General features: G+C 49.7%; 101 protein-coding genes and 1 tRNA gene (1 of these 102 only partly in view). 32 read left to right on the top strand and 70 right to left on the bottom strand.

All coding sequences use genetic code 11. From position 1 onward, the window contains the following. Positions 1-524 precede the first annotated feature (524 nt). The 6 genes from CDA54_RS04240 to mutY form a co-directional block, all read right to left on the bottom strand. Positions 525-1,436, bottom strand: a complete 912-nt coding sequence (locus CDA54_RS04240) for a discoidin domain-containing protein (RefSeq protein WP_099033766.1) — start codon at positions 1,434-1,436, stop codon at positions 525-527. Between the two features lie 76 nt (positions 1,437-1,512). Continuing rightward, on the bottom strand, positions 1,513-3,078 hold the full coding sequence (locus tag CDA54_RS04235) for an aminotransferase class V-fold PLP-dependent enzyme (RefSeq protein ID WP_099033765.1): 1,566 nt from the start codon (positions 3,076-3,078) through the stop codon (positions 1,513-1,515). Positions 3,079-3,223: 145 nt separating this feature from the next. Further along, positions 3,224-3,688: an Lrp/AsnC family transcriptional regulator gene (locus tag CDA54_RS04230; protein ID WP_099033764.1), complete on the bottom strand. Its 465-nt coding sequence runs from the start codon at positions 3,686-3,688 to the stop codon at positions 3,224-3,226. 326 nt (positions 3,689-4,014) lie between these two features. After that, positions 4,015-4,090, bottom strand: a tRNA-Phe gene (locus CDA54_RS04225). A 176-nt stretch (positions 4,091-4,266) separates the two neighbouring features. Continuing rightward, a complete protein-coding gene (locus CDA54_RS04220) occupies positions 4,267-4,542 on the bottom strand; it encodes an oxidative damage protection protein (protein WP_099033763.1) in 276 nt (91 codons plus the stop codon). A gap of 9 nt (positions 4,543-4,551) precedes the next feature. Continuing rightward, complete coding sequence (gene mutY, locus CDA54_RS04215) at positions 4,552-5,610, bottom strand: A/G-specific adenine glycosylase (protein WP_099033762.1); 1,059 nt, start codon at positions 5,608-5,610, stop codon at positions 4,552-4,554. 73 nt (positions 5,611-5,683) lie between these two features. Here mutY and CDA54_RS04210 point away from each other — a divergent pair, with 73 nt between their 5' ends. The 6 genes from CDA54_RS04210 to glgA all read left to right on the top strand — a co-directional run bounded on the left by CDA54_RS04210 (position 5,684) and on the right by glgA (position 11,516). Further along, positions 5,684-6,388, top strand: coding sequence for an alpha/beta fold hydrolase (locus tag CDA54_RS04210; RefSeq protein WP_099033761.1), 705 nt, complete (start codon positions 5,684-5,686; stop codon positions 6,386-6,388). 51 nt (positions 6,389-6,439) lie between these two features. Beyond that, positions 6,440-7,150 (top strand): tRNA (guanosine(46)-N7)-methyltransferase TrmB, encoded by a 711-nt coding sequence (gene trmB, locus CDA54_RS04205; protein ID WP_099033760.1) that lies wholly within the window; start codon positions 6,440-6,442, stop codon positions 7,148-7,150. Next, positions 7,150-8,160 carry a methyltransferase gene (locus tag CDA54_RS04200; RefSeq protein WP_099033759.1) on the top strand — a complete coding sequence of 337 codons (1,011 nt, stop codon included), beginning with the start codon at positions 7,150-7,152 and terminating at the stop codon, positions 8,158-8,160. Before trmB ends, CDA54_RS04200 begins: the two co-directional genes overlap by 1 nt. Before the next feature lie 224 nt (positions 8,161-8,384). Next, positions 8,385-8,621 (top strand): hypothetical protein, encoded by a 237-nt coding sequence (locus CDA54_RS04195; protein ID WP_099033758.1) that lies wholly within the window; start codon positions 8,385-8,387, stop codon positions 8,619-8,621. 232 nt (positions 8,622-8,853) lie between these two features. Further along, positions 8,854-10,083 (top strand): glucose-1-phosphate adenylyltransferase, encoded by a 1,230-nt coding sequence (gene glgC / locus CDA54_RS04190; RefSeq protein WP_099033757.1) that lies wholly within the window; start codon positions 8,854-8,856, stop codon positions 10,081-10,083. Beyond that, complete coding sequence (gene glgA / locus CDA54_RS04185; protein WP_099033756.1) at positions 10,080-11,516, top strand: glycogen synthase GlgA; 1,437 nt, start codon at positions 10,080-10,082, stop codon at positions 11,514-11,516. The genes glgC and glgA overlap by 4 nt, the downstream gene beginning before the upstream one ends. On the opposite strand, the gene CDA54_RS04180 is transcribed toward glgA, so the two are convergent. After that, positions 11,502-11,927 (bottom strand): DUF3293 domain-containing protein, encoded by a 426-nt coding sequence (locus tag CDA54_RS04180; RefSeq protein WP_099033755.1) that lies wholly within the window; start codon positions 11,925-11,927, stop codon positions 11,502-11,504. The genes glgA and CDA54_RS04180 overlap by 15 nt on opposite strands. Positions 11,928-12,029: 102 nt before the next feature. Between CDA54_RS04180 and CDA54_RS04175 the strand changes: the two genes are divergently transcribed. From CDA54_RS04175 to CDA54_RS04160, 4 genes are all read left to right on the top strand, one after another. Next, complete coding sequence (locus CDA54_RS04175; protein WP_229748095.1) at positions 12,030-13,676, top strand: ATP-binding protein; 1,647 nt, start codon at positions 12,030-12,032, stop codon at positions 13,674-13,676. After that, a complete protein-coding gene (locus CDA54_RS04170) occupies positions 13,676-14,215 on the top strand; it encodes a YfiR family protein (RefSeq protein ID WP_099033754.1) in 540 nt (179 codons plus the stop codon). The genes CDA54_RS04175 and CDA54_RS04170 overlap by 1 nt, the downstream gene beginning before the upstream one ends. A gap of 107 nt (positions 14,216-14,322) precedes the next feature. After that, on the top strand, positions 14,323-15,030 hold the full coding sequence (arcA, locus tag CDA54_RS04165) for a two-component system response regulator ArcA (protein ID WP_099033753.1): 708 nt from the start codon (positions 14,323-14,325) through the stop codon (positions 15,028-15,030). Positions 15,031-15,236: 206 nt separating this feature from the next. Beyond that, positions 15,237-15,692 (top strand): hypothetical protein, encoded by a 456-nt coding sequence (locus CDA54_RS04160; protein WP_099033752.1) that lies wholly within the window; start codon positions 15,237-15,239, stop codon positions 15,690-15,692. A 562-nt stretch (positions 15,693-16,254) separates the two neighbouring features. Here the strand turns inward: CDA54_RS04160 and pmbA are convergent. Continuing rightward, the gene (gene pmbA / locus CDA54_RS04155) at positions 16,255-17,586 is read right to left on the bottom strand and encodes a metalloprotease PmbA (protein WP_099033751.1); all 1,332 of its coding nucleotides are present in this window, start codon (positions 17,584-17,586) and stop codon (positions 16,255-16,257) included. A 70-nt stretch (positions 17,587-17,656) separates the two neighbouring features. Between pmbA and yjgA the strand changes: the two genes are divergently transcribed. Next, positions 17,657-18,166 carry a ribosome biogenesis factor YjgA gene (gene yjgA, locus CDA54_RS04150; protein WP_099033750.1) on the top strand — a complete coding sequence of 170 codons (510 nt, stop codon included), beginning with the start codon at positions 17,657-17,659 and terminating at the stop codon, positions 18,164-18,166. Between the two features lie 67 nt (positions 18,167-18,233). Here the strand turns inward: yjgA and tldD are convergent, their stop codons facing one another. The 25 genes from tldD to pilM form a co-directional block, all read right to left on the bottom strand. Continuing rightward, complete coding sequence (gene tldD, locus CDA54_RS04145) at positions 18,234-19,682, bottom strand: metalloprotease TldD (RefSeq protein ID WP_099033749.1); 1,449 nt, start codon at positions 19,680-19,682, stop codon at positions 18,234-18,236. After that, positions 19,666-20,499, bottom strand: coding sequence for a carbon-nitrogen hydrolase family protein (locus tag CDA54_RS04140; RefSeq protein ID WP_099033748.1), 834 nt, complete (start codon positions 20,497-20,499; stop codon positions 19,666-19,668). Before CDA54_RS04140 ends, tldD begins: the two co-directional genes overlap by 17 nt. Next, complete coding sequence (locus CDA54_RS04135; RefSeq protein ID WP_099033747.1) at positions 20,492-24,313, bottom strand: YhdP family protein; 3,822 nt, start codon at positions 24,311-24,313, stop codon at positions 20,492-20,494. The genes CDA54_RS04140 and CDA54_RS04135 overlap by 8 nt, the downstream gene beginning before the upstream one ends. Next, positions 24,310-25,776 (bottom strand): ribonuclease G, encoded by a 1,467-nt coding sequence (gene rng / locus CDA54_RS04130; RefSeq protein WP_099033746.1) that lies wholly within the window; start codon positions 25,774-25,776, stop codon positions 24,310-24,312. The genes CDA54_RS04135 and rng overlap by 4 nt, the downstream gene beginning before the upstream one ends. Beyond that, positions 25,773-26,333 (bottom strand): Maf family protein, encoded by a 561-nt coding sequence (locus CDA54_RS04125; RefSeq protein WP_099033745.1) that lies wholly within the window; start codon positions 26,331-26,333, stop codon positions 25,773-25,775. Before CDA54_RS04125 ends, rng begins: the two co-directional genes overlap by 4 nt. A 1-nt stretch (position 26,334) precedes the next feature. Next, a complete protein-coding gene (mreD, locus tag CDA54_RS04120; protein WP_099033744.1) occupies positions 26,335-26,814 on the bottom strand; it encodes a rod shape-determining protein MreD in 480 nt (159 codons plus the stop codon). Next, positions 26,807-27,673 (bottom strand): rod shape-determining protein MreC, encoded by an 867-nt coding sequence (gene mreC, locus CDA54_RS04115; RefSeq protein WP_099033743.1) that lies wholly within the window; start codon positions 27,671-27,673, stop codon positions 26,807-26,809. The genes mreD and mreC overlap by 8 nt, the downstream gene beginning before the upstream one ends. Before the next feature lie 79 nt (positions 27,674-27,752). After that, entirely contained in the window at positions 27,753-28,796 is a 1,044-nt protein-coding gene (locus CDA54_RS04110; RefSeq protein WP_062475200.1) for a rod shape-determining protein, read from the bottom strand. A gap of 633 nt (positions 28,797-29,429) precedes the next feature. Next, positions 29,430-33,548, bottom strand: a complete 4,119-nt coding sequence (locus tag CDA54_RS04105; protein WP_099033742.1) for a DUF6701 domain-containing protein — start codon at positions 33,546-33,548, stop codon at positions 29,430-29,432. Beyond that, complete coding sequence (locus CDA54_RS04100; RefSeq protein WP_099033741.1) at positions 33,545-34,012, bottom strand: type II secretory pathway protein; 468 nt, start codon at positions 34,010-34,012, stop codon at positions 33,545-33,547. Before CDA54_RS04100 ends, CDA54_RS04105 begins: the two co-directional genes overlap by 4 nt. Further along, positions 34,002-34,799: a PulJ/GspJ family protein gene (locus CDA54_RS04095; protein ID WP_099033740.1), complete on the bottom strand. Its 798-nt coding sequence runs from the start codon at positions 34,797-34,799 to the stop codon at positions 34,002-34,004. The genes CDA54_RS04100 and CDA54_RS04095 overlap by 11 nt, the downstream gene beginning before the upstream one ends. Further along, positions 34,799-35,437: a type IV pilus modification PilV family protein gene (locus CDA54_RS04090; RefSeq protein ID WP_099033739.1), complete on the bottom strand. Its 639-nt coding sequence runs from the start codon at positions 35,435-35,437 to the stop codon at positions 34,799-34,801. The genes CDA54_RS04095 and CDA54_RS04090 overlap by 1 nt, the downstream gene beginning before the upstream one ends. Beyond that, complete coding sequence (locus CDA54_RS04085; protein WP_099033738.1) at positions 35,427-35,969, bottom strand: type II secretion system protein; 543 nt, start codon at positions 35,967-35,969, stop codon at positions 35,427-35,429. The genes CDA54_RS04090 and CDA54_RS04085 overlap by 11 nt, the downstream gene beginning before the upstream one ends. A gap of 14 nt (positions 35,970-35,983) precedes the next feature. Beyond that, the gene (locus CDA54_RS04080) at positions 35,984-36,493 is read right to left on the bottom strand and encodes a prepilin-type N-terminal cleavage/methylation domain-containing protein (RefSeq protein ID WP_099033737.1); all 510 of its coding nucleotides are present in this window, start codon (positions 36,491-36,493) and stop codon (positions 35,984-35,986) included. A 154-nt stretch (positions 36,494-36,647) separates the two neighbouring features. Beyond that, positions 36,648-37,253, bottom strand: a complete 606-nt coding sequence (locus CDA54_RS04075) for a prepilin-type N-terminal cleavage/methylation domain-containing protein (RefSeq protein ID WP_099033736.1) — start codon at positions 37,251-37,253, stop codon at positions 36,648-36,650. Positions 37,254-37,305: 52 nt separating this feature from the next. Further along, entirely contained in the window at positions 37,306-37,812 is a 507-nt protein-coding gene (locus CDA54_RS04070; RefSeq protein ID WP_099033735.1) for a hypothetical protein, read from the bottom strand. Between the two features lie 11 nt (positions 37,813-37,823). Continuing rightward, a complete protein-coding gene (locus CDA54_RS04065; RefSeq protein WP_099033734.1) occupies positions 37,824-39,044 on the bottom strand; it encodes a type II secretion system F family protein in 1,221 nt (406 codons plus the stop codon). Next, positions 39,045-40,772 carry a GspE/PulE family protein gene (locus tag CDA54_RS04060; protein WP_099033733.1) on the bottom strand — a complete coding sequence of 576 codons (1,728 nt, stop codon included), beginning with the start codon at positions 40,770-40,772 and terminating at the stop codon, positions 39,045-39,047. A 5-nt stretch (positions 40,773-40,777) separates the two neighbouring features. Next, the gene (locus CDA54_RS04055; RefSeq protein WP_099033732.1) at positions 40,778-41,857 is read right to left on the bottom strand and encodes a hypothetical protein; all 1,080 of its coding nucleotides are present in this window, start codon (positions 41,855-41,857) and stop codon (positions 40,778-40,780) included. Then, complete coding sequence (locus CDA54_RS04050; protein ID WP_099033731.1) at positions 41,854-42,762, bottom strand: ExeA family protein; 909 nt, start codon at positions 42,760-42,762, stop codon at positions 41,854-41,856. The genes CDA54_RS04055 and CDA54_RS04050 overlap by 4 nt, the downstream gene beginning before the upstream one ends. A gap of 2 nt (positions 42,763-42,764) precedes the next feature. Further along, positions 42,765-44,429: a pilus (MSHA type) biogenesis protein MshL gene (mshL, locus tag CDA54_RS04045; RefSeq protein ID WP_099033730.1), complete on the bottom strand. Its 1,665-nt coding sequence runs from the start codon at positions 44,427-44,429 to the stop codon at positions 42,765-42,767. Next, positions 44,419-44,772, bottom strand: coding sequence for a hypothetical protein (locus tag CDA54_RS04040; protein ID WP_099033729.1), 354 nt, complete (start codon positions 44,770-44,772; stop codon positions 44,419-44,421). The genes mshL and CDA54_RS04040 overlap by 11 nt, the downstream gene beginning before the upstream one ends. Next, positions 44,769-45,425 (bottom strand): type II secretion system protein GspM, encoded by a 657-nt coding sequence (gspM, locus tag CDA54_RS04035; RefSeq protein ID WP_099033728.1) that lies wholly within the window; start codon positions 45,423-45,425, stop codon positions 44,769-44,771. The genes CDA54_RS04040 and gspM overlap by 4 nt, the downstream gene beginning before the upstream one ends. Further along, entirely contained in the window at positions 45,422-46,033 is a 612-nt protein-coding gene (locus tag CDA54_RS04030; protein WP_099033727.1) for a PilN domain-containing protein, read from the bottom strand. The genes gspM and CDA54_RS04030 overlap by 4 nt, the downstream gene beginning before the upstream one ends. Beyond that, on the bottom strand, positions 46,030-46,953 hold the full coding sequence (gene pilM / locus CDA54_RS04025) for a type IV pilus biogenesis protein PilM (RefSeq protein ID WP_099033726.1): 924 nt from the start codon (positions 46,951-46,953) through the stop codon (positions 46,030-46,032). The genes CDA54_RS04030 and pilM overlap by 4 nt, the downstream gene beginning before the upstream one ends. 207 nt (positions 46,954-47,160) lie before the next feature. On the opposite strand from pilM, the gene CDA54_RS04020 reads away from it, so the two are divergent. The 3 genes from CDA54_RS04020 to CDA54_RS04010 all read left to right on the top strand — a co-directional run bounded on the left by CDA54_RS04020 (position 47,161) and on the right by CDA54_RS04010 (position 48,242). Continuing rightward, a complete protein-coding gene (locus CDA54_RS04020; RefSeq protein WP_099033725.1) occupies positions 47,161-47,550 on the top strand; it encodes a hypothetical protein in 390 nt (129 codons plus the stop codon). Between the two features lie 136 nt (positions 47,551-47,686). Continuing rightward, positions 47,687-47,905, top strand: a complete 219-nt coding sequence (locus CDA54_RS04015) for a type II toxin-antitoxin system Phd/YefM family antitoxin (protein WP_099033724.1) — start codon at positions 47,687-47,689, stop codon at positions 47,903-47,905. Then, positions 47,898-48,242, top strand: a complete 345-nt coding sequence (locus CDA54_RS04010; protein WP_099033723.1) for a hypothetical protein — start codon at positions 47,898-47,900, stop codon at positions 48,240-48,242. Before CDA54_RS04015 ends, CDA54_RS04010 begins: the two co-directional genes overlap by 8 nt. Before the next feature lie 75 nt (positions 48,243-48,317). On the opposite strand, the gene CDA54_RS04005 is transcribed toward CDA54_RS04010, so the two are convergent. After that, positions 48,318-48,938, bottom strand: a complete 621-nt coding sequence (locus CDA54_RS04005) for a glutathione S-transferase family protein (RefSeq protein WP_099033722.1) — start codon at positions 48,936-48,938, stop codon at positions 48,318-48,320. Positions 48,939-49,107: 169 nt separating this feature from the next. On the opposite strand from CDA54_RS04005, the gene CDA54_RS04000 reads away from it, so the two are divergent. Then, positions 49,108-50,061, top strand: a complete 954-nt coding sequence (locus tag CDA54_RS04000; protein ID WP_099033721.1) for a helix-turn-helix transcriptional regulator — start codon at positions 49,108-49,110, stop codon at positions 50,059-50,061. Between the two features lie 52 nt (positions 50,062-50,113). On the opposite strand, the gene CDA54_RS03995 is transcribed toward CDA54_RS04000, so the two are convergent. The 18 genes from CDA54_RS03995 to CDA54_RS03905 form a co-directional block, all read right to left on the bottom strand. Continuing rightward, positions 50,114-50,311, bottom strand: a complete 198-nt coding sequence (locus CDA54_RS03995; RefSeq protein ID WP_099033720.1) for a hypothetical protein — start codon at positions 50,309-50,311, stop codon at positions 50,114-50,116. 379 nt (positions 50,312-50,690) lie between these two features. Further along, positions 50,691-52,175 (bottom strand): class I SAM-dependent DNA methyltransferase, encoded by a 1,485-nt coding sequence (locus tag CDA54_RS03990; protein ID WP_099033719.1) that lies wholly within the window; start codon positions 52,173-52,175, stop codon positions 50,691-50,693. Between the two features lie 44 nt (positions 52,176-52,219). Beyond that, positions 52,220-54,721: a S8 family peptidase gene (locus tag CDA54_RS03985; RefSeq protein WP_180237107.1), complete on the bottom strand. Its 2,502-nt coding sequence runs from the start codon at positions 54,719-54,721 to the stop codon at positions 52,220-52,222. 15 nt (positions 54,722-54,736) lie between these two features. Then, a complete protein-coding gene (locus tag CDA54_RS03980; RefSeq protein WP_099033718.1) occupies positions 54,737-55,732 on the bottom strand; it encodes an AAA family ATPase in 996 nt (331 codons plus the stop codon). A 241-nt stretch (positions 55,733-55,973) separates the two neighbouring features. After that, entirely contained in the window at positions 55,974-58,811 is a 2,838-nt protein-coding gene (locus CDA54_RS03975; RefSeq protein ID WP_099033717.1) for a TrlF family AAA-like ATPase, read from the bottom strand. Further along, complete coding sequence (locus CDA54_RS03970; RefSeq protein WP_099033716.1) at positions 58,808-60,397, bottom strand: restriction endonuclease subunit S; 1,590 nt, start codon at positions 60,395-60,397, stop codon at positions 58,808-58,810. Before CDA54_RS03970 ends, CDA54_RS03975 begins: the two co-directional genes overlap by 4 nt. Next, positions 60,397-63,204 carry a type I restriction endonuclease subunit R gene (locus CDA54_RS03965; RefSeq protein ID WP_180237106.1) on the bottom strand — a complete coding sequence of 936 codons (2,808 nt, stop codon included), beginning with the start codon at positions 63,202-63,204 and terminating at the stop codon, positions 60,397-60,399. The genes CDA54_RS03970 and CDA54_RS03965 overlap by 1 nt, the downstream gene beginning before the upstream one ends. Before the next feature lie 19 nt (positions 63,205-63,223). Further along, entirely contained in the window at positions 63,224-63,910 is a 687-nt protein-coding gene (locus tag CDA54_RS03960; protein ID WP_425319643.1) for a recombinase family protein, read from the bottom strand. After that, positions 63,901-64,980 (bottom strand): hypothetical protein, encoded by a 1,080-nt coding sequence (locus CDA54_RS03955; protein WP_099033714.1) that lies wholly within the window; start codon positions 64,978-64,980, stop codon positions 63,901-63,903. Before CDA54_RS03955 ends, CDA54_RS03960 begins: the two co-directional genes overlap by 10 nt. A 505-nt stretch (positions 64,981-65,485) precedes the next feature. Beyond that, positions 65,486-66,031 carry a hypothetical protein gene (locus CDA54_RS03945; RefSeq protein ID WP_099033712.1) on the bottom strand — a complete coding sequence of 182 codons (546 nt, stop codon included), beginning with the start codon at positions 66,029-66,031 and terminating at the stop codon, positions 65,486-65,488. 314 nt (positions 66,032-66,345) lie between these two features. Further along, positions 66,346-68,607: an AAA family ATPase gene (locus tag CDA54_RS03940; protein WP_099033711.1), complete on the bottom strand. Its 2,262-nt coding sequence runs from the start codon at positions 68,605-68,607 to the stop codon at positions 66,346-66,348. After that, on the bottom strand, positions 68,604-69,032 hold the full coding sequence (locus CDA54_RS03935; RefSeq protein WP_099033710.1) for a hypothetical protein: 429 nt from the start codon (positions 69,030-69,032) through the stop codon (positions 68,604-68,606). The genes CDA54_RS03940 and CDA54_RS03935 overlap by 4 nt, the downstream gene beginning before the upstream one ends. Then, on the bottom strand, positions 69,029-69,448 hold the full coding sequence (locus CDA54_RS03930; RefSeq protein ID WP_099033709.1) for a coiled-coil domain-containing protein: 420 nt from the start codon (positions 69,446-69,448) through the stop codon (positions 69,029-69,031). Before CDA54_RS03930 ends, CDA54_RS03935 begins: the two co-directional genes overlap by 4 nt. Then, entirely contained in the window at positions 69,441-71,546 is a 2,106-nt protein-coding gene (locus tag CDA54_RS03925; protein WP_180237105.1) for a hypothetical protein, read from the bottom strand. The genes CDA54_RS03930 and CDA54_RS03925 overlap by 8 nt, the downstream gene beginning before the upstream one ends. Beyond that, a complete protein-coding gene (locus CDA54_RS03920) occupies positions 71,539-73,023 on the bottom strand; it encodes a site-specific integrase (protein ID WP_229748093.1) in 1,485 nt (494 codons plus the stop codon). The genes CDA54_RS03925 and CDA54_RS03920 overlap by 8 nt, the downstream gene beginning before the upstream one ends. A 55-nt stretch (positions 73,024-73,078) precedes the next feature. Then, on the bottom strand, positions 73,079-74,401 hold the full coding sequence (locus tag CDA54_RS03915) for a site-specific integrase (RefSeq protein ID WP_099033707.1): 1,323 nt from the start codon (positions 74,399-74,401) through the stop codon (positions 73,079-73,081). Between the two features lie 144 nt (positions 74,402-74,545). Continuing rightward, entirely contained in the window at positions 74,546-75,109 is a 564-nt protein-coding gene (gene ssb / locus CDA54_RS03910) for a single-stranded DNA-binding protein (protein ID WP_099033706.1), read from the bottom strand. A 58-nt stretch (positions 75,110-75,167) separates the two neighbouring features. Beyond that, the gene (locus CDA54_RS03905; RefSeq protein ID WP_099033861.1) at positions 75,168-76,517 is read right to left on the bottom strand and encodes an MFS transporter; all 1,350 of its coding nucleotides are present in this window, start codon (positions 76,515-76,517) and stop codon (positions 75,168-75,170) included. Between the two features lie 215 nt (positions 76,518-76,732). Here CDA54_RS03905 and uvrA point away from each other — a divergent pair, with 215 nt between their 5' ends. From uvrA to CDA54_RS03885, 4 genes are all read left to right on the top strand, one after another. Next, complete coding sequence (uvrA, locus tag CDA54_RS03900; protein WP_099033705.1) at positions 76,733-79,579, top strand: excinuclease ABC subunit UvrA; 2,847 nt, start codon at positions 76,733-76,735, stop codon at positions 79,577-79,579. A gap of 343 nt (positions 79,580-79,922) precedes the next feature. Beyond that, the gene (locus tag CDA54_RS03895; RefSeq protein ID WP_099033704.1) at positions 79,923-80,321 is read left to right on the top strand and encodes an acyl-CoA thioesterase; all 399 of its coding nucleotides are present in this window, start codon (positions 79,923-79,925) and stop codon (positions 80,319-80,321) included. 38 nt (positions 80,322-80,359) lie between these two features. Further along, positions 80,360-81,058, top strand: coding sequence for a 2OG-Fe(II) oxygenase (locus CDA54_RS03890; protein ID WP_099033703.1), 699 nt, complete (start codon positions 80,360-80,362; stop codon positions 81,056-81,058). Positions 81,059-81,365: 307 nt separating this feature from the next. After that, positions 81,366-82,601: an EAL and HDOD domain-containing protein gene (locus CDA54_RS03885; protein WP_099033702.1), complete on the top strand. Its 1,236-nt coding sequence runs from the start codon at positions 81,366-81,368 to the stop codon at positions 82,599-82,601. A 15-nt stretch (positions 82,602-82,616) separates the two neighbouring features. Here CDA54_RS03885 and CDA54_RS03880 read toward each other — a convergent pair whose 3' ends face one another. The 3 genes from CDA54_RS03880 to CDA54_RS03870 all read right to left on the bottom strand — a co-directional run bounded on the left by CDA54_RS03880 (position 82,617) and on the right by CDA54_RS03870 (position 85,681). Beyond that, positions 82,617-83,084 carry a DUF3299 domain-containing protein gene (locus CDA54_RS03880; RefSeq protein ID WP_099033701.1) on the bottom strand — a complete coding sequence of 156 codons (468 nt, stop codon included), beginning with the start codon at positions 83,082-83,084 and terminating at the stop codon, positions 82,617-82,619. Between the two features lie 70 nt (positions 83,085-83,154). Then, complete coding sequence (gene ppa / locus CDA54_RS03875; RefSeq protein ID WP_099033700.1) at positions 83,155-83,703, bottom strand: inorganic diphosphatase; 549 nt, start codon at positions 83,701-83,703, stop codon at positions 83,155-83,157. Positions 83,704-83,863: 160 nt separating this feature from the next. Continuing rightward, the gene (locus CDA54_RS03870; protein ID WP_099033699.1) at positions 83,864-85,681 is read right to left on the bottom strand and encodes a DUF885 domain-containing protein; all 1,818 of its coding nucleotides are present in this window, start codon (positions 85,679-85,681) and stop codon (positions 83,864-83,866) included. 367 nt (positions 85,682-86,048) lie between these two features. On the opposite strand from CDA54_RS03870, the gene CDA54_RS03865 reads away from it, so the two are divergent. Further along, positions 86,049-88,043, top strand: a complete 1,995-nt coding sequence (locus CDA54_RS03865; RefSeq protein ID WP_099033698.1) for a sodium-translocating pyrophosphatase — start codon at positions 86,049-86,051, stop codon at positions 88,041-88,043. Positions 88,044-88,499: 456 nt separating this feature from the next. Here CDA54_RS03865 and CDA54_RS03860 read toward each other — a convergent pair whose 3' ends face one another. Then, complete coding sequence (locus CDA54_RS03860) at positions 88,500-88,703, bottom strand: hypothetical protein (protein WP_062475286.1); 204 nt, start codon at positions 88,701-88,703, stop codon at positions 88,500-88,502. A 216-nt stretch (positions 88,704-88,919) separates the two neighbouring features. Here CDA54_RS03860 and CDA54_RS03855 point away from each other — a divergent pair, with 216 nt between their 5' ends. After that, complete coding sequence (locus CDA54_RS03855) at positions 88,920-89,210, top strand: YebG family protein (RefSeq protein WP_099033697.1); 291 nt, start codon at positions 88,920-88,922, stop codon at positions 89,208-89,210. A 30-nt stretch (positions 89,211-89,240) separates the two neighbouring features. Here the strand turns inward: CDA54_RS03855 and CDA54_RS03850 are convergent, their stop codons facing one another. From CDA54_RS03850 to CDA54_RS03805, 10 genes are all read right to left on the bottom strand, one after another. After that, on the bottom strand, positions 89,241-89,759 hold the full coding sequence (locus tag CDA54_RS03850; RefSeq protein ID WP_099033696.1) for a GNAT family N-acetyltransferase: 519 nt from the start codon (positions 89,757-89,759) through the stop codon (positions 89,241-89,243). Next, complete coding sequence (locus tag CDA54_RS03845) at positions 89,749-90,363, bottom strand: cation efflux transmembrane domain-containing protein (protein WP_099033695.1); 615 nt, start codon at positions 90,361-90,363, stop codon at positions 89,749-89,751. Before CDA54_RS03845 ends, CDA54_RS03850 begins: the two co-directional genes overlap by 11 nt. A 1-nt stretch (position 90,364) precedes the next feature. Next, positions 90,365-90,829, bottom strand: coding sequence for a methyltransferase family protein (locus CDA54_RS03840; RefSeq protein WP_229748092.1), 465 nt, complete (start codon positions 90,827-90,829; stop codon positions 90,365-90,367). Positions 90,830-90,839: 10 nt separating this feature from the next. Then, the gene (locus tag CDA54_RS03835; protein ID WP_099033694.1) at positions 90,840-91,058 is read right to left on the bottom strand and encodes a hypothetical protein; all 219 of its coding nucleotides are present in this window, start codon (positions 91,056-91,058) and stop codon (positions 90,840-90,842) included. A 134-nt stretch (positions 91,059-91,192) separates the two neighbouring features. After that, complete coding sequence (groL, locus tag CDA54_RS03830) at positions 91,193-92,830, bottom strand: chaperonin GroEL (RefSeq protein WP_099033693.1); 1,638 nt, start codon at positions 92,828-92,830, stop codon at positions 91,193-91,195. Positions 92,831-92,870: 40 nt separating this feature from the next. Beyond that, positions 92,871-93,164 (bottom strand): co-chaperone GroES, encoded by a 294-nt coding sequence (locus CDA54_RS03825; protein WP_099033692.1) that lies wholly within the window; start codon positions 93,162-93,164, stop codon positions 92,871-92,873. A gap of 182 nt (positions 93,165-93,346) precedes the next feature. Next, positions 93,347-94,084 carry a substrate-binding periplasmic protein gene (locus tag CDA54_RS03820; protein WP_099033691.1) on the bottom strand — a complete coding sequence of 246 codons (738 nt, stop codon included), beginning with the start codon at positions 94,082-94,084 and terminating at the stop codon, positions 93,347-93,349. 83 nt (positions 94,085-94,167) lie between these two features. Further along, positions 94,168-95,412 (bottom strand): outer membrane protein assembly factor BamB family protein, encoded by a 1,245-nt coding sequence (locus tag CDA54_RS03815; RefSeq protein WP_099033690.1) that lies wholly within the window; start codon positions 95,410-95,412, stop codon positions 94,168-94,170. Positions 95,413-95,522: 110 nt separating this feature from the next. After that, positions 95,523-96,911, bottom strand: a complete 1,389-nt coding sequence (locus CDA54_RS03810) for a winged helix-turn-helix domain-containing protein (protein WP_143452256.1) — start codon at positions 96,909-96,911, stop codon at positions 95,523-95,525. Between the two features lie 102 nt (positions 96,912-97,013). Further along, positions 97,014-97,961 (bottom strand): LysR family transcriptional regulator, encoded by a 948-nt coding sequence (locus CDA54_RS03805; RefSeq protein ID WP_099033688.1) that lies wholly within the window; start codon positions 97,959-97,961, stop codon positions 97,014-97,016. Between the two features lie 280 nt (positions 97,962-98,241). Between CDA54_RS03805 and CDA54_RS03800 the strand changes: the two genes are divergently transcribed. The 7 genes from CDA54_RS03800 to CDA54_RS03770 are packed head-to-tail and all read left to right on the top strand — an operon-like array spanning position 98,242 to position 105,046. Then, positions 98,242-99,702 carry a 2-hydroxymuconic semialdehyde dehydrogenase gene (locus CDA54_RS03800; RefSeq protein ID WP_099033687.1) on the top strand — a complete coding sequence of 487 codons (1,461 nt, stop codon included), beginning with the start codon at positions 98,242-98,244 and terminating at the stop codon, positions 99,700-99,702. A 9-nt stretch (positions 99,703-99,711) separates the two neighbouring features. After that, positions 99,712-100,530, top strand: a complete 819-nt coding sequence (locus tag CDA54_RS03795; protein WP_099033686.1) for a 2-keto-4-pentenoate hydratase — start codon at positions 99,712-99,714, stop codon at positions 100,528-100,530. Continuing rightward, the gene (locus CDA54_RS03790; RefSeq protein ID WP_099033685.1) at positions 100,527-101,330 is read left to right on the top strand and encodes a 2-keto-4-pentenoate hydratase; all 804 of its coding nucleotides are present in this window, start codon (positions 100,527-100,529) and stop codon (positions 101,328-101,330) included. Before CDA54_RS03795 ends, CDA54_RS03790 begins: the two co-directional genes overlap by 4 nt. After that, positions 101,327-101,764: a RidA family protein gene (locus CDA54_RS03785; RefSeq protein WP_099033684.1), complete on the top strand. Its 438-nt coding sequence runs from the start codon at positions 101,327-101,329 to the stop codon at positions 101,762-101,764. Before CDA54_RS03790 ends, CDA54_RS03785 begins: the two co-directional genes overlap by 4 nt. After that, the gene (locus tag CDA54_RS03780; RefSeq protein ID WP_099033683.1) at positions 101,761-102,276 is read left to right on the top strand and encodes a 3-hydroxyanthranilate 3,4-dioxygenase; all 516 of its coding nucleotides are present in this window, start codon (positions 101,761-101,763) and stop codon (positions 102,274-102,276) included. Before CDA54_RS03785 ends, CDA54_RS03780 begins: the two co-directional genes overlap by 4 nt. A gap of 8 nt (positions 102,277-102,284) precedes the next feature. Then, positions 102,285-103,280: an amidohydrolase family protein gene (locus tag CDA54_RS03775; protein ID WP_099033682.1), complete on the top strand. Its 996-nt coding sequence runs from the start codon at positions 102,285-102,287 to the stop codon at positions 103,278-103,280. Between the two features lie 41 nt (positions 103,281-103,321). Beyond that, entirely contained in the window at positions 103,322-105,046 is a 1,725-nt protein-coding gene (locus CDA54_RS03770; RefSeq protein ID WP_099033681.1) for an LVIVD repeat-containing protein, read from the top strand. 307 nt (positions 105,047-105,353) lie between these two features. On the opposite strand, the gene dmpG is transcribed toward CDA54_RS03770, so the two are convergent. Genes dmpG through kynU form a run of 4 tightly spaced genes read right to left on the bottom strand, consistent with a single transcriptional unit; the run spans position 105,354 to position 109,957 of the window. Then, the gene (gene dmpG / locus CDA54_RS03765) at positions 105,354-106,373 is read right to left on the bottom strand and encodes a 4-hydroxy-2-oxovalerate aldolase (protein WP_099033680.1); all 1,020 of its coding nucleotides are present in this window, start codon (positions 106,371-106,373) and stop codon (positions 105,354-105,356) included. 10 nt (positions 106,374-106,383) lie between these two features. Beyond that, positions 106,384-107,268 carry an acetaldehyde dehydrogenase (acetylating) gene (locus tag CDA54_RS03760; RefSeq protein ID WP_099033679.1) on the bottom strand — a complete coding sequence of 295 codons (885 nt, stop codon included), beginning with the start codon at positions 107,266-107,268 and terminating at the stop codon, positions 106,384-106,386. A gap of 38 nt (positions 107,269-107,306) precedes the next feature. Beyond that, a complete protein-coding gene (locus tag CDA54_RS03755; RefSeq protein ID WP_099033678.1) occupies positions 107,307-108,677 on the bottom strand; it encodes a sodium-dependent transporter in 1,371 nt (456 codons plus the stop codon). 41 nt (positions 108,678-108,718) lie between these two features. Then, complete coding sequence (kynU, locus tag CDA54_RS03750; protein ID WP_099033677.1) at positions 108,719-109,957, bottom strand: kynureninase; 1,239 nt, start codon at positions 109,955-109,957, stop codon at positions 108,719-108,721. A 433-nt stretch (positions 109,958-110,390) separates the two neighbouring features. On the opposite strand from kynU, the gene CDA54_RS03745 reads away from it, so the two are divergent. From CDA54_RS03745 to CDA54_RS03730, 4 genes are all read left to right on the top strand, one after another. Next, positions 110,391-112,679, top strand: coding sequence for a TonB-dependent receptor (locus CDA54_RS03745; protein ID WP_099033676.1), 2,289 nt, complete (start codon positions 110,391-110,393; stop codon positions 112,677-112,679). Between the two features lie 197 nt (positions 112,680-112,876). Then, positions 112,877-114,187: an MFS transporter gene (locus tag CDA54_RS03740; RefSeq protein ID WP_099033675.1), complete on the top strand. Its 1,311-nt coding sequence runs from the start codon at positions 112,877-112,879 to the stop codon at positions 114,185-114,187. A 77-nt stretch (positions 114,188-114,264) separates the two neighbouring features. Then, the gene (locus tag CDA54_RS03735; RefSeq protein ID WP_099033674.1) at positions 114,265-115,077 is read left to right on the top strand and encodes an aspartate dehydrogenase; all 813 of its coding nucleotides are present in this window, start codon (positions 114,265-114,267) and stop codon (positions 115,075-115,077) included. Positions 115,078-115,099: 22 nt separating this feature from the next. Beyond that, positions 115,100-115,343 carry the 5' portion of a VOC family protein gene (locus tag CDA54_RS03730; RefSeq protein ID WP_099033673.1) on the top strand. The gene runs 209 nt beyond the window's last position, so 244 of the gene's 453 nt are visible here — the first part of the coding sequence; the start codon lies at positions 115,100-115,102; the stop codon falls past the right edge of the window.

Genomic DNA, 115,343 nt, shown 5'->3' with positions numbered 1-115,343 from the left:
TCCGGACAGGGCGACGTGTAAAAGGCGGATAATTTTCACAGGATGAAAATTAAGCGGAGACTGAACTTCGGACGTGAATCTCCGCGACCGGCTTTCGCCATGGAAGGACTTTGTGTGGCGTTAGGGGCGTGCTTTCTTTTGGTTACTTTTCTTTGCACGAGCAAAGACAATTTGGTCGGGAACCAAATTGGACAGCTTTAGCTGGCCTGAAAGGCATTGGGCAGGGATGCCCAATGCAAAAGTCACTGGCACACCAGGGATGGTGTGTCATACCTGCAGGGACAGCCAAACTATCTAGTTTGCTGGAAGGTATGAAAAGGTATAAAAATGCCAGTCAGCTTAACTGACTGGCATTTCGCCAATGCCGGTGACTTTTTGCATGGTCGTTTCCTTATACAGATTGCAGACACTCACTATATGTACACAATACACAAAGTACCAATATTTGCACTTTGACCAACCACACTAACAGTGCATCAGGTCGGTTACTGGTGAAGCATACCGACCTGACCTTTACGAAGGCGTTAACCCTGTTTCTGGTATAGCTCCAGTTCGTCTATCTCAATATATTTACCATCACCGAAATTGTTGAGAATCTGCAGGCGTAGATATTTTGCTTCAACAGCGGAATTAAAATTACCGGTTTGATCGGCAATGTTCGACAGCCGGAATGACTCGTGATCGACAAAGTTCTCGCCATCATTGGAAACCTGTACCACCACATCCCGTGGCCCCCGGCCCAATTGAGAGGCTTTTTCGTTGAGTGTGATACGCATGCCGGAAATTTTTGCTTTCTGACCAAAGTTCACCTGGATCCAGGCGTCCATACCCTGTTCCACTGGCAGCAACCACAAACCGCGGTTGATCTTCTCTCCGGCATCTTCATTGACTTTGCCAGACCAGGTATGGCCATCGAACGCGGCAGCCGGAACATCGTCGCGGTAGTAACCGCTGGCGGTATAGCTGGCCTGTGTAAGTCCATTACTGCCAATCATGGCGATATTGCCGTACACACCGGTTTCAATCAGTTTGTCACCTTCTCCGCCAATAGGATCGGAGCCATCACCATAGCCATCGGCGGCGGTCGCCGCCACATACTCTACTTCACACCTGGCACTATTATCCGGTACATAGCCGACACGGATTTTCTGGTTTGTATTTCTTGCCAGCATCAGAAAGTCGAGCCAGTTCTGCCCTACCGGCGAGCCGGACTGAAATATCAGCGGCCAGCTTCCTTCCTGACACAGCAATATATTGTCGTCATCCTGGTTTACCCCTACCAAAACACTGCCGGTTTTAGTGATCATCAGGTCGGTCACTTTACCGGCATATTCCTGAACAGATTCCTCCGCCACAGACCCGGCAAAGGGGGTCAGTAAAGCCATTGTTGCCGCAATCTTCTTCATTTTTGCTCCAAATTCCAGTACAGATTCCACTACCTGCTCCTATGCGCAACAGATGTAGCAATTTATGTGCCTGAAAAAGAAGACAAAAATATGGCGCTAAGTTATTTCAGGAGGGATTCCGTTCACTCAGCCCAGCCATCAATCGCTTTAACCATTGGTTTATCTTTGCCGGGTCTGTGGGGCTGTTTTGTGTGTTGTGGCTTTCAGGCTCAGCCGGAAGCGGCGAGAAATCAGTCAGTGATGGCAAACTTGTGGGCTGTTTACCAATGAAATCCCCGAGGTGCGGATCAAACTGATAGTCCCTGGCCCAGTCTGTGGCATTCTCAATAACCCGGGCCACTGCATCGACAATAAACCGGGCTTCGTCATCTGTATTGATCGGATGTAGTGAGATCCTGACCCAACCTGGCTTTTCTGTCAGATCACCCTGATCGATTTTACCGGTAATGTCGGCAGACTGTTGCTTGTCTACATTCAGCAGAATATGGCCGTAGGTTCCGGCACAACTGCACCCACCGCGAACCTGGATGCCGAATTTGTCATTCAGAAGCCTGACAATCAGGTTGTAATGCAGGCCGGGTGCATAAAAGGACACGATACAAAGCCTGTCTCTGATTTTTTCCTCCAGCAGATAAACGCCGGGAATGGCAGATAAGCCACGCATCAGTATTCTGGTAAGCTGAGCTTCTCTTTGTATCATCTGTGATGTGCCCAGGGCTTCTTTTAACTGAATTGCCAGCGCCACTTTAATCACCTGCAGAAAACCCGGAGTGCCACCATCCTCTCTGATTTCAATATCGTTGTAAAAACCCTGTTGCCCCCAGGGGTTAGTCCAGGTAACAGTGCCGCCGCCTGGCTGGTCAGGGTAGGTACTGGCATAGAGTTGTTTATCAAATACCAGCACGCCGCTACTGCCGGGGCCCCCCAGGAATTTATGCGGAGAGAAGAAGACAGCGTCCAGCTTTTCTTCCGGATCCTCGGGGTGCATGTCGATGTCAACATAGGGCGCGGAACAGGCAAAATCTACCAGGCAAATCCCGCCATGACGGTGCATGATTTTTGCCAATGTATGGTATGAGGTTTTGATTCCGGTCACATTGCTGCAGGCGGTAAAGGAGCCGATTTTTAACGGCCGATCGCGATACTGGCGTAACAGTGCAGCAAGATGTGTTTCGCTGGGCTTACCATCGGCACCCCGGTTCACAATTTCTACGGTAACCTGACAGGTATTCCAGGTGGTTTGATTGGAGTGGTGCTCCATATGTGTAACAAATACCACAGGTTTTTGCTCTTCGCTGAGCGGTGGCTGGGCACCCTCGGATGCTCTTAGCCCCATCATTCGCTGCAGTTTATTAATCACCGTGGTCATGCCGGAGCCGGCGCAGATCAGGGCATCGTTGTCGTCTGCATTGACATGCCTTTTTATGACCTGCTGAGCCTGATGATAAAGCTGGGTCATCGTTGAGCCGGTCAGATTCGTCTGGGTATGGGTATTGGCCACATAGGGCCCGATGTGATGAGTCAGATATTCTTCAATGGGGGCATACAGCCGACCACTGGCTGTCCAGTCTGCATACAATACAGGGGTAATCTTTCCGCCAATATTATGCTGTAAGTCCTGACCAATGATGTGATTTCTGAATTTTTGAAAGTGAGCTGTTAACTGATTCATAAGAGCGCTTAGTCGCCTGAAGATGTCAGCTATTGTGCCTGTGCAGGCGTAGAAAAAGTTTACTCAATCAGCACCGGGCCAGGAAAAATTAGAAATAACTTCTTCAATGAAAGAATAATTAGAAAACCATTCCCAAGAGTGCTCTTTACTTGTGAATATAGTCCAATGGGACCTCAGTGGAATACTTCATCTGCTCCATCGCGAAACTGGAGCTGACATCAGAAAATCCGGCCTGGCTGATCAAACGCTTATAGAAGTTGTCATAGGCTTTCATGTCCGGGACTAATACTTTAAGCAGGTAGTCGGTTTCACCGCTCATTCGATAAAACTCGGTAATTTCAGGAGCGTGCTCGGCAAAATCGGTCACTGAGGTCAGCCACCCGGGGTTATGCTGGTTGGTTTTCAGGTGCACAAAAACCGTCAGGCCAAGGTTTACCGCTTCGGTGTCAAGTAACGCTACCCGCTTGCGGATCACCCCCTGCTTCTCGAGCTGTTGTATGCGTCGCCAGCATGGGGTCTGACTCAGCCCCACACGCTCAGAAAGCTGCGCCAGTGATATTGAACAATCACGTTGTAATTCAAATAATATTTTCTTGTCGAAACTGTCCATGTAGATAAATTTTCTTTAATTGGATAAGTACCTAGAAAATACCGGTAATTAGCAGGGAGTCAAGTAGGCAAAATGCTCCCGGCATTTTTGTCGAACCAGGCGGTGGTTCTCATCCAGCTCTGAGCCCCCAAAAGGAAAAGTAGTATGCTAAGAGGCGGACAAAATGGTCTGGAACCATTTGGGACATCCGCAGGATGGTCGCGAAGCGACGAACTACAGGGATGTAGTGAGCAATCTAACGCGGCTTGCCGCGTGAGAGCGTCTGGCAGTGTTTTAAATAAAAAAAGCCCCGCTGTATTTCAAGCGGGGCTTTTTTTATTTATTAATGGTGCCCAGAGGCGGAATCGAACCACCGACACGAGGATTTTCAATCCACTGCTCTACCGACTGAGCTATCTGGGCGCGCTGTGGGTGCGTATTAAACGGATTTGCACCGCTCAAGTCAACCTCTTTTTTAGAGAATTGGTGTCTTTGCGCAAGGATTAAGCAGAATAAGGTGAAAATTTCCGCTTATGGTCAGTTATGCGCTTTCTCTGAATCATCCTGCGCACTCAAGTCGGTGAAACAGAGTCGCTTAATCAGTCTTGTGTTGGTGGCACATAGCCGTCTATCTTTACGTCTTTGCCTTCAAACAGGAATGCCTGCATTTCTTTCTCCAGCAAGGCGCGGTGCTCAGCATCCATCATGTTCAGCTTTTTCTCGTTGATCAGCATGGTCTGTTTTTTTTGCCATTCGGCCCAGGCCTGCTTGGAGATATTGTCAAAGATACGCTTGCCCAGCTCACCGGGATAGAGCTGGAAATCCAGCCCTTCGGCTTCTTTATTCAGGTATTGGCAAAATACGGTGCGGCTCATGATCAGTTCCTAATTTTGTTGGTCTGAGGTTTTGGTCAGTGTACTAAAAAGTTTGCTGGTTGGCGCGGCCAGTCCGACATTGGCAGGTTGCTTAAGATCGTACCAAAGCTGTTGGTCCTCTCGCACAGCGTCAGCCACAGGTGGTGATTTAAGTTGCAGTAACAGCGGCTGGATATGCAGATGAAAATGGCTGAAGGTATGGCGAAAGGGATTGAGCTGCTGCGTTTCAAATTCACCCAGTTTCAGTTTATCAGCCATAGGCTCAACCTGTTGGGGGGTATCCACCTCATAGAAACCCCACAGGCCTCCCCATAGTCCCGAAGGCGGTCTTTTATAAAGCAGAACCTGTCCCTGCCACTGTGGTAACAGCATCACAGTGTGTTTCTCAGGCAGCGTTTTACGTGGTTTTCTGCCAGGGAACTCATGTTGCCGGTTGCTGAGTCTGGCTTTGCATTCGGTGTTTACCGGGCAGGCGTCACAATCCGGCTTACTGCGGCTGCACAGGCTGGCACCAAGATCCATCATCGCCTGATTGTAGTCGGCTACCCGGGTTGCCGGTGTCAGTGCCTGCGCCAGTTGCCACAGACGTTTTTCCACCGCTTTTTCGCCGGGCCAGCCACCTATTGTCCGATAGCGGCTCAGAACCCGTTTTACATTTCCATCCAGTATGGCGTGGTGCTGATTCAGGGCCAGAGACAAAATCGCTCCTGCGGTGGAACGACCGATACCTGGCAGAGCCACGACCTGTTCCAGTGTATCGGGGAAGTGCCCCTGATACTGCTCACAAATTATCTGTGCGGCCTTATGCATATTTCTGGCGCGGGCATAGTATCCAAGCCCTGTCCAGTGATGTAGTACGTCATCCTGTGGCGCTTCTGCTAGGTGGCGAATGTCAGGGAAGCGCTGCATAAAACGCTGATAATAAGGGATCACCGTATTCACCTGGGTTTGTTGCAGCATGATCTCTGAGACCCAAACAGAATAAGCAGTCTTGTTTAATTGCCAGGGGAGATCCTTGCGTCCGTGCTGATCGAACCATTGCAGAATGTTATCTGAAAACGCTGTCACGGGGTGGGTTTGTCCTGGTTACTGCGGATTGAACTGATATGATACTACCTGAACCAATAAAGGCACCAGTCAGATGCAGGAACCCGTCGTTTTTCTCCCCGGCACACAATGTGATGAAAGACTGTTTTTACCCTTGTGGCGGGAAATGTCCTTGTCTGACCGGCGCTATGTGCCATTGCAATGGGCCGAAACCCTGGAGCAGATGGACGGCCTGACGGACTATGCGGTTGCCGGAGACAGGGTGCATCTTGTTGGATTCTCTATGGGAGGCTACATCGCCAGTCGTTTTGCGCTGGCTAATCCGCGATTAGTCGCGTCTCTGACCTTGATTGGCTTTTGTAGCGCCGGGTTAACTGCGGCAGAGAAACAGCACCGACAACTGGTTATCCGGGCACTGGAAAAAGGGCCGCTGAAAGCCATGCCTGAGTCGCGTTTGGTACAAATGGTCAACATTGATGGTGTCAATGCGCAGCAAGCCATACAGAGTATTCGGGAAATGGAGCAGGATTTGGGCTCCAGCGTGCTTAAATACCATCTGCAATCGGCCTCAGAGCGAGGTGATCTGACCGCTGCACTGGCCAACAGTGGCCTGAAAATTAACCTTATCAGCGCAGAGTTTGATCAGGTTGCCCCGCTGCAGAAAATGCAGCAGATGCACCAACAGATCCCCGGTAGCCGCTTTATCTTACTCGCTGATAGCGGCCATATGGCGCCACTGGAGAGCCCGGGTGTCCTGGCACAGGCATTATATTCGCTTCACTCCGGTGCCAATGTATAATACGCGCCCATTTGCTATCGACCCAAACCCGATTTAAGAGTGCCAGAGACCATGACCGAACAGCAGGCAGACACCAAACAAGGCGTGTACATCCGTAAAATTCGCAGTTTTGTTAAGCGCGAAGGCCGTCTGACACAAGGCCAGGCCCGCGCCATAGATAATAACTGGGCAGCTATGGGCCTGACCATGGAACAGGGTATGCTGAATCTTACTGAGGTGTTTGGTCGCAGCGCCCCTGTGGTGCTGGAGATTGGCTTCGGTATGGGAAAGTCACTGGTACAGATGGCGGCCGCTGAACGGGATAAGGATTTTATCGGCATTGAAGTTCACCGCCCGGGTGTCGGTGCGTGCCTGATGGATGCTGAAGCCGCTGAACTGACCAACCTGCGTGTACTGGAGGCAGATGCGGTTGAAGTACTGGAGCAGTGTATTCCGGATGGCAGTCTTGCCCGTCTGCAATTGTATTTCCCCGATCCCTGGCACAAAAAACGCCATCATAAACGCCGTATCGTACAACCGGACTTCGCTAAACTGGTACGCCATAAACTACAGGTTGGCGGTGTCTGGCATATGGCCACAGACTGGGAAAATTATGCACAGCATATGCTTGAAGTGATGTCTGAAGCCCCCGGCTTTATTAACCGCTCAGAAAGCGGAGACTATGTGCCGAGGCCAGATTTCAGGCCAGAAACCAAGTTTGAACAACGGGGTCAGCGGTTAGGCCATGGCGTCTGGGACCTGATGTTTGAGCGGGAGGCCTGATGCTAAGCCCTGTAAGTCAGTTATTAGTACGTAATCGTCAGCGCTTCACTGGCCGCTGGTTACTGGTTAACCCCCAGGATGCACAGGTGTTTCAGGAGCTGGACGGGGATATCTGTGGTTTTCATCAGTACTTTGATATTTATACTCAGGCGTGTGAGCAGGGGCAGGCTGACAAACACCATTTTGGTGTGAGCTACCCGCTCAAGCAAGCGTTTGACGGCATTGTCATTATGATGCCCAAGGCCAAAGAGCAGGCGCAAATGCTGATTGCTAATCTGGTGCATTGCCTGGTGCCTGATGGGCAGATGCTGCTGGCCGGAGATAACAAAGGTGGGGTAAAAAGTGCACCTAAGCTATTTGCTCCGTATAGCGAACATTGTGTAAAGCTCGATTCTGCACGCCACTGCGCGTTATACGGGATGCAGCCAGATAAGCCATTGCCTGAGTTTGCCGTAGACAACTGGCTGAAAGAGGTAACGCTTAACGTTGGCAAACACCAGTATCCGATCGCATTTTTGCCAGGGGTGTTTAGCTCCGGCAGTCTCGATCCGGCTACCCGTATGTTGTTGGAAAACCTGCATCCGGTGCCAAAGGGCCGCGTTCTGGATTTTGGTTGTGGTGCTGGAGTGATTGGTTGCTATCTGGGCCTGGAAAACCCGCAGGCTGAGGTGGTGATGGCAGATGTCAGCGCTCTGGCCTTGTATTGTGCCGAAAAGAGCGCCACAAACAACGGGATTAAGGCAACAGTGATCCCATCTCATGGTCTGAACGCCATTGATGGCAGTTTCGCTGCGGCCTATACCAATCCCCCTTTTCATACCGGTTTAAATACCGATTATGATGTTACTCTGGGGTTTATCCGTCAGTTGTCCAAATTCCTGCAACCCGGGGCGGTGCTGCAGTTGGTGGCCAACGGTTTTATTCCTTATTTACCGATATTGCAGGAAAATTTCAAAGCGGTAAAGGTTGCCGCCGAGTCAAGTAAATTCAGGCTTTATCTGGCGAAGTAGCAGCGCACTATTTTAGTGCTCTGCTGCCTTGCAGCGACGCATTCACTAAACTTTCATCTCAGTTACATCCTTCTGTCATCCTCCTGGATTAGTTTGGAAATCCAATAAATACAGTGAGTTAAAATCCCTGATTCGATATTGGCATCAATATTGTTATCGCAGTGGTATCGATAGCATTTATTTTCAGGTAACCACTAGTTGTGGCCTTGTCAGGAGTAACACCCATGTCCAATGTGACCCCTATTAATTGCAGATATGGCCACACAGAGACGATTGCAGCAATTAAAGATCGGATCCGTACCATATTGGCCGGCATTCAGTTGTGTAATGAGTTAATCGCTGAAGAGCCGGAATTCAGATATCAGCATGAAGTTCAGCGCGACAAGCTGGTGGCAGAGCTGAATATTCAGCAACAGCAAATCGCCGGGCTACGAGTGCGCTATCTGGCGCAAACCGCCTGAGTATTGACCTGAGGCTGCAGCTAAAGCGCGGCACAATCGGTTAACAGGAGTTTTCAGGGAAGCCACGGCTCAGGGATTGAGCTCCCTTTAATCTTATTGGACTAATCTTTGATACGGATCAGCATTTCAGTGCTGTCGACCTGACGCTGTTGACTATACTCTTCGCTGATACCTGGTCTCTGCAACGGGGGCTCAAGGCGCGCAATGATTCAATACAGTATCAGGAGAACCTATGTCACGAACCCTCGCCATGATCCTCGCCGGTGGAGCCGGTACCCGTTTGTTTCCCTTAACGCAGACACGTACTAAACCGGCAGTCCCCTTTGCCGGGGGGTTAAGGCTGGTGGATTTTGTACTGAATAACTTCGTAAACTCTGATCTGCTTAAGATTTATCTGCTCACTCAGTTCAAGTCTCAATCTTTGAATATTCATCTGCGCCAGGCCTGGTATCTGTCTGGCCTGACCGGTAATTTTATTGATGCGATACCGGCGCAAATGCGAATGGGCGCGCGCTGGTATGAAGGAACTGCCGATGCCATCTATCAGAACATCAAGCTGATTGAGATTCACGACCCGGATAATGTATGTATCTTCGGTAGCGACCATATCTACAAGATGGAAGTGAGACAGGTGATCCGTTACCACGAAAAGCGCTCCGCGGCGCTGACAGTTTGTGCGACCCGGGTTCCCATCGGGCAAGCCAGCCGTTTTGGTGTGATCGAAGTGGATGATGAATATCGCATGGTTGGTTTTGAAGAGAAGCCGGAGAATCCCCGGGCCCTGCCAGATGATCCGACAATGGCGTTGGTTTCCATGGGCAACTACGTTTTTGACACCGGGGTGTTGTTCAAGGCTTTGCATAATGATGCCCAGGACAAGCTTTCCGGTCATGATTTTGGTCGCGATATTATTCCCCGGTTGTACCGTGATAAGCCGGTTTACGTTTACGACTTTACTCAGAATAAGATTCCCGGAGAGGACAACAGTGGTCACTACTGGCGTGATGTGGGTACGCTGGATTCCTATTGGCAGGCGCACATGGATTTACTGGCCTGCAAACCGCCGTTTGAACTAAACAATGAGAAATGGCCGCTGCGTAGCTACCATCCCCCGGTTCCACCCGCCAGAATTCTGGCTGATGAGCAGGGTAATCACTCTACAATCCTTAATTCCATTGTATCTTCAGGCAGCAAAGTGGTGGGCGCGAGAGTAGAACGTTCAGTTTTGGGGTTTAATACTTATCTTGGTGCTGGCTCAAGGCTCAATGAATGCGTTATCCTCAGTAAATCTCATATTGGAGCCGGTTGTTTTCTGAATCGGGTGATTACTGATAAGGGTGTAAGTATTGCTCCCGGTACCGAACTTGGTGTGAATCCTGTCCAGGACAAAGCACGCGGGCTGACGGTAACTGAGCAGGGGGTGGTGGTGATCCCGAAAGACATGAAGGTTGGCTTTGAATGAAAATACTTTTTGTGGTTTCTGAAGTGGAAGATCTCGCAAAGACCGGTGGGTTGGCCGATGTGGCTAAATCCTTGCCAATTGCGCTACGTGCTTTGGGCCACGATGTCAGAATTGTTAAGCCCTACTACCGGCAACTGGCTGAGAAATTCGCTCTGGATAACCTTACCGAGCCGCAAAAACTGCTGTCGGGGGATAAAGAGTACTGCTTTAATATCAAGCGCCTGAAACTGGAGTCTGTGCCGGTATACTGCGTTGACTACCCTGAGTATTTTCATCGCAACGGCTTGTATTCAGATGGGTATGAGGCCTTCGGAGACAATGCAGAGCGTTTTGCCTTTTTCTCTGCAGCTGCACTGCAAACGGCTAAAGCGATCAACTTCCAGCCCGATGTGATTCATTGTAACGACTGGCATACTGCCCTGTGCCCATTCTTTGTTAAGCAGGACAAGAGCGAATTTTTTGCCCGCAGCCGCACTCTCTATACGATCCACAACGGGGCTTACCAGGGTATTCACAAGTTTTCTGACATCCCTTTTATTCGTCCCTACGCGGAGCTGGCGTCGCAAATTGACAGCCACGGGAATCTTAATTATTTGCGTATGGGGCTGCGTTACGCTGACAAGATCAATGCAGTAAGCCCTAACTATGCCCGTGAACTGCTTACTCCTCTGGGTTCACACAATTTGTACCAGGATTTTCAGCTTCGGGCTAACGATGTGAGCGGTATACTCAACGGCTGTGATTATCAGCAGTGGGATCCGGCTACAGATAAGTTTCTGCCCAAAACCTATAACTCTGAATCCATTAAGGGTAAGGCTGCCTGTAAGGCGGCTCTGCAGGAAGAAGTCGGTTTGCCGGTCAATGACAATATACCGTTAGTCGGTATGCTGTGCCGGCTGACTGAGCAAAAAGGGTTTGGTTATATACTGCCGGTGCTCAGCCAGCTGTTGCAACATAATGTACAGTTGCTGGTGATCGGCACAGGGGATCCGGTGATCAGTGATGTGCTCGAATTCAACGCATCACAACATCCAGACAAGCTGGTGTTCCGCAATGACTTCAGTACCCGTATGGCGCATTTACTCGAAGCGGGCAGTGACTTTTTTCTGATGCCGTCGTTATTTGAACCCTGTGGATTGAACCAGATGTATAGCCTGGCGTATGGCACGATTCCGATAGTGCGCGCAGTGGGTGGCCTTCGCGATACGGTTCTGGATTTACAGATGCTGCCCGATCAGGCGACGGGTTTTATGTTCGAGGCCCCCGACAGCTCCGCATTGCTCAATTGCGTCCGTCGCGCGTTGCTGTTTTATCATGAGTATCCGCAGGAATTTATCGCCATGCAGCAACGGGGCATGCGTCATCGCTTTACCTGGTACGATGCCGCACTCAATTATCAGGCCTTGTACCAACATTGCCTACCTATGGATTAAGCGCTCAGAAAAGCGGGCCAGGTGTTTTTCAGGCTGATCCTTTAGCAGGCAGGGGCAAAGGTATAGCTGGTTGTTCTCAATCCAGTAAAAGGCATTCTGCGCGAACGCCTTTGCCAGACTATGTGCCTGACTTTTCGTGCAATTAATTAGCAGACTGTGCTCCTGATGACTAAGCTCAGGGTTCGTGCCGGTCAATTCAGCAAAAGGCAGATTGCACTGACAGAGGTGGCTGCGAAGCCTTTCATTTAGTGCCTTATTGTGTTCGGTGTTAAGCAGTTTCCCCTTAGGATTGCAGGCGGTGATAATACCTGCCTTTTGCCAGTCCGGAAGAGGCTGATGTGGCAGAAAAACCGTTTCACTATAATGCTGCCAAAGCTGTTTGCAGGCGCAAGAATCTGTATTTTCAGTCATTTAGTCATTATTTGCCGCTGGAAAAATTGTTAATTTCAGCAAGATTGTATCAATATGGTGATAAGCTTATCGACCACCTGGTGAAAGAGCAGAATTCTGACCATGCCAGCACATAAACGTACATTGTCTATAAAGAACCTGTTTATCTGGGTTGTAATGTCTATTACGGCCATTGTGCTGATCCTGGCTTCCAGTATTTCTTTGTATATGCAGATCTCTATTGCCAAAGAAGAAATGCAGGGTGATGTTGAGACATTTGCCAAAATCATCAGCCATAATGCTGCCAGTGGTATCGTTTTTAACGACAATGTCACCGAAGAAGACAGTCTGCAAGCCCTGGCTGCCGCCACTTTCATCAACAATGTTCATCTGTATAAACTCAACCCTGCTAACGAACCTGAATTTTTTGCCAGTTACAATAAAACCGGACAGGTACCCGTGCCGACAATGTTTGATCGCATCGATGAGTTGTCTGAGCCGCGGTTCAGCAGTGATGCACTGGAGCTGATTACGCCCATAAGGCTGGAGGGAAATCTGGTTGGTTATGTTTATCTGCGGGCCTCAACGGAGCCTCTTAACCAGCTCACCCTGAATACGGTTATGATTATTCTGTCAGTATTATTGCTGGCTCTGGTACTGAGCTTTTTACTGACCCTGAGATTGCAGAAAATCATTACCCGCCCCATTGAAGAGCTGGTGTATCTGGTGCAGCAGATTTCCAGTAAAAAAGATTATTCTAACCGTGCCAGTGCATCCAGTTTACGGGAGCTGGATATTCTTGCGGAATCCTTCAACGGTATGCTGGAAAAGATACAGCAGCATATTCAGCGTCAGGAGGAGGCTGAAGAGGAACACCGGCGGCTGAATCTGAGTCTTGAAGAAAAGGTTGGCCAACGCACCACGGCCCTCAAAGAGGCGAATAAAGAACTGATTCAGACTCTGGAAACATTGCATCAGTTCCAGCGTCAGATTGTTCAGAATGAAAAAATGGCGTCGCTCGGTGATATGGTGGCGGGAGTGGCTCATGAGGTTAATACTCCCATTGGTCTGGGGGTGACGGCTTCTACCATGATGCTGGACAGACTCAACCAGTTGCAGCATGACTTCAAAAATAAAACGCTAAAGGCCAGTGCTCTGGAACGCTTCCTCAACGAGGGGGAAGAGAACCTCAATATTATCTATCGCAATCTCAACCGTGCCGCTGAACTGATCTCCAGCTTTAAACAGGTAGCAGTGGACCAGAGTAGTGAGAATACCCGGGTATTCAGTTTCACCCAGTTGATGGATGAGGTTCTGATGTCTATGCGGCCGAGGCTGAAGAAGGTCAATCATGAGATCAACATCGACTGCGATCCTGATCTGGTTATAGAGAGTAAAGCCGGACCCATCAATCAGGTTATCATTAACCTGATTATGAACTCGCTGATCCACGGTTTTGAGTTTATCGAGAAAGGCCGAATCGACATCATTGTCAGAATTCAGGGTAACAACAAATTACATATCGACTATAAAGACAATGGCAAGGGTATTCCCGAACACCTTTGCAAACGTATCTTCGACCCCTTTGTTACCACCAAACGAGGCCAGGGGGGCAGCGGACTGGGTATGCATCTGGTTTTTAATCTTGTCACCCAGGCTCTGGATGGATCTATCACCGTCAGTAGTGAGGAAGGCCACGGCGTGACCTTTGAGATTCTCTTTCCGGTCAGAAAAGTGGAAACTTCAGCGGCACGGGCAAGGAACCAGTGATGCTGATGTCTGGAGCCTGCAAACGTCTGGCATTGGCAGCCGTACTGTTTATGTCGCTGTCAGCCAGTGCCATTGGTTTCACTTCAGAACAACTGCGGGCCCCCTTTTTACTGCATATTGCCGGCTTTACCCAGTTTACGCAGCCCCTGCCTGATTCATCTGCACTGCAATTCTGTTTTCTTGAAGATGAAAATTTCCCTCATGCGCAAATCTTTCGTCAGGCACCAGAGCGCAAAGTACAGGGGCGGGACATCAATTTACTTACCCTTACGGATATCAGGGAGTTATCAGACACACAGCACTGTCACCTTCTGTTTATCGGTGAAGAACAGGAAAGTGATGAAGTATTTGATGTGATTGCCGACCTCAATAAACACACCATTTCTGTGGGGGAAAGTCTTAACTTCATTGAGCAGGGCGGGATGATGTCAGTATTACCTTTGCAGTCAAAGATGAAAATATTTTTTAATCGCGATGCCTATCAGAAAACCGGGCTGAAGTTCAGTTCGGCGCTTCTGAAGCGAGTGAACTTTCGATAGTAAAAGCCGTCCTATGGCCTGCAAGTTCTGGTAAACTACAGGTAATAAGCCATAGGCCAGTAATAACATAATTACCGAAAGGTATAACAAAGCGTGGAATTGAGAAGATGCAGACTCCAAACATTCTTATAGTCGAAGATGAGGTAGTGACCAGAACAACCCTGACCAGCTTGTTCGAGGCTGAGGGCTATCAGGTGTATGAAGCGGAAAACGGCGAAGAGATGCATGATATTTTCGCCAATCACAGTATCAATCTGGTGGTGATGGATATTAACCTGCCGGGTAAGAATGGACTGATTCTGGCCAGAGAAGTCCGGGACCGCAAAAATGTGGGATTAATTTTTCTCACTGGCCGCGACAATGACGTTGACCGAATACTGGGGCTGGAAATTGGTGCTGATGATTATCTTACCAAACCCTTTAACCCCAGAGAGCTGACGATCAGGGCAAGAAATTTACTCTCTCGCACACTCAACAGCAGTGAAGATGATGATTTGCCAAGTAAGGTGAACTTCAACGGTTGGGTGCTCGACAGCGACAGCCGCAGTCTGGTTTCCCCTTCAGAAAAAGAATTCCGTCTGCCTCGCAGTGAGTTCCGTGCGATGCATCTGTTTCTGCGTCACCCTGGTAAAATTCTTACCCGTGAGCAGCTTATTATGGAAATGACAGGCCGTGAATTGCGACCCAATGACAGAACGGTAGATGTTACCATTCGCCGTATCCGCAAACACTTTGAATCTGAGCCAGGCGCTGCGGAACTGATCGTCACCATTCATGGTGAAGGTTACCGATTCTGTGGTGAAGTGGATGGGTGATTGGTGGTGAGGAGTTAGGTGTGAGGAGAGAGGTGATTTCCTCCTCACTCTTTTCTCCTCTCACCTCACCAGATACCCTACTCCGCCGCTACCTCATTCCATCAACCAGTACTGAGTTGATCTCTCAAACCCTATAGCTTTGTCTTGGTTAGAGTAATTTTTATTACACCTCAAATTTTATTCTTTGTTCAAAAAGGACTTGTGAAGTGAAGAAAATAGCCTTCTTGATTCTGTTATCTGTAGTATCCAGTACCAACACATTTGCTAGTGATACAATCCGCTTCGAAACTGGCATTGGTGTTGATTTTGGAGGTATCGGTGCCCAGTTCCACATGCCCATAGGTACTAATAAACTTGATTTATATCTCTCTGCTGGCCTCTTTTATACATCAAACAGATCAAATGAAGAGATGGGATTTGGTGCTGGAGGAAATTACTTTATGGATAAGAAACAAGCGATTACGTTCTATTATGGGACATTGCACACCGAAAGATATATTGATGAATTTTTAGATGTGAGAACTGATTCTGATCAGGGGCTTTCTGTAGGGTATAAGTACTACTTCAGTGGCAGCTCAGCGTCTGGTTGGTCGCTAGGTGCAAATTATAATTTTTATGATGGCGGAAGTTATCCATTTTTAAGCGTTGGGTACAGATACTGAAAAGAAGCGAGGTAAGCATTCGCGGTCAAATCAGGACTAAGAAAAACGCAGGGATCATTTATCTCCCTCACTCCTTACGCACACTGTAGCAAAGGCATAAGCCCAATAAATAGGGCTCTGCATGAGCACAACGCAGGCCCGGAATTTATTCAACCGACCGCCCGTCATGCCCGAATGTTGTTATCGGGCATCCAGCGACCTGCAGAAAAACTTAATGCACCGCGGAGACGCAGAAATTCAGGAGAGTTTCTATCTTGGTTTTCTCTGCGCACCCTGCGGCTTTGCGAGATTTCAGGCTTTTAACTTTTTGATCTCGCAGAGGCGCTAAGGCGCAGAGGGTTCAAAAATTAATCGCTCAAAAAGGCATTGAGTTCCCAGCAACCTATAGATTTGTAGGTCGCGGCTATAGCCCGTCATCTGAGTAATCAAAGTTGTTGGGCGTCCAGTGACCTTTAATGCACCGCGGAGACGCAGAGGTTTAAGAGGCCTATCCTCTCCGTTGTCTCTGTGTGCTCAGCGACTCTGCGGTGAAAATAAACGGCCAGTCCAGTAAATTGGGCCTTTATTCTCCCGCCACCTGCATTCCGTCAACTAATACTGATCCGCATTGCACGGCGCCACGGGTTTCGGTATCTGTGCCAATGGCGCGAATATTCATCAGCATCTGGGCCAGATTTCCGGCAATAGTCACTTCATGCACCGGATATTGAATCTGGCCGTTTTCCACCCAGAAACCTGCAGCACCACGGGAATAATCACCATTGACGATATTCACACCCTGGCCCATCAGTTCGGTAACCAGCAAACCGGTTCCCATTTCCTGCAGTAGCTGTTCAAAGTCGTGACCACTGTTGCTGATCAGCCAGTTATGTATGCCCCCCGCATGGCCATTAGTCGGCATATTCAGCTTGCGGCCGGAATAGCTGGTGAGCAGGTAGTGTTGCAATACCCCCCGTTCAACGATATCCATGTCTCTGGTGGCGACGCCTTCATGATCGAAGGGGGAGCTCGCCAGACCCCGCAGCAGGTGAGGACGCTCCTGAATTGCCAACCACTGCGGCATCACCTGGTGATTCAGTTTGTCCAGCAAAAATGAGGAGTTGCGGTAGAGGCTTCCACCACTTATGGCTGCAACAAAGTGGCCAAATAAACTGGAGGCTATCTCATGATGGAAAATCACCGGTACTTTAGCGGTTTTTGCCTTACGTCCACCCAGTCTCGACAGGGTCACGCGAGCCGCTTCCAGGCCAACCTGCTGTGGCGTATCCAATTTGTCCGGCTGACGACTAAGACTATAGGCATAATCCCGCTGCATGTCGTCGCCTTGCTTGCCGATCAGTACGCAACTGAGGCTGTACCTGCTACTCGGGTAGCCTGCATTGATGCCGTGGCTGTTTCCATAAACCTTGACGCCGAGATTGGCGTTATAGGCAGCCCCATCGGAATTGACAATTCGGTTGTCTGACCCGAAAGCGGCTTTTTCTGCTTCAATCGCATAGCGAATACCGGCATCGGCATCCAGCTCCTGCGGATGATAAAGATCTAAATCGGGAATATCCCGGGCGATAAGATCTGCATCGGCCAGGCCAGAGCAAGGATCTTCACTGGTGTAACGGGCAATCTCAATGGCTTTTTCTACCGTCATTTTCAGCGCCTGAGAGCTCAGATCTGCCGTTGAAGCACTGCCTTTGCGCTGACCAACATATACGCTGATGCCCAGGCCACCATCATTGGTAAACTCCAGAGTTTCGATCTGTTGCATTCTGGAAGACACGGAAATGCCCTGAATTTTACTCATGCTTGCTTCGGCCTGAGTGGCACCGAGTTTCTTTGCCAGGGTGAGGGTGTCATCTACCACATTTTGAATATCTGTCAGTGTCTGTTCTGGATTCATATACTGGAACTGCTGCCTTAGTGTTACAATCTCTGGTATCTCGGCACAGTGTAACATTAAAGACGAAACGATGACTGAAATGTGGCAAGACGAACCTGATTTTGAACCCAAGAGCAAAACGCAGCTAAAAAATGAGATGCATGAATTGCAGCAGCTGGGTGTCAAGCTGGTGGATATGGGGCAGGGCGCGCTGGATAAAATTCCTATGGCGCCGGAACTCAGGGATGCAGTCATGCTGGCACGGCGTATAAACAGAAAGAAAGAGGGCTTCCGTCGCCAATTACAGCTGATCGGCAAAATGATGCGCCACACCGATGTTGAACCCATTCGTGAGGCGCTGGATGTATTGGAGAACAAGCACAAGCAGCAGGTAAAGCAGCATCATCATCTGGAACAGCTCAGGGATGATATTATTGCTCAGGGCGATGATGTGATAAATCAGGTGGTGGCGGAACACCCTGCGCTGGAGAGGCAAAAACTCAGACAACTGAGTCGTCAGGCCAATAAAGAAAAGCTGGCTGACAAGCCACCCAAATCATCTCGCGAGCTGTTTCAGTATCTTAAAGGTGAGCTGGAGTAATACACGCCAGACTGAGACCTGATGGGCTAAGGCAAAGTCCGGCAACAAATTTCAACACGCCCTGGTATCAGGCTGTACCACCTACGGTCAGTTGATCCACTCTTAAAGTTGGCTGACCAACGCCCACAGGAACGCTCTGACCGTCCTTTCCACATACGCCGACACCTTTATCCAGCGCCATATCATTGCCAATCATGGATACCTGACGCATCACTTCAGGACCGTTACCGATAAGGGTTGCTCCTTTGACGGGCGCGGTGATTTTGCCGTTTTCTATCAGATAGGCCTCTGAGGTGGAGAAGACAAATTTACCTGAGGTGATATCCACCTGACCACCACCAAAATTGGGTGCATAGAGTCCCTTGTCTACACTGGCAATGATTTCTTCGGGTTCATATTTACCGGCCAGCATATAGGTATTGGTCATACGAGGCATAGGCAAATGGGCAAAGGATTCACGCCTGCCATTGCCTGTCGCCTCTGTACCCATCAGTCTGGCATTCAGTTTGTCCTGCATGTAGCCTGTCAGTATCCCGTCTTCAATCAGCACATTGGAACGGGTTGGTGTGCCTTCGTCATCCATATTCAGCGAGCCGCGTCTTTGATTCAGTGTACCGTCATCCACCACGGTAACGCCTTTGGCGGCAACCTGTTCACCCATGCGACCACTGAAAGCAGAGCTGCCTTTGCGGTTGAAATCGCCTTCCAGGCCGTGGCCCACTGCTTCATGTAGCAGCACACCGGGCCAGCCATTACCTAATATTACAGGCATGGTTCCAGCGGGAGCATCGATAGCCTGCATGTTAATTCTGGCCATATGCAGGGCTTCATCGGCCAGTTGTTGATATCTTGGCTGACCGTCTTCGAGCTCCAGTAGCCAGCTGTAGCCATAACGCCCACCCATGCCGGAACTTCCCCTTTCGCGGCGCCCGTCCTTTTCCATCAATACTGAGCAATTTAGTCTTACTAAAGGTCTGATATCCATGTTGTATGTGCCATCGGTGGCGGCCACCAGTATTTCTTCATAGACCCCGGTCAGACTGACAATAACCTGGCTTACACTCGGTTCAAGCCGGCGTACATGTTCGTCAAGGTTATGCAGCAGAGACACCTTGTCCTGCTCGCTCAGGTCACTAATGGGGTTAGAGCTCTGATACAACGGTGTTCGTTGTTGTTTCTGCCCATGGAAAGCCGCAACCTGATGTGTCCCGCCGGCTCTGGCAATACTGCGCGTCGCTTTGCATGCCTGGAACAGCGCGTCTCTGGATATTTCGTCAGAGTAAGCAAAGCCGGTTTTCTCGCCGCTGACGGCGCGCACGCCTACACCACGTTCGATATTGTAGCTACCATCTTTAATAATACCGTCTTCGAGCACCCAGCTTTCATGATGGCTGGACTGAAAATACAGGTCGGCGAAGTCATTATCGTGGGCATAGATCATTCCCAGGGCTTGCTGCAGATCCTTTGCCTGCAAGTCAGAGGCGTGGAGTAAATTTTGTTCAACCTGTTGGTTCAATCGAATAGCTCCTGAATTGGTTGTGTTGGCTGACCGGCATGTTGCGACGAATTTTCTGCAATTCATCGGTATCCGGACGGGCCTGAATAATACCGGCACCATAGCGAATCATATTCAATACTTCTCCCCAGGGAGACAGAATGACCGAGTGCCCGTAGGTATGACGTCCATTGGCGTGTTCGCCGCCCTGATCGGCAGCGACCACATAACATTGTTTTTCAATCGCCCGGGCCTGCAACAATGGCATCCAGTGGGCCTGACCCGTGACCTGAGTAAATGCTGAAGGCAGAGCCAGCACATCCACCTGTCCCATAGCCTGAAAGAGTCCGGGAAAGCGCAGATCGTAACACACTGCCAGACCCAGTCGGCCAAAGGGGCTATCAATGACAATCACTTGATTGCCAGCCTGTGTAGTCGCTGACTCCTTGTAGCTGCGGGTATTATCTTCTACCTGCACATCAAATAAATGGATCTTCTGATACTCGCTGACTTGTTTACCTTGCGGGTCAAACAGCAGGCAGGAAGCGGTAAATTTATCTGCCTGAACCTGTGATTGCAGTGGAATGGTACCCGCCACCAACCAGATTCCATATTTTTCTGCCATGTTCGCCAGGGCTTCCTGGATCGGCCCTTGTCCTGGCTTTTCTGCCAGCTCCAGTTGTCTTTTATCGCTGCCACCAAAGCAGGCAAAACATTCCGGTAATACAACCAGTGTTGGTTCGTTGACCTGCAGATTCGCAAGTTGCCTGTCTACCTGTGCCAGGTTCTCCTGGGGATCAGGCGTTGAAATCATCTGTAAGGCAATCAGGTTAGCCATTTACTGCCTCCTCTGTGTTGTTTTCCAGTGCCCCTTTGGTTTGCGGCTCTTGTGGCAGAGTCTTGGCGGGCAGCTGAATTTCTCTGCTGTCCCGTCCCAGCTCCTCCAGAACCGGTTCATCCAGAGTACCGGTAAGAGAGTATTTGATATTGGAGATGACTTTGGCCGAGGTCAACACCTCATCAATGGCCAGCGCGGCAATCGCGGCCGGTGTATTAATCATCCATGCCAGAATCACCGGCAGGCTGGAAGTGACTTTAGGGGTGAAACCGATATTGTAGTTTATTGCCTGGGTATTGAGATCAGTGTAGCCGGCAAGGGTCATTTTCCCCGCCGATCCATCTATCATCGTGTCTTCGGTGCTCACCAGACCATTTTCGATCTGAAAAGTACCGCTCATCTGATCATAGAAAAAGCCCTTGGCGAACACATCACGAAAGTCCAGTGTCAGCTTACGGATCAGGGATTCCAGACTGAGAATACTGAATATCCGGGCCCCTTTGTCACTGACTTCTGTCAGGTAGCCATCGCTTAATTGCCAGTCAACGTCACCGCTTATGGTAGCGAAATTAAACTTATACGGGGCCTGCTGCCAGCTCAGATCAAAATCCATGCTGGCCGAGGAATCACGCACGCCTGCATCAAAGCCAAAATCTCTGATCAGATCACCGAAATCATCGGATTCAAAATTACCCGCCAGCCTGGTGTGATTTTGAGTCTCATCAATAACCCAGTCACCACTGGCACTGAGTCGGTCACCATTGCGTTTTATATCCAGGTTTTCGATACGCATACCATGGTTTACCGGCGTCAGTTTCAGATTAACCTGCCCCAGATCCTGTCCATCGTAATTACAGCGTTTACAACTGACCTCCAGCGGCGGAAGACTATTGCTGCTTTCAAACTCCGGAGGCGCCTGTTGTTGCCAGGCTGGCAGGTTAAGGTAATCGGCGTCAATACGCAGACCCCGCCCGCGCCAGTCATGACTGATTTCTATATCGGCGCGGCTCTGACTTGAATTGACGCTCGCCAGCCAGGCGATATCGGTATTCTTAATATTCAGCTCTACCCGGTTAAACTCGCCTCCAAATAAATTCAGACGCTCAGTGTTAACAAAAATACGTTCTGGTAAGCCGAGCAAGCTCTGTCCGGAGTCATTAACAGAACCGGTTAAGGCCTTAAGGCTGTCGTAGACTTTTTCTGCGCTGATGTAGGGTAAGTTGGCGGATACACTGAAACCGGTTCCCATGCCGGTAAAACTACTGTCTCCTAATGCCAGATGGGCCCTTGAAAAACGCATTTCTTTATGTGGCAGCAAGCCATTGAATCTGACTCTGTCACCAAACTGAATTCGCACATTGGAAACCAGTTCATCGCCCTCTACATTCATCAAAAGGGGCTTGTCCTGCTCTGGTGGCTTGGCAAAGGGGTCAGGCAAAGCCGAGGCAAAACCGGTCATATCAGACTGCAGATGAAATTCATATTCATAGCCTTGCTGTGGCAACAGCAGACTTAGCTCCGCCTGCCAGTCGGCATTGCCCTCAACGAATTCCGCCAGACCACTGCCCTGTTCGCTGAGTAACTGACGGACATCCCAGTCGCCCAGAAGACTGACCTCGGTGGCATAGCCTTGCTGAGTCTGTTCGCCATACAATGTCACATTGATATCGTGGTTAAACAGGCCTGCCTGTAATCCTTCGGCAGATATTTTGTCATTAACAAAATTAAGCTCGCCGGATAACTGCTGCACATTTAAATCCAGGCTCTGAAAGTACACCGGGTTGTCATTGAATCTCACGGTACCGCTGGCAACCACATTTTTACCCGTAAGCGGAATGTTCAGGTTCATTGCGGTGCTGAGTTCACCCGTAATCTGGATTTCAGACAGAACATTGCCCAGCGATTCCGCCATCTGGCTATTGTTCATTAAGGCGGACAGATGCTTGCCGCTGGCGCGGGTATCAATATTGATGGACAGTTCGGCGGAACTGACCAGCCTGGGAATAACGGCGGTAACCGTACCAATGTCCAGATCCTGCAGTTTGCCTGACTGGCTGGTCATGGTCAGGCTTTCATTCTCAAACATCAGTTGCATATCTAATAAGGTCAGCGAAGGCCAATTGGCATCGAAATCGAATTCGCTGTCGGTGATATCTACCTTTGCCTGAAAAACGCCTTGTTTGTTTTCAAAGGGGAATTGTTCAACCGGTCCATGCCACAGCACACTGCCATGTTCAATTTTCCCGGATATCAGTGCCTCTTCCAGATAGGCCTGAGTGTTTTGCCCCATTAATGCGCCAGGGAAGTAGTTTTTGGCATGTTCCACCGCCATGGCATCAATACGTGTCAGCAGACTGAGGTTTTTTGTACCGGACTCATAATGCAGAGCCTGGGTAAGTTGCAGATCTTCACTGTTAAAACGAATGTCCGGTGCTGCAACGATTAACTGCTGTTGTTGCAGACTGAAATAAATATCTCCGGACAATTCACGGAAGTCCAAATCGTTACCGAGCAGCAATTCACTGTGCAATATCTCGTCAGTAGCATCAAATTGCAGACGACCCTGGTTATAGCCCCAGTCGAAGCGACCGGATACCCCTCTCAGGCCAGGGATCAGATCAGTCTGAGCCGTATTAAAGTCTTCAAACTGCATGGTAAGGGCAGCGCCCTGCTCACTCACCAAAGCATGTAACCCGGTAATATCCGCTTGTGGAGCCAGCTTCTCCAGGCTGGCAAATTTGTTTTCAGGCATAAACAAAGCGGCAAGGGGAAATACGGATGCCAGGCTGAGTCTGCCAGTCGCTAACTCGATCTCACCCAGTGCAGTGCGTTTACCACTAAAACCCAGAGTGATGGGGGCGTCATCATTAAGCTGGATCTGCAGATCCTGAAGTACGTAGTACCATTGTGAGCCAATGGGACGGGCACTGAAGTTGCCGTCGATCAGCTGCATGTCCAGTGTGTTGGCGTCCTCCCACCGGAACTGACTGTCATTAATATCCGCCTGCAAAGAAGTGGGCTTGGAGTCTTTAATATCAGCCCAAAGGGTCATGTTCACCCTGGCGAAAGCGAGTTCTCTCTCACTGGGATTCAATTGTTCGAGCCAGGGAGAGATATCCAGATCTTTTGCATCAGCGTAAAACGTCCCGTTGAGATTATCTCGCCCGCCCTGCAGATCTAGAATAAACCGGGTAGAGTTGCGTGTAAGCTCAGCTACCTTCAATAAACCCACGCCCTGGTGCTGGTTTTCCTGATTCAGCCAGCTCAGCTGTTCAATGTGAACCTGTTGACGCTGGCGTGCGGTGGCCAGAAACAGCTCGCTGTCATTGACTGAGAAACGGTGTAACTGCTCCAGAAAAAGCTCTTTGAGAGCATCCACTACGGGATAGTCTGAGCTGCCTGCCTCAAGGCGCGGGATATCCAGTGCCAGAGTAAGACCATTAAGGTTAAAGCGTTGGGATTGAATGCGTCTGTTCAGCAGGCTGGACCAGAAATCCAGCTCTATCTGAGTTTCTTTAATGTTCAGCTGGATCGGTGAATCCAGTTGATTATTCAGGGCGATATCCTGCAGCACAATAGCCGGCCCTGTGCCTTTCCAGGCGGCACTGATACTGCCAATTTGCAGATCGGCACCGTATTGCTCACTGATATAACCCTCAAGCCAATGCTTGTAATCGTCCATATGGGGCAGGGCGACGCGCATCAGGCTCAGCAATACCGCCAGCGTCAGCAGGATGATGGCACTGAGGGTCCAGAGTTTTCTCAAGGTCCAGGACAGGTAGGAAATAACCGGCCTGCGGGTGGCAGTGGTCACATCATCACCACGTCATACTTGTCCTGATGGTACAAGGGCTCCGTCTGGACTTTGATTTGTTTACTGACAAAAAGCTCTAGCTCGGCGAGCATGTGTGACTCTTCTCCCATCAGGGCTTCTGCCACGGCGGGAGCGGCATACACCACGAATTTATCGGCATCATAGGCCCTGTTCACCCGCACAATTTCACGCATAATCTCGAAGCAGGCAGTTTCAACCGTCTTCATCGAACCACGGCCCTTACATACTGGACACTCACCACAGAGGATATGTTCCAGACTTTCGCGAGTTCTTTTACGTGTCATTTCAATCAGCCCCAGAGCGGTAAAGCCATGGATATTGATTTTTGCCCGATCTTTACTGGTGGCCATTTCCAGACTGTGGAGCACGCGGCGCTGATGATCAGAGTCAGTCATGTCGATAAAATCGATAATGATCATACCACCAAGGTTGCGCAGCCTGAGCTGCCTGGCAATTGCCAGAGTCGCCTCGATATTGGTATTGAAAATAGTTTCTTCGAGATTACGATGGCCTACAAAGGCACCGGTATTGATATCGATGGTGGTCATGGCTTCGGTCTGATCGATAATCAGGTAGCCACCGGATTTAAGGTCAACACGGCGTTCCAAAGCGCGTTGTACTTCATTTTCCACATCGAAAAGATCGAAAATAGGACGATCGCCCTGATACAGTTCGAGCAGGCTGTGTAATCCGGGTACATACTCTTTGGTGAAATCCACCAGTTCATTAAACACCAGCTTGGAATCGATACGGATTTTATCCAGCTCAGTGCCAACAAAGTCCCGCAATACCCGTCGGGCGAGAGGCAGGTCTTCATAAAGCACATGGGTTTTGCGCTCTTTTTTGCGTAATTTTACCTTGTTCCAGAGACGACGCAGAAACTGCGCGTCCTGAGACAACTCATCTTCTTTCGCACCTTCGGCGGCAGTGCGCAGAATAAAGCCCCCTTCGTCATCACAAAAGGCCTGCACCAGGGTTTTCAGGCGCTCCCTTTCCTGTTCATCTTCAATACGCTGGGACACGCCCACATGAGAGACGCTGGGCATAAACACCAGGTACCGGGATGGGAGCGTGATATCTGTCGTCAGCCGTGCACCCTTGGTGCCGATAGGATCTTTGACCACCTGTACCACAATATCCTGGCCGTCGCGCACCAGCGCACGAATATCCTGGCGCACCAGATGATTCTCGGTGACTTCATCAATCACTTCGTTGTGGATGACAATATCTGAGGCGTGCAAAAAGGCGGCTTTTTCCAGCCCTATATCCACAAATGCTGCCTGCATGCCAGGCAAGACGCGGCTGACCTTACCGCGATAAATATTTCCTACCAGCCCCCGTTTGGTGTGCCGCTCTACATGCACTTCCTGCAGTATGCCGTTTTCTATCAGCGCCACTCTGGATTCTGAGGGGGTAACATTGATCAGTAGTTCTGCACTCATAACACCTGATTTTCCTTGAGCAATTCGCTGGTTTCATACAAGGGTAAGCCAACCACGGCGGTATAGCTGCCTTTGATATGTGTCACAAACTGGCCCGCCAGCCCCTGAATACCGTAACCACCGGCTTTGTCTTTCGGCTCACCGCTTTGCCAGTACCAGTCAATTTCCTGTTTGCTGAGAACCTTAAAGCTGACCTGAGTGATAACCAGCCGGTGCTGAAGGCCGCTGTCCGTATACAATGCCACGGCTGTCATTACCTGATGGGTGCTGCCACTGAGCAAGGCAAACATCTGTTCAAAATCGGCTTTGCTTTCAGGCTTGCCGAGTGCCTGATTTTTAGTGACCACCAGCGTGTCAGCGCCCAGTACCGGATCAATATGACCGGCTTTTTGTCGCGCGGCTTGCGCTTTTTTGCGTGCAAGCCTGACCACATGATCCTGTGGGTCTTCATTTTTGAACATGCTCTCGTCGACATCCATGGGCAGTTGACGAAAGGGCACCTGAAGCTGATTCAGAAGCTCGGCGCGACGTGGGGAGCCAGATGCAAGAACCAGCATATTAATTCACCTTGAGTTGTCGACGTACTTTGCGCAGGACAAGAAAACACCACGGCCAGAACAGCATAGTGGTTAACACCGGCCAAAGGTAAGTAAACAGAAAATAGATATCGGTAAGCAGATGCTGTAACCAGAAAATAACCAAATGGTACAACGACGTCAGCAGGCCCACCATAAAGGCCTGTTGCCATACTGAGTAATTACGCAGGCGCTGATAATTGGCGGCAAGGATAAAGATCGCCAGACTCAGAGCGAAGCCATGAATTCCCAGTGTGGTGCCAAGTAACAGATCCAGTAACAGCCCGTTAATAAAAGCCACACCGACATTTACCCGTTGTGGTAATGCCAGGGTCCAATACGCCAGCACCAGAAATACCCAGTCAGGCCGGAAGGGATCGGCGATGATCGGCATAGGCATAATTTGCAGCATCAGCGCTACCAGCATGCTGATTGAAATGGTGTAATTACGCAGACTAAACATCCGTTGTCTGCCCCCGGTCAATGACTGGTTCCCGCGGTGCGTCGTCAGGCCAGAGCAATAGCAGATGCTTGAGCCTTTCCAGTTGTGCTGCAGGTTTTGCTCTTATCAGGGCGAAGGGGCGAGTCTCATCACGGATTACGGCGGTGACTTCGCCGACCGGATAGCCTTCCGGGAAAACATGCCCTAAGCCTGATGAAACCAGAATATCCCCTTCTCTGATATCAGTGCTATGGGGAACATGATTGACAGACAGGCGTGATAGCTGACCGGATCCTGAGGCCACCAGACGTACATCATTGCGCACGATTCTGACCGGCACGCCATGAGTAACATCGGCGATCAGCAATACTCTGCTGGTGGTTGTGCCGACCTGCATGACCTGGCCGACAATGCCTTTGTCATCCAGTACAGGCTGACCTTCATAGACACCATTGATGGTGCCTTTGTTGATCACGACCTGATGACTATAGGGATTGTTGTCAACGGCCATCAACTCGGCCACAATTTTTCTCATGCCCGGGCGCACAGGTGAGCCGAGCAAGCTTCGCAGCCTGTCGTTTTCTTTCTTCAGCAGGTTAAAGCGCTGCACTTCCTCACTCATAAGAATATTTTGCTGGGTAAGGCGGGCATTTTGCTCCAGCAGTTCACGTTGTGTGGTTACCGCACTGGATGCCTGGTTGAGCATCTGTCCGGGTAGATTTGCCATATATTGCAATGGGCTCACCAGCGAGTTCAGATACACTCTGACTGTGCTGAAACTGTCCAGCCGATGGTCGAGAATTATCAGTAACAAAGACAGCAGACTGGCAAGAATCAATCTGCTGAGCAGTGAGGGGCCTCTGGCAAAAATTGTATCCATATTAAACAGTCAGTCTCTGGATACAGAGCGGGTTCATCGCCAACGTGCTCTTAACTATAATCATCGCCGGCTGCCCACTTTACTCGTAGCTGAACAGATCGCCGCCGTGCATGTCGATCATTTCCAGCGCCTTGCCGCCGCCACGGGCCACACAGGTTAGCGGGTCATCCGCAATCACTACAGGAATACCGGTTTCTTCCATCAACAGACGGTCAAGATCTTTCAGTAATGCGCCACCGCCTGTCAGTACCATGCCGCGCTCGGAAATATCCGATGCCAGCTCTGGCGGAGACTGTTCCAGCGCTACCATTACCGCCGAAACGATACCGGTAAGCGGCTCCTGCAGGGCTTCAAGAATTTCATTGGAATTGAGGGTGAAACTTCTGGGCACCCCTTCGGCCAGATTCCGGCCACGTACTTCAATCTCGCGAACTTCTTCGCCGGGGTAAGCGGCACCGATTTCGTGCTTGATACGTTCAGCGGTGGCCTCACCAATCAGTGAACCAAAATTACGACGAATATAATTGATGATAGCCTCATCAAATTTATCACCACCGATGCGTACCGACGAAGAATAGACCACACCGTTGAGTGAGATAATCGCCACTTCGGTAGTACCACCACCAATATCCACCACCATAGAGCCTGTGGCCTCAGAAACCGGCAGTCCGGAGCCGATGGCGGCTGCCATGGGTTCATCAATCAGGAATACTTCACGGGCACCCGCACCCAGTGCTGACTCGCGGATCGCCCGGCGCTCAACCTGAGTCGAACCGCAGGGAACACATACCAGTACCCTTGGGCTGGGGCGCAGAAAGTTGTTGTCATGTACCTGTTTGATAAAGTACTGCAACATTTTTTCGGTTACGTAAAAGTCGGCAATCACGCCGTCTTTCATCGGCCGGATGGCCTTAATATTGCCCGGAGTACGGCCCAGCATGCGCTTGGCTTCGGTGCCTACTGCTGCAACACTCTTGGGGCCACCGGCTCGCTCCTGGCGAATGGCAACCACCGAGGGTTCGTTGAGCACTATGCCCTGATCCTTAACGTAAATCAGTGTATTGGCTGTACCCAGGTCGATAGATAAGTCATTGGAAAACATTCCACGAAGCTTTTTGAACATGAACAGACCCGGTCCTTAAAGTCCCTATTTTGGATAAAACAGGGTATTACTGCAGATTGCCTAACTTTACCAATGCCCCGGTCACTGCACAAGTTGGCAGTGGCTACTTAGGTATAAAAAAAGGTAAAAAATGAGTTTTTTTGCCCTTAGCCGGAAATTTCCGGCCAAAGTCAGAAAATCTGTCTTTTTGCTGCATGCATAATGGCCTGATTCAGACAACAGAATCGCAGGAACATTCCATGGCAAGCAGAATTCCTGAAAGCACGAAAAAGAAATTAACCACAGAGGCACGAAGGACGCAGAGGTTTTAAGGCATGGGCCTGCATTTCTCCGTATTCTCTGTGGTTATATTGAATCTCGCAGAGGCGCAAAGCCGCAGAGGAAGAACAAAACAGGTTGTTGGTATCCCTGCGTCTCAGCGTCTCGGCGAGAGATAGTTTTTTGTTCGTGGGTTTAGTGCCTGAAGCACCGTCATGCCCGAATGCCGTTATCGGGCATCCAGCGGCCTTTAAAAAAGACAAAACTAACTTCACAGAACAGAGGCATCAAAGGTTTAGCCCCCTTACTTCTCTGTGACCTCTGTGTCTCTGTGGTGAATTTATTCTTTTTGCGCTTTTTGTGTCTGTTGCAGTGCTACTCAAACACTTCGCGCCAGTGAATAATGCGATCATTGCCGCGGTACTGGCCAAATGTGGCGACGGCGGCCGGTTCACTCAGTGCAGCACCGTCTCCCTGCCAGTCAAATTTCAGCCATTCAGGGAGGGGCTGCCATTGCACCTCAACCTCTCCTGTTTCTCCCGGGGCGGCTAACACAAAACCCTGCATTGGTACCAAAGGGCGCCCGCCGGTAACGGTGTTATCACCGCTGGCAGAGGTGGTGAGGGTGGTGGTCAGTTGTAAATCGCCAGCGTTGTATGTCGTACAGTTGTCATCTGTATTCAGCATCCAGCGCGTACCGTTATAGTATTCCAGTTGCAATGGCACCGGCAGAGGCTCAGTTTCCTGACCGTACGCATTACTTAAACGGGCGCGGCCATAGCGCAGATTGGCGCTATTAATGTTGCTGATGCTAAAGGCCCGACAAGGCGCGGAGGGAGATGGAGAGGTTTTGGAGCATACTCCATCGCTATCGGTCAGTGCCGCTTCGCTGATAGTGATATCCAGTGAGGAGTCAAAGGGTGTCAGCGGCGTAACCCCTTTTTCGTAAGTCACCCTGGCATTGTCGATACGATATATGCCCTCACCATTATAGGTATCCAGCTGTAACTTAGTCAGTTGTTGGGTTGCAACATTGGCTGTTACGGCCTCGCTGTAGCTGCTGTCACTGTAACTAATCTGGTTGGGAATATCCCAGCTGCCAAGACGCCACAAGTTATTGGTATAATTATTAGTCACCTGACTTTGTTGGTTGAATGCTTTGATGCGGATTGCTGGCTGCAACGAGTTAACTTGATCAAAACCTATGGTCTCACCTACATAACTAAAGGGGGTTGTGCCCTCGGTACAGGTGTTGAGCAATTGAGGTGTATCTGCACTGACACTAAAATAGGCGGGGATAAAGCGGCCCAGAGCCAGCGTATTGGAGCCGATGCTACCGGCGTTCATATAATCCGAATCCTGCAATTGTATCTCTATGCTGCCAACTTCAGAATAACTCACCGATGCACTGCCAGCGCCATTATCAAAACCAAAGGCATTTTCATTGCTGATTTGTGTAAATACCGCAAAGGCGGGATTACGACTGTCCACATTTTGGTCGCCTAGGCTTAGTTCCCCTTGCTCGCCCTCATTTAACGGCAGAGCTTTTATTAATTGCAGGCGAAGGTCGCTGTTAGTTACGGGATTTCCATCACTGACATTATAGTTTGGCGTGATCCCCCCTGCTGCGCCAATAGCCTGAACGTTCAGGTTAAAATCGGCACCGGCAATATGGGGATTATTATTATCGGCGCTCAGCACCAGTGCGGTGGGTTTAACCACAAAGGTATTGCTTAACCCTATGGCATTTTGCTCGCTGTTTCTGACCCTGAGCTGCACCTGCCCCGCATCGTCATAGCGCAGCCATGTTGCCGGGATAGTGGCAATACCCTGATCATTAAAGGTGATACCGGTGCTGAAATAATCGTTGGGATTGCCGGTAGGGGAATCATTGCCTACCAGCATATTGTTATTGCAGGAGGCCGGATCCACGCAATCCAGCGCCAGTTCTAATTCCTGGTCCTGCAGATCTGCTTCACAGGTGCCGGCCTGGGCTAACCCGACATAAATATCTTCAGTAAAACCCTTTTGAGAGAGCTGATTGGGGATGACGGTGACCGGAGATGACCATGCGTCCCAGGACAGGGCCAGCCCCACTTCGACGAAGTCGATTTCACAATTTGATGCCGTATCGCCGATATAACATTCAACCGGAGCTTGTGGATCAGTATTGATGGCACCGATAGTCGCCACGCCGGTCTCATCAACACTCAGTGCGGAAGTGGTGGAGGCATTAAAAGACAAATTCGTGGCTGACCAACTGCCTTTATCGGTGGTCAGGCTAAGTGATGCTGCATTACCATATAAATCTTTACAGTCGGGGTCGGCGCAGGCCTTCACGGTGACCTCACTGGCGCCGCACAGGTAGCCGGTCTGGTTATGTTGCAACCGGTAATGATGAGGGCCAACAAAAATATCCTCTGCTTTAATGGCGCAGACTTCGAGATTATCGATTTCATGGATATTGATCGACTCTCCGGTGCTGCCGGTAAAGCTGAGCAAAAAGTCTTCCGGTACCACAGGTTGTTGGTCGGGGAATTCGGAGAATACATCAAAAGATGAAATTAACTCGACAAAGCCGCTACCCGTGTCCCGGCTGACACTGATAAAAGAAGTACCGGTGATCTGCGAGTCCACCACAATACGATAGCGATGGGCGGGGCCAGGTGTGGCCCCGGGTACATCAATGGCAGGGTTGAGCCCAGTGGCAGCCTTTAAAAATGGATAGTCATTTTGCGCCGCGCCGCGCAGGGCGATGCTGTCAGGCCTGAAGCCGACGCCACCGTTTCGCCCTTCAGTATCATTGGAGAAATTACCATATTCATCCAGGCCTATTCCCAGCCAGCCACCGGCGAAGCCAGCATCGCCATTATTACGCTGAGCATAGCCCAAAGAGCCCCCGAAACTCCCTGATTGGGGGGTGACATTGGCATCAGAAAGCACCACAGCAATACCATCGGCGCTGTTACCATTGTAGGCATAATAATCAAATTCAATTTCGACTCTGTTGCCAGCCGCCGGAAATTTCTTGTTTAAGGTAATGCGGGTGGATTGCTCGGATGCTGCCTCAGTCAGCCTGACTCTGCCATTAACAGGCGCGGGTATAAATGAACCTGAACTGGTGGACACCTGCCAGTTTTGTGCAAAATCACCGATGGACTGGAAGGTATAATTGTCACATTGCAGATCCGGTGTCGGACAATCTGAGGTATTGGTCCGGTCGGCGTTTATCTGGGCACTGCTCTGAACATAATTATACACCCGCCACTCATCTATTAAGCCATCGGCCGAATTGCCGGTGGCCGATGCTGATGTGCTGCGATTATCGCCAATATATAAGGTGTCAAGTTGTGGCAGGCCTTCGTCCACGGCGACATTGTCAATATTCACCAGTGACTGCTGAATGCCGTTGATATGCAGTTTTTGTGTATTGTTTATTGCATCCCATGAGAAGGCGATATGTACCCAGTCAGCTGAGGTAAAGTTGTAATTCACCTGACTGAAAACACGTAACGTATCACCATCGGATTCCGATATATTAAAGCTGATGCCGCCCTGACTATTCATCCCCAGAGCAAACTGGGCATTGCTGGCTGAGGAAGCATCAAACAGCATTTTACTACGCCCGATTTGCGACCAGTCTTCATTGCTGCGATACCAGAACGAGATGGTACCTTTGTCGCCGATATCATTCACATCCAGTTGAGAATCGACGGCATCCTGTGTGAAGCGGTTGCGGTTATCGGGAATATTAAGGGCACTACAGGATATTTTTGATGTCAGCAACAATGGTTCAGCACTGCCTGTGCTACCGGCATGATTACCCTGGCCGGAGATATCCAGTAACCAGTCCGGCTGTTCGTAGGCCAGCCATTGCAGTTGTAAAGCGCTGCCAGGACAAGCGCCCTGATTCGCATTGATATTGCATTGCTCACCACCAATAATGCCGCCGCAACTTTGGTTTTCACCACAGGGGGCGTTCACATAACCGGTGATTTCGCCATTATTAGCAACGCTGCCCGTTGCGTTAAGATTGCCGTCTATCAGGCCAGTGATGAAAATGGTGCTGGTTTGCACATTTCCGGTCACCGAGCCATATAACGCTATGCTGCCTGCACTGATAATATTGCCAGTCACATCTCCGGAGAGGGTGATGCTACCCGATGCCTGGATATTCGCTCTTAGAAACACATTGTTGGCAATACTAATGGTGTTTGCCTGAATGTCTAAACTGGTCGGTGTGCCGGGGGCATTTCCGACAAACCCACTTTGTAGGGTCAGATTGCCGTCAATATTCAGTGAAACAGCTTCGCTAACCGTAATAACATCATCAGAGGCCAGAATTAGATCTGCTGAACAGTTAATGACGTTGCCAATGGCAGAACAATTAGCACCAGGTAAAGAGGTTGCATCATCGGGGAGCGTATAAGTTGCCGAATAGCTGATTCCTGGTATCAGCAATAGCAGCAGAAAAATAATCGTAAGGCGGCTCATAATTCCACCCTGGCATCTACGAAAGCCGTGCGGGAGGTTACCGCATCGCCCGCCTCGCAGGTGCCGGTACTGGTAAACTGGTAATAGCGGCTATCACCCGTAGTCTCCACACTGCAACTGCTGCTGACACTGCAATTTCGCAGGCCATCCATGCTGAAGGTGACAGCGGTGGTGTTATCACAGGCAGTGGGGTCATTAAGGCTTTTGTCGACACACACTGAATTAACCGAGCCCGGCGGGCAAAGGGGAAAGGCTTCGGTCAGTTTGGCTTCAAGACCTGATTGGGCAGCCTGGTGGGCACGCAGCCCGTACACTTCAAAAATCAGGCTGTCGCTGGAGGCAGATAATAACCGGGTCAGCGTCAGAGCAAGAAACGCCATCACCACAATCACAAACAGGCTGATCACCAGCATACTGCCGCGTTGATGCCTCGGTAAACAACGGGGGTGAGATCTATGGAACATTGGGCAAATGCACTTCGCTATTAAAAACCACCAGCTCTTCGTTAAGCTCAAATCTGAGCTGTAACTGTACCAGAGCATTTCTGTTCAGCGTAGCAGACTCCAGTGTAAAGGGCCGGTCATTCGCATCAGTGGGGTCATTGATAATATGCCGGGCCATCAGTACGCCGGTGCCAATCCCTGCATTAGTGGGGCTTTCAGACTGTACGTCGCGATAGGCGTAGCCGGTATGACGGGTAAGCCGGCTATTCCCTGACAGGCAGTAGCTAACAGGCTCCCGGCCAATATACAGACGCCTGGCCGGGCTATCAGTGGCAAACTGATGGTCTGATGTGAGGAGCAGGGTGTTACCGGATACCGGGTTCGCATCGGGGGCGACATTATGGGCATCGCCTCCCAGATATATATGGTCAGGCTCAAGGGGGTATACAACCACTCTGTCGTTCATTTCTCTTTGATAATTGCCCAGACTGGCCAGTTCAATTTCATCTGTGGCGGGTTCGGGGGAAACCGCGATATCCTCATAAAAGCTGCTCCATGCAATAGGCGCAAATTCGATACAGCGGGAATTGGCAGAGATTCTGATACTGTTGGGTACGGCGCGGCGCAGCTCACGATTAAGCCGCTCCAGTACAAAACGTGCCTCACTTAAGATTTGATCCCGTTCGGTCACATCCACATAAATCCGCGTACCAATACTGACAAAGCTGAAAACGCCCACAGAAACGATGGCCAGTATAACGATTACGCTAACCAGTTCGATCAGCGTAAAACCACGAGTTCGTTGCATCAGTAGTTACCCCGGTAAGTCGTAAAATCCAGGGTTTCACTGTTGGGTGTGGTAATACTGACACGGATAAGCTTCAGGGAACTGATGGCACCGTCGTTATTGCCATCCATATTGCCATCGTAAAAACCCTCTACGCTAACCAGAAAGTCCTGGTAAAGGGGCTGAAGTGATGGGTTCATAGGCCTGTCGGGCGTATTCAGCACCGTTACGGCATTGATATTACTGATACAGAAATAATCATCCACATCATTAAAGCTGTCTCTGTTGCTGCAATCTTCCCCTGCGTCCAGCCCCAGCCCTGCGGCTGTTGTACATAAATCTGCATTTCCATCGCCATCCATATCTTCACCACAACGCTGTGAGCCACCACTGCGATCGGAATTTTGATCAAATGACTTGGCGCTGATTTCATTCAACAGCGACTGCGCCAGTTCTGTGGCCCGGGCCTGGTAGATGGGGTCGATACTGCGTGTTGACTGGGGCAGCAAAAAACTGGTGATCAGCGTCAGGGCAATACCCAATACGATAATGCCGATCACCATTTCAATCAGGGTGAAACCCTGAGAGCATCGAATGGCTTGAGAATGAGCACCAAAGCGACCCGAAATTCGTCCACCCGGTATTCTATCAGCAGGCATAAATATAGCCTTCAGATGCCACACAGACTCTGGCGCTGGCCGTGCCGGTAACGGTCAGAGTACAGCCACTTGATCCGGTACAGATGGCCTGCTGTGCATTATCCACCGGGCGGCCGAGGCCATCAAAACCAATATGGTCGACCGCACTGCCACCGTCTAGCGCACTGAGCAGAAGATTGTCATCTGACATATCAGTCTGGCTGGTACGCAGATACTCAGGGGTGGAATAGTCGATACTGGTACTGCAACTCTGAGCCTGTTGCGCCGCACCACCGCCTGGTGAATAGGCCAGTGTCGGGGGGCCGAAGGCCGGAGCTGTGGTATTCAGATTAATCTGATAGCAATATCCGGGGCGGGTATCCTGCATGGCGCGGGTCTGCATATTGCGCAGCGCACTGACAAGGCGTGCCTGATAACTGTATTCGGCGATCCCATCGGTGCCCTGAAAGCGACTGTAGGCTGATACCGCCAGCACACCCAGAACGGTGATCACGACAATCAGTTCTAATAAGGTGTAGCCGGCGGTTTTCATGTTATTGGTCGGATTTAGCAGCTACCGGCAACCACGGTAATAACCGGAGAGGCGCCGCCACCCGCTGAATTAGTGTAAAGTACATGGCAACTAGCACCATCGGTGCCGGTTTCCTCAAAATCTACCGTAGCGCCATCGGGGTGTATACCAAAGCCACCATCAGCAGGGCCCGCCGCGGTTGCGTCGGCACCAACAGGTTCGACAAGAGTCCATTCGGCAGATGGAAGCTCTACCCACTCAGAAAGCATCGCTGTGGTCATTGCATCGGCATCGGGATAACCATCACTGGTTGTAACGCCTGCTCCAATATTGGCGTTTCCAGCTCCATTCTGCTCACCTGCAATCGCTGATTTAGCATAAACCAGTTGCGCACCACCCTGCATTGCAGCCTTGGCGCCCTGCAGCGTGGAGGCTGTGGCATCGGACTGAATATCAATAAATTTAGGTGCTGCGGTGACCGCCAAGATACCCAGAATCACGATCACGATGATCAGTTCGATTAAAGTAAAACCTTGTTGTTTCATAATATTATTGCCTCAAGTTACTAATGGCTATCCCTTGTTCTTATTGTGCTGTCTTCCATCCTGAAAGCAACTGTTTTAGTTGTAGGTCGGAATCTATTCCGACAGTAATGCTGGCCTTTCGCATTGATGTCGGAATAAATTCCGACCTACAGGCCTACTGATTGCTGAATGTGATGACCTGGCCGATGCGGGGGTCATAGACAAAGCCGTTACCATCGCTGTTATCAATGGGCTCGTTCTGCTGATTTTTAATCGTCTGAGTCAGGTAGTAGTAACACACATCATTACCGGCTGGTGCAATGCCGTCGGCACTGCTGGTAAAATAGCGATGAGAGTCAAAAGGGCGCTGATTCCACTGTGATGTAATAGTGGGCGCGCTTTGCATAATCAGGTTAAAGATACTGACGCAGTCCAGATCCACCAGAGAGTCATCTTCGGTACTGCCATCATTGGTGGCTTCACCGGTGGGATAACCGGTGTCTTTGTCGATGCCAATCTGAATACCGCCCACTGTCACAAAGGTGATGTTGGCGCCTCCGTTTTGCGCCGGCCTGCCTTCCAGCTCCCACTGGGCGCGCACCAGTCCGACTCCGGTAGCGAAACCTCCGGCCACGCCTTCAACGGTGGCTTTCTCGGCATCTTCTGTCACTTCCAGCATACGTGGCAACGCAACAGCCGCCAGCAGGCCCAGCACTACCACCACAATAACCAGTTCGATCAGGGTAAACCCTGCGGATTGTTTGTTGATTTTCATAGCCATCCTGTTATCTCTGCTACCTTAATTCGATTAAAAACCTTTCAGCACCGGTGTCTTATTGTTTAATAACCTGCCCGGTATATATCCGGTAGTCAAAATAGGGGCCTGTAGAAACCCTGAACCGGCACATGCTGTCCAGTGCCTTACCACTCATTTTGACACCATCGAAAAACTCACCATAGACTTTAAAATTATTCACCTGCATCGGTGTATTTAAAACAGTTTTCCAGAGCCTGTCGCAGCCCTCGGCGCTGGGCTCTACTTTTGGCCAGCCCAGATGACTCATCGGGATAGGTCGCCTGTCTGTTTCATTTCCATCCCGGTCGTACTGGATCTGCAAAATTCTTGTTGGCCGCCCTTCCGCTTCCCACTGCCAGCGCGCACTGACTACACTGCGGGCCATCTCTTCAGCGAGCAAATCCAGCGTGGTCTGCTGCAGATCTTCCTCGCTGTCTTCGAAATACCAGATAAATGTTGCCATCAGTGAGGAAAATATCAGTACCACGGCAACCTGCATGATCAGCCGCATTTGTCGGTTCTCACTGTCTGATTGTTGGTTCATTTTATACTCACTCAGCGTCCCCGGTACGCATTCATCATGTCCCACATGGGTGTAAAGATTCCCAGCGCTAATACCAGTACCATAGCCGCAACAATGGCAATCAGCACAGGTTCGATCTTTGAGGTCAGGCTTTTAAGATCATAGGCGACCTCGCGTTCATAGAAATCGGCGACATCGGTAAGCAGCTCGTCCACCTGCCCGGTTTCTTCGCCGACACTGATCATCTGTAACACCAGTGGTGTAAACAGCCCGCTCTCGGTGCAAACCCGCGACAGGCCTTCGCCCTTTTCAATGTTTTTGCGCATTTTCAGTATCTGTTTACTCATATAGCTGTTGTCTACGGCATCGGCTACCAGAGTCAGAGCGTGAGTCAGTGGTACGCCGGCCCTGACCATCATCGCGAAGCTGCGGGCAAAGCGTGATAATAGTGAACGTTCGATAATATTACCGATGGCATAGATTCTGAGTTTTCGTCTGTCCCAGTTCAGACGGCCTGAGTCACTTTTCAGATAACGGCGCACTGCCCAAACTAAGGCGATGGCACCAAGCAGTAACAGGTGCCAGTAATTGACAAAGACATTGGACATGCCAATCAGAAAGCGGGTCATCAGTGGCAGTTCGGCACCGAGGCGGTCAAACATGCCAGAAAACGTAGGTATGACCACCAGATTCATTATTACCAGGGCCACGACAATGGCTATCATGACAAACATGGGGTAGCGGGTGGCGGATTTGATCTGTTTGCGGGTTTCCTGCTCACTCTCCAGATATTGAGACAACAACAAAAATGCCTCATCCAGCTTGCCGGTATTTTCCCCCACATGCACCACACTCACAAATAACGGGCTGAATACCTTAGGGTGACGGTTCAGGGCACTGGAAATATTCCGCCCGCGCTCTAACTGCTCCACCACATCCACAAGGGCCTGCCTGAGCCGTTTTGAACCAGAGGACTCGGCCAGCCCGCCAATGGCACGCAAAATAGGAATGCCCGCTTTACTGAGGGAATACATCTGGCGGGCAAAAATTACCATTTCTTCCAGGGTCACGTCAGGCGTAAGTAATTGGTCTATAAAGCTATTCTGGCGACGCTCTTGTTGCGGCCGGATTTCAATCGGGATCAACTCCCGATTGAGCAGAATCTGTGCGGCTGTCGCCTGATCCGCAGCTTCAAGACTGCCGTCCTGCAAGGCACCGCTGGCACTTCTGGCTTTATAGCTGAACATTGCCATTTACCCTGCTTCCCCGGTCTGTTGTTCCGCTACCATTTCCACCAGTTTCAGGACTTCCTCGACACTGGTCACACCCTGACGGGCATAAGCCAGCGCCGATCTCGCCAGCGGGTGATAGCCGGGGCTGGCTTTGGCGATCTGGCTGAACGCAGACGTGTCGTCTGACTTCAGCGCGTTCATCATAGCGTCGGTCATTTCCAGCAACTCGAACACACCGATTCGGCCCCGATACCCTGTATTATTGCAATTATCGCAGCCTCGTCCCTGTTTAAAGCTAATCTGTCCGATGTCATCACTCAGGCCGCCAAGCCAGAACACTTCTTCCTGGCTTGGTTGATAATTTTCACTGCATTTCTCACACAGTCTGCGCACCAGTCGCTGAGCGACAATGGCCCGCAATGAGGTGGCAACCAGATAGCCCGGCGCCCCCATATCCAAAAGACGAATGGCACTGGATATCGCGTCATTGGTGTGCAGGGTCGACAACACCAGATGGCCTGTCAGTGCGCCACGCAGACCGATTTCCGCCGTCTCATTGTCACGCATCTCGCCCACCATAATAATGTCGGGGTCCTGGCGCAGGGTGGTTCTGAGTATGCTGGAGAAGGTCAGACCGATCTTATTGTTAGTCTGTACCTGGTTGATTCGCGGCAGGCGATATTCTACCGGGTCCTCCACGGTAATAATCTTTACCCCTGGCTGATTCAGCTCGCTTAACGCGCCATACAGTGTGGTGGTTTTGCCCGAGCCGGTGGGACCGGTGACCAGTACCATGCCATGTGGTCGGTGCAGCAAATGGCGGAAACGATCAAGCATAGCCCCGGGCATACCTGTTTCATTAAGGCTCAGCAGCCCGGCTGATTGATCCAACAGCCGCATCACCACAGATTCGCCGTGTTGTACCGGCATGGTAGACAGACGTACGTCGATACTGTGACCTTTAACCTTGATATGAGTACGGCCATCCTGTGGCAGTCGTTTCTCGGAAATATCCAGCCCTGACATCAGCTTAAGACGCAGTACCAGCGCCGAGGCGATATTACGTTCTTTAATCAGGCTTTCCTGTAGTACACCGTCTACGCGCAAGCGAATACGCAGCGTGTCTTCATCGGGCTCGATATGGATATCCGAGGCCTGCATCTGCACAGCATCTTCGAAAATGGATTTTAGCAGCCTGGCAACGGCGGTATCACCGCCCTCGGTGGCCAGGTCGGCAAAGTCAAACTCATCTGACTCGCTGTGTTCACTGGCCAGCTCCTGAGCAAAGGAGGCGATATCTTCGGTACGCCGGTAATGTCTGTCAAAGGCGCTGAATAATTGCGACTCTTTTACCACTGCAACCTTAATCGGCTTCGCCAGGATACTGGACAGGGCATCCATAGCGGCGAGATCCGCAGGATCACTCATGCCTACCAGCAGGTGATCCGGGTGTTCTTCGAGCACCAGAGCCCGGTGACGGCGGGCCTGCACTTCAGGTAACTGTTTTACTGCATTAGCATCCAGGTTGCGCTGGCTGATGTCGATCAGCGGCACCTTTAACTGTTGGGAGAGAAACTCCAGTAACTGCACTTCTTTTACCAGCCCCAGATCCACCAGAGTGTGGCCCAGCTTTCGTCCACTTTGCTTCTGTGCATCCAGCGCCTGTTGTAGTTGCGCTTCGCTGATAATGTTTTCATGAACCAGCAGATCACCCAGGCGCATTTTAAGTTTTGGTTGTAAGCCTGCCATCCTGATTACCCTCCCAGCGCCATCAGCCGTTGCTGCACAAAATCACCTATTTGTGGTGGTGTACTGGCACCGTCCAGCCAACGGTAAACCTCTATAGCAGCCTGATGCTGGCCGCCCTGATCCAGTGACACCGCCAACCCCAGACGCCACTTTATGTTGTCTGGCTGATAGCGGCTCAGTAACGCATAATCATGCTGTGCCTGCTGATGATCCTGCTGTTTTTGTGCTAAACGGGCTCTGAGTTGAATATAGTCCGGATACTGCAACACGTTAGGATTGTGACCCTTGAGCAGCATCAGTGCTTTATCTGTTTGCTGGTTATGATCATAAAACCGTGCAAGAGATTGCAATAGTGACAGCTCCTGAGGGTAAAGCTCTACACCTTGTTCCAGTAACAGGCCGCTGTGAGCCGTGGCACCATTTTTTAGCAACAGGGCGGCCAGTTTGCGTCTGACCTGATGATTATCAGGCTGTATCTCAAGCATTTTTTTAAGCCCTGAAATCGCTTCTGTCTCTGTGTTGTCGGCCATCGCTTTGCTGACCTCGGCTTTTAGTTGCTGCCAGCGTTGTTCGGCGTTACTTGCGGCCTGGGTTTTACTGAAAGCCACAGGTTTCTCTGTTTGAACAGCAGGCTGTGAACGCTCAGTCTGTACCGGCTTATTTGTAGTCTGCTTTTCAGATGGCAGAGCCAATGCTGGCGTCTCTTGCTGCACCACAGTGTCGTCGGCATCAGCAACAGCTTGTGCGTGTAACTCCGGCTGCCGGGTGATGGTGTTAATGACCTCTGCTTCTTCAGGCTCTGTTACTGCTTCTTCAATCTGTTTGTCAGTTGAAACTGACGGCGCCGTTGTCTCCGGAGAGCTTTGTGTCGCCTGCGGTGTTTGTTGAGGTGGCCGGTCCGGTTCGGTGATACTCCACAGTACCGGCCAGAACCAATAGATTACGGCTGCAACTACCGCCAATGGCAATACGCCAAACATCCACCAGCCATGGCGGCGCTTCGCCGGCGGTTGATAGTTGGCGCTGTTTTGCTGCTGTTGCTGGCGCGTCTCCAGATCCTGGAGCATCTTATTGACCACACTCATAAGGTACCCGGTGGATAAAAGTAATAACTGCCTAATACCAGCATGACCAGCAGCAATGAGGCATACAGCCACAGCCACCTAAAGGAGCGGATTTTCGAGGCAGCTTCAGTATCAGCAATGGCCAATTGAACATGCCGGGGGCTGACCTGCAGCTTACCCTCCCCGTAGGCCAGCATCAGCGCCTTGTGACATAACACATTGACGATTCGCGGCGTGCCCTGTGATGCCTTGTAGAGCATTTTTCCACATCGGCGGTTAAACATTTCTGTACCCCGGAAGCCTGCTACCTGCATACGATGCTGCACGTACTGGATTAGCTGATCCAAATCCATGCAGGCAAGCTGGTAGCTAAATGTAATGCGTTGTTTTAGCTGGCGTAACTCAGGCAAAGCCAGTTTCTGGTCTAATTCTGGCTGACCAAAAAGCACCACCTGTAGCAACTTTCTGGACTCGGTTTCCAGGTTGGTAAACAGACGCAGGGCCTCAATGCTTTCAACCGGCAACGCCTGTGCTTCATCAATAATCAGCACTGCCGCTTTATGTTGCTGGTTAATTTCAATTAACCGCTGCTGAATACGCTGGGTAAATTCCTGCTGGTCGGCATCAACACTCAATGTGACGCCAAGTTCACCAGCTACAGCGGCACGTAATTCCGCCGGAGACAGGTAAGGGTTGGGGATATAGGCAGAGACAAAATGCTCTGGCAATTCATTGAGCAATTTACGACAAATCAGGGTCTTACCCGTGCCCACTTCTCCGGTGACTTTAATAAAACCTTCACCGGTTTTAAGTGCGGTAGTGAGTACGTCAATGGCCTGATTATGACTGGGCAGGCCAAAAAAGTAGCTGGTGTTGGGCGTCAGCGTAAACGGTAATTCCTGAAGGCCGAAGTGATACAGGTACATATTCAGTTCGTGTCCGTCCAGTCCCGGATCTGATCCCGGCTGCTTCTGAGCTGCTGCTGCCAGGTTCCACGTTCCACTACTGTGGGTTTAAGCAGGATTACCAGTTCCTTTTTCTGTTCTGATTCCCGACGATTTTTGAACAGCTCCCCAAACAGCGGAATAGTGCCAAGAAGCGGAGTTTTTGAATGGGTTTCATTGATGATGGTCTGCATCAGCCCACCAATCACGACAATCTCACCGGTGCGGGCGTGGATAACGGTATCAGATTCACGAATATTGCTCTGTGCCAGCGGCAATACAAACCGTTCTTCGTTGAGTGTGACAACTTTTTCCTGTTCCTGTGTTTCTATCACCGAAGGGTGCACATGCAGGAGCACGCCGCCTTCGGCATCGATCTGTGGGGTCACATCCAGTGCGATACCGGAAAAAAACGGGGTCAGTTCAATATTTGGGCCTGTGGAGGTGGTGGCTGCAGTGATGGTGCTCTGACTGGAAACGTCAGTGACAAAATATTCATCATCGCCGACCTTGATCACGGCTTTCTGGTTATTCGTTGCCGTGACACGCGGACTGGAAAGCACCTGCATATTGCCCTGAGTTGACAGCAATGTCAGTACGCTGGAAAAGCTGCCGGTTTCAAACTGAAGGCCGGTAATACCGCCGAGGCTGTTACTGATGGCGTTGCCCACATCCATGCCGGAGAAGCTGATAGGGCCAAGACGGCTGCTATTAGCGATTTTGGTCCAGTCAATGCCTTGTTGATACTCGTCATTGAGTGTGACCTCTATGATCCGGGCTTCCAGTACGACCTGACGTTGCACGGTTTGCTCGGTCAGCTGCAGATAATTCTGTACTGCCTGAATTTCCTCTGGCATCGCTTTGATTGTCACCAGGCCTGCCTGGGGGGAAACAATAACCACTCTGCCGTCCTGGTCTCCGATCAGGCTTTGCAGGGATTCTTTGAGATCTTTCCAGAAATCTGTCTGCGTGCGGGTGAGGATATTGGTGCCGTTACTATTGCTGGAGTTGCTGTTCAGATTGCCACTGTTGCCATATTGATTGCCGCCCGTCAGCTGGTTGCCACCAAAGCTGTTGACGTTATTGCCATTGTTGTTATTCCCGCCGCCCTGGGTGGAAACGCCACCGGACACAATGCTGGACTGGGTGGCACCGTCTCTGGTCATCATCAGGTAATTGACGGCAAAGGTTTCTGTGCGCATGCCGGATGGATAAATACGAAAGACGCTGCCACTGCGTTGTACATGATAACCATAAAGACCCGACACCAGGTTAAACACCTCACTTAAGGTAACCTGTTTGAGATCCAGGGTGATATTTCCGGTTACCCCGGGGTGGATGGCGACAGAATAAGGAGTACCTTCCACCAGTCCTGCGAAGAAGTTCCGGGCATCGGTCTGATCAGCAGCGATATCGTAGCGTTCTTCGCTAAACAAGGGGGTTTCCTGCTCTGCGGCATCAGGCATTAGCAATAACCGGGAAACCTGCTCGGGTAATTGCTCCAGTTTTTTATTATCCTGAGGTGAGGGGGTATCACTGTTGTCTATTGCTTTATCCAGCGAACGGCTGGCATCTTTGCCAACCTGATTGCTCTGACAACCGGCAATGGATACCAGCAGTGATAAAAATATTACATGCTTAAAAGCCATTGGCTTTACCTTTTGTCAATGTCTTACCTTGTCTGAGGGTAACTTCAATCTCATTGTCGTTATGTCTGAACAGCACCGACCCGGCGCGGATCTCAATCAATTCCATCTCTCGCCAGCGCTCACCGGGATACAGCGCATCACCCTCCACTATCGCATAGCGACGCTGCGGGCCAATAAAAATCGCGGTCACCGAAGGTACTCCGTTGGCAGTATCCTGCACTGGCTGCCCGGCAATGGCTATAGAACCGGCTTGTTTGGGTGGTTGAGTTGGATCCTGCAGTACTTGTGCCTGTACAAGGCCACCGGCAATCAACCCAAAGCACAACAGTCGTTTTATGATCATATTCCTACAAAGGCCTTATCAGTACTGAGTGTAGACAGCTCAATTTCCATTCTGCCAACAGGAGGCTCCTGCACACTATAGGCCATGCGTTGCCAGTGAAAACGCCAGGGCAGCATCTCCAGTTCGGTCAGATACGCCTGTAAGGCAAAATATTTGCCTTCGACTATCAGTATTAACCCTTGCTGGTACAAGCCGGGCATGGATTGTTCACTCCCGTCTTTGGCCTGATCCTGCTCGGTGAGATTAACGGCTGGCAGCGAGCGCATCTCCAGTAAATGCAGATCATCGTTCTCAGCCAACAGTGCCTGCAACACATTGCGCATGCGATGGGGAGGAATCAGGTCGCTGGTATCATCATCAATCTGCTTTTCCAGCTCTACCTTTTGCAACATTAGCTGGCTGATGCGACGCTTAACAGCGGCATCGGGATCCTGGCTGCCTGCGATCAGAGCGGCGGCCTGGCTTTGCAAAGCAGACGATTGTTCTTTGTGCTGCGCGATCTGATTTTCTAATTGCTGAACCCTGAGTTGTGAGGGCTCAACAAACAGCATATAGCCGCCATAGAGGATCAGGAAAAGCCCGGCTATCAGCACCAACTGGCGTTCCCGCGGTTGTCTGTCACTGAACCATTGTTGCATTTGCGTATAATTCATGGCGTTGGCCTCAGTGAGTTGTCAGCCCGCAGTTCGGTGGCACCAAGAATAAAGTTAAGCTGACGATCTTCGTCTCTGAAGACCTTCAGTGAGCCAAATTCGGTACCGATGAAATAATCGCTTTTGCCTAACTTTTCCATCCAGCGAGGCACCGATTCTGCATTCAGACTCTTGCCCTGCATCTGCAGTCTGCTTCCGGTAACGCTGAACCGGGTCAGCCAGATATCCTGTTGGTGTTGACTGGCCAATGCCAGCATCAATTGTGCATAGGTTCCGCGACCCGCTTGCTGCTTATTATCTAACTGTTTCAACAGGTACTTCTGAGCCAGGATTTGTTTCTGCAGCAGTTCGGCCTGTTGCACCAGCCTTTTGTCTGGTTGGGCATTTAATTCGTCGGTGACGTGCTGCAACCTTAGTCTGGCCTCTTCCAGCTGACGTTTCTCTGTTTTCTCGGTGGCCTGCCATTTATCGACTTCGGCGCTGCTGTACAGGGACCATCCCGCTATAAATATCATCGCCAGCAGGCAGCAAACCAGCACCAGGGTGAGATTGAGCGACTCCGCGTCGGGCTTCAGGGACGGCTGATAAAAATTGACCTGGTTTTTCATGTCACTGCCCCGTTTCGCTGCCGCAGAGCTGCTCCCAGGCTGGTAGTGGTCGAGGGTGAGATACTCAGCCCTTCAGCTTTATTGATGTCTGTTTCGAGCAGGCTGGTGTCGATCATCAGCATTTGTTGCAGGGTCTGACTCAGCTCTTCAATAAAGGGAGTATCGATACAAATCAGCAGTTTTCTAGCCTGGGCCTGGCGCAGCTGACTCTCGAAATAGTCCATTGAGCGCTGGATCTCCAGACTCAGGGTTTCGGCAATGCCCTGTTGTATTTGTTCCAGGCCATAGGTGCTGAGCTGTTCATAGCCTTTTAACCGTCGACTGAAATACAGCTTCTGCTCACGGATAATACTCAGGCAGATCTCTTCTCCCGGTTCCTGCATCAGCGTGATCTGTGCCTGTTCAGTGGACTCCAGCAGCTGGCACTGGCTCAGTTCTTCAATCCCCATAGTCTGTAAGTCCAGGCCGGACTGGGTTATGCCTTCAGACACTTCTTTGACCAGGGCCGTTGGCACTGCAACCAGATTGACTTTATTGCTGCCGGTAGGTTGAGCAGGCAGATCAAAATAGTCGATCGACATTTCTTCGCTGCTGGCCAGCAACTCTTTGGCTGACCAGCGCAATGCCTGAATCAACTCCTGCTCTTCAACGGCGGGGCGGTCTACCTGCATCAACTGATATCTGTTGGTAGAAAATACCAGATGGCAGGGGGTGCCAGCGGCCTGATGCTGTTTAACCCATTGTGACAGGGATTGCTGCCAGTTTTCTATGGGGAGTCGCTGTTGCAGAACCCAGTGCAGCTTATTCTGTTGTCGGGAGATCACCGATATCAGAAGTGCCTGTTGTCCGAACTCAATGCCGATAGCAAAGAATGCAGAAGACTTAGCAAATCTGTTTGTGATTTTTCCCCAAATAGCCAAGCGCAGTATACCTTTGTATTAATTGTTATAATTTGTATCAATTAGAGCAGACATTAACTTTCTGTACCAGCCCCCTGTATAAATCCCGGAAACATCTGCCGGTGTTTAATCAAACACTGATGATAGTGTAAGACGGTGGGAAATAGTTGCACAAGTTGAGATCTGGTCTATTGATTAAAGCAGGGTCGTGTAAGGGAAAGCAGATTAATGCAGCACACAGAGGTTACGGAGAAATTCAGGGCTACACACTGCTACGATAGGGAGTCCGGGCTTTTGCATATTACCGCTTGCGGTTTGGCTGAGCCGGAAGACATTCTTGCCATGTACAATAAAATTATGCAGCTGAGTCAGCGCTATGATTGCCATAGAGCATTAATTGATATGCGGGAAATGGTAAAGAATGTTGATGACAACAGATTGCTGGCGATGATGGATCAGTTAGACAGTTTACTCAGGCGTATTCGGGTAGCCAGAGTCGTTAACGCCGGGGATCAACAACAAGGTCTGGTGCAGTCAATAGCGGATAGCAGAAACTATCCGCTGAAAAACTTTTCCAGTCAGGATCAGGCCCTGGCCTGGCTGTTGCCGGGTCTGTAACAACATTAGTTGTTCTGAGTGGTTGATATATACCCTTAGCTTCCGCGTGTATCCTATTCCGACTGGCACTGCTGGTAATCCTGCGTATGCTCTGCTAATCTCAAAAGACTTTTTAAAGCCTTTTAAAAGGTGGTTTATGCAAACCGAAACGGTTACTTACTTAAAAGAGCATGCCAATACGCTGGAGTTGCATGAAGATCTGCTGATTACAAAACATGGGAAACCGGCTTTTGTGGTGCAGTCTTATGAGGATTATCAGTTTCAGCAGGAAACGCTGGCACTGCTGAAAATACTCAAACTATCAGAAAAATCTCTGCAAAATGTCGGCCTGACGGTGGAACAGGCCTTTGACTGAGGGCTTCTCAATTGTCACCTCGCCGATATTCAGACTATCGGTGCAACGACTCAAGGCCTTTCTGGCTGAAAAATACGGTGAGCCTTCTGCTGCAAAGGCCCTTACGGATATTAAACAACAAATCGAGCAGCATTTACCCTCCACTCCTGAAATAGCCCCGATCAGCGAGCGATTATTGGCTTTAGGTATTGTTGACTATCGTCAGTGGCAGTTAGACAAGCATAATATCCTGTTTTACAAAGTGAATAGCCAACATCAGACCGTCGAATTATTACTGGTTATGGACAGTCGTCAAAGCCTGAGCAAGCTCTTGTTTGAACTGAGTTTACTGTTTTAACTGAAGCTGATTATTGAGATATCCTCTATCCGGGATTAACACCAGCGATAACCTGGTATCGCTGGTGTACAGATGTTAATCCTGCTTTACCAGCGCATCATCCAGTTGGTTGGCCCGGATAGCCGCTTCCCGTGATTCCAGGCGTTGCACATAGCGTTTGAAGGAAGGGCGCTCTTCCAGGCTCTTAAACATCATGCCCCAACTGATATGGCTGCCTACATACACATCTGCGGCAGTGAATTGTTCGCCACATAAATAGGGGCCGTTTTCCAGTGCGGTTTCCAGCGTATCGAGCACATTCTGATACAGACCACAGCCCACGGACTGGGAATTTTCTGCGTCTATCCGCCAGTCGTAGGCTTTTGCAGTCGTTGCCATTTCCAGTGGCCCTGCAGCAAAGAACAGCCAGCGATAATAGGTACCCCGTTGCGGACTGCTCAGAGCCGGTGCAAGATTTTTATCGGCATAGTGATCAGCAAGATACGCGCAGATTGCGGCACCCTCGGTGACCACCAGATCGCCGTGCTTGATTGCCGGTACTTTACCCATGGGATTGAGTTTAAGGTAATAGGGTGATTTGATATCACCACCGTACTCCAGGACTTTAGTGGTGTAAGGAACGCCAAGTTCTTCGAGCATCCAGCGGATAATGCGGCCACGGGAATTAGGATTAGTGAAAAAAGTCAGTTCTTGCATGATTCGGATCCTTGATTTTAATTAATAACATTTTCTTCGCCCTCTCACTTCCTGGCGAATCTCAGCTTGTGATGTCTGCTGATACCGGATTAAGATAAAACCTATATAGGACAGAATTGATCCTAATTAAAAGATATATTTAAGTCTGGTTGATTCGCAGGAACATACTATGAGTGGCCCTACCATTCGGGTGCTGACATTGCTGGAATTATTGCAGTCTCACGGGCGTATGACAGGCACAGAGCTGGCAGAACAGCTGAATGTGGACAAACGAACAGTACGCCGATATATCCGCTCACTGGAAGATCTGGGTATTCCGGTCACCACTGAGCAGGGCCGTGATGGCGGCTATATGCTGATTGCCGGATTTAAACTGCCGCCAATGATGTTTACCAATGAAGAAACCCTGTCTTTGTCCCTGGGGCTGCTGGCCGCGAAGGCCCTCAATCTGACTGATATGCAGCCCGCTATCAGCAGTGTACAGGCTAAGCTGGAGCGGGTAATGCCCGCTAAGCTTAAGTCCAGAGCGCGGGCGATTTCAGAAAACATTGACCTGATGCTGCCGGAGTCCCTGCCGGGTAAACCGCAGCAACATCTGCAACCTTTGCTGGAAGCGGTACAACAACAACGCTCACTCAGAATTTTGTATGCCTCTCATGAAAAAGGCGCTGTGGAACGGGATGTGGACCCCTACGGACTGTTATTTCGCCGTGGACGCTGGTACATGAGCGGTTACTGCCATCTGCGACGGGATCTGCGTACGTTCAGACTGGACAGGCTGGAGAACATTGAGCTTCTCGGACAGAACTTTATCCGGCCACAAGGCTTCAATACCGCTGAATACTTTCGCCAGAGCCTGAAAAATATGCCTGGTAATCTTCAGGTCAGGGTTCTGTTGCATACAAGCAAAGAACAGGCAGCAGAAGAGCTGGGCTCAATGGCATCCATGCTGGAGCCAAAAGATGAAGGGCTGTTGCTCAGCACACGCACCGACAGCGCTCGTTGGTTTGCCCTGTGGCTTAGTCAGTTACCCTTTGACTTCAGCATTCTGGAGCCTGTTGAGTTAAAGCAGGCTCTGAAAGCTCAGGCCGAGAAGCTTATAGGGATCGCAGAGAAAACATAGACGGCTGAGAGTAGAGGGTTAAAAAACACTACCTGAGCATAGCGACGCTGAATCAGTGCAATACTGCCTCCGCGAGTCGACTGGCCAGCTCGTCATAGATATTATGATGGTAAGCATGCAGGCTATTATGATCTATCATCGCGAACAGTGCGTTGGCTTCATCCAGTTTAGACTGTGCCAGCAGCAAGTCGGCTTTAATGTAACTCTTTCCAATATCTGAAAAACACCCATTGTCCCCCAAGACAAGCATTTTTATTCATACACTGCTGTACGTCAGAGCTTCTGATACGCTGATCTCATACAGATTACTGTCTGAAAGACAAACAGGTTAACTGCAGATACAGTCAACCTGGTGGACTATTCCTGACCAACACATTCTGTTTGCGTCACAAAATTTGTGACGGATCTAAAATGGTAAAGGGCACATTATTTTAAAAGTGCGTGAGTGAGTGACTTGTAAAGTCATTGTAAATCAATATTATGAATTTAAACGAGTTAGTCAAGATTAACAAAAACCAAAAAATTTGTTAATTGTAGCTCAAAACCAGTTCATTTTAGGGCTCTTAGTTAACAAAAACCCACGCCTTTCAAATTATTTACCGCTTCCAACTCTTTGAAAATCGGCCCCTCTATCTACTTATTCCGGCCAATACTTCTCTAAAGCTGTTCAGGCCCGCTTCCAGATTCTCAATGATTTCTTCAGCCAGATCGTCTGGCTCCGGCAGGTTATCCAGATCTGACAAGCTCTTGTCCTTCAACCAGAAAATATCCAGGCTGGTTTTATCCCGTGCCATCAGTTCTTCATAGTTGTATTTGCGCCAGCGTCCCCCGGGGTTATTTTCCGGGTGCCAGGTCTCGGTCCGCTCGCCGAGATTCTGAGGGTTGTAGCATTCAATAAAATCTTTCAGATCGTCAAAGCGCATAGGCTTTTTCTTCAGCGTATGGTGAACATTCGTACGGTAATCGTAGAACCACACATCTTTTGTCCAGGGTTCAGGGCTGGCAGGGCGGTTATCAAAAAATAACACATTTGCCTTTACGCCATTGGCGTAGAAGATGCCGGTAGGTAGCCGTAATATGGTGTGCAGCACCGTATTATCAAGCAGCTTCTTGCGGATGGTTTCTCCAGCGCCGCCTTCAAACAGCACGTTGTCAGGCACTACCACGGCCGCTTTGCCACTGGTCTTGAGCATACTACGAATATGTTGCACAAAGTTGAGCTGTTTGTTGGAGGTGGTGGCCCAGAAATCCTGACGGTTATAGGTCAGCTCATTGGTTTCCTGCTCGCCCTCTTCATTGGTAAAACTCATTGAGCTTTTCTTACCAAAGGGCGGATTGGCCAGCACATAGTCCACACTGACCGGGTTTGGGGCAATCAGCGCATCGTTGGGAGAAATCAGGCTTTCGCCGTCTATTTCACCTATGTTATGCAAAAACATATTCATTAGACACAGCCGCCGGGTATTGGCGACTATTTCATTGCCGTAGAAAGTGTGGTGCTTCAAAAGGTGCTTCTGTTCTTTGTCGAGCTGATAGTTATCCGGGTTAGTCAGAAAATCATACGCTCTGAGAAAGAACCCGCCAGTGCCGCAGGAAGGGTCGGCAATGGTCTTGCCCGGCTCAGGCCGCACACATTCAACCATGGCACGGATCAGGGAGCGGGGCGTGAAATACTGGCCTGCACCGGATTTGGTGTCTTCGGCGTTTTTCTCCAGCAAGCCTTCGTAAATATCACCTTTAACATCAGCGCCCATCATCAGCCACTGAGTGCTGTCGATCATATCAATCAGCCGATAGAGCTTGGCAGGATCCTGGATCTTGTTCTGCGCTTTGGTGAAAATCTGCCCCAGCATGCCTTTTTCTTGGCCCAGTTCACGCAACAGTTCAACATAGAGCACTTCCAGCTCGGCCCCCTTCTTACGCTTCAGGGCCTGCCAGTTATATTTCTCAGGGATCCCCACATCGCGGCTGTAGGGCGGTTTGGCATATTCATCTGCCATTTTCAGGAAGATAAGGTAGGTGAGCTGTTCAAGGTAGTCGCCATAGCCCACACCGTCGTCCCGTAGGGTAGTGCAGAAGCTCCAGACTCTGGAGATGATTGTCGATGTATTCATTTTTTACTTCTCTTTTATATCAGTATCGGGACCACTAAATTAGATTATTCGATGACAACTGGTACACCAATCTGGTTGGCAATTGGGGTATACAAGTCCACATCTACGTCAGGCGCGCTGATTGAGACAATCAGCGAATACCTTACTCGTTGATCATAGCGCTCGAGTACAGGCCTTGTTTTCCACCAACCGAGAGAAGGATAAACGGCAATAGCCCCTCTGCTTGCTAATTCTGCTGCACTGCCTTTCCAGATGTCGGAGTGAAGCGAGCCTTTATGCCGACTTTTTTTACCAATGAACCAGTTTGGATCACTATCGTTTCTGTTGATACGCTGTTCTTCGTCTCTGGCGGCTGCATTTATTCTGGCTCTGAAGTCGGCTTCGCTCTCCAGGGGGCGTTTCACGTCAAATCTAAGACCATGAGATTCATACCGATAACGTGAAGTCACTCCGCGGGCTGACGGATTGGGTTCAATGAAGTATGACAGCGTTACCCGCATTTCTACCTCGGTCTCTCCTAAAGCTTCAAGCTCTTTCAGTGGCCATGGCAGGCGATGAAGATTCATATCCCGTAGCTGAGGTTCTTTTCCATTGTTGCGCTTAAACGGGTGCAGGAATTCCTCGCAAATCATAGTCAGCGAGTTATCAGCGCTCCACATTGCCCTATCAAGATCTGGCTCCCCGAAACCACAGTGTCTCACCAGTTGAGTGGTTTGTGTTTTGGTGGGTTCGCCCCGGGCGGGGAGGTACATGCGCTTCATTGCTTCTGTCCATTGTGCCGAATGTACAATTAGGGCTCGAATGCTCTCCGGCCACAGTTCCGGGTATCTGGCCATTAGCCGAGCGGCCATTCTGGCACAAAGCGCAGATGCAGCACTGGTCGCGTTACTTGTTGTGAATAACCTTTCGTTGATTTGCGCGCTTGTGGTCAACAGTCTTAAGCTATGCATCGAAGTGGCAAAAAGTTCATCCTTAGCTACATTACCACCCTCAAACACAACATCAGGTTTCAGTGGCCAGTGGGGTTGCCACGTTTGGGATGTGGTACTGAACGGGCTTAAACCTCCAGCCTCGGCAACCGGAATATAGTGCTCTGCATCTTCCTCTGTGATCCTCGTCAGATGGGTCATGGCACCAACCGTGAGGGCATTCCATGCCTGCGCTGGATCGTGAATGCCATCAGAGGAATTGCTGTGTGGATATTCCATCCATGCCCCTGGGTCTGTGATGTTTCCGGCGGAAACTACAAAAAGTTTTGGTGTCTCGCCTTGTTCGTCGGCATCAAAGGCGAGCCCGTCTATTGTTGCAGACCAGGCCGAAGGACGCCCGCGATCACGATTATCTCTGGCGGTAATCGCCATACTGAAAACTCGCTTGCGGTGTGGTGCAGTGACTGTTGGCCGATTTACCGCCTCTGATGTCAGGTAGCCATGCAGAACGGCATCGCCACCGTTGGCCCCATCCTCTGGGAGCAACTTAACGGATTCCAAACGATGTGAAATCGTTACCGGAGCCTCAATAGACAGAACTTCGGTCAAATTGCCAAGCAGGGCAAGGCCAGCCATTTCTGTGCCATGTCCTTCGGCATCGTCTACACCCCAGCCAGGCTTAACGCTGTGCTTATCTGCATCGGAGATAGCATGTTGTAGCAACGGGTGCCCTTTGTTCACGCCGGTATCAAACAAGCATACATAAGGTACCTCAGCATCTTCAGCGGGCAGAGTTAAGCGACCGTTCAGCTCATCCACCCACTCTGGCTGCTCTTGCGGGGGTAAAGCATCAAAGAATTCAGCGGTTTCCTTGGCGCGACGTAACTCGGCGATGCTGTTTAACGTCATCATCGAGCGCTTCATCTGGCCGACTGAGCCATAAACCAGCAGCACAGAACGTTCCGGGAAGTACAGTTCACCGGGCGCAATGCGGAAGTTGAGTCCGGCGGCCATCTCCCGAAATTGATTCACTACACCTTGTCGATCCCCCCGAGTTGGTAACCAGACCTCCCACCAAAGTTGTTCATCGTCTGCTGTTGGCATGGAATCAACAGAGTCGGTCCACAGGGCTTGCAAAGTGGCTGCACGAATTTCTGAAATGGCATTCAGTAACTTGCTATGGGCAGGGCCACTTTTTTTGTCCTGATTTTCATCCAGATAGTCAGTGATGAGTTTTTCAAAAACTCCGAGCTTACCGTCTGGCACAAATACCGTGGCAAGGGTTTTGTTACCATGCTGGCGAACATTTCTCAGCTCGATGCCTGAGCGTTCACGGGCAAGAGATTCAAAAGCCAGTTCAACATCCGGGAAGCTTTCAAACTCAACTTGCAGTCCGAATCCTTCATCTATACCTGCCTGCCGTTGCTGTTCCGTCGCTTCGGCCAGAACGGGCGTCAGTTGCCGGAGCTTACCCAGCAGCGCATCACCATGAGCATTTCTGTCTCTGCCGGGCACCTGTTTACCACCGCCACCTTTTACCGGAGAAGTGAAGCTTTCGGCCTGAGCGCTATTTTGGAAAATAAAATGCGGGTGATTTTTCGGCTCCCTATCCGCCATGCGATATCCTTGTCATTAACTCATCTTATTTAACCGATTTGACAGATTCCAGCGTTCTTCCAGCGCATGGGATATATCTTGTTCGGAAATGCTTTCCGCTCGTTCAATAAGCGCCGTTTTCAGCACCTCGTCAGCCGCGCGGGTTAACTCTGCATAGCTCAGGCCAAGAGCTTTAGACGCTAAACGTTTCCAGGAGGTGTTTTTGACTGCCATGCGCGACAAACGTGACTTAAGAACGCTGGCTACGTGCGCTTCGTTCGGTAGTTCGTAATGCAGCAGATCATCAAAGCGGCGGAACAGGGCGTTATCCAGAATATCCGGGTGATTGGTGGCCCCGATGATTAGGCTGTGGGACTCATCCTGTTCGATCATTTGCAGAAAGCTGTTTAAGATCCGTCTGACTTCACCTACATCATTACTCAACCCTCGCTGTGAGCCAATGGCGTCAAACTCGTCAAAAAAATACACCCCTCTGGCATGATGGGTGGATTCAAAGATCTGTCGGAGCTTGGCCGCAGTCTCGCCCATAAACTTGGTGATCAAGCCATCCAGGCGCACCTGAAACAGAGGCAGTCCGAGCTCCCCGGCCAGCACCGAGGCGGTCATGGTTTTGCCCGTACCCGGAGGGCCAACCAACAGTAATTTGCGCCTTGGGGACAAACCGTGAGACAAGATCTCCGCGGCATGGCGCTGTTCGCGAATAATTCGCCTTAGCTGCTGTTCGAGCCCGGCATCTAATACCATATCCCCCAAACGAGACTTCGGGTAGCTGACGGTTAACAGGTTAGCCAGTTCTCCACGAGGTTTGCTGATAGGAACCGTTTTACTCCCTGATGCAATCTCTCCGCGCGATTTTGACTGGTCAATCAGTTTGCGTAGTTCCTCAGCCAGCTTGCCATGGCCCAGTTTCGCTTCGTGGGCGGCAACCTGCATGGCCACAGAATAAAAGCGTGAATCATCACCTTCCAGATGTGACTGCAGCAAGGCTTTTAGTTGATTGGCACTGGCCATCAGATTTTCCTCCTCATTGAGGGGTTATTATACCGCAAGAGTTCGGCTGACTCGATCAACTCTCTGAGTCTGCATACCAATTTATTGACATAGTTGTCAGCCGTCATGTCTCTCTTATACTTCTCATTTATTGTAACGTTTTGAGTTTTAGCGCTTTAGTTGCCATATCTAATGCCTTGGCTATCCACTGTGAACTGGTGGATAAGGTTGCTGATATTTTTGAACATCATAATAGTGGAAATCAAAAGTGATACTTCTCTCGTCGACGACGGAAGGCCTCTTCTGTGCCTTCCATAATATCGAGTACAGCGGCTGTAACGGTTCCATGATCAAGTCCTCCTTCTGCCCGGAGCATACCTTTACCGTCCCGCGCTTCAAGGGCATATACCAGTTCAGCATCTCCATTGACAGGTAGGTTCGCATTGTGAGTTGCGATAATTATTTGGCGATTTACTTTTACTTTGCGAAGCATTGGTATCAGCTCCTTGAAAACGAAGTTTGAATCAAGCTCATCTTCAGGCTGATCTATTACCAGCGGTCCTCCATCTTGAGCCAGCAACAAAGCAAGCGCTGCGGTATTCCGTTGACCATCGGACAGTGAGCCCTCAGAAATGCTACCGGCAACTGTGCCATCAGGTCGAAAGAGCTTTAAATCAACTACGTCTTTTACTCGTGATAAGCGAAGTTGATCCCAACTCTCTAAGTTGTCCACAATATACTGTTTGAGGTTCTCTGAGTGATTTGGGAAAAGTCGCTGTGCCTGCTCACCATCATTTTTAGCGTAAAAACTTCTTAATAGGTCCCATGGGGAAGCTCGTTCATTGTCAGGTAATTGACGGAATTCTTCTATTAGTAAACTCCCTATCTCAGACCATGCCCGAGCTAAAGCGGTTCGGCCGTCCTTTGGGCCAAAATCATTCCAAAGTTCGAAAAAGCTAGTCTGGTCAAACTGGTATTGAACACTTACCTCAATGAATTTTCGCCCCTCTTCGGACTGCACGGCTAGTCTGTTTGCACGATTAGCGGCCTCAATACGTTTTTGGAGTTGCTCTTGCCAAATTAGATGCAGTTGCTGCACCTGCTCCTCTGGATTGCCAGCTTCTTCTTTCAATCTGTCGACTTCAGCCTTAAGCTCATTAACTTCTTGTTGCTTCTTGGACTTAGCTTGATCAATCTCTTTTAGGTGTCCGACGTCATCAGGGGTTAGACCTTTCTGTGTACATGCCTGAGTGAAATTTGCATCTGCCTGCTCAAGTTCTTGCTCAATCGTGCCCCAAGTAGGATCTTCTGTCGTAAGCGACTCAATTTCTTCCTGGTACTGCTCTACAGCCTGGCGAATGAGATCTGCAAGATTCTCTTTAGCTTGTTTGACTTTTAAATCAAATTGTTTAAACCAGGATTGATGGGGAGCATCTTCAATTTGGAATGAAGCATGGGAGCTGGCTATATCATTGGCTAGTTCGACAACATCTTTGAATCGCTTTCCTGGCTCTCCTTCAAGCGATTCGAGATAACGACTTTCTGATGTTAGTTTCTCGTGTCGGGTGGCATCTGCTTGAATCTCACTTCGCGCTTTCCACTGACGATCCAGCTCCTGATACTCCTGTTGAGCCTTTTTAAGATCTTTCTTTAATGCTTTGGCTTGCCTTAGCTTGGAAAATGATGTTTGTATCTTGGCCGTCAGCTTTCTTTCCTGCTCGCTTAGTTCAGATAGTTCGTTAGTTGCGAACCCGTCGATCAGATCTAGCAGACGCTGTGCCTGAGGTACCTGCCCATCTCCCCCTGTTTTCGACTCGGTAAGGCGGTTGAGCTGCTGTTGGCTGAAAAAACTGATAGGTAAATTCTGGAAGAACGTTTCAGGGTCATATAAGTCATCGTCACGATGGACAGCAGGTTGCCCGTTTTGCCATACAATACGGTCTCTCACGTTATCCGCACTGATCCACGTCACTTCAAGCTCTGCGGCTGGTGAGTTCAGAGTATCTCGAACCCGCTTAATTCGACTTATAGTATCGTCATCAATGTCCTCCGATTTATCTTTGCTAAAAATAATACGGAGGTACTCAAGCAAGGTAGACTTGCCACTTCCACGGCCGCCAATTACACAATTCATGTTTGGTGAAAAATGAATTTCCTGATCATCTAAGAATGCGACGTTTTTGACTGAAATAGAATGGACTATCGCTTGGCGGATGCGATTTTCAGGGTGAACATCTTTCTGTACGTTCTCAGGTAAGAGAATGCGAGACTGATGATCTAGAAAAGCTTGGCGTAGAGACTCTATTGAAGGAGACGACATTTTTATCCAAGAGTATCGGTAACCAATCGAGTTTGGAGTTGGTGCCCCGTGCTGGTCGAGGTCAATTAGCTTCTTATTGTCGGAAGACATTATCGTTGCGATGGGGCGAACTCTCCTCCATCCAGGTTGACAATCGTCACCTGATTTCAGTAACCGCTGATAACCTGCTGACATCTTATTAACAGGTTTGGGCACTTCAATCGCAAGTAGTCCGGGATTGGTAAATTGGTCTTGTTGTAACCAGTCTGAAATAGATTCGTTATCGAATATCCCATCGTTACTCATAGCGTGAGGCATGATCACAATGCCAGAATACTTATCTTGAACGATCTGCAATATGTCTTTGAGATTTTTGTCTGACTTGGCCAACTGGCCGTCTGAACCAACTCTAGGGTATGTAACACCACATTCTGTAAGAATGGCATCAAGCTGGACCAAATCAGCGCTAGGTTCAAACAAACAGAGTACGTGCACGCCGCGTCCCACGCCTGCCGCCTCAAACTCAAATCCCGGAAAAAGGGTGATGCTGTGATTATGCTCGCGCTCAAGATCTTCGAATGCAGTTTTTAAATACGGGATAAACTCCTTACTTAGAAAGTTGTGATCCGTTATACCGACGATATCCAGCCCAGCTTGAAAGCATGCTTCAGCAAACGCCTTGGCAGCAAGCAACTCTTCACCACCCAAGAGGCGATCACCCTGCCAGTGACGGGAATCAGCAGGTGTCTGCATTTGAAGGTCACACTTTAGCCAACGCATGCCCTTATAGTGATGTTTCATCTTTTACTCGTTATTCCTTTTCGCTGGGTCATTTCTGCCTGGATACGCGCCAGTAGTTCGCTGGCAGGTTCGTCGTTAGGATCTTGTGGCACCAACTGGCCGGAGAAGGCTTTTTTCAGGATGGATTGACGCAGGGTTTCGGCTCGTTGAATTCCATTTTCAAATTCCGTTTCCATCGCTTCTATCTGGCTCATCATATCATCAAGCATATCTATTAGCTGATGCTGCTCTTCCATGGAAGGTAGTGGTACAGGGAAGTTACTGAGAACAGTCTTGTTGATTGAGGCTAAGTTTGTGGTTTGTTTTCCTCCTTTCTCGAAATAGTCCTTTCCGAATGAGTTGCCCCAATGAGAGATGAACTTAGAGTGATACTCGCTCTTTAGTATTGGTGATGCTCTGAATACATGATTCTGTGTTATACAATGTGAAATCTGGTTTTCCCATATCCATCCTCGGCCTAACTTATCCCGGTCCCCTCCTTCATTAAATAAGATATCCCACTTTTCTAAAGTTAGATCTGAAAGAGAATCCTTCTCAATACACATAGTTTTGATTTCATCTAATATAAGGTTTCCGCGTTGAACATTGGCGACTCTTAAATACGGCACTTCAACTGGGTCATTTAGTTTTCTATCTTTGCTCACTGACATACCTGAGCCAATGAATGCAATTTCTGCTAAGCGCGCATACTTCCAGCAATTTGGAATCCTCGGCAAAATTTCAATTTCTTCGTTTTCAATGGTATCCATCGCTTTGAATGCTTTCGGCTTACCCGGCTTTTTCCCTTCTTTGCCATCGGCTTCCCAGGCTTTGATTGAGGCTTTCCACTCTTCCAGTTGTTGTTGATAGCGGGATTCGCGTTCCTGTTGGATGCGGGCGAGTAGTTGTTCAGGCGATTCCAGTTTATCTATATTCTCTTCCCGCCATTTGGCAGTGAGCCTGCCTTCAAAGGCGTTCTTCAGCACTGCCTGGCGGTATACTTTTAGCTGTTCGCGGGCGGTTTTTAGTGCGGCAATACCGTTATCCAGCTCGGAGAAGAGTTGTTCGATTTTGGCAACGATGCGTTTTTGCTCGTTAAAGGGGGCAAATGGCACTTTTAGGGTTGCGAACCGACTATGGGTTAGATTTAAACCACTGTCACTGATGCCTGTTTTCATTGCATCAATTGCAAGTTGTGCTTCATGTGAACGGATGTAGGCTTCTAGAAATTTGGAGTCTAACAGTCGGTTATTTGGCCTGAAGCGATACATTTTGCCAGACATTAGCAGTTTCGGACGTGTTTCCTTTACAAAACAGACCACTCCGCACCGATTTCTTGGCCCGGCACATGTCATCAAAATATCGCCTGGAACAATTTCAAGGTGGGGTCTTGGCTCAATTTTTTCTGGAAGCTTTTTGTTTTCATGGTCCCAAAATTTACCGTCTTGGATTGCGGTTGTTTTTAGTACGCCCCATGAGTTCTTTTCGGCTGGATGATTTTGACACTGAGGGCTCCAGCCCTGCTGGAAAGGCTTGCCATTCGAATTGTCCTCTAATAACTCGACGATAGGTGTCAAACACCATGATCCGGGAAGTTGGTTTTCCATCAAGCCACCAACTCCCTATTAAGTTCATCCAGTACCCAATCCATACGCTCTCCAAATAGCTGATACACTTGGCCCAGGCCGCCCTGAGCATCGAAAGGGGCCATTTCCAGGTCGTCCCGCTCAACGTGAAAGGAGCTGGCGATATGGTCCCGGATAAGGTGCAGCCATTGCATTTGTTGCTCGTTAAATTTATTGCTGCCACCGGCGTGATAGCTGAGGATCCAGCGCTGAAAGTTTTTACGCACTGTGGCGTTAAAGGGGGTAATGGTGCTGTCGAGGCCACAAACGCGGCGGATCAGGGCTACCAGTGCGGTGAGTTCGGTTAAGGGGTTGTCGCCCTTATAGTTGTCCAGATGGGCGTAAGCCTGCCAGATGCGCAGCGGGGCCAGTTTGGGCCGTTCCTGTCTGAGCTGTTCTAGCAGGGCTTTGATTTGTGTGTAGGTTACTTCAGAGCGCCGGGCCGGAGTATGAAAATAGATGTTAAGGGCTTCTATTTGATCTGCGTGCTGTTGCAGGTAATCGGCAAATTCCTGCGTCAGTGCTTCGGCGTTTTCGGTGGTTTCACCGGCCCATTCGGCTTTTAATACAGCGTCCAGATCATCATGGACTATGGTTTGTTCCTTGTCGCGGCGAATGCTGTCGATAAGTTCAATGAGTTCGCCGTTGAATACATTGGCCACCTTGCTGACCAGCTGTTTCTGGGCCTGATCGCGGGCTGTTTCGCCTGGGTCTGTGCCTTGCGGCAGGCCGGTGATCTCCAGCGCTTTTTGCTCAATCCGGTCGCCGTCAATGGCGTTAAACAGTTCGCCGACTATGCTCAGCAGCGGCGTACCGCCTGCCTTTGCTGAAATGCGGGCGCGCTCTTTGTCGTCGAGTTGTTTGTCCAGCCGGGCCAGGCGGCCGGCCAGGGATGACACGGTATCGCTGTCGCTGGCACCCATCATTACGCCCATGGCCAGATCTTTGAGCGCCACTCCTGGTTTGGTGATCAGCGGCTGGCTGGCGGTTTTTACGGATTTGGTTACGCCTATGGCATCCACAATCACATAATGGGTTTTCGCGCTTTGCGCCGAGGGGGTAACTTTTTGCAGGCTGTCTTTGTCCAGAGTGCGGGTGCCCCGGCCCTTCATTTGTTCAAAGTAGTTTTTGCTTTTTACATCGCGCATAAATAACAGGCATTCCAGTGCTTTTACGTCTGTGCCGGTGGCAATCATATCCACGGTAACGGCGATGCGCGGGTAATAGTCGATGCGGAACTGGGCCAGCACCGATTTTGGGTCTTCGCCTTTTTCGATGAGTTTGCCTTCGGCATCGGTTTTGTCGTTGGCGACCCGGTAGGTGACTTTTTTGCAGAACTGGTTACTTTCACCAAATTCTTCACGCACGGTTTGAATAATGTCATCGGCGTGGCTGTCGGTTTTGGCGAAGATCAGGGTTTTGGGTATTTCTTTGCGACCGGGGAATATTATCGGCAGTTTATCCCTGAAGGTACTGATGACTTTGCGAATCTGGTCAGGATTAACGATGTCGCGATCCAGCTGTTTGCCGGTATAAGCCTGATCTTCATCCTGGGTTTCCCAACGTTTTCGACGGGTTGTTCGTTCACGTTTTTCTACTAATTCATTTGCGGTCAGTTTGCCGCCCTGTTTGGTCTTTTCGGTTTCGATTACAAAGATTTCATTGCCGACGTTGACGCCATCGGCCACGGCTTTTTCATGATTGTATTCGCTGACCACGTTCTTACGGAAAAAGCCGTAGGTGCGGTTATCGGGTGTGGCCGTTAAGCCCACCAGATAGGCATCGAAGTATTCCAGTACCTGCCGCCACAGGTTGTAGATAGAGCGGTGGCATTCATCGATGATAATCACATCGAAAAATTCCGGCGGGATGCGGGCATTGTACGCCACCGGCACGGGCTCTTTAGGGCGGGTAATTTGTTCTGCCGGGTTTTGCTCTTCCAGCGCGTCGTCCAGTGGTTCATCCTTGAGGATGGAGTACATGCGCTGGATGGTGCTGATACATACCTGAGCGTCTTTGGCGATATACTGGTTTTGCAGCCTCTGGACCGCATAAAGTTCAGTGAACTTGCGGTTATCGTCATTCGGCAAAAAGGTCATAAATTCCTGCTCGGCCTGTTCGCCGAGGTTTTTGGTGTCCACCAAAAACAGGATGCGGTTGGCACTGACTGGTTCTTTTAACAGACGGTAGCTTGAGGTAATGGCGGTAAAGGTTTTGCCTGAGCCGGTAGCCATTTGTACCAAGGCACGGGGTTTGTCTTTTTGCAGGGAGGCTTCCAGATTCGTAATAGCTGTGATCTGGCAGTCGCGCAAGCCATCGGTTTTCAGGGGGGGCAGTTCCTGCAACCGGCCACGCAGGCTTTTACTTTCCCGGTGCCATTTGAGTAGGGTTGCTGGCTGATGAAAATTGAATACTTCCCGGGAGCGGGGGGACGGGTCGCGGCCATCGGTAAATCGTGTAATCACGCCGGTGCTCTCATACACAAAGCGCAGCGCCTGACTGTTGTTGACCCATTTTAATGTGGCGTTTGCGTAACCCTGAGCTTGATCCTCAACGGTGGTGATGCGCTCCCCCCAGGACTCCGGCTTGGCTTCAATGACCCCTACCGCCTGTTTATCAACAAACAACACATAATCAGCCGGGCCAACATCGGTCTGATACTCACGTACTGCGATTCCGGGTGCTGCAGAAAAATCGACTTTTTTCTTGTCCTGTACTGCCCAACCGGCTTTGATAAGCAGTGCGTCTATTTCATCGCGGGCGCGCTGTTCGGGGTTTTGATTGACCATTATCACTCCTTTGAAGCATTCACTGTGGTTGGCTGTACATACTAAGCGCTTTGTTTAAAGTAGGGCGACTCACGTCGAAATGTTTTGCCACTTCCGCTTTTGTCATGTCAGGGTCCAATAACATGGCTTTCGCTTTTTTAATATCCGTGACGCTCATCTTCGCTTTTCGCCCACCTTTGCGCCCCCTGGCCCTTGCAGCTTGTAAACCAAGTTTCGTTCGCTCGGAGATTAGCCGTCGTTCAAACTGAGCAATAGCGCCAATCATATGAAACATCAGTTCGCCCGATGCACTGGTTGTATCGATGTTTTCATGTAGGCTGACAAACTGCACGTCAATGTTTTTAAAGCCATTCAGCAAATCGATTAAATCAGACAAGGAACGACCTAAACGATCAAGGCGCTGAACAACTACGATATCACCTGGTCGCAATGCATCAAGCAAACGCGACAATTCGGGCCTTTTAGCACTCTTACCTGAGATCTTTTCACGATATACACGCTGACAGCCAAACCTCTTCAACGCATCGATTTGAGCATCTTCGCATTGTTCGTCGGTACTAACACGTGCATAGCCAATCTTCATAAATAAAAAGCCCGTTTTCTTTACGTTGATTACTTTACGTATTCTTTTACACTTAGGCAAGTGAAAATCGAAGTAAATTAGTAGGCTAATGAGGATGAAAGAAAACGGTCGTTTTATTTGCATTGCTTCTTTGTTGCGGATATCGACTTTATTCTTGAGCAGAGAAAAGAAGTTGAACCACATATGTCTAAAACTATTTTACATAAGTGTATGTGCGACGCTGCGAATCGTTCTTGAGCTCCTTCTAGCGGAGTGATGCCCCTATCGGACAATTCGCTCAAAATCATGTATTCACATTGGGTCAAGACATCATCATTTTCACGTTTCATACAAATAACAATACCTACATCTGAATTCTTAAATCGCACTGAGTTGTGAGCTTTTCCAAACTTTGAACTGAGGTCATCTAAACGGCGGCAGTACAGATATGGTGACAAACGAAATTCGGCCTCCATAGCATCAACGAATTGGATTTGAGGTAAGTTCGGATATACAGGCAACCAAGCTATCGATTTTACCTTGCTACCAATTTCGGAATTGCAAAAGTCTAATACACTTTTGTCAATCCAACTGTTAAGAGTCTGATCAATGGGACGTTCTGTATGAGCTAGCTGAGCCAAGTCGGCCAACCTTTTGTAAACTTTTTTCAGCGCAGTAGGTCGGCAGTGGCTAACTGGGATTGATGGACTAACGTTGTTGTGTTGGAGCCACTGGAGTAAGTCGGGTTGTATCCAGTTACGCCTGCCTCCCACATTCCAGCCATTGGTTGCCCAAATGCAATAATACGCATCGATCACTTCAGTCCCTAAAGGCTTTTCCAACAGTGTCTGGAACGCTGCAATTGGCCCAAAGGGCTTCGGCTCAATTTTTAATTTACTTTTTGCCCGTGTGATCTTGCATGTAACCCAGTCACAAACTGGAATACCAAGTCTTTCCGCAACGTCGGATACGATATCTCCATATTGCGATTTCTGCTTGTAATAAGACATGTTTGATGAGCTAATTTGTATCGCTGTAAGCGCGAATAAAACGTCTTTAATTAATTTATATGAAATGGCATTAACATTAATGCCACAGCAATCAGCTACCAAAATACTATTAACTATCAGCTCAGTTAGCGCAACAGGATCATTTGCACTCAAGTTCAGTTTACGTGAAACCCGCTCAAGTTTATTAAAGCTCGTCTTTCCCATTACTGTATCTCAATACCATTATCTCTGGTTTGATAAAGCAGTTTGTTTATATACGAGAGTATTTCAGGGCAAATAGAGCTTGTTAGAGAATTTGTAGTAATGATGTGATCTGCGACATGCAGTAAGATTTTGCACTCTTTTGTTGACTCAAATTCTTGTATTGCCGATTTTATGCGAGCTTCGTACTGTAAGTTTAAGAGAATCTCTAATCCTCCTAACATATAAAATACAGCTGCTTGGCACGAACGAACCGGCCAACGCGCGTCTATATATGGATGTAACGATGCGCCAAACCTTAAACAACATACAGGACAACCACAGTTAGCAAAGTAACCCAACACAACCTGCGCACTTAGACTCGGTCTGATTAGCCCTACCTTCTCGAATGCACTATCAAAGTACCAAAACAGTTCGCCGTCATATAAGTCAGCTTGTCGCTGAAATTCTTGCTCACATCGTTCTGATAGGTCTGGTTCGAGAGCATCTAACTCAATTGCGCAAATCATCACTGTTCATCCTGGACCTGTATTATGCAATCAATGCTTGAAAGCACTCTGATTGCACCACGAATCCGTAAATTAAGATCCTGACTTCTTGAAATCGACATCCACTTAAGCAATAAATGTTCATCATTTTCAAAGTCCAATACAGATTGCCCCTTGTGACTATCAACAACGGTGACATATGATTTTAAATCGATTCGACCCACAACCCCCCTTGGCTTTTTAATTGAATCTAAAAGTACGAGCTCTATCTCGTATTCGTCACCGACTCTCAACTCTGCATGAACTCTGTCCAATAAGAATTCCTTTGGCCCGGCGATAAGCGGAATACTTTCACTGTAGTTAGTCGTTCTCTGCATGAGTCTTTTAGCGTGTTCTTCGCAATAACGCTCTGTGACAGCAACCACATCTTCATGTTCCCACGCGCAACCATTTTTAAGAGCGTAATCGTGTATACGGAGAAACTCGGAATGATATAGCTCGTGATAGTTTACATATCGCTCAGACTGCACTTCAGATGCATACGCACTTAAAACCCTTGAAATCATGAGTTTTCCACTTTATGAAACACCATTAGTAAGTATTTAGGTGTAGATTTCAGGTGTGTCAAGTTCCGATTTAAAGGTCTTTGGTTGGCTTATTTATTTGAAATAATGGCTGAGCAGTTGGTTTTGTGTAAAAGCTTTATTATGTTACTTCTTAAATTGGAAGTTTGTCACTTTCGCTAACAGAAATATCAGTGCGAGGGAAAGTACATCTTGTTCTTGAAATGAACATGTCTGGTTGACTTGGTTGATCAGTTCTTGCAGGCTCTGTGCTAACTTTTTTTTCATATAGTTCATCGCCCATTTTGAACTCCTTTCTAAGCTAACAAGTCAACCTGCGCCAACTCCATTTCGCTAAGAGCTAAAATGCGTTGCCGCAATGTGGTTACCCGCCTTGACGACATCGCGCCTCGGGCAACTGCGGTGCCTATTAGTCGCTCATCACCCATTAGTACAAGCCGTTGCTCCGGTCTTGTAACAGCCGTATATAGCAACGTCTGGTCGAACATATTAATAGCATCGTCGGGCAACATAACAAAGCAGGTTGGCCATTGAGAGCCTTGTGATTTGTGGATTGTCACAGCATAGCCAAGCTCAAGCTTTTCAAGGAGGTTTGGCGTTATATCTATGTTCTTTCCATTAATCGACATAACCCCCAGGGCGGTCCCTGGTTGCGAAGATTCGTAGACCTCTGTGATGACTCCCAAATCACCGTTGCGTATATTGGCTTCTTCATCGTAATTGTTCGAGGTAACTAGAACAGCATCCCCCAACAGAAGCATAGCGCCGGAAGGGGTGATCCACTTGATGTAGCCATGATAAGGATCGAGGTAGGACAATGCCATGCGGTCAAGCCCGCAGGCATTTTGAAGTGCCTCGTTGATGCTATTGACGCCAAGCGGCCCATTTCGGGTCGGGGAGAGTACGATGCAACTTTCAACGCCTCCTGCCTGTTGCCAGAAATCAACTAGGCGCGAGAGATCGGAACCGTGCACGATAATGCAATCAGAACTATCTTTAAAAACACGATTTACCATCTCAGGCATTACAGCCTTACCCTCACGAACAGCAGTGGCTAAAGTGTGAATACCGCTCTCTTCACCTTGCCGCTTCACTTGAGATAAATTGAAAAATGGAATCGCGGTATCTTTAAGAGCGTGAAAGACAAGACCTGCTGATACCGGTGGTAGCTGCGCGGTATCACCGACAAAAAGAATTCTAGTAGCCTGAGGCAGTAGCCCGGTTAATCTATACATTGAAAGTAAATCGACCATAGATGCTTCGTCGATCACGAATAAGAGGTGAGCCGGTATACCTGAGGATTTGCTTTTTAAGCATTCAGCTATAAATTTGGCTATTGTTTTAGCTTCTTTCCCCGTACTTTGGCTCATTCTTTGGGCTGCACGCCCTGAAAGAGCAAGCTGGCTGCATGGAACACCATCACTTAAAGCCTCGTAAACGCCCAGGATGGCTTTTAAGATAGTTGTCTTCCCAGTGCCTGCCCCACCAGAGATACAGCTCACAGGAGCCATTACGGAGCTCACAATGGCTACTCGCTGTTCACCAGTCAATTCAAAATCAAGTGAACCTTCATATTCAGTTAACGCTTCAACCACTTTTTCTCTGCTTAGGCTCTTCTCCCATGCCGCTGATTTCGCGTGAGCCCCTCGGGGGCGACGGTGGCACTTAATAAGAAAGTGCGCCACTGCCTGCTCCATCAAGGCGGTTCCATACACCTGGTAACCAATTGATGTTTTGACAAGCATTCCATGCTGTACCGCCACATCAGCAGCGTTGCTAGGGGTGAAAGCAGCTAAAATGTCTGTGCATAAGCTTTGGATTCGCTCGTCATCAATCACTGTTGAGCCCGATTTTCGAGCATGAGAAACCGCCACATATTGAGCAACGCCAGCCACGATCTTTTCGTCATCAAGAGGAATTCCGAGACGGCCTACGAATTCCATCGTGCGTTCGAAGGACAAGCCCATTGCAGCAAGTATGAACGGTTGCTCTTTTACCCGCTCAATCGCTCTGTCAGCGAAGAGTCCTACCAGCTTCTCACCAAAGCTAAGCGGTAAGCTTTGTTCCTCAAGGAATTCGATAGTTTCGTGTAGCCTATCGTCAGGCCATTGATCTATTAGGTTATCGGTTCGAGTCTGATTCATTCCCCGTATACGACGCAATTCAGTTACATTCTTCTCAGCGATTATTTTTTGTAGATTTTTCTGCCTGACTAAGCGTCGTGCGATGACTTCGCCGATACCTTTAATGTTTGCACTTATCCAGCGTGCAAGAAGCAGCCCGGAAGGCCGAATGTATTTAATCGTTTCAACTTCAATCTGGTGCTCAACAATATCGAAGCCATTAACTTTAAATCCAGAGGCCTTCTCTTTCCCCGACAATTCCCACATTGACCCTACTGTTAATGCATCGATGTGATCCTTAGGGAATTTGACGACGAGGGTTTTGTCACGATGTTTAACGACATTATCACCCTTAATCGTCACTACGGTTGCATAGCCCCACCCTCGAACTTTGGTGACCTGTACCTTTTGACGCAGATGAATGACGTTACTCATATTTTAAACCCGGGGGAGCCACCTTCGATCATGGCTTGCTGAAGTTCGAATGCTTTCAGACGGTTATTCAAATCCCTGTTCTCCGCTTCCAATTCTGCAACTCTTGAAATCAACGCACTGTTATTGGAGTTTTGAATGCTCGCCTTTTTCTCCGCTCGCTCTCTTGCGGCTTCATGAGACTTTTTATCTTCATCCTTCTTCTGGAACCAATACCCTTCAGCCTCCTCCAAGAGCTGCCTCACGGCATGATTCTGGACGCAAACCGAACGAGCGAAATCGAGTTCTTGAGCAAGCGCCTTCCGATTGATTCGATTATTGAAGGCATACTCATGCCAGTCGCGGTGAAAATTCCGTTCGGCAATCCAGCTTTTTACTAACTCGACATTTTCATGCCCAATCTGTGCCCCATTTTTGCGCTTTGTCATCTACGCTTTACCTCGGGCAAGGGTGCGTTTAGCTTCGAATCGAGCGCTACAATATCTACATGGGGCATCTTATGCAGATTTGCTTGCCAGTGAATGAACTGCTGCTGCAAATTAGTGACTTGCCTTTCCAACTGTGCGTTCTTTGCGCGCAGTACCTCATTTTCCTTTAGCAACATCTCTACGGTGGCATCCGTTGGACCTGTATTCTCCTTTACCTCCTTAAGGGCTTTTTTTCGCAGAGTGAAGGCTTCTTTAATGACTTCATACTTGATTAGCGCATGATAGCTCAAGCTCTCCTCATTCAGGATTTTAGCCACTCTGTCAGAGAACAGATTCCAAGTAAGCTTGCCAGACCATTTATCAAGCTCATGCAAAATCAAAGGCATTGTTTTTTCAGTAACAACGGTTCTAGGCATCTGGAATTCCTAATAAATACTTAACGGTCTTATCATCATGGGTAGTGGGAGCAGCTTTCAACTTAGACTCTGATGTGTTTTCTGTTTGGAACCCTCGCTGCTGCAAGGAGCGTTCAATCGGGCTTGGATCGTGGCTTTTAGGGATCCAGAGCAATGCGCCATCAGGGATGTTTTTATCTTCCATCCTCAACCGTTGAGTTCGGATGTGTGACAATTTCCAACCGAGGTGGGTTTCCCATCGGTCTGCGCCAAAGTCACCATTCTTCGCATCCTTTTGGGCTTTGGTTAGCTGAGATTCAACCATTTCCTCAAGTTGTTTGATTCGTGACAGCGTCTTTGGCATTCCTTTTATGCAAACATGTTCTTTGCACGTCATACACTCACCACCCTTGGTACAGGGAGACATTGCATAATCATGAGTACACATGCCATATTCTGTAACATCGGCGATCCCAATCCGATCTAGCCCAAGATCCTCGTAAGATACTGGTAACCTGTGTTTCAGTGCCTCCAGAGGAGTGGGACGCTTCTCTATCCCCAAAAGGGACATCGTCTGCTCTTCTCGTTCGTCCTGTGTGCGTAAATCATAATGTCTGTTGTCGTTTATATTCGCTCGACCAGCCCACTGCGCGAGCTTCCAGGAGTCCATTCCACCCCTCTCTGCACAAGTAGATAACCAAACCCTCAGTTGATGTGATGTCATTGAGATCTCAGAGCCATCCTCATCCTTTATGCCGACGCGCTGAAAAATTGTAGGTATTGTGTTTTTCATAGGACGTTGGGACAACTGGTCATTTAAGCGATTCACATCCGGGATCAACCAACTAAACCCCTTTGGCTCAAATTCCGCGTGGAATTCATTCTCTCGAATAAGGAGCAGAGACTCCCAGACCGGTCTGCCAATTTTAGGCAAATTTGGCCATTCCTCCTTCTTATATTGGCTGACTACATACTCGGCCAAATTAGCATACGTCGCTCCCTCGCTACGCAGCTTTTGGAGCCATTTCGATTGGTGTGCATTTAGGACGTTCCACGGGCCTTGAGTATCAAACTTTGCATATTTTTCCTTCATCCTCTGAATTGTTGCAGAGGTAAAGTTCATCGCGTGGGCAAACTCCAACGCATTCATTTCTTTATTCTCCGGGAAATCATCTGGCGTTATACATCCCTCATGTCGATAGAACTTACCCGGATTATCATGAGCAAATTTAGCTGCCTTTCGTGCCGGAGCCCCAATCTTTAAAAGTCTTGCGAAAGCTTCTCTAACAGTCATTTCAAGATGCCTTGGCACCCACTTTAAAGAATCTTGGAAACCTTTCTCACCGTACCAGCGGACTCCTAAACGACCTTCTTCTTCATGCAAACTGTCAACTGTTAAAAAGGCAAGTTCTCCAGCCCGTCCAGGAGCAAACATTAGTAAAGACAAAACACTCGACCAATACCGATCTTGGGGTGTTTCAGCTTTCGCAAAGCAGTCAGCTAATGAGAGCATTTGATGCTGGCTCGGGCACCGTTCCATCTGCCACTTTTGCGACTCTTTATCTGTTCTCTCTGCTTTGGCTTGTGGCCGTCGCCATGGATTGCTCCATTGTGGGAGTGTTTGAGCGATCCCTTTGGCAATCAAAAATTCGTAGAGTAAAACCAACTGCCCACCAAACCTGAACAGCTTTGGTGACTTGGGGAATCGCTTATTGAACAGGTCATAAACCTCAGTCTGAACCAGACCGTCAATTAATAAGATGTTTGCTTCACCATGAATGTTAATCAGAGCATCATGCAACGTACGCAGTATGGCCGTTTTGTCACCAATGCTCGTTACTTGCCTTTCGCTTTGACGATAACGCACGTAGGACTTAGCAAAAGATAAAAAGGGTTCATCCATAGGGTCATCGGAATAGTTGCTACTCCCTTTCTCACGGTACCTTGAGAACACCATGGTGTGTTCCTTACGCCCGCAGTTATACCTCCACCGATTAACACTAAACCCACCTTGGTCTTCGTAAAGGGTAAGATTATTCTGGCAATGAGCTATAAAGTCACTAAGGTTCTGCTCTGCGGTCAACTCCACCTTTGGCTGAAAGAATACAACGTTACTCATGAGTTAGCTCTCCTTGCTTCGCGTCACACATTAAAATAACTTGTTCAACAGCGATCAGTAATCTGTCTGTGGACTGAATCACAAACTCAGAAACTTGATTTTCTCTTTGGTGCATTCGTTCTTTGATAAGATCGTCTCGCACCTCCTTATGCGGACCATCACGCCAGGGCTGAAAATTCACGCATGTGTAACATGCGCGAAATCCCGACGCGCAAAAACTACTTGTGCCGCAGCTTCCTATCGCGTTTTCCCTGTTATTTCTAATCCGGCTTCGTGGATCAGCTGCTCGGATTGCATCCCTTTCGGAGTTAATTAAATCTCCCTGAAACGCTTGCGCAAGATGCGCCAGGAAAGGAGCCATGACTTCGTCAATAGCTTCCGCAGTTTCCACTGTGTTTTCCACATATACTCCGACATGCTGTTTATCCGAGTGATCTAGCGCTTCTGCTAACACTATTCCGTGGACACCTCGTCGCGAAAAGTTTGTTCCTTTGGTATATCGAAACCGCCTGGAGGTAATGTGTATATACTCTCCTGTCCGCTCTGAGATCGCTTGGTTTGCTATTGATAACTTACGTATCTCACCACCACATTCGCTGGCTGTCATGAACAAGTAGTCTTGCTTATATCCCTGTTCAGAACGCAGATGCTCTAAAGAAGTAAGTCCATTAAAAATTTTCGTGTCAAGAAATAGCGGTAAGCTTCTCTTGTCCGGCTCAGGCAACTTTTGACCAAGTTTAGTTTCAACTCGCTTAACTGAAGCATCTGCTTGGTTTTTTAGAATCCAGTACAAATCATCAGTAATCGGAATTAACCGGAACTCCTCGCGAAACTCACTCGTTTTTTGCTTAACTCTTGGTACATTTAAGAAATACTGAGTTTTATCCTTTGACTCTCTAACTACGATGTCACCAATGGTAAGTGCTCGAATCTGAACTGCTCTTCTACCAGTCATCATGAGGGAGAGAAATAAAGCGTATTGGGTCAGTGATATGGTGCCTTTACTAAATGCACCTGATACCCACTCTATAAGCGCCACTTGCTCGTTAGGTGTGTATGCTCCACTATATGGGCAGCGCCCCTTAACAGCTTTTCCCTTAACAATACCTTTCAACGTCAGCGATTCGAGGTAGTCGACAACTTCCTTGGAGACGCCTGGAAATTCCCAGTCATGCCAAGCGTAAAAAAATGCCCGAAGGGCTCCGAGGTGAGATTCCGTATCTCCTTTCAGAGTGGATCGATAATTACTCAGACCATTAACCGAAACAGCTCTTTCACCAGTCACTTTCATGTACTCTTTCAAATATGACACGATGCCCTGGGTGGTTTTACCAGCAAGCTCTTCCGCATATCTGCTCAGCGCTAAACGGAAGCCCTTCCTTGTATTCGGTTCGAGAACATCAAAGGCGTTCAGCTTAAACGTTATGTCGCTGTTTAACTTCCACTTGTCTGAATTGATGTCAAACTCGTAGCCCATCTTTGACACCCGGTAATTACTACTTTGACGAGGCTTTGATCTGGGTAACTGCGTGTTATTCGCTCTCATTGTCAATTCCCTTTGGAGTTAAATTAGATTGAAGTTCCATGTCGCTCCGCATCAAAAGATCAGCCTTCTCGCGTATGTGCCGGCGATTGTATATGTGAGCTGAATTCTCAGACGCCCAGCCATTAAGCTCCATTCTACTTTTGATTTCCTGAGATTCAGTTATGAGGCTTCTGCCCTCAGCAATTGCTTGCTCCTTGTTCCGCGCGACTGCTTCGTTGTTCGCATCAGTTCTAACTGAAATCTTGTAGTTAAAATTGTGACGGAAACCGTGGCGCGTAATGCCTTGATAGAGCTCAGGCCTTTTCATCGTAGCAGCCCTGAGAATTCGGTCTTTAAAGTTAGAGTTTGAGATGGGATGGCCCTGATATTTGCCCTTCTTATGAGTCACAAAAATATAAGGATGTTTAGTTGCAAACGGAATTTTTGAACGAACATCAAGAATGTAGCTACGCAGCCGGCGAAGTAGGTTGTTTTCAATAAAAATACTTCGTTCAAGGGTTTTGGCAACAGGCTGTCTAGCCCTCCAATCATCGACAGTGTCGTGCCGTCGAACAATGCTAATTCTGTTATTTATGAAATCAATGTCGTCAATTCTTAACCCAAGCAATTCTCCGGAACGGCACCCTGTGGCGTATAGCAACTCGAAAATTAAGGAGTTTCTAAATCGAATGCCGGGGTTCTTAAAAGGGTTATCTGGATTTTTTTCGTTCACAAACTCCATGAAACTCTCAAATATTTCAATCGGTGGAGCTTCAAAATTGGCCCTCGACTTATGTTTTGAGACTTTTTTCCTTTGAGCTTTAATTAATTCGATAAAGCGGTCTATTTCTTGACATTTCTGTGCGTAGTCGCTTCTCCTTCGCATTACGCACCTTGCTGTGAATTTAAGGAAGTCGGCGATATGTGTTAACCGAATTGCATAATGTGTTTTGCTGACTCGTGGCAACGTTTTCCGACCCGCTGGAAAAAGCTGTTCAAGCCTGGCGACATTTCCGTCAGATTTTAATCTGTGCATCCTGCGTACGCTTTTCGTTTGGACTAAGCAATGATCGCGGAGGGAGTAGACGTCATCATTGTCCGGCAGCTGCCCATTAATTAGTTCCCATATAATGTCTCGCTGCTCGACTTCTTCCCACAGCTTGAAGTGCATAATATTGCGGATGATATTCTCGATAGCATTAGCAGTATGGGAAGTTCGAAGTTGAACTGTAACGTAAAGCGTTACCCAAAAGTCAGGTATGCCGTCGTCATCGATAAGGGCTGGATATCGCTCTCCTGATTGGAAAAGTAGATGGGTAAGCTTCGACATAACCTTGTCTCATAGTTAACATAAAATAAATGTAGACAACATAGAGGTAACAAGTCAACAAGATTTTTTTAGCACTGAAAGCGAGAAGCCCCAACTAATGGGGCTTCTCAACTCTATAGTTAACAAAACACAAAAACGTGTTCGTTAGAAGGGAATATCATCATCGAAATCAAAATCCGGTTCAGGCATTGAGCCGGGCTGATTCTGAGGTTGTTGTTGAGGTTTAGGCTGGCCCTGTCCACCACCCTGATTAGCCTGATTGGGGTACTGCTGATACTGAGGCTGTTGCGCGGGTTGTTGCTGCGGCGCCTGATTGTAATTTCCTGCCGGGGCATTGCCTCTGGGGGCACCGCCACCTGCGCCACCACCGAGCATCTGCATAACACCGTTGAAGGGGTCCAGCACGATTTCAGTGGTGTATTTGTCCTGACCCTGTTGATCCTGCCATTTACGTGTTTGCAGCTTACCTTCCACATAGATCTGGCTGCCTTTGCGCAGATATTCACCTGCGATCTCAGCGAGTTTTCCGAACAGTACTACTTTGTGCCACTCGGTCTTTTCCTGGATCTGGCCGCTCTGATCTTTCCAGCTCTCTGATGTGGCAATGCTCAGATTGGCTACCGCTTTGCCGTTTGCGGTGTAACGTACTTCCGGATCCTGGCCCAGATTGCCTACCAGAATAACTTTGTTGATGCCTCTGCTCGCCATGTTTGCTCCTTACAGTTGCCGGTTCCAGCGTTAATTATAGTTGTCCGGCTTAGAATACTTAATTTGATGGACTGATGATGTGTCTTGCCTGTTGCAGGTTAAAGGCCCGGCTGTCGACTTTCAGGTATACCGCCTTCTCCCCCTCAACCCAGGTAATATCGGTGACGCCAGCCAGTTGTCTGAGTTGTTCTACATATTGACCGGCTGCTGCCCCGTCCGCATCCAGCGCTAGTGTATACCTTTTGGCATGAGTGGCGCCAGCGGCAAGGCCGCGAATCAGCATAATCCAGATCAAACAGAGCAGTAAAGCCAGTGTATAAACCCAGCTTGTGTTCAGATACTGACTGATGGCACCTGAAAGCATACCCCCGGCAAAGGCACCTAAAAATTGTGCGCTGGCGTAGGCACCCATGGCCGAGCCCTTTCTGCCTGCCGGTGCAAGGGTAGAAACCATGGCCGGCAAATTGGCCTCAAGATAATTAAAGCCGGTAAAAAACAGCCAGCAGAGTATTATCAAACCCGCTACACCGGTATCCAGTATCAGGCCGGCAAAACTGATCGCCATCAGCAGTATCGACAGCATCAGTACCCGCTGCTGTCCCAGCAGCTTACCCAATCGCATCAGTACGATCAGACCCAGTACTGAGGCGGTTAATATCGGTAAATAAAGTTGCCAGTGTTGACTGAGAAGCCAGCCCTGATCCACTAATCGGGTAGGTAGCTGGATAAACAGCAGGGTGATCAATAAATGCAAAAGAAACACACTGATATTCAGCTTTATCAGTGGGCCCTGGCTTAGCAGTGCTCCCAATTCAGAGAGTCTGGGAAGGGTATCGCCGCTTGGAGCCAGATTACGGGCCGTTGGCACCACAAATAACACCAATGGAATACAGGCCAGCGCCAGTAATGCGGTGACGAAAAATATTCCCTGTAAGCCATGTGTTTGCGCCAGCAGTGGCCCCAGTAACAGCGCCAGATAAAAAGAAAAGCCAATAGCGATGCCAATAATAGCCATAACCTTGGCCCTTTGGTTTTCACGGCTGATATCCCCGGCCAGTGCCATCACAGCACCGGCAATGGCGCCGCCGCCCTGTAATATCCGGCCTATAACCACCCACAGCAGGCTGTCTGCCATGGCCGCAACGAGACTGCCAAGAGCAAACAGCAACAGCCCTGCAATAATCACCGGCTTGCGTCCGAGGCGATCAGAGAGCACGCCCATAGGAATTTGCAGCAGTGCCTGGGTCAGACCATAGCCACCAATTGCCAGGCCAACCATAACAGGAGAATAATCAGGATACTCAATCGCCAGCACTGCTAATACAGGCATCACCATAAACAGGCCAAGCATGCGCATTACATAGACAATGGCCAGGGCACTGGCTCCACGAATTTCGGTATTGTTCAAAATAACCCGTCGAAAGTCAGATAAATCAAAGTGGTAATAAGGCAACAGGGTGCCGGTTTTCAGGCTGCGCAGTTTAGCATAGGCTGGAAATTTCGACAGCATCCACAGCAATCAGATCTGTACATTGATCTGGCTTAAATCTGAACTTTTATTCGTGAGTCGGGGGAGGTATATGCGACAATAGGGGTTTCATTCTGCTACCAGGTGTCTTTTTTGTGGATAAGATAGAAGTTCGTGGGGCCCGTACCCACAATCTGAAGAATATCAATCTCACCCTGCCCCGTGACAAGCTGATCGTGATTACCGGTCTTTCTGGTTCTGGTAAGTCTTCTCTGGCTTTCGATACCCTGTATGCAGAGGGGCAACGGCGTTATGTGGAATCCCTCTCCGCCTATGCCCGTCAGTTTCTGTCGATGATGGAAAAGCCCGATGTAGATCATATTGAAGGCTTGTCGCCCGCTATTTCCATTGAACAAAAATCGACTTCTCACAATCCCCGTTCTACTGTGGGCACAATCACCGAAATCTATGATTACCTGCGTTTGCTGTTTGCACGGGTGGGTGAGCCCCGTTGCCCGGATCATAAAGTACCACTGGACGCGCAGACCATCAGCCAGATGGTAGACAAAGTGCTGGCGATGCCCGAGGGCAGCAAACTGATGTTGCTGGCGCCAGTGGTACAGGATCGCAAGGGTGAACATATCAAAATTCTGGAAAATCTGGCCGCCCAGGGTTTTATTCGTGCCCGTATTGACGGTGAAGTCTGCGATCTTTCTGACCCACCCACACTGGATCTGCACAAGAAGCACCGAATTGAAGTGGTGGTGGACCGTTTTAAAGTGCGCGAGGATCTGCAACTGCGTTTGTCAGAGTCATTTGAGACCGCTCTGAATCTGTCAGGGGGCACTGCTAAAGTAGCCTGGATGGATGATGCCGGCAGGGAGGAGGTGGTGTTTTCCGCTAACTTTGCCTGCCCCCATTGCGGCTACTCCATGGCTGAGCTGGAACCCAGGATGTTCTCCTTCAACAACCCGGCAGGGGCCTGTCAGACCTGTGATGGTCTCGGTACCAAGCAGTTTTTTGACCCCTCTAAACTGATCCACAATGATGAGCTTAGTCTGGCTGGTGGCGTTATCCGTGGCTGGGACAAGCGCAGTTACTACTATTTTCAGATGTTACAGGCGGTGGCCGATCACTATCAGTTTGATCTGACGAAACCCTTCCGAGAGCTGGACAAAGCGCATCGTGATATCGTGCTTTATGGCAGTCAGGGGACATCAATCAAGTTTCGTTATATCAATGATCGCGGTGATGTGATGGAGCGCAAGCATCCCTTTGAGGGCATCATCCCGAATATGCAACGTCGTTATCGTGAGACCGAATCGAACGCCGTGCGTGAGGAGCTGGCCAAATACCTCAGCCAGCAGCATTGTGACAGCTGTGGCGGCAGTCGTTTGCGCCTGGAAGCCAGAAATGTCTTTATTGGTGATACCCGCCTGCCTGATGTGACTGAAATGTCTATTGCAGACAGCCTGGAGTATTTTCTGCAACTGAGCCTCAGCGGTCAGCGCGCGCAGATAGCGGACAAGATTCTGAAAGAAATTAACGACAGACTGCGGTTTCTGGTTAATGTGGGGCTGAACTACCTGTCACTGTCCCGCAGCGCCGATACCTTATCAGGGGGCGAGGCTCAGCGCATTCGTCTGGCCAGCCAGATTGGTGCCGGGTTGGTGGGCGTAATGTATGTACTTGATGAACCCTCTATCGGCCTGCACCAACGGGATAATGAACGTTTGCTCAGCACCCTGGTGCATTTGCGCGATCTCGGTAATACGGTGATTGTGGTGGAGCATGATGAAGATGCCATCCGTGCTGCCGATCATATTCTCGATATCGGCCCTGGTGCCGGTGTTCACGGCGGCGAAATAGTCGCTCAGGGTAATCTTGAAGATATTATAAACAGTGAGCGCTCGCTAACGGGTAAGTATCTGTCCGGGGAAGAAAAAATCGCAGTTCCCGCGCAGCGCCATGCAAACAAAGAGGATAAATGGCTGGAGCTTGAAGGCGCATCGGGCAACAACCTGAAGGACGTCAATCTGCGTCTGCCCATCGGTCTGATGACCTGTGTGACCGGTGTTTCTGGTTCCGGAAAATCGACATTGATCAATGACACTCTGTATGTGCTGGCTCATAAGGAGCTTAATAAGGCTACACTCGGTGAGCCTTCTCCTCACAAAAGCATCAGTGGTCTGGAACACCTGGATAAGGTGGTGGATATAGACCAGAGCCCTATCGGCAGGACGCCGCGCTCTAATCCGGCCACCTATGCGGGGTTATTCACACCGATTCGTGAGCTTTTTGCCGGTACCCAGGAAGCCCGCTCACGAGGTTATAAGCCGGGGCGATTCAGCTTTAATGTTAAAGGCGGACGCTGTGAAGCCTGCCAGGGTGACGGCGTGATCAAAGTGGAGATGCATTTTCTGCCTGATGTGTATGTACCCTGTGATGTATGTAAAGGTAAGCGTTACAACCGTGAAACTCTGGAAGTGAAGTATAAGAGTAAGAGTATTCATGAAGTGTTAGAAATGACCGTCGAAGAAGCGCGCGAGTTTTTCGACGTGATCCCTTCACTTGCCCGTAAATTACAAACTCTGATGGATGTGGGCTTGTCTTACATTCGTTTAGGACAAAGCGCCACAACCTTGTCAGGCGGGGAAGCGCAGCGGGTTAAATTGTCCCGTGAACTGTCCAAACGCGATACGGGGCAGACTCTGTACATTCTTGATGAGCCCACTACGGGGCTGCATTTTCACGATATTCGCCAGTTACTGGAAGTATTGCACCGATTGCGGGATCACGGTAATACGGTAGTGGTGATAGAACATAACCTGGATGTGATCAAAACCGCCGACTGGCTGGTTGATCTGGGGCCTGAAGGCGGCTCCGGCGGAGGCCAGATTGTTGCTGAAGGAACACCAGAGCAGGTAGCAGCGACAGAAGCTTCTCACACGGGGCATTTCTTGAAGCCTTTGCTGAAAGATATTTCAACCGTGAAAAATTAATTCACCACAGAGGCACAACAGAACACGGAGTTAATTAAGGGATTTCCGGGTTGCGCTGCATCCGGGCTAGAGTTCGGCGTGACCCGTAACAAGCGAAGCGGATTAGGGGAGTGGGTTGATTTCACCGCAAAGACGCTGAGGGTCTGGAGATTTAAAAATGGAAGTCTGCGTTCTTTGCGATCTCAGCGACTCTGCGGTAAGAAAATATTAGCCTGTAGTTTGTGGTTATAAAAATAACAACAGGAGATTTGTAGGGCCCAATTTATTGGGCTTTTATGGTTAGTCTGTGGCGTTGTTGGTCGAATAATTTGACCCTACCGTTCATATTAATATTGGAGTGATTATGCTAAGTGAAACATTTAAGGTCAGGTTTTACGAAACAGACGCGCTTAAGCATGTGAGCAATACAGTGCTGGCAGGCTGGTTTGAAGCCGCCAGAGACCCCGTGTTTCGTATTTTTACGCCCGATGCAGATTTGGATAACTGGCCGCTGATTCTGGCCAGCTACAAGATTGATTTTTTGCGTCAGATCTATTTTGGTCATGAGGTGGAGATACGCACCGGCATTCAGCGCGTCGGCAACAGTTCTTTTGAAGTGATACAACAAGTCTGGCAGCAGGGAGAAAAAGCGGCTGAGGGCATCACTACACTGGTCCATTTTGATTATCATCAGCAAAAGTCAGCGCCCATACCAGAAGATGTAAGTAAGCAGCTACAAACCTTATTAATAAGTGAGGAGTGAGGTCTGAGGTGTGAAGAGGATGGCGGGAGGAGTATAAAGTGAGCCAGTTTATTGAAGTGATTGATAACGCCTTACCTGAAGATCTGTGTAAGGCGCTAATTCAACAAGTGGATAACAGTCCCAATCGCCAGCCAGGCCGCACAGGTGGTGGCGTTGACACCAGCAAGAAAGTCAGCGAAGACGTGTCAATCTGTGCCAACAGTGAATTTTCTTCACTGTTGCCTGAAGTGCTGGAGTGCACCACGTCTCATCTGGTGGACTATTTTGCCAAATATTATTTTGCGTTAATCGGCCCGATTGGTCTGACGCTCAGGCATCCGCAAAGTGGTGAGCCGGTTAAGATTACACAGGACAATTTCGACGAGGTGGCGCGGCCCAATCTGCAGAGTCTGGTGCAATACCTGTTTCGCATGGGAGATATTAACGCGCAGAAATACCCTGCCAGCAAAGGTGGTTACCCGTACTGGCATTCTGAGGTGTACCCGCAATCACCTCAGAATGAGGCACTGCATCGTATTTTGCTGTTTATGTATTATCTCAATGATGTGGAAGACGGCGGGGAAACAGAATTTTATTATCAGAACAAAACGATTCGCCCAAAACGGGGGCGAATGGTGATAGCGCCAGCCTATTTTACCCATACCCACAGGGGCAATGTGACCCGCAGCAACGATAAATACATTCTTACCTCCTGGGTGCTGTTCAACCGTGCAGAACAGCTTTACAGAGGGGCGTAATACCAATCCGCACAGATAGTCGTTTTTTCAGACCTTAAAGCTGACGGTTGTTCATGAAAGGTTTTTTATTCATCACATAGCCCCTGACAGTAAGCTTATTATTAACGAGTTCAAAAACTTACATTAACTAAAACTAGGTCAGGCTGTGATATCTGTCCAATACTTTTTAGTCTCCTCCAGACAACGCCCTTTCTGGGCTGTTTGCCGAAATGATCACAACTGCTGGCTTTTCAGTGCAAACTTCCCGACTTCACATTAATCTGAATACTGGGCCTAGTCGTACTAAGTTCTTTTTGAGGGGCAGACCATGAATTATCACTACCTTGCACGGCAACCTATTCTGGATAGCCAAGAACGCACGTATGGCTACGAACTTCTTTATCGTGATTCGGAGCAAAACGCCTTTCCGGCTGGTCTGGATGACGAGAAAGCTTCCAGTCGGTTGTTTTACGAGAGTTTGCTATTCGACGGGACAGAAAAAATCACTGAAGACAAAAAAGCGTTTGTTAACATTTCCGCAGTGTCTTTATTGCAAAAAATCCCGGATATTCTGCCCCCCGGGAATCTTGTCATAGAAATTGTCGAGCGAAGTCTGGTCAATGAGGGGGTTGTAGAGGTTATTAAAGCCCTTCACGCAAAAGGCTATGTATTTGCTTTGGATGACTATGATGGGAAGAGTCAATGGGATGTGTTGGAGCCATATATGCATTATGTAAAGGTAGAGATTCAGAATTCTCCGCTTGAGACAGCCCGTCATATTGAACTGGTGCGATCGCGGTTTCCGACTGCTCAGATAATCGTAGAACGAGTCGAGACCTATGACGATTTCGATTCTGCAAAACTTTGTGGCGCAGATTATTTTCAGGGGTATTTTTTTGCCCGTCCTGAAATGATGCAAAAAATTAATCTTAATCCTGCGCAGATGACAGTTGTGCAGCTGATGGCACTTGCAACGGGTGATTCCCTCGATTATCAGCGGGTGAGTGATGTACTTAAAAAGGATATCGGTCTGGCCAGCCGCGTGTTAAGGCTAGCCAATATCGCCTGTAAAACACGTAAACAAGAAATTGTATCGATCAAAAGTGCGGCAACATTTCTCGGAGAGCAGGCGCTTAGGAAGTTTATTGTTATTGTATCTGTAAGTCAGTTAACCACCCATAAACCTTTTGAGTTGATGCGTCTGGCACTGACCAGGGCACTTTTCATGCAGCTACTCGGTGAGCACTTTATGCCGAAGCGCAGCGACACTTTGTTCCTGCTCGGGTTACTGTCGCTACTGGATGCAATGTTGAGTATCAGCACAGATGAAGTGATTGATACGCTGCACCTTAACCCTGAGTTTGCGACGGCTCTGAGGGCTTATGAGGGAGAACTGGGAAACATTTTGTCAATAGTGACGTGTATTGAAACCAACGACTGGTCAGCCATCACATCACAGCCATTATTTAATTATGATAATGGCCAGGATCCGGATGTATTTTCCATTAACTATCAGCAGGCTTGTGATTATGCCGATGAGCTACTTAAAGAATTACAATTATAGCCTGAACAATACAGGCTAGCCGTCGTAAGGTTCTACTTTGGTTCCCTGCATCGTGTATCCGACAGTGGCAATGTCTCCCTTCCAGCCTTCGGTCGACAACGTTCCGGTCAACCATATTGCATCAAAAAGGTTCTCTACCGGTGCACCAGCAGGAAATTTCACATGTACGATCTGATTCGGCGGAGGTGGCGGGACGTGGATACAGGCGCCGAAAAAGGGTACCAGTAAAAATTCAGTGAGTTTCTCTTCGTCTCCCTCCAGCGGCACCACAAAGCCGGGAATTCTGACTCTGCTGCCATTTAAAGCCTCAACAACCGGTGCGTCCAGACTTTGCTGCGTCATGTCGTTATTGGCTTCATGATCTACCAGCTGTTCCGGCAATTGATAATCCTCCGGGATCAAATCTTCCCAGAACAGTTCGAGGGGTTCTTCGGCAAAGGCGAGCATGGGTAACAAGGCGAGTGCAATAATCCACTTTTTCATCAGAAGTCTCCGTGGTGACTGAGAGAAGAAAAAAGGCCAGCATCAGCTGACCTCCTGGTTGTTTCTCAGTTTAGAAGGCCGGCTTGTCCGGTGCGTCATTGTATCGTTTTACGCTATCGGTAATCTCTTTCTTGGCCGCAGTGCTGTCTTCCCACCCCTGGATCTTGACCCATTTGTTAGGCTCCAGATCTTTATAATGGGCGAAGAAGTGCTCGATTTGCTTTTTCAGCAACTCATCCACCTGATCGATTTCGCTGATACCACGATAAATAGTAGACAGCTTGTCTGCAGGGACGGCCAGTACCTTGGCATCTTCACCTGCTTCATCGGTCATTTTCAGTACCCCAACCGGGCGGCAGCGGATCACACAACCGGGCAGCAGAGCGAAAGGGGTCATGACCAGTACATCCACCGGATCGCCATCATCAGACAAGGTGTGCGGCACATACCCATAGTTGGTGGGGTAGTGCATGCAGGATGACATAAAACGGTCCACAAAAATGGCGCCGGAATCTTTATCAACTTCGTATTTGACCGGGTCAGAGTGGGCCGGGATTTCGATGATGACATTGATTTCTTCAGGTAGATTGCTGCCTGATGGTACGTCGTTCAGACTCATTAAGGATTCCTTTTTGGTTAGCTAACGGGAAATGCCGGGGATTATACGGTTTTTGACCACAAATGGCATCCTGCCTTAGTCGATAAATTAGTACTGATGCAGATGGGTTGGTACTAATAAAAAGGCCGCAAAAGCGGCCCTGATTTTGTTGTAACCTGAGTTAAGGCGAAGCCACCCATTCTTTGATTTTTCTTTCGAGCAAAGGCAAAGGCAAAGGGCCGTCCAGCAAAATCAGACTATGGAAGGTCTTGATATCGAAGCGATCACCAAGCTGAGCTTCCGCATAGTCACGTAGTTCCTGGATCTTCAGTTGCCCGGTTTTATACGACAGCGCCTGGCCGGGCATAATCATATATCGCTCTACTTCGGATTCCACGTCAGAGCGCGCCATTGTGGAGTTGGCAAGCATATAGTCAATGGCCTGCTCGCGGCTCCAGCCCTTGGCATGAATGCCGGTATCGACAACCAGGCGCATGGCGCGGAACAGCTCGGCATCAAGTTTGCCATAATATTGGTACGGGTCAGTAAAGAAGCCAAGCTCTTTACCCAGACTCTCTGCATATAACGCCCAGCCTTCGGCATAGGCTGTATAGAAAGTCTGACTACGAATCCGGGGCAACCCTTCAATTTCCTGTTGCAAACTAATCTGGAAATGATGTCCCGGTGAGGCTTCGTGAATTGACAGGGTTTCTACGCCGTATTTAGGTTGGCCCTTAAGGTTATAGGTATTGGCAAAGAAGACTCCGGGTCGGGAGCCATCTTTTGCTGGCGGAATATAGGACGCCCCCGGTGCCGATTTTGCTTGCGCAGGGGGATAAGGCCTGACCATATAATCTGCCTTTGGAATCTTACTGAACAGGGTCTCCAGCCTTGGTGCCATACGTGCTTTTACCGCTTCATAAGCGGCAAGAATCTCTTCTTCTGAGTCAAAATAGAACTGCGGATCGGTTTTCAGGAACTCAAAGAATTCTTCCAGGCTACCTTCAAAGCCGGTTTCACTGGCCACACCACGCATTTCATTATGCACCCTTGCCACTTCACTAAGACCTGTCTGATGAATCGTATCGGCACCCAGCTCCAGCGTGGTATTGGTTTTGATCATAAATTCATACCAGCTTTTGCCGTTTGGCAGTGCACCGTAGCCATGGCTGTCGCGGGCAGCAGGCAGATATTCCTGTTGCAGAAAAGTATGCAGGCGGGCAAAAGCGGGTGTCAGTCGTTCGTCTACCAATTCCAGATAAGCGCTGTGCAGACGCTGATAGTCTTCTTCGCTGAGTTTGTCTTTGGCCTGGTTCAGAGGTGTAAAGAGGTCGCTCTGAGTGGCATCATCGTGCAGCAATGCCTGTATCTGTGGCAGCATGGATTCCACTACCGGGCGTGGCTGCACCACATTCATTTCGATACCCTTGCGCATATTGGTAACGGCCTGATCCAGCCAGATTACAAAACCGTCGGCCCGTTGCAGGAAGTTGTCGAAATCTTTGGCGTTATTAAAAGGCTGAGCGCTTACACCGCCGCCAAGCTGCATAAAAAAGTTATGCGGGCTGAAAATAAACTGGTTCAGTGGCAGCAGTTCAAAAGGATAAGCGCTGCCCTCAAGTTGTTGTTCAAGGTTGCCCTTGAAAATATCATAGGTGTACAGTTCCTGGCCTTTGAGGCTGGCGCGATCAATTTGCTCAACGGCGGTCAGATATTTGCGGGAAATCGCTTCGCCCTCTGCAATAAACTCTGCTGATAAGCTGTTAGGCCACAGATGATTAAAGCGATTATCTCCTAAGAACAGCGCATTAATCGGCTCCCTGGGTAAGGTTTCTTCAATATACTGATCAGTCAGAGCGACCAGACGGGCATCAGCGGTTCTGGCCTCGGCCATAATCCCGGCCAGCTTAGAATCGACGGCAGTGGTGTTGACTGAGCTGGTGCTGCAAGCCTGCAGCAGGCTTGCGCAAACAGCCAGGGTAATCAGTGATTTTTTCATTATTGGTCTCTTATTCTGTGGTATTTATTTCCCGTTTGCCAGATTAGCAAAGAATCCGGGGTTGATTTGCTATTTAAGTGTTAACGAATATGACAAGTGGTTTTTAACAAGCCCGTTAAGGCATTTAATCCGGCTGTGAGCAGTTGGGGTAGAAAAATTGCCGTATTTTTCATCAATCAGTTGCTGACAGATCAGCATATGGCGTTTATAGTGGTTTTGCGTAATGCAAAAAAACTAGATAAAACAACGGGGTAAAGCCGCGTTTTTAAAGTTGTAGTGGTGATGCCCCGCTCTGCGCCTGCCAACAGTGCTGGCCGACAAGCTAGCGTGTTGGACTCAGGCGCCCTGATTAATTGCTGGGGAAACTATGACTGATTTATTCTATTTGCCACCGCTGTTCGGCCTGGTTGGGCTGATTCTCGCGTTCGTAATATACGGACTGATTAAACGCATACCCGTAACCAATGACACCATTAAAGTGATTGCTGATCGCATTCATCTTGGTGCGATGGTGTTTATGCATCGAGAGTATAAGATGTTGTTTATCTTCTCGCTGGTACTGGGCATCTTTTTATATTTCTCTCTTGGCGCGAATACCACTCTGGCCTTCGCTGTGGGCGCGATAAGCTCCGCTGCCGCAGGCTACATTGGTATGTTTACGGCTACCAAGGCTAATGTACGTACTACACAGGCAGCACATGACTCCGGTGCCGCATCCGCATTGTCTGTAGCCTTTATGGGCGGTTCAGTGATGGGCCTTTGTGTGGCCTCAATGGGGCTTTTGGGACTGGGCATGTTGTATTGGTATTTCGGAGATGATCCGGCCACCGCTCATGTTATCCATGGCTTTGGTATGGGCGCATCGAGTGTGGCGTTGTTCTCCCGTGTAGGTGGCGGAATATTCACTAAAAGTGCAGATGTTGGTGCCGATCTTGTGGGTAAAATCGAAGCCGGTATCCCAGAAGATGATCCCCGTAACCCTGGCGTAATTGCCGATAATGTGGGCGACAATGTCGGTGATGTTGCCGGTATGGGCTCGGATATCTTTGAATCTTATTGCGGCGCTATGATTGCCACTATTGCCATTGCCTCAACTCTGGTGATGAGTGATTTGGGCAGTAGAGAAACACTGATGTTTCTGCCGCTGGGGCTCGCCTCAACAGGCCTGATTTGTTCCGTGCTGGGTATTTTGTTGGTGAAAATGATGTCGTCCAGCAAACCCGATGTGGCACTGCGGGCCGGTACCATAGGTGCAGCCGTGTTGTTTGTGATTGCCGCATTTTTTGTGATTCAGCAAGCTGGTGTCAGTGCTAACGTGTGGTGGTCGGTGGTCGCTGGCGCGGTAGGCGGTATTATTATCGGTCTGGTTACTGAGTATTACACAGCGGGTTCGCCCATACGCAAAATCGCCAAGTCCGGCGAAACCGGCCCGGCAACGGTTATGATCACCGGTTTGTCGGTGGGTATGCAGTCGGTTGTGATCCCGGTACTGACGCTATGTGCCATTATCTATATCTCCACCAGTTTATCCGGTCTCTATGGCGTGGGCATTGCTGCAGTGGGTATGCTGGCCACTGTGGGCATTACTATGGCCATTGACGCTTACGGACCGGTGGCTGATAACGCCGGTGGTATCGCGGAAATGGGTGGCCTGGGTAAAGAAACCCGTGAAATTACTGACTCGCTGGATGAGTTGGGTAATACCACAGCCGCTATCGGTAAAGGCTTTGCCATTGGTGCTGCGGCGCTTGCGGCGCTGGCCATTATTGCAGCCTTTGTGGAAACCATGACCCTTAAATATCCCGACTTCACTTTGCATCTGGGCGATCCAATGGTACTGACGGGGCTGTTTATTGGTGGGGTACTGCCTTTCCTGATTGCCTCTATTACCATGACCGCTGTGGGTGATGCAGCTTTCGAGATGATTCAGGAAATCCGCCGTCAGTTTAAGGAAATTAAAGGGCTGATGGAGGGCACGGCTGAGCCTGATACGGCACGTTGTGTGGATATTGCTACCAAAGCGGCGCTTAAGAAAATGATTCTGCCGGGGGTACTGGCGGTGGCTGTTCCTCCGTTGGTGGGCTTTATCATTGGCCCTCATGCCCTTGGCGGAATGCTTGGTGGTGCATTGCTTGGCTGTGTGTTGCTGGCGCTGATGATGGCCAATGCCGGTGGTGCCTGGGACAATGCCAAAAAGCATGTGGAAAAAGGCAACTTCGGCGGCAAGGGTTCGGATGTTCATGCTGCCACTGTGGTAGGGGACACTGTGGGCGACCCGTTTAAAGATACCTCTGGTCCGTCTATGAACATTCTGATCAATGTTATGGCCATTGTCAGCCTGGTGATTGCACCGCTGTTGTAGTATAAGTTTTTCAGCTATCAGCCATCAGGAAAAGCAATATTCACCACAGAGGGCACAGAGAAGTTAAATGGGTTAAACCCTTGATAGCTCTGTGTTCTCTGTGGTCATGTAGGGTCCAATTTATTGGACTGCTTCAGGATAGTTGTTGAATAGATTCGACACTACAGCCCCTTTATCAAAGATGGTCAAATTCGATCTCGCAAAGGCGCAAAGGCGCAGAGAACTTGGCCTTGTAAGCTCCTTGCGTCTCAGCGACAGATAGTTATTAGTTCGTGACTTTAGTGTTTTTAGTGGTCGAAGGCTTTTTACCACGAACCACACGAAAAACACGAACAGGAAATGTAACCCCAGAGACAAAGAGGTTTTAATGCTCTAGTTTCCTTTTACCCCTCTGTGTTCTCTGTGCCTCTGTGGTTATTTTTAGTCTTTCCCAAAGATTCAGGTTTTGATAACTTTTTACCCGGCGTGCTGCTTAAGTAGTTTAACCATCTCAGGTTCATTATTCAGTTTGGCCAGATCGATCAGGTAACCCACTTCCAGTTCGTTCAGGGTTTTATCTCCCAAAGCCTGTTTCAGGCTGTCCAGATTGCCATTGACGATAATGGTTTTCAGGCCTGACATTTCGCCAATGCCTTCAATTTTGCTCGATGAATTTGACATCTTTACGTTCTCCTATCAATAGAATGGCAATAACAGCAAATGATCCGAAATAAAACTGATCAGATTTTCCCGTTGCTGGCGGTATCCTTTAACTTGGTGGTTAAGAGACACTCTTTAAAGGGTAGCTTGTATGTGGATATAAAAACATGCCGATAACTGTTTATTTATACAGTTAGCATGTTATGCTGACATGACTTTCCAACACAGGAGATTGTTATGGCGATCATCGTACGCTATGTGGTTGAACACAAAGGGGCAGAGAAGCTGGTGACAACAGACAAAAAAGAAGCGGATCAATACGACAAGATGCTGGATGTGGCCGATAACCTGGCCGATTATATCCAGGCCAAAGGACTGAAAATCGAGGACGGTTTGCTGGAAGAATTGTCGATAATGCTGTCACAGAATAAAGACAAGGTCACAAAACTGTTTAAAGGCACCGATGCCCAAAGCCTGCTGGAACAGGAAAAGGCCGAAGTGGTCAAACTGGAAAAAAAGCAGGCTTAAGTGAGAGCCTGTAGCGACCAGCCTTTTAGGTTACACCGCGCACAGATAGCGCTGAATAATGTCTGATTGCGGCTTCTGATCGAGGATTACCTCAGACTCAAGAACACCACCGAAGGCCAGAATCATCCGTGCCGAGGCGGTGTTGTGCCGGTAACAATGAATGTGTACCGTCTCAATACCCATTGCTTTCGCCTTGCCTATGGTCAGCTGTAGCAGCGTTTTACTCAGACCTTTTCCCCGGTGCGAAGGGCGAATACTCATACCAATATGGCCACCTGCGTGGCGGATAATGTCGTTTAAACTATGACGAAGACTGGATACACCGATAAGCTCGTCATTCTCAACCAGCCAGTATGTGCTGCTGGGTACATAACCAGGCGGCAGGTTAACGCCCTGCTCAAATTCTGTTAATCGTGCCAGGTAGGCTGGAAAATCCTGATAGTCAAAATCCAGCGGAAACGGATAGCGCTCCTCATCTCCCAGTTCCTGAATATACTGATGATAGCTTTGCTGGTAGCGCATATCCGGAGCAATAAGTTTAATGCTCACGGCGCAGCTCCGCAGTAGCAGAAGACAACACACGCAGTGACGAGCGCATTAGCAGTACTACCAGGCCCACAGCCACCAAAATATCCGGCCAGCCGGAACCCGTCAGCCAGACTGCTCCGGCGGCAATAAACACAGACAAATTCGTAGCGATATCGTTGCGGGAGCACTCCCATACTGAGCTCATATTGACATCCTCATGACGGTGCCGCCATAGCAGATAAAGGCAAACCGAATTGGCTGCCAGAGCAATCAGGCTAAAGGTTCCCATTAGTTCAAACACAGGCATACCCGGCACCCAAAGCCTGTATAAAATTTGCCCGGCTACTACACAGCCCGCAACAAAAATCAGCAGCCCTTTAAATAGTGCCACTTTCGCTTTGGCCCGTGCACTGCGCGATACCACATACAAGCTCAGCGCATAGGTCAGTGCATCGCCGAGATTGTCCAGACTGTCGGCCAGTAACGCACTGGAGTTAGCATAGAAGGCGGCAACGGCAATAACGACAAACATCACTGCATTGATACCCAACACGATCTGCAGGGTGCCTTTTTGCCGTTGGCGCAGGGCGTCTACCGAACAGCTGCTGTTACAACATCCACTCATATTATATCCAGCGCCTGACGCTGGCCTTATAGTTGTTAAATTCCGCACCGAATTTTTCCAGCATAAAGCGCTCTTCCGGAACAATCTGCAAGCGATTCATCACCAGTACAAATAGCGGTAGCACAAGCAGGCTGAAGGGGTTAGCAAGATACGTTGCCCACCCCAGCAACACCAGCAGAAAACCCAGATACATTGGATTACGGCTATAACGGTAAATACCGCCTGTTACCAGGCTACTGGCCTGATCCGGTACCCTTGGGTCGACTGTGGTTTGCGCGCGCCGGAACGCCCATACCCCGGACAAAGCGATGGCAGCGCCCGCCACAGCCAGTAAAATTGCCATCCAGAGATTAGCAGGCAGCTCCAGAGCCGCTGCCGGAAACCACCGATCCAGCAGCCACATTGCCAATGCGAAAATGGCTACCTGCACAACAGGAGGAATACGAAGTTCAAGTTTTTGCATCATTGATTAAGCTTCAGGTGTTGCAGGCGCAGGCTATCTGCCCATTTTTCTGAGTCCACTGCGCATAATCTTTATCTATACATCGGCGTTTAATATTCTCGCAATGAGAGGGGTTGCGGGAATAATCTTTGCCGGTGGCGGCTTCAAGCAGCCTGTCTTCAAACTGCTCATTCAAATCCTGGGAGGCGCAACCAGTTAAGAACATAGCAACAGGCAGAAATAAGTACTTCATTTTAATCCTTTAATCTGTTTAGCCTGAAGTTACCTTACCAAAGCTGTCGCTGGCAAACAGATTTTTATGGAATACAGACACAAAAAAGCCCGGTACAGGACCGGGCTTCTCAGATTACTTAGCCTGGGGGCAGATTACATCATGCCGCCCATTCCGCCCATGCCACCCATATCAGGCATGGCTGGCGCGTCTTCCTTTGGAATTTCAGCTACCATGGCTTCAGTGGTGATCATCAGGCTGGCTACAGAGGCTGCAAACTGCAGTGCACTGCGGGTAACCTTGGTGGGATCCAGGATACCCATTTCCAGCATATCGCCGTAGGTGTCGTTACCGGCGTTGTAACCGAAGTTACCAGAACCGTCTTTGATCTTGTTAACGACCACAGAGGCTTCAGCACCGGTGTTAGCTGCGATCTGGCGCAGAGGCGCTTCCATCGCGCGCAGGGCCAGTTTAACACCGTGAGTCTGGTCTTCGTTGTCGCCCTGCAATGCGCCCACTTTAGTGGCAGCTCGTACCAGAGCAACACCACCACCAGGTACCACGCCTTCTTCGACGGCAGCACGGGTTGCGTGCAGCGCATCTTCTACGCGGGCTTTTTTCTCTTTCATTTCCATTTCAGTGGCGGCACCGACTTTGATTACGGCAACACCGCCGGCCAGCTTGGCCAGACGTTCCTGCAGTTTCTCTTTGTCGTAATCAGAAGTAGATTCTTCAATCTGAGCCTTGATCTGACCCACACGGTCTTCGATGGCAGACTCGTCGCCTGAACCGTCTACAACAGTGGTATTGTCTTTATTGATGACAACACGTTTGGCTGTACCCAGATCTTCCAGGGTGACTTTCTCCAGTTCCATGCCGATTTCTTCGGAAATCACGGTACCACCAGTAAGAATGGCGATATCCTGCAACATGGCTTTGCGACGGTCACCGAAACCAGGGGCTTTAACGGCAGCCACTTTAACGATGCCGCGCATGTTATTCACTACCAGCGTAGCCAGGGCTTCGCCTTCCAGATCTTCAGCAATAACCAGCAATGGCTTGGAAGATTTGGCAACGGCTTCCAGGGTTGGCAGCAGTTCACGAATATTGGAGACTTTTTTGTCAACCAACAGGATGTAAGGGTTGTCCAGTTCAACGGTGCCGTTTTCAGACTTGTTGATAAAGTAAGGAGACAGGTAACCACGGTCGAACTGCATACCTTCAACCACGTCCAGTTCGTTTTCCAGACCCTGGCCTTCTTCAACGGTAATAACACCTTCTTTACCGACTTTTTCCATCGCATCAGCAATCAGCTTGCCGACTTCTTCATCGGAGTTGGCAGAGATGGTGCCTACCTGAGCAATAGCTTTGCTGTCCGCGCAATCTACAGACAGAGCGCGAAGTTCTTCAACGGCAACCTTAACGGCTTTGTCGATACCACGTTTCAGGTCCATTGGGTTCATACCGGCGGCAACAGACTTAAGGCCTTCAGTGATAATCGCCTGAGCCAGTACTGTGGCAGTGGTGGTGCCGTCACCGGCTTCGTCATTGGCCTTGGACGCCACTTCTTTAACCATCTGTGCGCCCATGTTTTCGAACTTATCTTCCAGCTCGATTTCTTTGGCTACAGAAACACCGTCTTTAGTGATACTTGGAGAACCGAAAGATTTCTCCAGTACAACATTGCGGCCTTTAGGGCCAAGGGTAACTTTTACCGCATTGGCCAGAACGTTAACGCCCTTGAGCATTCTTGAACGGGCGTCATCAGAAAAACGTACTTCTTTTGCTGACATAATCTCTTTCCTCTAAATTCAGTTAAATCAATGGGCCGTATCAGGCTTCAACTACAGCCAGGATGTCGCTTTCGCTCATGATAAGCACTTCTTCGCCATCCATTTTTTCTGTTTTGACGCCGTAGCCATCATTGAAAATTACGCTGTCGCCCACTTTCACATCCAGGGCTTTTACTTCGCCATTTTCAAGGATGCGACCATTACCAACGGCAATGATCTCACCACGGGTAGACTTCTCGGCAGCAGAGCCAGTCAGTACGATACCTCCAGCAGACTTGCTCTCTTGCTCTTGGCGCTTGATGATAACGCGATCGTGTAAAGGACGGATTTTCATTCTCAAATCTCCTGAAAATTACCAATATCTATGGATAAGTCCCGATCACTCGGGGAATGTATGACTACAGGCTCGCCTGCCAGTCGGAATCTTTACTGACAGCCAAGATGGGGATGGCCGGTATGATCTCAAGTGTCTGAGTGAAAAAAACTGTAAGTTTTTAATCCGGGGGGAAATTTTTATCAGTCTGTCATCTCAATGAGAATCTGATTAAAAGCCTGAATGAATTCTGAGTCTAAACTTGCCTTGCTAAACATAAAGTGTTGGGGGGTAACATGTATCGGCTGTTCAACAATTTTCAAATCCGTCAGGTTTTCTGCTTTGATGTAGTCCTGTACCGCCAGTAAGTCGTCAATAAAACCATCAATCCGCCCGAGGCGCAGCATTTCCAGTCGTGATTCCAGAGACTCAAGATGCAATATCCGTTGGCCATATTCAGAGTTTTTTAATCGTTCTACTTCGTGACCAAACCAGCCGCCACCATTCAGTGCGATTATGCGGCTTTTAGTGATCCAGGCCCTGAGCAAAGAGGGATTGGCTGGCAGTGGCTGATCCTGGCGATACACCAGTACATTGTGTTGAATCCGGTACGGTACAGAAAACCAGAACTGCCTGAGGCGCTGGGTATTTTTGCTGGCCGCGATGACCACATCAATCCGGCCGGTGAGCAGATCTTTTTCCACCCGCCGCTCGGGTAGCGGCAGTACGCTGAGTTCACAGTTCATCTGTTCCAGCACCTCAGCCAGCAAGGTCTTATCCTGACCGGAATAGCGACTGTCATTCTCGCGGTAGATATAGGGGCGCCAGTCACCGGTATACACCAGCGTGAGGGGCTCAGGACACAATGCGTTTGCCAGCACCGGCGGACTCAGCAGGCAGCACCAGCACAACAGCGTGAATATTCCGCTCCCTTTAACCACTAACCCGGCCTCTCAGACAAATTATTCGGCAGTTTTTTAGCATAGTGCAAATATAGAGTCTGCGCTGAAGATTGCAGGCCGATTCAATCAACCTGCCCCACTTGCAGGCTAATCAGTTTACCGGTGGCCGTGCCCAGATAGAGTGTGCCATGTTGGTAGCTAAGGCTCAGTATGCTGTCCAGCCCCTGCCAAATTTGTTGTATCTGCCACCGGGCCCCCAGATGTGATGTCATATCAACCGGACGCTTCTGGTAGATGGGCCCGCCGTCTTCCTTAACATGAACTGCGTAGTTTTTAGTGCTGGTGCCGGTCTGATAGACACGTCGATATTCACTTGTTGTGCTATTAAGCTCGAACACTTCACCGGAAAGGGTGGCAAAATAGATGTGCTCCTTTGCTGCCACTGGTGCGGCAAATATTAAGTGGGGCATGGGAATAAATTGTTGAATATTGCCACTGGATTTATTTTGTACCATCAACCCCAGCCCGTCTGACAGGCCATAGTATATTTTGTCCTGGTGGATAATGGCTGGCGAACCGATCCAGCTGGTGGCTTGTTTAACAGCCCAGATGAGATCGCCGGTGGCGGCACTGATACGGTAAAAGTAGCTGCCTCTGTTACCCACATAGACAGATTTGTTATCACCGACCGGATCCAGGTTAAATCCCAGCCAGCCATTCCAGTCTGCCATGGCACCTTTTGGGGTTCCCCCTTCAAAATGCCAGATCCGTTGGCCGGTCTGCGGATCCAAGCCGTACAAATGGTTATTCCAGCTGCCCACAATCAATCTGTCTGCGACCAGCAACGGAGTGGTATGGGTTACCCCGGTATCGGAATGCCATAATCGGCTGCCATCTTTAAGCAGTACGGCATAGGTTCCGCTGGCCGTGCCATAATAAGCTTGCTCGCCTTTAATGGTTACGGATGAGCGATACCAGGCCCAGGGATCAGTGAACAGGCCTTCTCCCCAGCCCCATCCCTGACCTTCTGTTTTTAACGGGCCATCGACACTGTAATGATGCCAGCGTTGATTACCCTCGTGATCCAGCGCATACAGGCCGTCTTCGGCATGGATCAGCAAGCCATCCTGATAGGCCACAGGTGTGGCATAAAGCCTGGAAGAAAAATCTAAACGCTCAAGCAACTCACCACCGGCGCTAAATTGATACAAAGATTTATTGGCTGTCACATAGATGCCTCGCTCTGTCACCAGAGGTTGTCCGCTGATGGGACCGTCTAACTGGTGTTGCCACAGTGGTTCCGCAGCGTTGAGGGGGGTGGCCAGCAGACAGAGTAAATACGCCACTACTGCATATAAAAGTTTCATTCGGTGCTCCTGATAAGGATTAGATAACAGGAGCCAGCGTGGACTGTGTCGGTGAGAAAGTCCTGAGCCAGTGATTAAGCTTTCTGAGGAAAGATAAATAACATTATTTATCAGTTGCTTAGAATTCCAATTTGTTCTGCCAGTTGCTCGAATTCGGGTAGTGAATGTAACGCCGCATAGGCCGGATCGGCACCCAGCCAGAGCACTTCGGTTTGTTTCTGGGCAACCGCCTGGCGCAGTTTTTCCAATGCCAGTGCATGGTCGCCGGCTTTTACCGCATAACGGGCATGGGAAAGCGGTGGCTGATACTGGCCAATATTCCGGTTGTCATCATTCTTCAGTAACCACTGATACACTCCGCTTAGTCCCGACAGCTGAAAACGTTCTGTCGCTGCCGTGAGCTGCAGTTCATTGAAACCACCTTGTTGCAGAATAATCTTAAGATGCTTAAAGGATTCACCCTCACGGCCCATATTTTCAAGCACCGCCTGAGCGGAAATATGATAACTCAGTTGCGGCTCGCTCAGACTGGCGATCTTATCCAGTTCATCCAGCGCCAGCTGATGCTTGCCCATCATCGTATATACCCAGGCGACCACGGGCTGAGCATAGTTCTGCGGGGCCAGGCTTATATACTCGCGGATATGCTCTAGGGCAGCATCGAACTGACGCCTGGCGAGCAGAAACTGGGCATAGAGTAAATGACTCTGGCTGTATTCAGGGGCCAGCTTAAGCGCATGCTGGAAGGCCTTTTCAGCTTCTGCAAACTGCCAGGTACGGGTAAAGTGATACTGGGCCAGAGTCAGTTGTGCTGGTGCAAATTCCGGAGCCAGTTTCATTGACTGTTGCAACCAGTGTTCAACTGCCTGCTGTTCTGCATCCGGTTGCCTGAGCCGGGCTTCGGCCATACCCCACAATGCCTTACCCATATCCGGTGCCAGTTCATAGGCGCGGCTGAACAATGTCTCTGCCTGCTGCGCTTTATCCGGGTTGTGTTGTGCTAAAAGAAAACGCCCTTGCTGATAGGCGTCCAGTGCCCGGGGCGGAAAATCTGTCTGCTCTGACGAGATGTCCATGGTCGCAAACCAACCCAGAATTCCTACCAGGGTGATAGTGAAAAGTGTCAGAAACCAGATCGGCATGGGATAGGTTTTTCTGACCGGTGTTGTTTCAGCCGCTACTGTGACAGGCAGGCTGACCGGTGCAATCAGCTGATACCCCTTACCGGGAAAGGTTTTAATATATTCAGGATGGCGGGCATTGTCGCCCAGAGCTTTACGGATCTGACTGATGGCAACGGTCAGGGCATCGTCACTGACCACTTTGCCTGCCCAGACATGCTCGAGCAGTTCATCCTTACTGACTAACCGGTCACGGTGATGCACCAGATATAACAACAGCTGCATAGGCGTGTGCTCTATGCTGTTAATTTGTTGTTCGCATTGCAGTTGATTGCGCGCGGGACTTACCCGCCATTGACCTAACTGAAATTCCTGCATAGCCACCAGAATTGGTAAATACACTGGCTATTTAAAGGCTAAAGAGATTCCGGGTAAACCTTTATTACTGTTTAATGAGACTTTTGTTCTGCAGCTTTGCCTTTAGTCACGTGATAATTCTTCGGCTACCAGCTTTAAATCCTCAACCAGACAACCTGCTGCAGGTGTCAGTCCGCCGCTGGTACGCATTGTAATTCCGACCGGACCTTTGCGGGCGAGATCGGGTACCGGCAAACGGCAAAGCTCACCCAGTTTTTCATAGGTTCTGAAAATCTGATAGGGCATTGCCGCCAGCATGTCAGTCTCTCTCAATAGCGTTCTGTTAGTAAGTACTGACACCGATTCAACCACCGGAACCGGAGAGGGCAGGCCCTGATCCCGGAAATTCTGATCCAGTTCCCGGCGCAGATAGGTTTGCACTGAAGGCAAGATCCAGGACTCTTCCAGTAAGTCCTCCAGACTGAGTATTCCGCGACTGCTCAGATGATGCCCGGTGCGGGCGACAATCACGGTGGGTTCCTCGTAAAGCTCCACCGAAGTGAGCCCGTCATAATCCTGGTGCTCCGGGATGCGCCCGACCACCATATCCAGATCGCCCTGCACCAGCCCTGGCAGTAACACATCCTGCGTGCCTTCAATCACCGTCACGGAAATATTCGGCCGTTCTGCACGCAATCTGACCAGAGCTTTTGGCAGCAGCGTCAGGCTGGCGGTGATCAGCGTTCCTACAGTTACATGGCCCGATAGCCCGCCATGCAATGACGTAAGTTCTTCACTGACATGCTTTATCTGTGACAATACCAGCTTGGCATGCTTGATCAGAACCTCACCATACAAGGTCGGGGTAACGCCGCGGGATGAGCGTTCAAATAACGTCAACTCATAGGCAGATTCAATATCCCGGATGATCTTGGTGGCGGCAGGTTGCGCCATATTCATCAACTGTGCAGCTTTGAAAATATTGCACTGCTCACCAACAGTAACCAATAATTTCAGATGCTTTAGCTTCATCCGGGCCACCATGTCCCGTTGCAGTTTCTCTGGTGTCATCAGATTTATCTCTCAGAATTCGATCATTACTATAAGGTAAAATATATATATAATGTATTTTTTTATCTATTAAATTATACCTAGTCGCCTTGCCGGCAAAGCAAAATGTGGGTTGAGCGCCGATGATCCACGTAAATGCTCAGCCATATTCTCTTTTTAGAAATAACATTTTATATATACCTGAACGCTCAAATTTTATTTTTATATTATGTTAACGGTCTGTAAAGTCACTCTCAGTCCTTAATCAGGTTGCCAGGCAACCACTATTGAGAGTCCGGGAATGACTGCAAAATTATTGAAGAACTATATCGCCGGAGAGTTTGTCAGCGGTTGTCGCGAATTTCGCAATATCAGCCCGGTGTCCGGGAAGACCATCGGTCATGTCAGTGAGGCCGATCAGCAGCTTGTTGATCAGGCTGTCAGCGCCGCTAAAAAAGCCCTTAAAGGCCCCTGGGGTAACATGTCAGTGCAACAGCGGGCTGAGCTTCTTTACAAGGTTGCCGACGGTATTGAAGCCAGGTTTGATGAGTTTGTAGCGGCTGAGATGGCGGATACAGGAAAATCGCTGCAACAGGCTTCCACTATTGATATTCCCCGGGGGGCCGCCAATTTCAGAGTGTTTGCGGATATGGTAAAAACCGCATCCAGCGAGTGTTTTCACACCGATACAGCAGATGGTAAAGGTGCTCTCAACTACAGCTTACCGCGGCCCCTTGGCGTGGTGGCGGTGATTGCGCCCTGGAATCTGCCGTTATTATTGCTGACCTGGAAGCTGGCACCGGCTCTGGCGGCCGGGAACTGTATTGTTGCCAAGCCTTCTGAGGAAACGCCCTCCACGGCGACCTTGCTGGCAGAAGTGATGCACGATGTGGGTATTCCGCCGGGCGTATTTAATCTGGTCCATGGCTATGGGCCGAATTCTGCAGGCGAGTTCCTGACCGGCCATCAACAGATTGATGCGATCACCTTCACCGGTGAGTCCCGCACCGGCAGCGCGATTATGCGCTCTGCAGCAGAGCATGTTAAGCCCCTGTCATTTGAGTTAGGGGGTAAAAACGCCGCCATTATTTTTGACGATGCCGACCTGGATGAAGCCGTAGCGGGAACCGCCCGTTCTGTTTTCACTAATGGTGGTCAGGTGTGTCTGTGCACTGAAAGAGTGTATGTGCATCGCGCCATATTTGACACCTTTGTCAAACGGCTCAAGGCCGAGGCTGAACGCCTGAAAATCAGCTGGCCCACAGATCCTGATACCGATATGGGGCCGCTGATATCCAATGAGCACAAGAACAAGGTGTTGTCCTACTACCGTCTGGCACGAGAAGAAGGTGCGACCTTTGTAACCGGTGGTGATGTACCACGGTTTGACGATGAACGGGATCAGGGGGCATGGGTTGAACCGACGATTATCACCGGATTACCGGAGTCTTCCCGGTGTATTAAAGAAGAGATTTTCGGTCCCATCTGCCATATCACGCCGTTCGACACCGAAGAACAAGCGATTAGCCTGGCCAATGACAGCCGTTATGGTCTCGCCGCTGCCATCTGGACCCGCGATATCAGCCGCGGCCACCGGGTCGCCAAAGAAATGGATGCCGGTATGGTGTGGGTTAACACCTGGTATCTGCGAGACCTGCGCACGCCATTTGGGGGCGTAAAGATGTCCGGCATCGGCCGTGAAGGCGGGCAGCATTCACTGAATTTCTATGCCGAACCCAGCAATATTTGCATCAAATTATAAGAGGTGAGTATGACAACAAGTCGCAGCGACGCAGAACAGCAGGCCGCCGAGCAATTGCGCCAGGCGGCAGAGTCGGGGGCTCCCTGTAAGCCAGTCCGGACAATGCTTGCAGAACAGGATCTGGAGTCTGCTTACAGGGTTCAGAATCTCAATACCCGCCACTGGCAGCAGCAAGGCCGCCGTCTGGTGGGCCGTAAGATCGGTCTGACATCCGCCGTGGTGCAGACACAACTGGGTGTTGACCAACCGGATTTTGGTGCCCTGTTTGCCGACATGGCCATTGCTGAAGGCGAAGAAATCTCTTCTTCGCTGTTACTGCAGCCGAAGATTGAGGCGGAGGTTGCATTGGTGCTGGAAAGAGATCTGGCCATGGAGCAGCCCACCATTGCTGATGTCATTCGTGCCACGGCTTTTGCCTTGCCAGCACTGGAGATCGTTGACAGCCGCATTGCCGACTGGGATATCAATATCCTCGATACCATCGCCGATAATGCCTCAAGCGGTTTGTATGTACTTGGCAGTCAACCGGTGAGTCTCAGCCAGCTTGACCTGAAAACCTGTTCCATGACCTTATGGAAACGGGGTGAGCCGGTATCCACCGGGGCGGGTGTCGCCTGTCTGGGGAATCCTCTGAGTGCCGCATTATGGCTGGCCAGAACCATGAGTCGATTCGGTCAGCCTCTTCGGGAAGGCGATACAATACTGACCGGTGCTCTGGGCCCCATGGTGCCTGCACAACCCGGAGATGTGTTCGATTGCAATATCAGTGGGCTGGGTAATGTCAGTGCTTATTTTGCTGAAAATCCGGTTGCAGGAGAGTCGTCATGAACAATAAACAGCATCAAACTCAGCAACTCGCAGAACGGTTGGACAAGGCGGCCATCACTGCCACTGCCACACCACAACTGAGTCAGGATTATCCTGAGATCAATCTGTCGCAGGCCTATCAGATTCAACAAGCCAGCATTGCCAGACGTTTGTCACGAAAAGAGAAACTGGTCGGTGTCAAAATGGGCTTCACCAGCCGCGCCAAGATGGTGCAGATGGGGGTCGAGGATCTTATCTGGGGTCAGTTAACCGACAGTATGCAATTGGTCGAAGGGGGCATGCTGAATATGCAGCATTATGTGCATCCGCGCATTGAGCCAGAAATTGCCTTCAGGCTGAAAACGTCTTTAAAAGGCAAAGTCAGCCTCACCGAGGCGATGGCGGCGGTAGACGGTATTGCTCCCGCGCTTGAAATCATTGATTCCCGCTATGCCAATTTTAAGTTTTCGCTGACGGATGTGGTGGCCGATAATTCCTCTTCGTCGGCCTTTGTTTTAGGGCCCTGGTGTTCGCCTGGTGAAAATATCGCTAATCAGGCGATGATTCTGAACATTAATGGCCGTGCCAAAGAAGTCGGGTCGTCGTCGGCGATTCTGGGTAACCCTTATCGTTCACTGGTTGAAGCCGCGCGGCTGGCAGGTGAGTCCGGCCTGTGTCTGGAAGCCGGATGGACGGTTCTGGCCGGTGCCGCTACTGCTGCACAGGCGTTACCTGCTAACAGCCATATTCAGTTGAAAACCTCAGGGCTGGGCGATGTACATTTGTACACATCAGACCCTAAACAGGGAGGGAGCGCATGAGTTCTTCCGCTACGCTTGTCAAAGGTAAAGCGACCCCAAGAGGGGCTTTTCCCCATATTAAACGGGCCGGAGATTTTCTGTTTATCTCAGGCACCAGTTCACGATTGCCGGACAACAGTATTGCCGGTGCAACGGCCGATGCAATGGGTACCACGACGCTGGACATCCGCGTTCAGACCCGAGCCGTGCTCGACAATATCGCCGATATCCTCGCTGCTGAAGGGGCGACGTTAACGGATCTGGTAGAACTGAATACGTTTCTGGTGAATATGAATGATTTCGGTGGTTATAACCAGGTGTACGCCGAATACTTTGACACCCAGGGGCCGGTGCGTACCACCGTTGCGGTGCATCAGCTACCCCATCCTCATCTTCTGATTGAAATAAAGGGGGTCGCATACTGCCCTCTGGCGCAAAACAAGGACATCAAATGAGTCAGTTAAAAGCCTTTAATTTCCAGCAGTGGCTGGAACAGAACCAAAGTAAGCTAAAGCCTCCGGTCAACAATGCCATGATCTGGGAAGATGCCGACATGATGTGTACTGTTGTCGGCGGCCCCAATCACCGCCTCGATTATCATGTGGACCCGGTTGAAGAATTCTTTTACCAGTTCAAAGGCAACGCCTACCTCAACATTATGGGCCAAGAAGGGCCGTATAAACTGGAGCTAAAAGAAGGCGATGTGTTTCTGTTGCCGCCCTATGTTCCACACTCCCCACAGCGCCCGGAAGCCGACAGCTTATGCCTGGTGATAGAGCCCAAACGTCCTGAAGGGAAAAAAGATGCGTTTCGCTGGTACTGCCTGAACTGCAATCACCTGTTGCACGAAGTGCAGGTTGAACTGGTTTCTATTGTTAACGACCTGCCGCCGCTGTTCAGCGCTTTTCAGCAGAATGAGCAACTGCGCACGTGCAAGGCCTGTGGCCAGCTGCATCCGGGTAAGTAGGAGTGACGATGAAACTGATTGATATGCATGCACACTTTTTCCCGGCCACGGTGCCTGACTTTGCCAGTCGTTTTTCCAATAACGGCTGGCCAACTGTGGTACACCGTAATGGTGAAGAGGCCGATATTATCATCGATGGTAAGGTATTCCGGCCCATTACCCATGCTTGCTGGGACAGTCAAAAACGGCTGGCAGATATGGATGTGCTGGGCATCGATACACAGATTATCTGTGCTACGCCGGTACTCTTTGCTTACCATCGGCCTGTAGAACAAACGCTGGCGCTGGCTCAATGGCTGAATGATCAGGCTCTGGAAATGTGTCAGCCTGCCCCCAATCGCCTTAAAGCCTTGTGTCAGGTACCGATGCAGGATATTGATGCAGCCTGCAAAGAAGTCAGCCGCTGTATGGATAATGGCCATGTGGGTGTTCAGATAGGCAATCACGTAGGTCTTAAGAACCTTGATGATGAGGGTATTGTGACCTTTTTGCATCATTGCGCCGATATTGGTGCGCCGGTGCTGATTCACCCCTGGGATATGATGGCACCGGAACGGATGCCTAATTATATGCTGCCCTGGCTGGTGGCGATGCCGGCCGAAACGCAGTTGTCTATTTTGTCACTGATTCTCTCCGGTGCCTTTGAACGCTTACCTCAAAGCCTGAAGATTTGCTTTGCTCATGGCGGCGGCAGTTTCCCTTACCTGATTGGCCGTGTGGACAATGCCTGGCGGCATCGCGATATTGTGCGTCAGGACTGCCCCAATCTGCCTTCCAGCTATATGGACAGGTTCTACGTGGACTCTGCCGTATTTCATCCTGATGCGCTCGATTTGCTGGTAAAGACCATGGGCGAAAAGAGAGTCATGCTGGGTTCGGATTATCCCTTTCCGCTCGGTGAGCAGGTGATCGGTGAGCTGGTGAAAACCCATCCAACACTTAATGACGGCGTTAAATCTCGCATTCTGGCTCACAACGCCGCCGAGTTTTTTAACCTGGATTGAACCCGATAACAGCAAAGACCATCGAGTCTGCAGGAGTCACTATGAACAAAGTAAACCGTATCAGCTCAACTGTGCTTGTAGCTTTGGCAATGATGGGAACGAGTCATGCCAGTCCCTGGGACATCAGTAAAGATGCGCCGATTAAAATAGACGATCCTATGGTGGCTATACAGGCTGGCATGTCATCAGACAGAAGCCCTAACCCTCCTGCACCGGGAAGTTATGGAATGCAGAGCGATGGCAGTTTTAAACATCCCGTTGCCGCACCGGAATCACACGATTCACATCCTTTTGAAGGACAGCTGGATTATTGGGATACCAACAGCTATATCAAAAATATGAAGGTGGAAGCCTACTATCCGATACAGGTTGAGCCCTTCCATACCTGGCAGAATATCGTTGATTTTGATGGTAAACGGTATCTGTATCAGTATGTTCGCGGCGATCTGAAGATCTTCGATATTACCAACCCGAAAAGTGCAGAGCTGTTGCTCACCAAAGGCCACACCTGGGGGCCCGACGGAGGGGGGGAGCCGGTGAATCCGTTTGCCGAAGGCGAGATGATGGGAGCAGCCTCAATCCAGTGGAGCGAGAAGCGGCAGAATTATGTGATGGTACAGGCTTATGAGATCCGTCGTTTTGGCTTGTTAAGAGATAAGTATCGCCAACCCGATAAGGTTGCAGCGATTCGTAACAGCCCTCACCTGAAAGGCTTCAAAGTCTATGAAATGAAAGGACCAATGCCCGAAGACTGGACCTTACTGGCTGAACGCACCACCGATATTTTACATCCTGATGCGCCAGTGGGCGAACAGCAGGGTTCCGGTGTTCGTGATATTCCGGCCTACTATGGCGACGGCATTATGTATGTGGCTGCGGCACCCGACAAACGTTATGGTCTGACCGAGTATCCCAATGATCTCTACAGTGCCGGCTATCAGGCCTGGGATATGTCTGATCCTGCTAACCCCAGATTACTGGATATGCTGTCGGTACCGGGTCAGATTATCGGAGATCCCGGGCATGAAGCGGTGTACAGAGCCGACGCCCGTGTGGGTAACCGTACTTCATGGATGGGGGCACGTATGGCCCTGTTTCTGCCCGACAAAGATGCAAAGTATGGTTATGCCGCGATGGGTGGTCTTGGATTCTATGTGGTGGATATCAGCGACCCGAGCAATATGAAAGTGGTCGGTAACCTGAAATTCCCGCCCAATATCGCTGGCACTGAAGGGGATTTCATCGACGTTTCTCAGGTGGAGGAAACCGGGCTGGTGTATTTCAGCGGTTACCCGCTGAATGAAGATTGTTATGAACCCTACAAAAACATTCATATCATCGATGTGTCAGATCCGGCTAATCCGGTTGAAAAAGGCATTATGCCAAGGCCAAAGCCGCCTGAAGACGCAGCATTCACTGATTTTTGTCAGCGCCGTGGCAGCTTCGGGCCTAAACGCACCGGCGCCTATCATCAGCCTGGCGTTGCCAAACAGGGCATATTGCCGTTTAACTTCTACAATGCCGGGTTACAGGTATTTGATGTGTCCAATCCGGACAACCCGGAAATTGCGGCCTATTTTGTGCCCCCTTTCGCGCCGGATAAGGTAGCCAGCTATGCCATGGGCAACCTGTCACATGCGGTTCATGTGGAATATGACCGCAACCTGTTCTGGTTGTTTACCAACCATGGCTTCTATGCGCTGTCGAGTCCGTTACTGGGTGAGCCGAGCTTCAGCGCGCCAGCGGCGCCCTGGCCACCCCGGTAGTTGATAATGGTATTCATACACAGGGGGCTTCGGCTCCCTTTTTTGATTCCGGCGTAACCTGCAAGGAGCGCAGCGGACGTGTCCAGCACCTTCGACAACGGGAGACTACCTGTACGAACATGGGGTATTTAAAGGGTGCTGGATTGCCCGAGGGGGTTCCCGGATTCCGTTTCGCTGTATCACAGGCTACGGAGCTGGTGGTCGGCAGAGAACTGCTCCCTGCGTTTTCTGCCCCTCTGCGGTGAATCTTGTGGTGCTCAAAGTCACTGGATGCCCGATAACGGCACTCGGGCATGACAGGCGGTAGCTACTTTTTCCGGGCCATATCCAGTGCCAGGTCTTCAATCATATCTTCCTGACCACCTACCGTACCGCGTTTACCCAGTTCGACCAGTATATCCCTTGCGCTGACACCATGACGCGCCTCTGCACGTTTGGCAAACAGCAGGAAGGAAGAGTAAACACCTGCATAGCCCAGCGTCAGGGCGTCTCTGTCGACTCTGATCGGCTGGTCCATCATCGGCACTACCAGGTCTTCTGCCACATCCATGATTTTATACAGATCGATATTGTGCCGAGCCCCCATGCGATCCAGTACCGCCACCAGAACCTCAAGCGGTGTGTTGCCGGCTCCGGCACCCAGTCCGGCCACTGAACCGTCGATACGCGCTGCGCCTGCTTCGATGGCCGCCAGCGAGTTGGCTACTCCCATTGCCAGATTATGATGGCCATGAAAACCGATTTCGGTTTCATCTGACAATTCCCGGCGCAACAGTCCGATCTTGGCTGTCACTTCATCGGGCAACATAAAACCGGCAGAATCGGTACAGTAAATACAGTTGGCCCCGTAAGATTCCATCAGCTTTGCCTGTTCCAGTAATTGCTCGGCACTGATCATATGCGCCATCATCAGAAAGCCGACGGTGTCCAGCCCCAGTTTGGCAGAAAGGCCAATATGTTGCTCTGACACATCCGCTTCGGTGCAGTGAGTGGCAACCCGGATACAGCTTACACCCAGATCTCTGGCCATACGCAGATGGTCCACGGTACCAATGCCGGGCAGCAGCAAAGCAGAGACTTTTGCCTGACGTAGTTTTGGAATTACCGCTTTGAGGTAGTCTTCATCGCTGTGTGCCGCAAAGCCATAATTCAGGGAGGCACCGCCAAGCCCGTCACCATGAGTGACTTCAATCATGGGCATGCCGGCCTGATCCAGACCCGTAGCAATATCGACCATTTGCTGTAATGAAATTTGGTGTTGTTTAGCATGCATGCCGTCACGCAGACTCATATCATGCAGCGTGACAGTTTTGTTGGTCAGATTCATCAGATTCTCCTCAGGCCAGTTTATGCTGTGCAATCAATTCAGCGGTGTGCAGACCGGCAGCGGTCATAATGTCGAGATTGCCGGCGTAATTGGGTAAGAAGTCACCTCTGCCCTCTACCTCAAGATAAATAGACACTTTATGTCCATCAAACACCGGGCCATTTTTGAGTCGGTATCCGGGCACATAAGCCTGTACCTTTTCCACCATTTTCAGCACTGATTCGGTGATGGCTTGCTCATCCGGTTGTTGCTCGCACAGACAATGAATGGTGTCACGCATGATTAGCGGGGGTTCGGCCGGATTGATAATAATGATGGCCTTGCCCTGACTGGCTCCACCCACTGATTCCACGGCGCTGGCCGTAGTACGGGTGAATTCATCGATGTTTTGACGGGTACCGGGGCCGACAGAGCGGCTGGACACCGTTGCCACAATTTCGGCGTACGAAACCGCCTGAACCTGGCTGACTGCCGCCACCATGGGAATAGTGGCCTGTCCGCCGCAGGTCACCATATTCACATTGTTGAGTTTGCCGGGTTCCAGTTTATCCAGGTTTACCGGGGGAACACAGAACGGGCCGATGGCAGCTGGGGTCAGATCCACCATGGTGACGCCCAGAGGATTGAGTTTCTCGGCGTTGGCTTTGTGGGCATAGGCCGAGGTGGCATCAAAAGCGATGCCGATATTCAGTTCCCGAATCAGCGCCAATGCGCCTTCTACCCCTGTGGCACAGGTTTTAATACCCAGCTTGTCGGCACGTTTTAACCCCTCCGAAGCCGGGTCAACTCCTATCATCAGCACCGGATTGATGCGCTCGCTGCGTAGCGCCTTGTAGAGCAGATCGGTACCGATATTTCCCGGCCCGATAATGGCGGCATTTATTTTGTTACTCATAATAGCCTCATGAATTTTTAGGTGAAAAAAGCGCGGGATCAGAAATTATTGATAAACATCAGCAGCAGTACTCCGGGCGCGATCAGTCGGGAAACCCAAAGCCATATCTTGTATCTGTAGCTGTCTGGCTGCCAACCTAACTCGTCGGCACTGACATGCCTGGCGACAACCCAGCCGACAAAGATCACCACACAGATCCCGCCCAGTGGCATAGCAATATTGGAGGTGAAATAGTCAAACAGGCCAAAAAACGTGGTGGAGGCAAAGGCCGGTATAAAGCCAAGCGGATACACGTCAGCCAGAATATTGAAAGACAACGCCGCCAGAATGCCCAGTGCCCATGCCATAGAGCCGGCACACAAGGTGGCTCGACGGCGGGACCATTGGGTTTTATTGACTAACCAGGATGTGGGGACTTCGAGCATACAGATAGCAGAGGTCAATGCCGCGAAAAACAGCAAGGTAAAGAACAGAGCGCCGAGCAGTGCGCCGGCGGGCATTTGTGCAAAGGCTACCGGCAGTGACACAAATACCAGTCCGGGGCCTTCCGCAGGATTCAGCCCAAAGGCAAAAATGATTGGGAAAATGGCCAGGCCGGCTAGCAGTGCAACCAGTGTGTCTGCAGCCACAATGGTGACAGAAGAGCGGGGAATCGAAGTGGCTTTATTCATATAGGCGCCGTAGACCATTAAATTGGTCAGTCCGACACTGATAGAAAAAAAGGCTTGTCCGGTAGCTTCCAGTACAACGCCCGGCGTGACTTTAGAAAAGTCCGGGGTGAATAAAAACGCCAGTGCTGCGGCAAAATCGCCAATCCAGGCAGCGTAGCCCACCATCATCAGTAGCATCACAAACAACAGCGGCATAACGATTTTAACCAGGCGCTCGACGCCCGATGCCAGTCCCAGTGAAGAAATACCCACCACCAGAGCCAGAAACAGAATATGCCAGAAAAGAATCAGCCCCGGGGCCGCTTGCAGATTGTCGAATACACCCGCTACTGCTGCGGCGTTCATACCCTGTAACTTACCCGATGCCAGTTCCAGCACGTAGGCCATGGTCCAGCCGCCCACAATGGCATAGAAGGACAGCACCAGTATTGCTCCGAGCACGCCAAGATTTCCCATATGACGCCACATGGAACTGCCTCTTGACTCACGGGCGACTGTGGCGATGGCCTGTGGCGGGCTGTTACGCCCCCGGCGACCTACCATCAGTTCTGCAATCAGTACCGGCATGGCAATCATCAGGGCGGCGAGAATATAGATAAACACAAAGGCGCCGCCGCCGTTCATACCGGTGGTATAAGGAAAACGCCAGATGTTTGCCAGCCCCACCGCGGTGCCGATGGACGCCATCATAAAAGCAAAGTGTGAAGACCACTGTGGCGCTGTGCGACTGTCTGACATTTCAGTTCCTCTCTAACAATGGCTATAGGGCCAGATTTTGTTCAGGTAACGGCATGACGTTGATTAAAGCGGGGTTGTTTCCAGCGCTCTGTGAGCATAATGTCGTGAAAGCGCTCAACGGCGTCCCAGATATCACAATAGCTGTTATACAAGGGGGCAAACCCAAAGCGTAAAATATCCGGAGCCCGGAAGTCGCCCACTACGCCGGCGTCAATCAACGCCTGCATGATCGGGTAGCCCTGAGCATGGCTGAACGCTACCTGGCTGCCGCGTAATTCATCCTCGCGGGGACTGACCAGAGTAAAATCAAACTGGCCACACCGTTCTTCTACCAGTTCAATGAAGTAGCGGGTCAGCGCCTGGGATTTAGCCCGGATCTGCTGCATATCTGCTGCACACATAACATCGATTCCGACTTCGGTAACGGCCAGGCCGAGTATTCCCTGGGTGCCGGTCAGCATCTGACTGATCCCTTCTCCGGGCTGGTAGTCGCGCTCAAAGTTAAACGGTGCACTATGGCCCCACCAACCACTCAGAGGCTGATTGACTTTATTCTGATGGCGTCTGGCGACAAAGATAAACGCCTGACTGCCCGGACCACCATTGAGGTATTTGTAGGTGCAGCCAACAGCCAGGTCGGCGTTGGCTGCATTTAAATCCACCGGCAAAGCACCGGCGCTATGACACAGATCCCACACCACCAGGCAACCTTTGTGCTGGGCCTGTTCAGTGATGGCCTGCATATCGAGCAGGCGGCCGGTTTTGTAATGCACCTGAGTCAGGCATACAACCGCCACATCCTCATCAATCTTTTCTGCAAATTCATGGTCTTCGGCAAACCGTACTTCGTACCCGTCGCCCAGCTGGGCCACCAGGCCCTGAATCATATAGTTGTTGGTGGGAAAGTTGCTGCCTTCCATCAAGACCACTTTGCGTTTCGGGGCGAGCTTCAGTGCCGTGGCGACGGCCTTGTAAAGATTGATACCGGTCGCATCGGTACACACTACCTCACCCTTATCGGCCCCGATGAGGCTGGCGATCTTGTCGCCAATACGATAAGGCAATTCAAACCAGTTATGGGTATTCCAGCTGCGGATCAGGTCCTTTCCCCACTCCTGCTCCATGACTTGTACAGCCCGTTGTGCCGCCTTTTTGGGGCGGGCCCCAAGGGAGTTGCCATCGAGGTAAATCTCTCCCGCGTTTAAGGCGAACTGGTCCCGGAACGGTGCCAGTGGGTCCTGTTGGTCCAGCTGTTCAAAATATTCTCTGTTATAGGTCATGATAAATCTGCCAATACGTTTTAGCCGCGGTTAAACGACATTGATGGAGTTATGTTAGAGAGTTGTAACTTTTATTAAAAATAATAATAATGCCGCCAGCTATATCATTATTTATATGTCTGTTGCCGGAATTTGTCGCTGACAAGATACCAGTGAGTTACACGGCATGGCTATCAGCACAGGCTGAAAATGAGAACTTATGGTTTGAATGGCCGCAGCCGTAAATTGTATTCAGTCATCGACAACGGTAACCTGCGGATAGCGACATCGCTAATGTTACAGGTATGTAAAAATTGTTATAGCAACGTCGAAACAAAGTATTTCTATTATAACAACACCTCCCTTAGGGTTATTTCACAGCGACAGGGGAACTTGCCTCTGGTCCATTATAATCACAACCTTGACCCTGGTTACCGGGGAGGAGCTCGCTAAGATGTTATTTACCTCAAACCCTACAATTCGTCGTCACCCGCTGGCTATTAGCATTGCCCTGGTGCTGTCCGGTAACGCAATGGCACAGGACGCAGACACTGAATCCTCGGCTAAATCTATTGAAGTGATTAAGGTTACTGCCAGACATAAGGTAGAAAGCTTGCAGGAAACACCTATCGCGATTTCTGCCTTCAGCGGGGGTGACCTTGAAGACGCCAGAATTGATGCACTCAATGGTATAGCGGAGCGTGTGCCTGGTTTTCAGATGAATGTGTATAACGCCGCTGAGCCCGAACTTTTTATGCGCGGTATCGGTAGCGATATTGAAAGCGCCGGCGCTGGTGCGGCCATTGGTGTTTATGTTGATGGGGTATACATATCCCGCGGTGTTGCTGCAGCAATGGATCTGTACGATTTGGCCAGTGTTGAAGTGTTGCGTGGCCCGCAGGGCACGTTATACGGTAAGAATGTGGTCGGTGGCGCAATTAATTTTATTACCCGCAAGCCGTCACTGGCGTATCCCGAAGGGAAAGTGGAACTGAATGTGGGCAATTACGGTCTGCTTGAAGGTAAGGGCTATGTGACCGGAGGGATCTCTGACAATGTTGGCGGCAAGCTGGCATTCAGCGCAACAAAGCGCGATGGTTTTGGTGAAAACACCTTTACCGGCAATGACGCTGACACCATGGACAGATACAACCTGCGTGGTCAGTTACTTTTTACCCCCAGCGATGACCTGGAGATTCTGGTCAGTGCCGATGCGTCTGACTCTGACTCGGTGCCACCGGTACGCTATATCAGCTACAGCGAAGGCCGCAACCAGCCTTTTATCAGCGACGATCCGCGCAACGCAAAAAATGAATTCGATGGTTTTGAAAAGGCCAAAGTAAAAGGTGTCAGTGCCAAGGTGGATTATCAGCTGGCTAACGCCACGCTGACCTCTATTACTGCCTATCGTGACAATGATTTTTCCTTCTTTGAAAATGCCGCCGCTGGTCTGGTAGACACTTCGGTGTTTTTTGACCCCTGGGGTGACCCGGCCAACAACACCGTGGCCGATGATGCTGAGATAGCTGCAATGCAGGTAGATGATATGTGGTACCAGCAGAAAGACGAGGTGTCATCACAGTTTTCTCAGGAGTTTCGTCTTGCCGGCGCAGAGGGTGCGGTGGACTGGCAGTTGGGTGCCTATTATATGCGCCAGGATATTGAACGCGATGAAATGGTGAATTACTGGTTCCACACGCAGTGGGGCACCACTACCGGTACACTCTACAACACCACTGCAAATGTGACCGACAGCTATGCGGTATTCGGCCAGGCCAGTTATAACCTGAGCGAGCAATTACGGATTACCGCTGGTCTGCGCTGGAGTGAGGATAAAAAAGACTTCCGTTCTATCGCCTCCGGCCGACGTTTTGATAACTTTGATACGCTGCATCAGGATCTTGACGGCAACCGGGTTGAACAATATGACGTGTCAACCACAGAGTCATGGGATGCCTGGACACCGAGTCTGGTTGTAGATTACAAAGCCGATAAAGATCTGTTTTACTATTACTCACTCTCCAGAGGCTATAAAGCCGGCGGATTTAATGGTGAAGGCCCGGAAAGTGCTGAAGAAGCCATTCTCGCTTTTGCCCCGGAATTTGCCTTAAACCACGAGCTGGGTATTAAATCTCAGGCCTTTGATGACCGCCTGCGTCTCAATGCCGCCGTTTTCTATACCGAATATACCGATATGCAGAATCAGATCTGGGTTGAAACCGGCCCCAATACGCCGGATGACCTTGAGGTCAGAAACGGTACCGGTGAAGCCAAAGGTCTGGAGCTGGAACTGACCGCTTTGCTGACAGATAACCTGACACTGACCGGTAGCTATGGCTTTATCGATGCGGAGTTTACCGATTCCTTCGAAGTTGACGGCGAAGACTTTCAGGGCAACAGAATGCGCCGTACCCCTGAACACAGTTTTAATATGGCTGCCACTTATGAGTGGGAAACCGATGCAGGATACTGGTCCGCGAGACTGGATTATCAGTATCAGGACGAATACTTCTTCGATAATTCCAACGACCCACTGACCCATGTTGATTCTGAAACGACCCTGAACGCCAGTGTTCAGCTGGCCAGTCTGGACGATACCTGGTCAGTGCAGTTATGGGGTAAAAACCTGACTGATGAACAGAATATTGCTTCCACTACGGTGTATGCCGCCTGGGACAATACCGTATTTTCATCCTATAAAGCACCCAGAACCTTTGGTGTTTCAGTAACCTATCAATTCTAACCTTTAAACAGCCGGAGCCCTGCTGCTCCGGCTTGCTGTGTTTTCCCCACCCAGAAACACCTGACTGATTTTGCGATGCATACCATCGCTGGCGTTATCTCCTTTGGCAACATAAATATAACAATCCGTCAAAGTGTTCTTGACATGTAATATGTATACAAATAGATTTAAGTGTATTCAATAAGAGGGGTTATCCAATGAATGAGAAAGTAGAATTAACCGCAACGAAGGATACGAAAATGTTCTACGGCTGGTGGATTGTGGTGGGCTCAATTATCGGTCTGGCGTTTGGTTACAGCGTTATAGCCATGTCGTTTGGGACTTTTATCAAGGAGTTCGAGACCAGTTTTGGCTGGAGTCGTGGTCAGATTTCCTTTGGCTCAACGGTAATTGGAATTACCGCCATCCTGTTTTTCCCTTATGTGGGATCGCTGGTGGACAAATACGGCGCCAAGAAAATTCTCGTGCCCTCGACACTGCTATTCGCGGTGACGATTGCTTCAATGTCACTGATGACATCCTCTATCTGGCATTTATATGCCATGTGCATTCTGATCCCGCTATTGGGGGCCGGTACCGCACCGCTGACCTACTCCAGATTACTGGTGAGCTGGTTTAATAAACGCCGTGGGCTGGCCCTGGGTATTGGTCTGGCTGGTGTGGGCCTGGGTACTACGCTGGTACCCTTAATCGCTTCGTATTTCATCGGTCTTTTCAGCTGGCGTGAAGCGTATCTGGCTATTGGCCTGATTATTCTGGTCGTGGTGCTGCCGATGACCAAATTCCTGATGCGTGACAAGCCTGCCGATATGGGCTTGCATCCCGATGGCATTGAGCCACAAGCGGAACAAAAAGCGTCGGTCGCGCAGGCTCCGTCGGATAAACCGCTAATCGGTTATACCGCCAAAGAAGCGCTGAAACAAAAAACCTTCTGGTTAATGTTTGGTTCTTTCCTGATTACCGGTTTAACCACCTCTACCGTACTGGTACATCTTGTGCCGATGATGATGGACCGCGGATTAACTCTGCAACAGGCAGTAGAAACCTTCGCATATTTAGGAATATCGATCATTCTTGGTCGCCTGGTGGCCGGGTACCTGATGGACAAGTTTTTTGCCCCTTATGTGGTGGTGTTCTTTATGTTTGGCCCTGTGCTTGGCCTGGCGGCGTTTGCACTTGGTGCCACTGGCCATTCAGCGGCCTTATGTACCGCACTAATCGGCATCGCCATTGGTGCCGAATTTGACGTGATGGCGTACTTTACCAGTCGCTATTTTGGCAATCGCGCCTTTGGTGTGATTTATGGCTACAGTTATTCAGGTTTTAAAATTGGCGCCAGTATCGGTCCCTTAATTATGGGTGTTGCTTACGACTTACTGGGGCGCTACACCGAAGTGCTGTGGGCCATGTCAGGCACTATGATTATCTGTTGTGTGCTGATCCTGATGATGGGCAAATATCCGGTGTTACCTTCCAGAGCGCCGGAGACAGAGAGTAGTACAGCGTAAAGACAAAATAAACAACTTGTATACAATAAATTAAATGTGTATTCTTTGTTTGTGTCGTTAATTCTTTCAGGTGGGGTATGAATCAGGATCTTAAAGTCGGTATCGCCGGGTTCGGCACCATCGGGCGAGTGGTGGCCAAAGCGCTGGATGATAAGGTCGAAGGCTTAGTGCTTAAGGCCATTACATCCGGAAATGAGCAAAGAGCTCAACAAGCGATGCAGGCACTGAGTCGCCCCGTTGCTCTGGTCAGTGCTGAGCAACTGGCTGAACAGGCGGATATCGTTGTTGATTGTGCACCGACTCAGGCCTTTATGGATATCGCTGAGCCCGTGCTGCGCGCTGGTAAGACATTGGTGACGGTGAGTGGGGCGGCAATATTGCAACACCCGCAAGTGATTGAGCTGGCGCGGCGCAACAATGGCCGCATTGTTCTGGCCACCGGGGCACTGCTCGGGCTGGACGCGGTTCGCGCAGCGGCACTGGGAACGATTCATTCGGTGACAATGGTCACCCGTAAGCCGCCCACCTCGCTGGTTAAAGCCAAATACATTGTTGAGAACCAGGTTGAGTTACTGGGTATCACTGAGCCGCTTCGCGTGTTTAAAGGCAGCGCAGCACAAGGCGCGCAGTTGTTCCCCTCGAATGTCAATGTGGCCGCCGCACTTGGCCTGGCAGGGGTTGGTGCGGAGAAAACCGCGCTGGAAATCTGGGCTGATCCTGGCAAAACCCGCAATACCCATACAATCAGGGTAGAAGCAGACAGTGCCAGTTTTGAGATGACCATTGAGAATGTACCGACCATTGAGAATCCGGGTACAGGTCGCATTACCGCACTGAGTGTTATTGAAGCGTTACGTTCGTTGACCGCACCGTTGCGGGTCGGCAGTTAAATTTATAGCAGGAGTAATGATTATGGCAGCAAAGCCAAGTTCACCTATTCAACTTAAACACCTGGCGATGGCCTCTGATGATCCGGACAAGAGCAAGGCATTCTTTGAGAATGTACTGGGCTGGGAAGTGGCAGGCGTAGTCGCCAGCCGCAATGCCAACGGTTACTACATGACCGATGGCAATATTAATCTGGCAATACTCAAATTTAAAAACGGACCGGCTGCCGGAAAAGAGTTTCCGCAAGGCTATGTGGGCCTGCACCATG

This window comes from Lacimicrobium alkaliphilum (assembly GCF_002591895.1).
GTDB lineage: Bacteria > Pseudomonadota > Gammaproteobacteria > Enterobacterales > Alteromonadaceae > Lacimicrobium > Lacimicrobium alkaliphilum.
This window is presented reverse-complemented; position numbering and strand designations above follow the sequence as displayed.

Coding starts and splice junctions, on each gene's coding strand:
- CDA54_RS04180 (WP_099033755.1), bottom strand. CDS start 11,927: ATGACTGAAAATACAGATTCTTGCGCCTGCAAACAGCTTTGGCAGCAT.
- CDA54_RS03735 (WP_099033674.1), top strand. CDS start 114,265: ATGAATCAGGATCTTAAAGTCGGTATCGCCGGGTTCGGCACCATCGGG.
- CDA54_RS03800 (WP_099033687.1), top strand. CDS start 98,242: ATGACTGCAAAATTATTGAAGAACTATATCGCCGGAGAGTTTGTCAGC.
- CDA54_RS03895 (WP_099033704.1), top strand. CDS start 79,923: ATGCTAAGTGAAACATTTAAGGTCAGGTTTTACGAAACAGACGCGCTT.
- CDA54_RS03965 (WP_180237106.1), bottom strand. CDS start 63,204: ATGGTCAATCAAAACCCCGAACAGCGCGCCCGCGATGAAATAGACGCA.
- CDA54_RS04095 (WP_099033740.1), bottom strand. CDS start 34,799: ATGCAACGAACTCGTGGTTTTACGCTGATCGAACTGGTTAGCGTAATC.
- CDA54_RS03745 (WP_099033676.1), top strand. CDS start 110,391: ATGTTATTTACCTCAAACCCTACAATTCGTCGTCACCCGCTGGCTATT.
- CDA54_RS03975 (WP_099033717.1), bottom strand. CDS start 58,811: ATGAAACATCACTATAAGGGCATGCGTTGGCTAAAGTGTGACCTTCAA.
- ppa (WP_099033700.1), bottom strand. CDS start 83,703: ATGAGTCTGAACGACGTACCATCAGGCAGCAATCTACCTGAAGAAATC.
- CDA54_RS04075 (WP_099033736.1), bottom strand. CDS start 37,253: ATGGCTATGAAAATCAACAAACAATCCGCAGGGTTTACCCTGATCGAA.
- CDA54_RS03960 (WP_425319643.1), bottom strand. CDS start 63,910: ATGCAAATAAAACGACCGTTTTCTTTCATCCTCATTAGCCTACTAATT.
- CDA54_RS03790 (WP_099033685.1), top strand. CDS start 100,527: ATGAACAATAAACAGCATCAAACTCAGCAACTCGCAGAACGGTTGGAC.
- CDA54_RS04030 (WP_099033727.1), bottom strand. CDS start 46,033: ATGAAAAACCAGGTCAATTTTTATCAGCCGTCCCTGAAGCCCGACGCG.
- ssb (WP_099033706.1), bottom strand. CDS start 75,109: ATGGCGAGCAGAGGCATCAACAAAGTTATTCTGGTAGGCAATCTGGGC.
- rng (WP_099033746.1), bottom strand. CDS start 25,776: ATGAGTGCAGAACTACTGATCAATGTTACCCCCTCAGAATCCAGAGTG.
- CDA54_RS04090 (WP_099033739.1), bottom strand. CDS start 35,437: ATGCCTGCTGATAGAATACCGGGTGGACGAATTTCGGGTCGCTTTGGT.
- yjgA (WP_099033750.1), top strand. CDS start 17,657: ATGACTGAAATGTGGCAAGACGAACCTGATTTTGAACCCAAGAGCAAA.
- CDA54_RS03985 (WP_180237107.1), bottom strand. CDS start 54,721: ATGGCGGATAGGGAGCCGAAAAATCACCCGCATTTTATTTTCCAAAAT.
- CDA54_RS04140 (WP_099033748.1), bottom strand. CDS start 20,499: ATGGCTAACCTGATTGCCTTACAGATGATTTCAACGCCTGATCCCCAG.
- CDA54_RS03970 (WP_099033716.1), bottom strand. CDS start 60,397: ATGGAAAACCAACTTCCCGGATCATGGTGTTTGACACCTATCGTCGAG.
- CDA54_RS03810 (WP_143452256.1), bottom strand. CDS start 96,911: ATGCAGGAATTTCAGTTAGGTCAATGGCGGGTAAGTCCCGCGCGCAAT.
- glgC (WP_099033757.1), top strand. CDS start 8,854: ATGTCACGAACCCTCGCCATGATCCTCGCCGGTGGAGCCGGTACCCGT.
- CDA54_RS03940 (WP_099033711.1), bottom strand. CDS start 68,607: ATGAGTAACGTCATTCATCTGCGTCAAAAGGTACAGGTCACCAAAGTT.
- CDA54_RS03930 (WP_099033709.1), bottom strand. CDS start 69,448: ATGCCTAGAACCGTTGTTACTGAAAAAACAATGCCTTTGATTTTGCAT.
- CDA54_RS03955 (WP_099033714.1), bottom strand. CDS start 64,980: ATGGGAAAGACGAGCTTTAATAAACTTGAGCGGGTTTCACGTAAACTG.
- CDA54_RS04085 (WP_099033738.1), bottom strand. CDS start 35,969: ATGAAAACCGCCGGCTACACCTTATTAGAACTGATTGTCGTGATCACC.
- CDA54_RS04235 (WP_099033765.1), bottom strand. CDS start 3,078: ATGAATCAGTTAACAGCTCACTTTCAAAAATTCAGAAATCACATCATT.
- CDA54_RS03995 (WP_099033720.1), bottom strand. CDS start 50,311: ATGCTTGTCTTGGGGGACAATGGGTGTTTTTCAGATATTGGAAAGAGT.
- trmB (WP_099033760.1), top strand. CDS start 6,440: ATGACCGAACAGCAGGCAGACACCAAACAAGGCGTGTACATCCGTAAA.
- CDA54_RS03775 (WP_099033682.1), top strand. CDS start 102,285: ATGAAACTGATTGATATGCATGCACACTTTTTCCCGGCCACGGTGCCT.
- CDA54_RS03860 (WP_062475286.1), bottom strand. CDS start 88,703: ATGTCAAATTCATCGAGCAAAATTGAAGGCATTGGCGAAATGTCAGGC.
- CDA54_RS03805 (WP_099033688.1), bottom strand. CDS start 97,961: ATGACACCAGAGAAACTGCAACGGGACATGGTGGCCCGGATGAAGCTA.
- CDA54_RS03925 (WP_180237105.1), bottom strand. CDS start 71,546: ATGAGTAACGTTGTATTCTTTCAGCCAAAGGTGGAGTTGACCGCAGAG.
- CDA54_RS03795 (WP_099033686.1), top strand. CDS start 99,712: ATGACAACAAGTCGCAGCGACGCAGAACAGCAGGCCGCCGAGCAATTG.
- CDA54_RS04195 (WP_099033758.1), top strand. CDS start 8,385: ATGTCCAATGTGACCCCTATTAATTGCAGATATGGCCACACAGAGACG.
- mshL (WP_099033730.1), bottom strand. CDS start 44,429: ATGGCTTTTAAGCATGTAATATTTTTATCACTGCTGGTATCCATTGCC.
- CDA54_RS04005 (WP_099033722.1), bottom strand. CDS start 48,938: ATGCAAGAACTGACTTTTTTCACTAATCCTAATTCCCGTGGCCGCATT.
- CDA54_RS04100 (WP_099033741.1), bottom strand. CDS start 34,012: ATGTTCCATAGATCTCACCCCCGTTGTTTACCGAGGCATCAACGCGGC.
- CDA54_RS03935 (WP_099033710.1), bottom strand. CDS start 69,032: ATGACAAAGCGCAAAAATGGGGCACAGATTGGGCATGAAAATGTCGAG.
- CDA54_RS04020 (WP_099033725.1), top strand. CDS start 47,161: ATGCAGCACACAGAGGTTACGGAGAAATTCAGGGCTACACACTGCTAC.
- groL (WP_099033693.1), bottom strand. CDS start 92,830: ATGTCAGCAAAAGAAGTACGTTTTTCTGATGACGCCCGTTCAAGAATG.
- CDA54_RS04055 (WP_099033732.1), bottom strand. CDS start 41,857: ATGAGTGTGGTCAATAAGATGCTCCAGGATCTGGAGACGCGCCAGCAA.
- CDA54_RS03785 (WP_099033684.1), top strand. CDS start 101,327: ATGAGTTCTTCCGCTACGCTTGTCAAAGGTAAAGCGACCCCAAGAGGG.
- CDA54_RS03885 (WP_099033702.1), top strand. CDS start 81,366: ATGAATTATCACTACCTTGCACGGCAACCTATTCTGGATAGCCAAGAA.
- CDA54_RS03845 (WP_099033695.1), bottom strand. CDS start 90,363: ATGAGTGGATGTTGTAACAGCAGCTGTTCGGTAGACGCCCTGCGCCAA.
- CDA54_RS03915 (WP_099033707.1), bottom strand. CDS start 74,401: ATGTCGAAGCTTACCCATCTACTTTTCCAATCAGGAGAGCGATATCCA.
- CDA54_RS04220 (WP_099033763.1), bottom strand. CDS start 4,542: ATGAGCCGCACCGTATTTTGCCAATACCTGAATAAAGAAGCCGAAGGG.
- CDA54_RS03825 (WP_099033692.1), bottom strand. CDS start 93,164: ATGAAAATCCGTCCTTTACACGATCGCGTTATCATCAAGCGCCAAGAG.
- CDA54_RS04015 (WP_099033724.1), top strand. CDS start 47,687: ATGCAAACCGAAACGGTTACTTACTTAAAAGAGCATGCCAATACGCTG.
- CDA54_RS04170 (WP_099033754.1), top strand. CDS start 13,676: ATGCTGATGTCTGGAGCCTGCAAACGTCTGGCATTGGCAGCCGTACTG.
- CDA54_RS04070 (WP_099033735.1), bottom strand. CDS start 37,812: ATGAACCAACAATCAGACAGTGAGAACCGACAAATGCGGCTGATCATG.
- CDA54_RS04210 (WP_099033761.1), top strand. CDS start 5,684: ATGCAGGAACCCGTCGTTTTTCTCCCCGGCACACAATGTGATGAAAGA.
- CDA54_RS03770 (WP_099033681.1), top strand. CDS start 103,322: ATGAACAAAGTAAACCGTATCAGCTCAACTGTGCTTGTAGCTTTGGCA.
- CDA54_RS03980 (WP_099033718.1), bottom strand. CDS start 55,732: ATGGCCAGTGCCAATCAACTAAAAGCCTTGCTGCAGTCACATCTGGAA.
- CDA54_RS04050 (WP_099033731.1), bottom strand. CDS start 42,762: ATGTACCTGTATCACTTCGGCCTTCAGGAATTACCGTTTACGCTGACG.
- CDA54_RS04000 (WP_099033721.1), top strand. CDS start 49,108: ATGAGTGGCCCTACCATTCGGGTGCTGACATTGCTGGAATTATTGCAG.
- CDA54_RS03760 (WP_099033679.1), bottom strand. CDS start 107,268: ATGAGTAACAAAATAAATGCCGCCATTATCGGGCCGGGAAATATCGGT.
- CDA54_RS04200 (WP_099033759.1), top strand. CDS start 7,150: ATGCTAAGCCCTGTAAGTCAGTTATTAGTACGTAATCGTCAGCGCTTC.
- CDA54_RS03870 (WP_099033699.1), bottom strand. CDS start 85,681: ATGAAAAAATCACTGATTACCCTGGCTGTTTGCGCAAGCCTGCTGCAG.
- gspM (WP_099033728.1), bottom strand. CDS start 45,425: ATGAATTATACGCAAATGCAACAATGGTTCAGTGACAGACAACCGCGG.
- CDA54_RS03740 (WP_099033675.1), top strand. CDS start 112,877: ATGAATGAGAAAGTAGAATTAACCGCAACGAAGGATACGAAAATGTTC.
- CDA54_RS03990 (WP_099033719.1), bottom strand. CDS start 52,175: ATGAATACATCGACAATCATCTCCAGAGTCTGGAGCTTCTGCACTACC.
- CDA54_RS03945 (WP_099033712.1), bottom strand. CDS start 66,031: ATGATTTCAAGGGTTTTAAGTGCGTATGCATCTGAAGTGCAGTCTGAG.
- CDA54_RS04060 (WP_099033733.1), bottom strand. CDS start 40,772: ATGGCAGGCTTACAACCAAAACTTAAAATGCGCCTGGGTGATCTGCTG.
- pmbA (WP_099033751.1), bottom strand. CDS start 17,586: ATGAATCCAGAACAGACACTGACAGATATTCAAAATGTGGTAGATGAC.
- CDA54_RS04230 (WP_099033764.1), bottom strand. CDS start 3,688: ATGGACAGTTTCGACAAGAAAATATTATTTGAATTACAACGTGATTGT.
- CDA54_RS04065 (WP_099033734.1), bottom strand. CDS start 39,044: ATGGCAATGTTCAGCTATAAAGCCAGAAGTGCCAGCGGTGCCTTGCAG.
- CDA54_RS03840 (WP_229748092.1), bottom strand. CDS start 90,829: ATGATGCAAAAACTTGAACTTCGTATTCCTCCTGTTGTGCAGGTAGCC.
- dmpG (WP_099033680.1), bottom strand. CDS start 106,373: ATGAATCTGACCAACAAAACTGTCACGCTGCATGATATGAGTCTGCGT.
- CDA54_RS03815 (WP_099033690.1), bottom strand. CDS start 95,412: ATGAAACTTTTATATGCAGTAGTGGCGTATTTACTCTGTCTGCTGGCC.
- CDA54_RS03855 (WP_099033697.1), top strand. CDS start 88,920: ATGGCGATCATCGTACGCTATGTGGTTGAACACAAAGGGGCAGAGAAG.
- arcA (WP_099033753.1), top strand. CDS start 14,323: ATGCAGACTCCAAACATTCTTATAGTCGAAGATGAGGTAGTGACCAGA.
- mreD (WP_099033744.1), bottom strand. CDS start 26,814: ATGTTTAGTCTGCGTAATTACACCATTTCAATCAGCATGCTGGTAGCG.
- CDA54_RS03755 (WP_099033678.1), bottom strand. CDS start 108,677: ATGTCAGACAGTCGCACAGCGCCACAGTGGTCTTCACACTTTGCTTTT.
- CDA54_RS03880 (WP_099033701.1), bottom strand. CDS start 83,084: ATGAAAAAGTGGATTATTGCACTCGCCTTGTTACCCATGCTCGCCTTT.
- mreC (WP_099033743.1), bottom strand. CDS start 27,673: ATGGATACAATTTTTGCCAGAGGCCCCTCACTGCTCAGCAGATTGATT.
- glgA (WP_099033756.1), top strand. CDS start 10,080: ATGAAAATACTTTTTGTGGTTTCTGAAGTGGAAGATCTCGCAAAGACC.
- CDA54_RS04110 (WP_062475200.1), bottom strand. CDS start 28,796: ATGTTCAAAAAGCTTCGTGGAATGTTTTCCAATGACTTATCTATCGAC.
- CDA54_RS03865 (WP_099033698.1), top strand. CDS start 86,049: ATGACTGATTTATTCTATTTGCCACCGCTGTTCGGCCTGGTTGGGCTG.
- kynU (WP_099033677.1), bottom strand. CDS start 109,957: ATGACCTATAACAGAGAATATTTTGAACAGCTGGACCAACAGGACCCA.
- CDA54_RS03920 (WP_229748093.1), bottom strand. CDS start 73,023: ATGGGCTACGAGTTTGACATCAATTCAGACAAGTGGAAGTTAAACAGC.
- CDA54_RS03835 (WP_099033694.1), bottom strand. CDS start 91,058: ATGAAGTACTTATTTCTGCCTGTTGCTATGTTCTTAACTGGTTGCGCC.
- CDA54_RS04125 (WP_099033745.1), bottom strand. CDS start 26,333: ATGCTGGTTCTTGCATCTGGCTCCCCACGTCGCGCCGAGCTTCTGAAT.
- CDA54_RS04105 (WP_099033742.1), bottom strand. CDS start 33,548: ATGAGCCGCCTTACGATTATTTTTCTGCTGCTATTGCTGATACCAGGA.
- CDA54_RS03780 (WP_099033683.1), top strand. CDS start 101,761: ATGAGTCAGTTAAAAGCCTTTAATTTCCAGCAGTGGCTGGAACAGAAC.
- CDA54_RS04080 (WP_099033737.1), bottom strand. CDS start 36,493: ATGAAACAACAAGGTTTTACTTTAATCGAACTGATCATCGTGATCGTG.
- CDA54_RS04175 (WP_229748095.1), top strand. CDS start 12,030: ATGCCAGCACATAAACGTACATTGTCTATAAAGAACCTGTTTATCTGG.
- CDA54_RS04040 (WP_099033729.1), bottom strand. CDS start 44,772: ATGATCATAAAACGACTGTTGTGCTTTGGGTTGATTGCCGGTGGCCTT.